The organism is Desulfuromonas sp. KJ2020 (assembly GCF_024197615.1).
In the GTDB taxonomy this organism is placed as follows: Bacteria; Desulfobacterota; Desulfuromonadia; order Desulfuromonadales; family SZUA-540; genus SZUA-540.
In genome coordinates, this window is record NZ_JAKUKE010000001.1 from 402,459 (window position 1) to 517,169 (window position 114,711).

Sequence of the window (114,711 nt, forward strand, 5' to 3'; positions counted from 1 at the left end):
GCACCAGGTCATTGGCGAACCCGTAGGTATGAACGGATCCCTTGATACGGTTTGCAACCAGGATGCGATTCTGTTCGAGAACCGGATGGACGATGCCGATAGCACGGCTGACCGAGTCGGACAGTTCGATAAGCTGGCGCGTCGTTCCTGACGTCAGCAAAGACCGCCAATCCTCGATGATGGTGGTCAGGTACTGGATGTTCTTGTTGGCCGCCCCCACCTGTTTTTTAACAAGGGTGTCATCGAGTTTGCCCAACTGGCTCTGCAACTCGATGTTCTGAATGGTCAGCGACAGGGCATTCAGCGGTTGACGCCACTGATGGCCGATATAGCTGAGCATTTCGCCCAGGGCACACTGTTTGGAGCGATGGGCCAGTTTTTTCCCCTGAGCGGAGATGATCTGGTCGTATTTTCTGAAGCCGAAATAGCTGATGAGAAATAGCACGAGGGCGGTGCAGGCAAAGAAGACAACCCAGAGATAAAAATAGCCCCACTGTCTGTTCCAGAAATCTGACATATCGTAGGCTACCAGCAATCTTCCCACCTCCAAGCCATCATGGCTGGACATCTTCTGATAGGTGCTGATTATATAATGGTTACCATCGACCTTGCGATGAATGACCTCCTGACCAAAATCAATATCCCCTATGATGGTTTGAAAAAAAGCCACATCCTGCTGACGCTTTTCATTATTGAACACCCGTTTAACCTTCTCGGGCACTGAAGTAAAGCGGCTGTCATCGTTCAGGACGCTATCACGGGTGACGATGGCGGTTTTGATTCCCTCCAGAAACCATCCAAGCTTGAAATGAAACCAAGCCGGGTTCAGACCAATTTCGACGGCGCCAACAATCTGCCCATCCGTTTCATTCACCACCGGGAGGGTGATGCCGTAATGGAGTGGAAAACCTCCAAACTCAAAACCTGAGGTTGGCCTTCCCTCTTCAAATGCCGCTTGCATCGAAGTCAATGAGTGATTCGGATAGGTTCCCCTCATGTGAGGATCCTGCTGACTGAAAAGCGGCCTAAAAGCTGAATCAATCACGGTCATGCTTATGACAGGCACAGCCCTGCTATGAAAATCCCGGTAAACAGGTTCGAAGGCCGCCCTTATTTTCTTTTCGTTACCCTCCACAATGTGCCGAGCTATGTCGCTCTCGGCCACGATCGCTTCAATGTAATTCGTGATGCGCAGATCAAGATAAGCCATTTCACTTTCATAAGTGTTATGGATGATGCCATTTATCTTTTTGGCGAAAAATTGATAATCCGACATTCGCTTCTGCAGATCCATTAGCGAAAAGAAAAAGAACATGAGAATGGTCAGGATAAAGGTGAGCCCCACGATTCGGTTTTTGTTTTTCGTGAAAAATCTAGTGCTTGGCGATGTCATATTTCGCCGGCCTCCTCACAACCGGGATTCTGCCTTGTTGGCTCTCATCCCCAAAATGGTTAAAATCTGCACAAATCCATTGGTAACAAAAAATAAACTGACGGTCAAACTATTTCTCTATATACCCTCACTAAAAGTAGCATGACTGCTGATGAATTCGTGCATCTCCCATCAGGAAAATCTCTTAGCTGTCCGCCAAGATACCTGTATTTAAAGCCAAAGATGAGGTGCGGCGGCAACGAGATTTAATTACCGCAGCACTTCCAAGTCGCAGAAAAAAATCTTCTCTCAGAAAATCAAGATCACCAAAAATGTAATTTTTCCATAAAAATTACATTTTTTCTTTTGACAGCCATTTATGGTTTTGTTAAATAAACCTCAGTTTAGGCATTGATGGACATTAAAAACTCAAACCCTTCGTCCTGGAGACGCGTGCCATGAAAAAGATCGCCCTTGCCGTCATGTTACTCGGCATCCTCGCAGCTGTCCTGACTGGAACCGCCTACGAGCCGGACAGCCGCCAAAAAGCCAACACATTTAAAGTCAGACACATTCCCCTCACGCAAGAGTTCATCCAGGAGGGCACTCCCATCATCGACATTCGCACCCCAAAGGAATGGAAAGAAACCGGGATTGTGCCAGACTCCTACCTGCTGACCTTTTTCAACGAAGACGGCAGCCACGACGAACAGGGATTCATAAACAGACTTCAGCAGATAACCGACCACGAAACCCCTCTTGCCATCCTCTGCCGCTCGGGCAACCGATCAGAAAAAGTCAGCCGTTTTCTGGCCAGCCAAGGCTTCCGTTCCGTCATCGACATTTACGAGGGGATAAAGGGCGGGATAGCCCGCGGAGTCGCCCTTGAACCCTACACAGACACCCTTAAACACAAGGAGGCAAAACCATGAACTCCTATTGCGCCTGGTGCGGAAAATCCCTCGACAAGCACCCCTTAATCAAACACTGGAAAACCTGGACAAAAAGGCTGACCGCCGCCTACTCGGTGCTCCTCACCGGAAAACTGCGCCCCGAACGGGACACCCACGGCATCTGCCTGACGTGCCTAAAAAAGCACGAACCAGAACTCTACAGCCAATACATCCAGACCCAGACCGTCAACGCCTAAACCAAAAGGAATCCAACCAACCTCTTAGACCTCAGAAAACCTGGCCACGCCGCATAAAGACAAAAAAAATAAACCTTGGTAAAATTTTTTATTGACACCGTTAAAAGGTTTGGTTAACTTAACCACAAACAAGTTAGTTTAGTTTTAAGCGAAGGCAGTAAAGAAAATCTACAACCCCCAATGAAGCCTTTCCCCATACCGTGAAAGGCAAAAGTCAACAGCCAAGTGTGTAACCACCACGAGAGGAGAAAATCATGAAACGCAAACTGTTCCAAACCCTGATCGCCGCCATCGCCCTGGTCGCCATCTTTGCCGGTTCCGGTTTCGCCTTCACCGAAGGCACCGACTACCTGGTCCTGGAAAAACCGATCCCCAACGCCCAGAATACTCTCATCAAGGTTTTCAGCTACGACTGTCCCTTCTGCTACAAGTATGACAAGGCCGTCACCCCCAAGGTGGTTCCCCAGCTGCCGGCCGATGTGACCTTCCGCCCCTTCCACCTGAAGACCAAAGGCAAATACGGCGAGATGGGAACGAAGCTTTTTGCCGTACTGCTGGCCAAGGATCAGGCCAACGGACTTTCGGACAAGGAACTCTATAGCGACAAGTCCCTGCTGAAGAAAGCCAAGATGGCTTACTACCAGGCCTATCATGACAAGAAAGAGCGCTGGGATGCCGGTGAAGAAGCCTATCTGCAAACCGGCCTGGATGCCGTTGGCATGAGCAAGGCCGAGTTTGAAGAAGGTCTGAAGGATCCCAAGGTACAGGCTCTGATCACCGAGTGGGACCAGTCCTACGACGTCGCCAAGATCCAGGGTATCCCCGGCTTCGTCGTCAACGGCAAATACCTGATCTACACCAAGAACATCAAATCCGTAGACGGCATGCTGCAACTGATTAACGAGCTTCTCAAGAAATAAGGAGGCCTGTCGTGAAACTCATTCAACAGTGGTGGCAAGACCTCCGCTCCGAACCAATCCCGACAATTGCCCGATGGCAGGACCGCCGCTTTCTGTGGCTGCTGATGGCCGGCATGAGTCTCTTCATGGTCATCCTGGCCCACTCGGTCTTTCAGATATGGCTGTACATGAAGCCCTGCGAGCAGTGCGTCTACATCCGCTTCGCCTTCTTCGCCATGGTGATCGGGGGCTTTGTGGCCGCCATCAACCCCAAAAACGCTGTCCTCAAAGTCATCGGCTACGTCTTCGCCATCTATGGCAGCATCAAGGGAGTGCTCTGGAGCCTGAAGCTGAACAAGATTCACCATGTGGCACACAGCGACGATCCTTTCGGCGTACAGGGCTGCTCCACCGACCCGAGCTTCCCCTTCGGGCTGCCCCTGGACAAATGGTCTCCCGAGTGGTTCAAGCCGACGGGTGACTGCGGTTTCGACAACCCCATCGTCCCCGACGGGGCGGTTTTGAGCAGCATGCAGCAGTGGCTGGTCGATTTCTACCGCGACGGTTGGTATCTGTGGCCCCCCTCGCACTTCATGAATATGGCCCAGTGCACCGTCATCACCTTCGGCGTCATCCTGCTCGTCCTGATAATCTGTGCCGCCGCCTGGATCATCCACAGCATTCGCAGCAAAAGCGCAAGCGTCTGAACCTGAGTAAAAAGAAATTGGATTGAACCAGTTAACCAACAACCATCACGCAACACCAACACAAGGAGAAAATCGATGAAAAAGATGGTTACGAACCTGGCCAAAACGGTCGTGTCATCCACCGCGCTGGCAGCCCTGCTGGTGGGGGGAATTTCGGCGACTTACGTCCCCGAATCCCAGGCGGCAGTCTTTGAGCGCAAGAAATCCACCCAGGGGGAACTGGGCAAGGTCATTGTCAACCCCTACAAGGTCGCTCCCCTGACCGCTGTTATTGAACGGGACGGCAAGGACCCCAAGAATATCAAGGTCACCGTTTTGGGCAAAGAGGGTGGGGGAATCGACATCTCCTATCCTGTCTCGGAAGGGGCCCTTCTAAACCATGACGGTATTCCGGTCTTCGGCCTGTATGATGACTACGTCAACACCGTCCGTGTTGAGTACACCCTGGATGGCCGTAAAGTCAGCACCGACTACAAGATACGCACCAACCCATTTACCGCACGTATTACTGAGGGGCGCCTGGAAACAAAGCCGACGCTCGAATCATCCAAAGTGGTTAAGGGCTTTGAAGGCCGCCTCTACATGCTGACCCTGATGGGGAATGCCGACAACAAAGAATGGGCCTGGGCGACCCCAGACCACAAGATTCACGGGGCCGGCGAGTGGCTGGAGCCTGCCGAGTTGTACATGGTCGACACCAAGGGGGAGATCCGCTGGTTCCTCGATACCGAACAGTTCTATGACAAGTACGGCCGCGACATCGATTCCCAGGGGCGTATCATGAGCATGCATCAGATGCCCAATGGCGACCTGCTCTTTGCCATGGCGCAGAAATACTTCCGCTACACCCTCATGGGTGAAAAGGCTTTTGAACGCAAACTGCCCCGTGGCTACATCGACCTGAGCCACGAAGCTATGCCCATGCCCAACGGCCACATGCTGCTGCGCGTTGCCAAGACCAACTACAACATTCCCGGCACCAAGGACGTACGCAATACAGTCCGTGATCACATCATTGAAGTCGATGAAGGCGGCCGCGTGGTGGAAGAGTGGGACATGGTTGAAATCATGGGCAAAAACCAGTACCGCAAGGATCTCATTGTCGGCCTGGATGCCAGGGCCGTCTGCCTGAACATCGACATGAACGCCGACAAAGTTGAAGTCAGCGAAGAGATCCCCTACGGCGACAACACCTCCACCGGAGCCGGCCGCAACTGGGCCCACATCAACAGCGTTGATTACGACCCGAACGACGACTCCATCATCCTTTCCTTCCGCCACCAGGGCGTGATCAAGGTCGGCCGCGACAAAGAGGTCAAATGGATCCTGGCTCCCAACGTGGGCTGGACCAAGGATATGGCCGCCAAGGTGCTGACCCCCGTGGACAGCAAAGGCAAAAAACTCGACTGCAATGGCGCCACCTGCAACAACACCGAGTTCGACTGGACCTTCACCCAGCACACCGCCTGGCTCAGCGAACGTGGCGAAAACAGCAAAAATGTCACGACTATCAGCGTCTTCGACAACGGTGATGGCCGTGGACATGAACAGCCGGCACTGTCAGAAGATAAATGGTCCCGTGCCGTCGAATACAAAATCGACGAGAAGAAGCTGACTGTCCAGCAGACCTGGCAGTTCGGAAAAGAGCGCGGTTGGGACTGGTACAGCGCCGTTACTTCCAACGTCAAGTATGACCCTGAAATGAAGACTTATTTCATGCTCAGCGGCAACGTTCACCTGCTGTCACCGAAGCGGACCAAAGGCATCATCAACGAAGTCGATCCCAAGACGGGTGAAGTCAAGGTGGAACTCGTGCTGTCCAACGACAAGAAGCCTGCGGTCTATTACCGTAGTCAGCTCATCAAGCCTGAAAAACTGTTCGCTTATTAAGGCCTGAAAGCTTCTCCCACCTGGGAGAACCACAAACAAAGCCGGAATCCCTTCACGGGGGTTCCGGCTTTTGCGTGGGGATGGCCCCTGCCTTGACAGAGAGAGCTCAACCATGTATCAAGGGGGCGGTGGCAGCTTAAGACTGTCCCGTTTTTCCGTTGGTCTCTTTCAGAAAGGATTTAGCGATGTTCAAAGCCGCCGCTGGCGATACGGTCAAGGTTCATTACACGGGCAAACTCACCGATGGCACCCTGTTCGACACCTCGATAGACAAGGAGCCCCTGCAGTTCATTATCGGCAAGCATGAAGTGATTGCCGGCTTTGAAGAAGCGGTGACCGGTATGGTCATGGGGGAAAAGAAGACGGTCGTCATTCCGCCGGAAAAGGCTTACGGCCAGCCGAAAGCAGAGGCGCTGGAGCAGGTGGAGCGCAAGGACCTGCCGGCCGATCTGGCCCTGAAAGTGGGCGGCCAGCTGGAAATCACCCGCCATGACAATACGGCCTTTTATGTCATGATCACCGAGCTCACCGACACCCACGTCACGCTGGATGCCAATCATCCCCTGGCGGGCAAGGATTTGGTGTTTGATATTGAGATGTTGGAGATTCAGCAGAAGAAGAAGTAGGTGTTTTTGTCGGGGGGGGTTTTGGGCAGCCCGGTTTTAAGACCGCCGGGACTCGCCCCGGCAGGCGACCTCCTTTTTGTTTGCCGACAAAAAGGAGGCAAAAAGCGGCTTTTTATTACTTTTGACGGGGTTTTTGCCCCTTTTGGGTCGCGCTGAAAATCAAGTACGGCATCCCTTCGACTCAAAGAGGGGCGAAAGGCCCCGGCTCACTGCGTTCACACGGGTTAAATTGGGCCGCCCCTGCACCAATTGCTCTGAGCGGCCAGACACAACCGGTTTTAAAAATCCTTATCACCGCAGTGTCCTTCCAATAATCAACCGCGCAACCAAGTTAACCCATTTGAGAAACGTGTTTCTCAATGGGGCCTTTCGCTTTCAGGTGCCACGGAGTACCCAACGTCTAAAAAGCGCTGCCGCCTCAACGCAGCGGCGCCACCAGGCAAAAGAAATAAAAGCGTTTCTTTTGGTTCCTTTTCTTTGCGCCCAAAGAAAAGGAACCCGGCTGTCGGGCCGGAACCCGACGGTTCAAGATTCAAAAGGTTTTCACCCCACCCACAAAACCAAAAAATAACCTCACCCCAACAACCCAGCCAAGCGCCGCTTGCTGTCCTCAATTATCATATAGAGACAAGGCACCAGCACCAGAACGACCGCCGTGGAAAAAAGAATCCCGAAACCGAGGGAGAGCGCCATGGGGATCATGAAGCGCGCCTGCCGGGAGGTCTCGAAGATCATGGGGGCCAGACCGCCGAAGGTCGTCAGCGTGGTCAGAATGATCGGTCGAAAGCGGCGCTTGCCGGCAGCGTGAATAGCCGTAATAGCGTCCTCTTCTTCCTGCAGGCGGCGGCGGTTGGCGTAGTCGATGAGCACCAGCGAGTCGTTGACCACCACCCCCGAGAGCGCGACGATCCCCATCATACTCATGAGACTGAGGTTGTAGCCCATGAACAGATGCCCCAGCACGGCGCCCACCATGCCGAAGGGGATGGCGACCATGACGATGAGGGGCTGGGTGTAGCTGCGAAAGGGGATGGCCAGCAAAAAATAGACGCAGAGCATAGCCATGACAAAACCCAGCACGAGGCTGCGCATGCTCTCCTTGAGGTCGGCCTGCCGCCCTTCGTAGCCAATGCTCAACCCGGGAAAATCCTGCTCCAGTTGCGGCAGTATCGTACTGTTGAGCGTAGCCATGACCTGGCCCGTTTCGCCGAGGGGTTCGACATTGGCGCTCACGGTCACGGTACGGCGGGCATCCCGCCGGGTGATGGTCGTATAGGCCCGGCCACGCTCGACTTCGGCGATATCCATCAGGGGCACGAAGGTTCCGGCCGGTGTGCGGATCATCAAATGCTCCACGTCGAAAATCCGCTGGCGCTGCTCTTCCGGCAGGCGAACGCGCACGGTCACCTCGTTGCGCCCCCGCTGCTGACGCAGGGCCTCGACCCCGGAGAACGCGTGCCGCACCTGGCGGGCCACCTCGCGAGAGGTGAGCCCCAGACTCATCCCTTCGGGCTTGATGCGGAAATCGAACTGCCGCTTGCCCGGCGTGAAACCGTCATCGACGTCCGTCACGTTGGAAAAATCCTCCAACCGCAGGGCCAGGGCCGCGCTGGCGTCCTCGAGTATGCCGATGTCCCGGTGCGACAGTTCGACGGTCAGGGCCGCCCCCGAACCGGGACCGCCGCGATCCGATTCAAACCGCAGGGATTCCAGACCGACCAGGGCTCCCACTTTCTCCCGCCACAGGCGCGTGACCTGTCCTGTGTTGATGGGCCTCACCCCGGGGTCGGTGAGGTAGGCCCGCACGACCACCTGGTTTTCGTCAATTTCAGCCAGAATCCCTTCAAGCAGACGCTCACCGCCGTTAACCGCTGCCACCTCTTCCATAGAATCGACCAGACGTCGCTGCACATCCTGCGCCCGCTCCACCGGGCTGCCAACAGGGAGCACCGCCGTGACCAGGGCCAGATCCGCTTCCACCCTTGGCATCAGAATCATGCCGATGCGGCCGCTCAACGCGTAACCGCCGATCAGGAGGAGGGTGGCCAGACCGATGGCCAGGGTCAACGAGCGCCAGCGCAGGCAGAAGTCGAGGGAGGGGCCGTAAACGCCGTCAATAAAGCGCACCACCAGACGGCTGAAGCCCTGCTGCCAGTCGTGCAGCCGGGCGGTCAGGCGGCTGGCGGGACGGCTGCCGGTATGGGCCAGGTGCGAAGGCAGGATAATCAAAGCCTCGACCAGAGAGACGAGAAAGACGGTGATAACCACCAGGGGGATGACCTTCCAGATCTTGCCCATAACCCCCGGCACGAAGTAGAGGGGCATGAAGGCCACCACGTTGGTGAGGATGGCGTAGGTGACAGGGACCGCCACATCCCGCGCCCCCTGGATAGCCGCCGTCACGAAATCCATCCCCTTCTGGCGGTATTCGTAGATGTTCTCCCCGGCGACGATGGCATCGTCGACGACAATTCCCAGGGCGATAATAAAGGCGAAGAGGGAGATCATGTTGATGGAGACCCCCAGCGCCGGCATGAACAGCAACCCCCCGAGAAAGGAGATGGGGATGCCCATGGTCACCCAGAAGGCCAGCTTGAATTCCAGAAAAAGTCCGAGGACGAACAGCACCAGGCTGAGGCCGATGAAAGCGTTTTTCAGCAGCAGTTCGAGGCGCTGGCGGTAGATGTCAGAGCGATCATTATTGATGATCCAGTCGATACCGTCGGGCAGATCGGCAGCAATCTCCACCATGGCGGCGCGCACTTCGTCCGAAACGCCGATAGGCGTCTGCCGGCCGACGCGGTAGACGTCCACCCCCATGCTCCGCTGGCCGTTGAAGAAAGCGCGGCGGTCGGTGTCTTCGAAGCCCTCTGTCACCGAAGCGATGTCGCCAAGAGTCAGCACCGCCCCTGCGGCGGTGGTAATCAGGGGGATGTCGCGAAACTGCCGGGCCCAGTCGCGGCGGTCTTTGACGCGCAACAGGATATCCCCACCGGAGGTCTCGACGGTTCCTCCCGGCAGCTCAATGGAGGCGGCGCTGATCCGTGCCGCCACATCGGCCAGCGTCAGCGCATAGGTACGCAGGTTCTCCCGGGGAACATGGACCAGAATCTCATAGTCCCGGGCGCCACTCAGATCGACCTGGGTGATACCCGGGCTCTGCAGCAGGCGGTCCCGCACCTGCTCCACGGTCTCGCGCAGGGCCACTTCGCTCACGTCGCCGTAAAACTGCATATTGACCACTTCCCGGCGGCGAACAACCAGCGAAACCTGCGGCTCCTCGGCATCCTCCGGAAAGGTGGTGATACGATCGACCTCCTGCTTGATGTCCTGATAGACCCGCTGCTGGTCCACATCTTCGAGGAGTTCAACCTGGACAGTCCCCGCCCCCTCGGCGGCAGTCGCCTGCAGCTCCTTGATGCCGTCGATGCCGCGGACCCCTTCCTCCACGGCCAGGATAATCCCCTGCTCTACCTCTTCGGGGCTGGCTCCCGGATAGGCGACGGTGATCGTCACCAGATCCAGATCAAACTCGGGGAAGACCTCCTGCTTGATGCGCGAGGTCATAAGGAAGCCTCCCAGCAGGAGGAAAATCATCAGCAGATTGGGCGTGACCCGGTTGTACACCATCCAGGCGATGGGCCCTCGCAGCTGGCGGTCGCGGCCCCGGCTCATGGCGTCGCCGCCTTGCCCGGGGAGGACGCGTCCTCCTGCAGGCGCAGACGCATGTCCTCTACCGCCGCCGACAGATCGGTAACCACCAGACGCTCGTCCTCCTGCAAACCTTGGGGAACAAGGACTTCATCACGGCCGCGGAAAAGAATCTCGATGGGGCGAATCTCCAGGCGGTCCTGTTCATTCATGATCCACACCGTATCGCCATCGCGAACCAGGCGGCGCGGAATCTTCGCCGCCGCTTCCACGGCGCTCCCGACGATTTCCACCCGCACGTAGGAGTCGATCAGCATTCTCGGGCGACCGGCATTAGCCTGCCGCCGCGCCAGTGGATCTTCGACCTCTACCAGGAGGCGGGCCATACGCCCCTCCGGTTCCACAGAGGCGGCCAGACGCAGGACATGTCCCTCGCGAAAGAGATCTTTACCCCAGGCGGCCTCATCATAAATGCGTACCCTGCTCCCCTTCCCGCCTGTCCGGTCGGGCAGCTTGATCCAGCGCAGCTGACTGACCGGCACGGAGAGCTCCACCCAGTAGGCGTCCGTTCCGGCCAACTCGACCAGGGCGGTCGCCGGGGTGACCCGGGTGCCCAGATTGACGTGGCGCGTCTGCACCACGGCGTTGAAAGGGGACGTCATGGTCGTCCGCTCCAGATCGAGGCGGGCCTGCTGCAGACGGGCAGCGGCCGCAGCCAGGGAAGCCTTCAAGGTATCAAGTTGCGGCTGTCGCAGCATCAGCGCCTTTTCTTCCTCGCTGACCTCTTCGCCCAACAGTTCGTATTCCCGGCGGGCCACCAGCTGGCGTCCCTGTTCGAGCTGAATCTCGGCCTCGACCCTGGCCACTTCACTCTCCAGCTGGGACACGGCAATGCGATAATCGGCGGGCTCAATCCGCAGGAACTCTTCCCCCTCGGCCAGCATCCCCCCCGGCATGAAATGGGGGTTGATGGCGATGACCTCGCCGCTGACCTGGGGCATGATCGTCACTTCGCGGGCCGGTTTGACGGTGCCCATGGCGTGAATGACCGTACGCTGAGGGCCAATGTGAACCGGCTGCACTTCCACCAGGATCGCCTGACGCTCCTTCGGTTTCGGCTTGGCCTTGGGACCGGTCTTCATCAGCCAGAAGACCATAGCCACCGCCCCAACCAGGATGAGCAACGGCAGAAGGTAGCGCAACAGCAGCGAGCCCCGCCGCCGGGGGTCTGGGGATGGGTTATGCCGGTCCCTATCGGATGTTGTCTCTTTTTCCATCATTTCAGCCTGTCCAAGTCTGAAAGCCCGGATGCCCGCAACGGCAGCCAGGCCAGGTTTTAGGAGTTATCGGATCAGCTCTCCTGCCGATGTGCGGGCATCTCCCATCCCGAGCCAAGAGCCCGGCAGAGATCGATGCGGTATTGTATGAGAAGGCGCCGGCCGGTCAGGGTGCTGCGCTGCAGCTGCTGGTAGGACAGCAGGGCGGAAAGAACCCGCTGATAATTCTCGGCCCCGTTGAGATAGCGATCGCGCACCCGGTCGATGGCCTGCCGCGCCAGTTCGAGCTGCTGCTGAAGGCTGTCCAGATATTCCCGCTGGCGCGCTTCGCTGCTCAGGGCGTCTTCGACTTCGCTCACCGCCTGCAGAACGGTCTGTCCATAGGTATGCAGGCGTTCGCGGGCCAAAGCCTGACTGCGCTCCACCTCGGCCCGCCGCTGACCGCCGTCGATGAGGGGCGCCACCAGGTTGGCGGCCAGAGAGGCCAGCCAGTTGTCGAACAATTTGTCGATATCGTCCGCCGAGGTGGAAGCCCCGGCGGTAAGGCTCAGGCGCGGGTAGCGTTCACTGACGGCGGCCGCCGTGCGCTCGTCAGCGGCCAGCACCTGGTACCAGGCCCGAAGCACATCGGGACGATGACGGACCAGTTCGGCGGGAACGCCGGTTTCCGGCAGAGCCGGCAGCGTGATGAGACCGGCGGGGGGCAGTGACAATGGGGCCGGGGCCAGACCGGCCAATAGATTGAGACGATTTTCAAGCAGGCGGATCTGGGCGGCGACCTGCGCCCGCTCTCCGCGATTGGCTTCAATCAGCTGGCGCTGCTGCAGCACATCGGCGATACCCGTCTGACCGGTACGGAACTGCAGGGTAACCAGCTCCAGCACCTGCTGGTTGGTCTCAATCTGGCGGTCGAGCAGGTCGAGCTGGCCGTATTTTTCCATCCGCTCATACCAGGCCGAGGCCACCTGGGCCGACAGGGTCAATGCCGCGGTCCGCAGGTCCTCATGGCTGGCCTGTGTATCGAACCGAGCCGCGTCACGGCCGGAGCGGATTCGCCCCCAGAGATCGATTTCGTAACTGGCCGAAAGTCCCAGGTTGAAGGTATTTTCCGAGCCGGAACCCCCGTTGTTTTCAAAACGCGATCGTGCGGCGCCGGCTTCGCCCTGCAGGGAGGGGATCAGCCCGGCTCCAGCCTTACGCTGCTGGGCTTCAGCCTGCCGCAGGCGCTCCCAGGTCGCCTGCAGGCTGAGATTGCCGTCCAGCGCCCGCGCCATAAACGCCTCCAGGGCCGGATCGTCGAACGAATGCCACCATTTGTCCGGCAGCACCGCTTCCCCGGTAACGCTGAAGGTCGGCGGCAGTTCTAGCTTACTCTGCCCGCCCCTGTCCACCGGCGCACAGCCGGCGGTCAACGTCATGGCCGCAAGCACGAATGCCGCCAGGGATGTCAGCCAGCGCCCCCCCAAAAGCAAAAAATCTCGTTCTGTCACGCCACTTTTCCTATCCATCCTGATCCTTTTAGGCTTACCTCATTGAAAGGGGATTATATCGGTAAATATTTTAAATGGGAAGCAGGGCCGCAAGACGGCTTCATAAAATTCCCCAATGCCACCGCTTTTGGTCCGGCGGTTGACAAGCCGGGCTCCAGTGCTAGACATGGAAACAGACCCCTGCATGAAGCCGGAAGGAGGCCCCCATGGCAACGGAGCAAAAATCCATCCGCTGGTTTGAAAATCTGAGCAACCGGGATGTTCCCCTCGTCGGAGGAAAGAACGCTTCGCTGGGGGAGATGATCGCCGCCCTCAAGCCGGAGGGGATCCGAGTCCCTGACGGCTTTGCCACCACCGCCGCCGCCTACCGAAAGTTTCTGACGACCAACGACCTGGAGGAAAAGATCCGGCAGCACCTGCAGGACTACCGCCAAGGCAAGCGCAGTCTGCACCAGGCTGGGGAAGCCATCCGCACCCTCATCCGCCGGGGCCGCTGGCCCAAGGAGATCGCCGATGCCATCCGGGACGCTTACGGAGAGCTGTGTCGCCGACTTGGAAAGGATGAGGTCGATGTGGCCGTTCGCAGCAGCGCCACCGCCGAAGATTTGCCCGACGCCAGCTTTGCCGGCCAACAAGAGACCTTTCTCAATATTACCGGCGCTGAGGAGCTCCTCGATGCCTGCCGTCGCTGCTATGCCTCCCTCTTTACGGATCGAGCCATCGTTTACCGGGAGACCAAGGGCTTCGACCACCTGCAGATCGCCCTGTCCGTTGGCGTGCAGAAGATGGTGCGCGCGGACCGTGCCAGCGCCGGCGTGATGTTTTCCATCGACACCGAGACCGGCTTTCCTGACGTCGTCGTCATCGACGCCGCCTGGGGTCTGGGCGAAAACGTCGTGCAGGGGGCGGTCACGCCAGACAACTACCTGGTCTTCAAGCCTCTGCTCGACCAGGAAGACCTGCGGCCCATCCTGCACAAGAAGCTGGGCTCCAAAGAAAAGAAGATGGTCTACGCCCGCAGCGCCGGGCACACAACCCGCAACACCGAGACCTCCGCGAAAGAACGTCATGCTTTCGTGCTGACCGACGCGGAGATCCTGCAGCTGGCCCGCTGGGCGGTCATCATCGAAAAACACTATCAACGTCCCATGGACATGGAATGGGCCAAGGATGGCGACAGCGGCGAGCTCTTCATCGTGCAGGCCCGGCCGGAGACCGTGCAATCGCGCCAGGCAGCTGGCGTGCTGCGCCGCTACACCTTGAAGGAGAAGGGAGAAGTGTTGCTCAGGGGGCTGGCTATCGGGGAGATGATCGCCACCGGCAAGGTGCAGGTCATCAAGAGTGCCAGCGACATCGAGAGCTTTGAGGAAGGGAACATCCTGGTGACGGGCATGACCGATCCGGACTGGGTGCCGGTAATGAAAAAGGCGGCCGGCATCATCACCGATCACGGCGGCCGCACCTCCCACGCCGCCATCGTCAGCCGCGAGCTGGGCATCGCCGCCGTCGTCGGCACCGGCACCGGTACCAGCGACCTGAAGGATGGCCAGGAGGTCACCCTCAGCTGCGCCGAAGGGGATGTGGGAAAAATCTACGAGGGCCGCCTCGACTTCGAGCAGACGGAACTCAACCTGGAGAACCTGCCGTCAACCCGCACCCGGCTCATGATGAACATCGCCAGTCCCGCCACCGCCTTCCGCTGGTGGCGCCTTCCCTGCCGGGGCATCGGCCTGGCCCGCATGGAGTTCATCATCAACGCCATCATCCAGGTACATCCCATGGCTCTGGTCGAATTCGACCAGCTGGAGGACAAAGCCGCCCAAAAGCAGATCCGCGAACTGACGCGGCATTATCCCGACAAGAGCGAGTACTTCGTCGACCAGCTCAGCCAGGGGATCGCCACCATCGCCGCCAGCCAGTATCCCGAACCGGTCATCGTGCGCCTCTCCGACTTCAAGACCAACGAATACGCCGAACTCATCGGGGGCCGGCAGTTCGAGTTCGCCGAAGAGAACCCCATGCTCGGCTTCCGCGGAGCCTCCCGCTACTACAGCGAGCGCTACCGGGCCGGCTTCGCTCTCGAATGCGCCGCCCTCAAACGGGTGCGCGAGAGCATCGGCCTCGACAACGTCATCGTCATGGTCCCCTTCTGCCGCACTCTCAATGAGGCTGACCGGGTGCTGGAAGAGATGGCGGCCAACGGCCTGGTGCAGGGGGAGAGAGGACTGGAGATCTACATGATGGTGGAAATTCCCGCCAACGTGGTGCTGGCGGAGAAGTTTGCCGAGCGCTTCGATGGCTTCTCCATCGGCAGCAACGACCTGACCCAGCTCGTACTCGGCGTCGACCGCGACTCGGCCATTCTGCGGGAAGTCTTTGACGAACGGGACGAAGCGGTCAAAACCATGGTCGCCCAGGCCATCCAGTCGGCGAAGAAAGCCAGCATCAAAATCGGCATCTGCGGCCAGGCCCCCAGCGACTATCCCGACTTCGCCGCCTTTCTGGTCGAAGAGGGGATCGACTCCATCTCTCTCAACCCCGACAGCGTTCTGGCCGTTTTGCAGAAGATCGCCGAGATGGAGGCCCGCCTCGGCATCTGCCCCCGCCGGCCGGCATAAGCCTGTTCAGGCGGCAAAAAAACACCAGCGACCTGAATTTTATCAGGCCGCTGGTGTCAGGCTGATTCCGCAATCAGTGCCCCAGTGCTAACCCATCTTTTCAGCCAGATAGCACTGAATACCCATTTGCTCGATCTGATCCTTCTGCTCTTCGAGCCAGTCGATGTGGCTTTCCTCGTCCTTCAGGATCGCTTCAAGCATGGTCTTGGTCCCGTTGTCGCCCACTTCGGCGGCAAGTCGAATGGTCTCGTTATACTTCTTGATCGCATCGTCCTCGGCAGCCCAATCCTTTTGATGCATCTCCTCGACTTTTTTACCGATGGAAATGGGGCCAAGTTTGGAGACAATGGGGCGGCCTTCCAGGAAAAGGATCCGTTCGATCAATTTTTCGGCATGCTTCATCTCCTGAATCGAACGCTGCTTGATGGCCTGATGCAGAGAGTCATAGCCCCAGTCTTCGCACATTTCTCCGTGAACAAAATACTGGTTAATGGCTCCAAGTTCCTCGGCAAGGCGTTCGTTGAGAGCATCAATTAATTTCGCATTTCCTTTCATGTGCACCTCCTGAAGCATAGATTGACCAACACGGCTCGACTTCAGTTGGAACCGTAACAGGGATTCAGGAGATTTCAAGGTAGGGCCACGTCATCTGCCACCCCAGATAGGATCCTCAGCGAACTGGGCTTCGATCCTGGCCTCGGGGTTCTGTTCGTAAAACTCCTGCCGCGTAAAGGAAAAGCGATACTCCCCGACATAGGCCATGAGCAGGCGATAGGCGGCGTTGACCTGCCGTATGGTCTCCGAATCTTCTGTGTTTCCCCTATCCGGGTGGTAGCGTTTCACCAGCTCTTTGTGGCGCGCCTTGATTTCGGCCAAAGAAGCCTTTTCTCTCAGGCCCATGATTTCACAGGCATCCTGCAGTTCCGCAAAGGTCATATCCCCCCCGTTTTCCAGTTCACAGCTTGGCCCCCACCAGAATGTAGAGGGCCGCCTGGCCAGGTTCGGTGCTGGGAAAAATTTCCTGCCCGTCGATGCCCAGAAATGATAGCGGATCCGCAGCCGACAGTGAGTACCTCTTCATCCGCACGAAGGTATCTCCGCAGATAACCGAGTTCGGCGGCAAAGACCTTTCGCCAGAAGGGGCTCTGGCAGGAGGCCAGATAAAGCGCAGACTCCCTGGAATGATTCACCGCCAGCTCCTTGACGGACCGTCGCGGTCAATCCGCAAAGCGACAGATCAATATGCTAATAGCACTTGGCAAGAGCAGGTGCAAGTGAAGTTTCACGGTAAAAAAATGGGTAAATTGTGTCCAGACACACCTGTAGATTCTTAATGAAAGATAAAACAGCTGACAGTGACAGCCATTCCAGGAAAACCGGGTGAGGGCTGTTATGCTATAGAAAAGCGGGGAGATCATCATGAAACTCAAAAACGATCTGGAAAAGGTCATAACACCAACTGACCTTAGCGAAAAACGGAATGGCAACGACCTCGCCGGGAAGATACAACAGCTTCTGCTGCCAAAGGCACCTCCAAACTGCAGCTGGTGTTGCATTGGCGTGAAAAACATTATGGCCGTGGGCGTCGGCGGCGATTTCTTTGAATTCGCCCCCACCCATGACGGCTGCCAGGTGGTGATGGTCGGTGACGTAACTGGCCATAATGTCGCTGCGGCGGTTGTGATGTCCCTTATTTACGGCTACATTCACCGCAGCATTGAGCAAAAATGTTCTCCCTTGGAGGTCGTCCAGCAGGTTAATCGCTTCCTCAACAAATTTGGCGCACGTTCGGAAAAATACGACCATCTTTTTTCTTCGACGCTGTTTTTTGGTGTCATCGTGCCGGAAACCCTGGAGATGCATTACGTCAACGCTGCCCATCCCTCCCCTCTGGTTCGGCGCGACAATAGGCTGTTCGAGCTTGAAGCCAGTGCGCCGCTACTTGGCTTTTTCCCGGTGGGGGACGATGCCGTGAGATCTTTTCACTTCGAAAAAAATGACCGCCTTTTTCTCTACACCGATGGTATCAGCGAAACCACCGACCTGCAGGGAGAGATGTATGGTTCCCAGCGTCTGAAAAACCAACTGCAATCCCATCAGGGCGACCAGGATGAGTTCCTAGACAACCTCTTTGTCGCCCTCAGTCAATTCAACGGCTCCGCCCCGGTCCGCGATGACTGCACTGCCGTCATCATAGATTTCAATCGACCTCAACCGACAGCCTGAGATCATGCGCACTTAGACCATGAAAGAGGTGGTTAATTCCGCCTGACCCAGCGACGTAGAGATGATCGATATCACTGGCAGCGCTCCCGAACTGGTGACCGGTGTCGAAGGGTTCGTTGCCGCTCTGGCCGGGGTCACACCGCCGCGCACTGTTATGCCTGTACTGTCGTCACAGGTTTTTCCTGAGGGGGAGAAATCGCGACCTCGTTAGCTCGCAGGGGCTTTTAATAAGAGGGGCAATTTCAGGAAAGGGTCCTCCATGAAAGGCAACGGCAAAAAAATCCTCATCGTCCTCACCATTGCCGTATTGGTCACGTTGTTCTTTGCTTTCGATCTGCAACGCTATCTGACCCTCGCTGAACTTAAAGCCCGGCAGGAAGCCTTCCTGCAATTTTACGCCGCCAATAAAACGCTGACCCTCGGATTGTATTTTGTTTTCTACGTCATCGTCATCGCCTTGTCTCTGCCTGGCGCGGCCGTCATGACGCTGGCTGGAGGCGCCCTGTTCAGCTTCCTCCCAGCAGTCATCGTGGTCTCTTTCGCCAGTACCATCGGCTCAACCCTGGCGTTTCTTGTCAGCCGTTTTTTGTTGCGCGACTGGGTCCAGGCCAGATTCCGTGAGCGCCTCAAAACCGTTAACGCCGGCATTGAGCGAGACGGGCATTTTTACCTCTTTACCCTGCGACTGGTGCCCATTTTTCCTTTGTTCATGATCAATCTGGTCATGGGCCTCACCCCCATGCGTACCCTGACCTTTTACTGGGTCAGCCAGCTCGGCATGTTGCCCGGCACCGCCGTCTACGTCAATGCCGGTGCCCAGCTCGGCCAGATAGAAAGTTTGGGCGGCATTCTGTCTCCTGAACTGATCTTTTCCTTTGCCCTGCTGGGGATCTTTCCCCTGTTGGCCCGTAAAGGCGTCGACATCATGCAAAAACGTCGAAGTCTCAAAGACTTCCCCAAACCTGAATCCTTTGATTACAACGTCGTCGTTCTTGGAGCCGGCTCCGCCGGGCTGGTCAGCGCCTATATCGCGGCGGCGGTCAAGGCCAAGGTGGTCCTGATCGAAAAAGACAAAATGGGCGGGGATTGCCTCAACACCGGCTGTGTTCCGAGCAAGGCGCTGATCCGTTCTGCAAAAATGCTTGCCTACGCTCGCCGCGCCAAAGAATTCGGTCTGCAGAAATCAATGGCTGACTTTGATTTCGCCGAGGTCATGGCCCGGGTGCACCGCGTGGTGAAAAAAGTCGAATCGCACGATTCGGTGGAACGCTACACCGCGCTTGGGGTGGAATGCATCAAGGGCGAGGCACGCATCACCTCACCCTACACCGTGCAGGTCGGCGAGCGTATCCTGACCACGCGCAACATCATTGTCGCTACCGGCGCCGAACCCTTCGTACCGCCCATTCCGGGCCTCGACCAGGTGGACTTTCTGACCTCGGATAACCTCTGGCAATTGCGCGAATTGCCTCGGCGGCTGGTGGTAATGGGTGGCGGGCCCATCGGTTGCGAAATGACCCAGGCTTTTGCGCGCTTCGGCGCCCAGGTGACCCAGGTAGAGATGGCGCCACAGCTCATGGGGCGAGAGGATCCTGAGGTCGCGGCCTTCGTGCGCGAGCGCTTCGAAGCCGAAGGGGTGCGGGTACTGACCGAACACGCCGCCAAGGAAGTTCAGGTCAAAGACCAGGAGAAGATCCTGGTGTGCGAGCATCAGGGGCAAAAAGTCGAGGTGCCTTTCGATGCTATCCTGGTTGCCGTGGGTCGGCGCGCTCGCACAACGGGATTCGGCCTGGAGGAACTGGGGGTGCGCCTCAGTCAGCGCGGCACCATCGAGGTCGATCCCTTCCTGCGCACCAACTTCTCCAACATCTTCTGCGCGGGCGATGTGGCCGGCCCCTACCAGTTTACCCACACCGCCGCCCATCAAGCCTGGTATGCGGCGGTCAACGCCCTGTTTGGCGACTTCAGGAAGTTCCGTGCCGATTACCGCGTCATCCCCTGGTGCACTTTTACCGACCCCGAAGTAGCGCGCGTCGGTCTCAACGAAGCTGAAGCCCGCGAGCAGAACATGGATCATGAGGTCACGCGATTTGAGCTGGCCGATCTGGATCGCGCCATCGCCGAGGGCGAAGAGCACGGTTGGATCAAAGTCATCACGCCGCCCGGCCAGGACAAGATACTCGGTGTGACTATCGTTGGCACCCATGCCGGTGATCTGCTCGCCGAATACATCCTGGCCATGAAGTACGGTCTCGGCCTCAACAAAATTCTCGGCACCATCCACCCCTATCCAACCCTGGCCGAAGCCAACAAGATGGCCGCTGGTGAGTGGAAAAAGGCCCATGTCCCTGAAAAACTGCTGGCCTGGGTTGAAAAATACCACGCCTGGCGGCGGGGCCAGAAAGGCTAACCATCATGGAAAACAGACAAGAAAGGCCCGCAGTACATGCTGCGGGCCTTTGCTTTGGCGTTTTTGCCGTTTGGGGAAAAGAACGTCAGGCGGTCGTTTTCTCCTCCTTTGGCTGTCGGTTACCGACCAGCAGATAGAGACAGGGTAGCACGAAGAGGGTCAGCAGGGTTGAGGTGAGGACACCACCAATGACCACGGTGGCCAAAGGGCGCTGCACTTCGGCGCCGACCCCAATGGAGAGGGCCATCGGGAGGAAACCGACAGCATCGGTAACGGCCGTAGCCAGCACCGGCACCAAGCGCTGCCTGGCCGCCCCGGTGACCGCTTCGAACAGCGGCAGACCGTCGGCCAGAAGGTTCCGGATGGCCGACACCAGCACCTGGCCGTTGAGCACGGCGATACCCGACAGGGCGATAAAGCCGATGGCGGCGCTGACACTGAAGGGGATGCCGCGCAAGTGGAGAGCGACGATGCCCCCTACCGCCGCCAACGGGATGCCGGTGTAGATGATGAGCACATCGCGCAGGCGCTTCAGGCTGAAATAGAGGAGCACGAAGATCAGCAGCAGGGTCAGGGGCACCACCAGCATCAGGCGTTTCTGGGAGCGCTCCAGGTTTTCGAACTGCCCCCCCCATTCGATCATGGTGCCTTCCGGCAGCAAAACGCCCTCGGCGATTTTGGCCTTGGCCTCATCGACAAAGGAAGCGATATCCCGGTCCCGCACATTGACCTGCACTTTGATCAGCCGGCGTCCCCACTCGCGGTTGATGGTCGAGGGCCGCTCGACCTCCCGCACTTCAGCCAGAGCGCCGAGGGGGAGGACCGCGCCGGTGCGGGTGGGGATCAGGGTATTCTCCAGCGCTTTCACATCATGGCGCTGCGCATCGGGCAAGCGCAGCACCAGCGGGAAGGAGCGCTCCCCTTCGAAAACTTCACCCACCCGGGGGGTGCCGACGGCGGCGATGATGTCGAGAACATCGCGGGCGGCCACCCCGTAACGGGACAAGGTCTCACGGTCGACGGCAATCTGCAGGGTCGGCTGGCCGGTGATCTGCTCCACGGCCACGTCGGCAGCGCCCTGGACATCAAGCAGCAGATGTTCGACCTGCTCGCCCAGGGATACCAGGGTGTCGAAATTTTCCCCGTAGATCTTGATCCCCACATCGCCGCGGATGCCCGAGAGCATCTCGTTGACCCGCAGTTCAATGGGCTGGGTCAGCACCGAGCGGATGCCAGGCAGACCGTGCAGGGCCTCTTCCACCCGGGCGGCCAGCTCAGCCTGGCTGTCGGCCCGAGTCCATTGCCGGCGCGGATGCAGCGTCATGAAAATGTCCGTGAGCTCCGTGCCCATGGGGTCCGTAGCGACCTCGGCGCTGCCCAGTCGGCTCCAGATGTGACGGATTTCATCGGGAAAAGTCTTGAGCAGCAGCTTCTCCATCTCCGTGTTGTAGGCAATGGATTCATCGACGGATACGCCCGCCAACCGCACCACGCTGACCACCAGCGAGCCTTCGGACAGGCGAGGCAGAAATTCGCCGCCCAGACGGGTGGCCAGCAGGATGGAGGCGACCAGCACCACCGCGACCGCGGCCAAAAAGGCCCGGCGCCAGCGCAACACCATCTCCAGTAAAGCGCCGTAGCGGCTTTTGAGCCAGCCATCAACTTTGCGCTCCTCAACCCGCAGCTGCTTGGGCATGAACTGGAAGGAGAGGACGGGCGAAAGGAAGATGGCTACCACCAGGGCGCCAAGCAGAGCGAAGATGAAGGTCCAGGCCATGGGCTTGAACATCTTCCCTTCGATCCCCTCCAGGGTCAGCACGGGCAGAAAAACAAGTACGATAATACCCAGGCCGAAGACGATGGGGCGCACGACTTCCTGGCTGGAAGCCAGGATGGCATCGAACCGCTCCGCCGGGGTGAGTTGCCGACCCAGCTGCATCTGGCGTTCAGTCAAGCGCCGCAGGTTGGCTTCGGTCATGACCACCGAGCCATCCACCAGAATGCCGAAATCGATGGCGCCCAGCGACAGCAGGCTGGCGGCGATCCCCATCTCCTGCATGCCGAAGGCGGCAAAGAGCATGGCCATGGGAATGGTAGCCGCCACCAGCAGCCCGGCCCGCAGGTTGCCGAGCAGCAGGAAGAGCACGGCGATGACCAGCAGGGCGCCGGCCGCCAGATTGTGTTTGACGGTGTCAATGACCTGGTCGACCAGCTCGGTGCGGTCGTAGACCGTTTCGAGGATGACGTCGTCGGGCAGGGCCTTCTTCACCCGTTCCAGGGCCAGCTTCAGGTCGCTGGTCACCTCGCGGCTGTTCTCGCCCATGAGCATGAAACCGAGGCCGAGGACCACCTCGCCCTTGCCCGCAGCCGAAACGGCACCACGGCGCAGTTCATGGCCGATGGCCACCTCGGCCACATCGCCGACCTTGACGGCGGCGCCCTGATAGGCGGTGATGACGATGCCGGCGATCTCGTCGACCGTGGCGACCCGGCCCAGGCCATGCACCAGCAGGGTCTGGCCGCCGGTGACCACCTGGCCGCCCCCCACGTTGGCGTTGTTATCGCGCAGGGCGGTGGCGACATCGCCGTAGGTCAGGTTGTATTTGATGAGGGCGTCGGGAGAAACGATGACGTGGTACTGCTTCTCCAGGCCGCCCCAGGAGTTGACTTCCGCCACCCCTGGCACCTTGCGCAGCTCCGGCTTGACGACCCAGTCGTGCAGGGTGCGCAGCTCGTCGAGGGTTCGCTCCGGATGGTCGGAGCGCAGGACATAGTGAAAGACCTCCCCCAACCCGGTGGAAATGGGCCCCAGCTCGGGACGTTCGATCCCTTCCGGTAGCGAGACGCTGGCCAGCCGTTCCATGATGAGCTGGCGGGAATCGAGAATCGGCATCTCGTCTTCAAAAATGGCCACGACCTGCGAGAGGCCGAATTTGGAAATGGATCGGACATGCACCAGCCCCGGCAGGCCGGAGACGGCCAGCTCCACGGGCTGGGAAATCTGCATTTCGATTTCTTCCGGCCCCAGGGCCGGGGCGGTGGTGTTGATCTGCACCTGCACCGGGGTGGTGTCGGGAAAAGCATCGACGGGCAGGCGCAGCAGAGACCAGAGGCCGGCGGCAAAGGCCAGCACAAAACAGAGGACGACGACCAGGCGATTGCGCAGGGCCGCCGCGATGAGTTTTTCCAGCATGGGAACCCCTTTCTAGTGATCGGCGCAGGACGCGCCTAGGCGCGCCTTGAGAACCTCGGATTTGAGGGCGAAACCCTGCCTCGACACCACCTGCTCATCCACCTGCAGACCGGCGGCGACCACGACCAGACCGCTTTGCTGCGCCCCCGTGGCAATGCGGCGCAGCTCGAACAGGTCGGCATCCTCCTGAATGAACACATAGGGGAAACCGTCGATGTGCTGCACAGCCTCGGCGGGAATGGTCAGATTCAGGCCTTCGGCCCCTTCGAGCAGGCGGACGTTGCCATACATACCGGCCTTGAGGCGATGGTCGGGATTGGGCACTTCGGCCAGAGCAGTCAGGGTGCGACTGCGCTCATCCACCTGGGCTCCCACCTGAAAGAGTCGACCGCTGAACACCACGCCGGGCAGACCGTCGAAACGAGCCTGCACGGCGGCACCGGGCTGGGCCTGGGCGATACGGGCCTCGGGAATGGCGAGTTCGATCCACAAAGTATCGAGGTCAGCCACCGTGAAGAGGGGGCTGCCGGCCTGGATGTTTTCCCCGGCCGCCGTGCGCACCTCGGTCACCACCCCGTTAAAGGGAGCCCGTAGGGCCAGAGTTGTGCTGGCCTCCGGCGACTGCATCAGGCGGTCGATGTCGCGGGTGGAAAGACCGAATTGCCGCAGCTGCTGACGATGCTGTTCACTGAGACTCTGCAGCACCCGGTACTCGGCTTCGGCCTGCTGAAATTCCTGGCGGGAGGTGATGCCGCGCTCCAGCAGATCCTTTTCCCGCAGATAGACGGCCTCGGCCTGGGCCAGCCGGGCCAGCGAGCCGGAAAGCTCGGCCTGCAGGCGGGCGACCTCCGCCATGGCGACCTCGGCCAAAACCTCCCCTTTGGCCACGGCGCTGCCCGGCTGCACGGGGACGCGCAGAACCACTCCCGTCGCCAACGGGGCAATGGTGGCCAGCTTCGTGCGATTGAAGACCGTCCGGCCGGGAACTTCTACCCCGGCCGCCAGGGAAATCTGCTGGGGGCTGATCAAGCGGATGCCGGCTTTGGCCGCCGCCTCCAGAGTCCCCAGACGAACCTTCATGCCCTCTCCCGGTTGCAGTTCAGCCAGATGGCTGCCCTGACAGAGGGCACATTCGGACTCGATCACCTGGTGTTCGGGGCAGAGTTCGTCGCCGGAACCATGATTGTGCCCGGCATGACTGTCCACCGGCTCACGGCCGTGGTTATGGCCGGCGTGGGGATCGACGGCTTTGGCCTGGCCATGGTCATGGCCGGCATGGTCATCCACAGCCTCCTTCACATGTTCGTCATGGTCGTCGTGTTCAGCGTGGTCGTCGTGTTCACCATGATTCTCATGGTCATCGCAAGCCTGGCCGGCATCGCTGATCAGGGGCATGGCCTCGAGCGCCGGTTGACCATGGGAGCCTTCTTCAGCATGGTCATGGTCGGCATGAGAGTTGGCGTGGTCTTCGGCGGCGATGGCGCTGGGCGGCAGCTCGCCCCCCTTGAACAGCAGCAGACCGCCAAGCAGGGCCAGGGGCAACAAGAAAATATAAGGACGTTTATTCATCACTGACCTCTCTGGTTTGATACGGAGGTTAAGGTTTGGTCTTCATTGGCGGACAAGGGTTGACCGAGCTGATTCTCCAGCTCAGCCCAGGCCTGATGATAGGTTTCCAGACTGTCGATATAACGGCTGCGGGTCTGAAAGAGACTCTGTTCGGCCTCCAGAACCTCGAGAAATCCAAATTTGCCGGCCTTGTAGCCATAGGTGATCGCCTCAAAGCTCCGCTGCACCGCCGGCAGCAGGGTCAGGCGCAGCATCTCGGCTTCGGCCTGCGCCGCCAGCAGCCGCTGGTGAAGCGCACCCAATCCGGTCCGCAGCGCCATGCGCACCTCACGAGCCTGGGCCGCAGCCTGGGCCTGACGGGAGCGCGCCGCGCCGACGGCCCCCTGTTGACGGTCAAAAAGGGGCAAACTGAAGGCGACACCAGCTACCAGCGCTTGGTCGCCGCTCTCCTCCATCTGCTTGGCGCCCAGGCTCAGGGTCAAGTCAGGAAGACGGCTGGCCATGGCCAGTTCCAGGTCGCGCCCGGCCCGCTGCCCGGCAAGACGTTGCCGCAGCACCGCCGGGCTCTGGTCTATTGCGGCCTCGATATCAGTCCAGTCGGGCAATGGCGGCATCTGCGCAAGGTCGACGTCAATGGCCACTTCCTCCACCACATAGGTGTCGTCGCCCCACAGAACCCGCAGCGCCATCCAGGCGGCCGCCTCTTCCTGCCGGGCCTGGACCTGGCGCAGCTGGGTTTCGGCAACCAGCGATTCCATCCGCACCCGCTCGATTGCAGCCGATTTACCGGCGGCGATGCGGTCGTCAACGGCCGCGAGCAGCTGAAGAGCGAGTCCATGCTGCTCAGCCGCCAGCGCCTGCCGCTGTTGGGCCGCGGCCACGGCGACAAAGCGCCGGGTCGCCTCCGCCACCACTTCGGCCCGGGCCGCGGCATAGTCGCCCTCGGCCAGGGCGACAGCCGTGTGCCCCAAGGCTTGGCGGCCCGCTCTTTTCCCGCCCAGTTCCACCTGTTGACTGAGCATGAGGGTCGTTTCGGCCCGCTGCGTACCGGAAAACTCGCCGCTGCCGGCGAAATCCTCCATCTCGATGGCGAGTTCCGGGTTGGCCCACAACCCCGCCTGTCGCAGCTCTTGCTGCCGGACCTGAATTTCTTCGGAAAAGATCGCCAGGCGGGGATGGCTTTGCAGGGCCTTGGCCACCGCCGTCGCCAGGGTCAGCGCTTCGGGGACATCGGATTCACGGCCGACGGTTTCCTGAATGGATAGTGGTGTCTGGCCGGAAGCCTGGACGGCGGCATCAGCCCCCCAGGCAATGGGGGCGATACCGATAAGGCCCAGCCCAAGCGCAGCACCGAAAGCAACCAGAGCCTTTTTGGGCATGGTTGAACCTCCGTATTTTATTGTTGTTCTCACGATTTAAAGAAGGACGGACGAATCCCACAGGTTTCCGGGGAAACCGGGGGCACCGAGACTGAGCGGAAGGGGTGGTTTAATTCAGGAGGACAACGGTACGATGGATGAGGATGGTCTGACTGAGGCGTGGTGGTGGATGAGCCAACAGATCGTTGGTGAGTATCTGGATAAAAACAGGAGCGGCAGCGCGTGCCGCCGGGACAGGCAACCCGGTCAGGGCAAGATCATCCGGCTGCTGCTGACGGGAGGAGGTCGCTTCAAGCGTGGCGGGAATGTCCAGGCAGGGGCCACAATGGCTGTCCGAATCAAAATGGTTGGCCTCGTCTTCGCGATGCTCGGCATGATGATCAGGGCCAGTCTGTAGCTGACGCTTTTCCGTACCGCAGGCACTGGTGCCGGCATATTCCAAAGCGGCACGGCCATCCTTGCTCAGGCACCAGACATAACCCTGCACACTGGTTTGCCCCGTCAGCAACAAGACCAGCAGGCAGACCAGGGTCAGCAGATATCGGGAAGGAGACGTTTTCATTAAATCGGATGATAACCGATGACCAGATTAAAATGCAACCACCCACCAAAGGATTTTGATCATCCCCTGCTTTTTTGCGCTAAACTTGCAGAGCTGGCCACCATTACCGCATCAGGAGGATTTGTCATGAGCGATCTGATTTTTGAAGAGAGCCGCTGCAAAGAACACCTTGAACACCCCGGCGCCGCTATCCGTCTGCTGCTGGAGCCCAAAGACAAGGACCTTGGCGGTTTCACGGTCCGCCGCCTGCTGCCGACCGCCGATCTGCGCTCCGTCGGCCCTTTTATCTTTTTCGACCATCTCGGCCCGGCGGTTTTTGCACCCGGCCAGGGTCTCGACGTGCGCCCCCACCCTCATATCGGCCTGGCCACCATCACCACTGTCTTTGAGGGCGAGATCCTGCACCGCGACAGCCTGGGCCACGTCCAGCCTATCCGTCCCCATCAGATCAACTGGATGACCGCCGGCAAGGGCATCGCCCATTCGGAGCGAACCCCGCCAGAGCTGCGCCGGCATGGGCACACCCTGCATCTTCTGCAGCTGTGGATTGCTCTGCCCGAAGCCGACGAAGAGACGGAACCTTTTTTCACCCATTATGGCGAAGAGGCCCTGCCGGTGCTCGAAGACGGTCGAAAGTCGGTACGGATACTGATCGGCGAAGCCTTCGGCGCCCGCTCGGCGGTCAAGACCCATTCACCGACCCTCTACCTGGACGTGAAGCTGTCCAAAGGAGAGCGGTTCACCCTTCCCGACGGAGTCGATGAACGGGCGGCCTACCTGATTGAGGGGGAGATTGCTGTGGCCGGCTGCACCGTCCCCCGCCACCATCTGGCCGTGTTTGACCGCACGGCCGGTATCGAGGTAACCGCCCACCAGGACAGTCATTTCGTGATCGTCGGCGGCACCCCCCTGGGACGACGGACCATGTGGTGGAATCTCGTCGCCAGCCGCAAGGAGCTCATTGAAAAGACCAAGCAGGCCTGGCGGGATGGTACCTTTCCCCAGGTGCCGGGCGAGACGGAGTTCATCCCGCTGCCCGAGTGAGCAGAGCCTTTTTACGAATCATCCCTCCATCAGCAGGATGGCCTCGGCGACCTCCTTGAGGCTCTTGCGCTTATCCATGGCGATCTTCTGCAGCTTGCGGTAGGCCTCGGCCTCGTTCATCCCCTTGGCCATGAGTACGCCTTTGGCCTTGTCCACCTGTTTGCGCGTCTCCAGGGTCTCCTTGAGCTTATGCACCTCGTCCTTCAGGGTGGACACTTCCACAAAATGGTGAATGGCCAGATCGACGGCGGCATAGACCTGTTCGGCCCGCAGGGGTTTGAGAACATAATTCATCACCCCGGCCCGGCGGGCGCGCTCGATCGTCGCGACATCGGCGGTGGCCGTCAGCAGCACCACGGGGATCGACCGAATCTTGCCTATTCTTTCGGCAGCCGTGATGCCATCCATAACGGGCATGGACACGTCCATCACGATGAGGAGGGGATTTTTTACCCGGGCCAGGTCGAGGGCCTGACTGCCGTTTTCCGCCTCGACAATCTCATCAAAGCCGTAGTCGGCCAGGATTTCCGCCACCTGGCGACGCAGCATCGGTTCGTCATCAACGACCAGAGCACATTTCATAAGCGTGGCACCTCCTTGGGAATTGCTTTTCCGTTAATCTTTCAAATGCATTAACAATGCCTAAGTCTACCCCAGACTCCCCAGACTGGCCAGAGACACAAGGTGGCGGCCTAATTCAGCGGGGCATTCTCCCTTGACCATAAGGGCCGTTGACCCGCAAGGACGAAAACCGGCCCGGCTGAGCAGCGGCGACAGGCCACTTTCGGCCAGAAGATCGGTAAAGAGCGGGGCAGCGCCTTGGACCGCGTCCAGAGCCAGCCGCAGGAGCCGGCCGTTTTCCTCCAGGCGACGGCTGGCCGAATACCAGGGCCCCAGAATCTGCATATCCTCACCCTCCTGCACATGGAGACAGGAGAGGCCGGCAACAAAAGTCTGGCCCCGCGCCGACAGGAAGGACAGCAGAGGACTTCGGGCTTCCTCCCAGGCCAGGGCGTCTAGCTGGTACAGCGCCTCGCGACCATCGTGGTCAAAGGGCGGAAGGCCATTCCGCCTGGGCTCCGGGTCGTGCCGCCAGCGCTCGATGGTGCCGATGGCGCGGAATCCGCGCTTCTCATAGAGGGGCCGGCCCAGCGCAGAGGCGGTCAGGATAATAGACGCTGAACCGCTCTGCTCCAGGTGTCCAACGGCAAAGTCGAACAGCCTGCCCCCGGTGCCCTTGCCTCTTTCTTCCGGGGCCAGAATGAGGTTCCCTATCCAGCCGCTGCGAGGATGAGCGGCCGTGGTGACGAAGCCTCGGCAGACGCCACCCTCGAGCAGGGCGAAGGCGCCGCCGCGCAGGGGACCGGCAAACAGGTCGATTTCGAGGCGGGGGACCTGCCAGCCTTCCTCCTTGGCCAGGGTCAGAAAAACCGGCCAATCGGTGGTGGTGGCGGAGCGGATCTCCATTTCAGGCCACGGCCTGGCACGAGGGCCAGAGAGAAAGCAGCTCATGGTCGCTCAAGGGACGTTTGCGCTGCTGACTCAGTTGACGAACACTGGGCAGCAGACTGTCCGCCTGCTGTCGCGTGGCACGGATGCCCAGCTCCTGCAGGCGGTGAACGAGCCCCTGACTCCCCGAATGCTTGCCGAGGACCAGGTAGCGTGACAGTCCCACCTCAGCCGGATCGAAGCCTTCATAGTTGCAGGGATTTTTAATGACGCCGTCGGCGTGGAGCCCTGATTCATGGGAGAAGACCCGCTCACCGACCACGGCCTTCCATTCCGGTACGGGCCGATGGCTGGCCTGCCCGACAAACCGACTGATCTCCACAAAACGGCGGGTGTCCATGTGCAGATCGATGCCGTTGGCGTGCTTAAGAGCCATGACCACCTCTTCCAGAGCGGCATTGCCGGCGCGTTCGCCAAGCCCATTCACCGTGGTGTTGACGAAGCGGGCGCCGGCCCTGATCCCGGCCAGAGCGTTGGCGGTGGCCATGCCGAGATCGTTATGGGTATGGATCTCGAGATCAAGGTCGACCCGTTCCCGCAGGAACCGGATCTTCTCGTAGGTGGAGAACGGGTCGAGAAGACCCAACGTATCGCAGAAGCGGAAGCGGTCCGCCCCCATGGCGCGTCCGATCTCCATCAGTTCGACCACAAAGTCAAGGTCGGCCCGGCTGGCATCTTCGCCGCCGATGGACACATACAGGCCATGCGCCTTGGCGAAGCCGAGGGCCGTCTTCAGCTGTTCTTTCACCCAGTCCCGACTTTTAGCCAGCTTGTGCCGTATGTGGATATCGGATACGGACAGGGACAGATCAACGGCCTGCACCCCGGTGGCCAATGAGGCCTCGATGTCGCTGATCAGGGCACGGTTCCAGGTGATCAGGCGGGCGCCAAGACCAAGCTCGACCAGGGCTCTCACGTCGGCCTGCTCTTCTTTCCCCATGGCGGGAATGCCGCACTCCAGTTCTCCCACGCCGATTTCATCCAGCATGCGGGCGATGCGAATTTTCTCCTGCCGCGAGAAAACCACCCCGGCGGTCTGTTCCCCGTCGCGCAGCGTGGTGTCGTCGATGATGACCTCTCTGTGCTGGATATCCGTTTCAACCGTCATGGCCGGCTCCTTCCACAAAAAAAGCCCCGGGAAGCCTGTGGCCGTCCCGGGGCGTCGTTGCCCGTTTCCAGCGTCCTCGCCGGAGGGTGAGTTCACCATAGTTTTAAGCACAGGCTGTGCCATAAACAAATACGAGCCTAAAACGCCTTGAGCCGGCCAGCACGGGGAAAACGGTTCCTGATGACAGGTCATCTCCCGGCCTCAAATGATCAAAAAAGAGGCATCCGAAACGCCCAGTGCCCTTGAATCAAGCGGGTCGACCTTAAGAATGGGGGTCATTGCAGGCCGTAGGGGGCCCTTCCGGGCTGGCCGAAGTCTTGCAGAGGTTTTTCAGCATAGCGCTGTCAAGCGCCTTGCCCGCCAAGGCTGACGGGGCAGAAAAGTTCCATCTCAACGAGGCGACGGGACTGATTTTAATCTGAACTCGCTGTTTCAGAAAGGATCAGACTGTGGCCACCAAACCGAAGATCAAAGAGCTGCTCGAAGAGAGCGCCTGTTCCCACCACAAAACCAAAAAGACCTCCTGCAATGCCCCCACCCCCGGGGCAACCACGGGTGGCTGTGCTTTCGAAGGGGCCCAGATTTCCCTCTTCCCCTATGCCGATGCCGCCCATCTGGTGCATGGGCCGATCACCTGCCTGGCGGCATCCTGGGAAACCCGCGCCACTAAAACCAGCCATACCGGGCGGGATTTCACCCAAATGGGCTTCACCACTGACATCGCCAACACGGACGTCGTCTTCGGCGGCGAGCAGAAGCTGCTCAACGCCATCGATTACATCCTGCAACACTACTCCCCCGAAGCGATTTTCGTGTACGCCACCTGCGTCACAGCCCTCATCGGCGACGATATCGACGCGGTGTGCCGGCAGGCGGCGGAGAAATATGGTCTTCCGGTGGTGCCCGTGCACGCTCCTGGTTTCGTGGGGAGCAAGAACCTTGGCAGCCGTCTGGGGGGAGAAGCGGCGCTGATGCACCTGATCGGCACCCTGGAGCCGGAGTTCACCACCCCCTTCGACATCAACCTGATCGGCGAGTACAACGTCACCGGCGACATGTGGCAGTACTCGCACCTGCTCGACGAGCTGGGCATCCGCATCCTCTCTACCCTGAGTGGCGACGGGCGGGTCCGCGCCATCCGCAGCGCCCATCGGGCCAGGCTCAACGTGATCGTCTGCGCCAAGTCCCTGATCTCTTTGACCCGCAAGATGGAAGAGAAGTACGGTATCCCCCATATTTCCCTCTCTTTCTATGGCAAGCGTGACACCAGCGCGGGACTGCTGGCCATCGCCGAGGCTCTCGGCGACGCCGACCTGATTGAACGAACCAAACGACTTATTGTCCGCGAAGAGGCCGCCCTCGAAGAAAAACTCGCTCCCTACCGCGCGTTGTTTCGCGGTAAGAAAGCGGTGCTCAACACCGGAGGAAACAAAACCTGGTCCATTGCTGCGGCCCTGCAGGATCTGGGCATCGAGGTGGTGGCCACCGCAGTGAAGAAGGCGACCGAGGCGGACCGGGAGAAGGCGCGCGAGGTCCTCGGCGAAAAGGGGGTGCTGATGATGAATCCGGGCGCGGAGCAGGCCAGGATCATTGAGGAGCGGGGAGCACACCTGCTGCTGGCCGGAGGCCGCAGTCTTTACACCGCCATCAAGAAAGGGATCGCCTTCGCCGACGTCAACCAGGAGAAGAAAAAGAGCTATGGCGGCTACAACGGTCTGCTCAATCTGGCCGAAGATCTGAAGAACGCGCTGGAAAATCCCGTCTTTAAAAACGTTGCCAAGAGGGCCCCATGGGAGAAATAAGTCATCGAAACACCAAACCGCTGCAGGTCAATCCCTTCAAGCTGTCGCAGCCGATGGGGGCGACCCTCGCTTTTCTGGGAGTGGACAGGTGCATGCCCCTGATGCACGGCGCCATGGGCTGCACCTCCTTCACCAAGGTCTACACCACCCGCCATTTCTGCGAGCCCATCGCCATCCAGACGACAGCCGTCACCGACATTACCGCGATTCTCGACGGCGGCGACACCAGCATCGTCGAATCGGTCAAGAATATCACCGCCAAGGTCAGCCCCAGCCTCATCGGCCTGCACAGCACCGGTCTCACCGAAACCAAGGGGGACGATCTGCGCGCCGTCGCCGCCCAGGTTGACTTTCCCCTGGTTTACGTCAACACCCCCGACTACGAAGGCGGGCTGGAGAGCGGTTGGGCCCTGGCCACCCGGGCGCTGATCGAACAGCTGGTCGAGCCGACCGAAGCCATCGACGACGACAAGGTGGTGCTGCTCCCCCACGTCAGCCTGACCCCCATCGAGGTGGAAAAGATCAAGGAATTCATCGCCGCTTTCGGCTACGACGTCCTGGCGCTACCTGACCTGTCGACCTCCCTTGACGGCCATCTGGGAGAAAAGCAGGCAGCTCTCTCAAGCGGCGGCATCGGAGTTGAGCAGATTCGTACCCTGGGAGACGCCGGGCTCGTCGTGAGTGTCGGCGACTCCATGCGGGCCTGCGCGGAGGCGTTGCAAAAGAAAAACCCCTTCATGCGTCATCGACACTTCTCCCATCTCAGTGGACTGGAGGGAACTGATGCCCTGGCGGCCTGGCTGCTCGCCGAGACAGGCCGGGAGTGTCCGCCCGAAGCTATCGTCCGCTGGCGCCGACGCCTGCAGGACGCTATGCTCGATGGCCATTTCTCCCTCGGTCAGACCCGCGTGCTGGCTCTCGGCGAACCGGATCACCTGACCGGTCTCTGTCACTCGCTGCTTGAAGCAGGAGCAAAAGTCACCGTCGCCATCAGTACGGTGGCTTCGCCCCAGTTGGAGAGAATCCAGGGGCGGCGGGTGCTGGTCGGTGACCTGGAGGATGCCGAGAACCTGTGTGACGAATACGACCTCATCGTCGGCAACGGCCACTGCGAGGCGCTGGCGCACCGACTGCACAAAGCCCTGGTGCTGCGAGGATTTCCCAATTGGGAAGAGGTAGGCAATCCGCTAAAACAGGATGTGCTGTATGAAGGCGGCGCCTACTTTCTGTGCGAGTGCGCCAACACCGCGGAGAAACTGCGGGGGCATGGTTAAGCGGGAAAAGCGGAACACACCAATACTGTTTGGTGGCAGTCTGCCGTCAATAAAGCGGCCGAAAGGCCGACGCCTTCACAATCGCATAAATTTCCGATCCCTCCTTGATTTCCAGTTCCCTGACCGCCTCGCGCACCAGTTGCGAAACGAGGGGGCGACCGCCGCAATCCAGTTCGACACCGATACGGTTGCCGCTCTCGAAAATCCGCCCAACTCGGCACGGCAGCAGATTACGAGCGCTGCTCGCCTCGGGCCGGCCTTTGAAAAGAGTGACATCCTTGGAGGATAACTGGAAGAGGGCCGATTCCCGGGAGGCACGCTCGGTGAGAATCAGCCGTTGTCCGCCCCAGTCGTAAGCCCAGAGATCATCCACCGGCCGGGGACGTTCCAGGGTCAGCAGGTTGATGTAGCCTGCCTGCCGGCTCCCCATCAGGCTTCGAGCCAACTCCTCCGCTGAAGACTGGGAGAGCAGCCGTCCACCGTCGAAGAGCAGGACGTCATCGGTCATCAGGCGCATTTCGTTGAGGGAATGGCTGATAAAGATCAGGGGGATGCCGAATTCATCGAAAACCGCCTTGAGATAAGGAATGATCTGGTACTTGCTGCCGGCATCAAGTCCGGTCAGGGGCTCGTCCATGAGAATCAGGCGCGGGCAGGAGAGTACCGCCCGCCCCAGCGCGACCCGCCGCCGTTCCCCACCGGAGAGGGTGGTGACGTCGCGCTCCAGCAGGGGGCCGAGGCCCAGCACCTCGCCAAGGGCTTCGGGTGAGATACGGCGGTCACGGCGGGGAATGCGTTTATAGCCATAGAGAAGATTGCGGCGCACGTTCAAGTGCGGAAAGAGATGAGCGTGCTGGAATACCACAGCGAGGCGCCGCCGCTCCGGCGGGACCATCAGCTTGCGCCCCCCGTCATAGAGGGTTTCCCCGTCGAGGCGGATCAGGCCGGCGTCGGGGCGAATCAAACCGGCCAGCATTCCCATCAGGGTCGATTTACCACTCCCCGACTTGCCATAGACGCCGAGGCGCTGACCTTCCACGGCAAAGCCGGCCGAAAAGCGAAAATCCCCCAGACGTTTTTCCAGCGCGACTTCCAGTTTCATGAGGACTTCTCCTTCCCGGCGCGCCGCCGGCCGACCAGGCGTTCGTTCCCTAGCAGCACGACCAGGGAAAGGGCAATGGCAACCAGACAGAGGGTCAAGGCCTGAGCATCCCCACCGGGAACGGCGGTGTAGTCGTAGATGGCCAGTGGGATGGTCCGGGTCGAGCCGGCGATGTTGCCGGCGATCATGATGGTAGCGCCAAATTCGCCAAGCCCGCGTGCGAACATCAGCGTCGCGCCGGCCAGCATCGAGCGCCAGGAGAGGGGCAGAATCATGGTGAAAAGCAGATCGTGCCAGGGGGCGCCGAGGGTCCGTGCTGCCGCGAGCAGGTCCTTGTCGATGTTCTCCATGCCGATGCGCAGCGACCGCACCAGCAGGGGGAAGCCGACCACCAGGGCCGCCAGCACCGCCGCTTTCCAGGTGAAGATAACCCGGATGCCGAGAGTATTGAGCAGCCCGCCAAGCCAACTGTCCTGCCCCAGCAACAACAGTAGCAGATAACCGACGACTACCGGCGGCAGCACCAGCGGCAGATTGACCAGCCCCTCCAGCAGCGCCTTGCCCGGCAGGCGGGTGAAGACCAGCACGGCGGCCACGGCAAAGCCCGCCGGCAGGGCCAGCAGGGTCGCCAAGGTCGCCACCTGGGCCGAAAGCCAGATGGCCTGATAATCGTTGCCGGTCAATTCAAACATCGGACCCTCTCCGGTCAGTGGCCTTTCGCTGTCACCAGGAAGCCATGCCGCGCCAGGATTTGTCGGGCTGTTTCTCCCTGGAGAAAATTGAAGAAGGCCCCGGCCGCCGCACTTTCCCGTCCGCTCAGGGTCAGTGCCATGGGATAGTTCACCGGAGTATGCAAATCCCCGGGGATTTCATAGAGAATCTGCGTCTTTTGAGCGAGACGGGCGTCGGTGCGATAGACCAGGGCCGCGTCGACTTCGCCGCGCTCGGCGAGGACCACTGCCTGACCGACATCCTTAACCGGCACCAGGTGCTTTCGCAGGGCCTCATAGAGACCAGCGGTCGTGAGGGCCTGCTCGGCATACTCGCCGGCCGGGCCACTTTTCGGGTTGACCAGGGCGATGCGCTCCAGCTTCAAAAGATCGTCCAGTCCGGTCAGGGCGGCCGGAGCGCGGCCGATGACCACCAGCTGATTACCGGCCAGAACAGCGGCAGCCTGGTCGAGCAGCCCCTTTTCCCCCAGATAGTCGAGCCATTTTCCATTAGCCGAAACGAAGAGATCAACGGGGGCTCCCTGCTCGATCTGTCGGGCCAGGGTACCGGAAGCGCCAAAATTGCTCGCAAAGCGGACCGCGTCAGCTTCCAATGCGTACTCTTCGGTCAATGCCCCCATGACCTCGCGCAGGCTCGCGGCCACCGACAGCCGCACCTCGGCGGCCATGGCGGTGGAGCCAAGCAGGAGCCATCCCAGCAACCAGACCAGCATGAGAGTTCTCATCATCACCTCCTTCAAACAACTTGGGCGTGCAGGGCTTCCAGATTGATGTCCCGTCCTACCACCCCGGCGGCATCGGCGCGGCACTGCTTGCAGTGGCGGGCCTGGGAGAGGATCAGCTCGGCCTGGTTGCGGACCATCTCCATAACCGCTTCCGAAGGGGGCTCGATTTCCCGGAAGAGCCCGATGGGAATCACGGGAAGAATGTTCATCATGCTTGCCCCAAGCTCCCTCACCTTGACGGCCAGCTCCAGGGTTTCGTGGTCATTGACGCCCGGGATGTACACGTGGTTGATCTTGACCATCAGCCCGGCCCTGGCCGCCATCTCCACCCCCTTGAACTGCTGCTTGAGGAGGATTTTCGCGGCCTCTTCGCCGCTGAGGCGCTGACCGTCGATCCGGATCCATTCATACACCTTGGCGCCGGTTTCAGGGGTCAGGGCATTGATGGTGACGGTTAGACTGTGGATGTCGACCTCAAGGAGCTTATCCAGCATCTCGGGCAGGCGCAGACCGTTGGTTGACAGGCACAGGGTCATCTCGGGGAAGGCTTCCCGTACCAGTGTGAACGTTTCAAAGGTCTTGGGATTGGCCAGCGGATCGCCAGGGCCGGCAATGCCGACTACCTTGAGCTGAGCCCCTCCGGCTTTCTCCATATGGGCCTTGACCAGGCGTACCCTCTCAACGCCCTGCGCCGGGGTGAGCACCCTGCTGGTGACACCGGGGCGGCTTTCATTGGCACAGTCGAACTTGCGCTCGCAGAATCCACACTTGATATTGCAGCCGGGAGCGACGGGGAGGTGAATCCGGCCGGCCTTGCTGTGGTCACCGCCGAAGCAGGGGTGGTCGGACTGGACTTTGGCTTTCATCATCGGGCATTGCTTGGCCATAACGGGTCTCCTTGGCTGGGGACGCAAAAAGAGCGCTCCCTGTTGTTGGTAAGCGCCCTTGCTGATTCCACAGCATAAAAAAGCCCCGAGGTTGATACCCCGAGGCTTCATTGCCGAGAGAGAAAATCCGGTACGTCCTTGTACCTGTAAATTGATTTCATCCATAGAGTTGCGAATTGCATGCCAAGCTGTGGGGTGCCTAAAGCAGGGGGTAGGGAGTCTCAGCTCGGTTCTTCCTGCCCATACCAGAGGCAATAATGACAAAAAGCGATCGCTTTTTGTGCAGCAGCAAGGGTTATTCCTTTTAAGCTCAGCTGGAACACCCGGATGAACGACAATGACAATGATTGTCGGCATGCAACGCCGAGCAGATGGCCTCCTCGATCGGTCCGGAGGCGCTGAGGTGGCGGATTCCAGCCTTTTCCAGTTCCTGACGGGGATAATCGCCGATCTGTGCCGTTACCATCAGGGCGCAGCCATCCAGCGCGGCCAGGATGCCTGCCATGCGGCTGTGACTGAAGACATGATCAGGGTCCGCGGAGCAGAACTTGACCACCGGCACCTCGGAGATCTTGGTTGGTGAAGCACAGGATTCCCCGATTTCATAAATGTGAAATTTTTCCGCGTGACCGAAGTGTTGGTCGACTTCGGTTCCGCTTTTGGATGCTACCGCAATACGCATTTCAACCTCCTGAGTTCTACCGGAGTGAGGTCTTCCGGCACCTTGTCCGGAAGACCCGGGAAAACCCCTGTACAGTGATTCCTAAACGTCCATGGTCGTAAAAGTGAAACACTTTTTGGGACAGGTGACGCCGCAACCGGCACAGCCGATACAATTGTCGGAATTGACGATGGTCATGACCATACGGGTAGAGTCCGTCTCTTCGTCCACAAAGTCCTCAGGACCCAGCACCTTGCGGGAGCAGGCCTTGAAGCAACGGCCGCAGCCGATGCATTTTTCGGGGTCGATCGTTTCGGCGAAGGTTGGCGTCCAGTCCTTGCCCCCCCGGGTTTTACCGGTCAGCAATGCCATGGTGAATCTCCTTTATTGGGGAATGGTGTTTTCCTGAATGGATCCGGTCTCAAGCCAGCCCGGGACGCTCGCCCTTGAGCATAGCCTTCTGGAGCCAGGGTGGCGGGCTGCCACGCAGAACCTCCTGCAGTTTTTCCACGACCGCGGTGATGGCCTCCTGGTCTTTGCTTTTGATCGGATGAATTTTTTTGGCAACGAGCCGGGCCGCAGCGGGCCCGCCGATCTCCGCCACATAGACCAACGCGCAGTCTGAAAGCCCTGAACAGCGCGCTTCGATGCGGTCGGCTTCATCAGCGCCTTCGGTCTTGACCTTCACCACCCCACTGAACTCAGCCGCATCAGGACCGACTTCCCAGATGGTGAACTGCTCGGCGCGACCAAAGTGTTCATTTACGTAAACCTTGTCGGTACTGGCGAATGCTACTTTCATAGTCAATCCTTCCCGGCCCGGTCGACCGACGATGACAAATCTGCTGGTGCGAATCATAGGGATTCTCCCGTAGGGGCGTAATCCATCATGCCCTGGGCGCCACGAATTGCGCCCTTACTATTTTGGCTACCGCATCATCTCGAACCACTGGTCCTCGCAGGTCTCGTCTTTGATTTCAAGGAATTTATTGGCGATCATCGTCAGCATGCAGATCGCGCCATTGTAGCCGATCACCGGGGTGCGGTGCAGGTTGACGCGGTCGATGATGGGGAAGCCGATACGGAAGAGGGGAATCCCGGCGTCACGTGCCGCCCACTTGGCGTGGGTGTCGCCGATGATGCCGTCGACCGGATCGGTGACCAGCAGGGAACGCATGTGCCAGAGATCCTTGTTGATGTAGCAGGTGCAGCCTTCGCCGAACGGTGACGAGGCGAGCAGCGCGTCCATCTCCTTCTGGAACTTTTTGGTAGCCCGTGAGCAGAGCACGTGCCAGGGGCGGGCGCCCATCTCGAGCAGGAAGCTGACGATGCCGATCAGATAGTCGGGATCACCAGCCACGGCGAACTTTCGGCCATGCAGGTACTGGTGGGCGTCAGTCATGGCATCGACCGCCAGGGCGCGCTCCTTTTTGAGCACCTCCGGAATTGGCTTGTCAAACAGGGCGCTCAGCTTGAGCAACAGCTCGTCGGTCTTTTTGATGCCGAAGGGCATCGGCAGCACGGCTTTCTCGCCAGTGTACTCGGATTCGATCCATTTCATGGTGTTGACCGTTGCGTACTTCTGGAAGGAAATGGTCGCCTTGCCGTTGATCGACTCGGCGGCATCTTCAAGCTTGGTGCCGCCAGGGTAGAGCTTGTACTCGCCGTCGCAGCCCGAATCGAAGACATCGGAGACATCGGCGAGCATGGTGTAAGGGATCCCCATCAGCTCGCAGATCCGCTTATACTCACGCAGGTTGCCGACGTTGCCGTCGAAACCGGGGATGATGTTGAGTTTGCCGGTACACTTGCCCTCGACGCTCTTCCCCTCGGTGAGGGTCTGCAGAATACTCAGCAGCATCGCGTCGTAACCGTGGATGTGGGTGCCGTTGAAGCTCGGGGTGTTAGCGTAGGGGGTCGGCACCTCTTCCGGCAGGTGCCCCTGCAGCTTGGCGTTCTTGATAAAGGCAGTCAGGTCGTCGCCGATGACCTCTGGCATGCAGGTGGTATAGATGGGGATCATCTTCGGCTTGTAAAGGGCGTAGGCGTTCGCCAGGCCCTCAAACAGGTTGTTCTGGCCGCCAAACACGGCGCCGTCCTCGGTCATGGCGTCACAGGTCGCCGCCGCCGGTTCGCGGTAGTGGCGGGAAAAAGTGCTGCGGAAGTAGGAAGCACAGCCCTGGGAGCCGTGCACGAACGGCAGGGCGCCCTCGAAGCCGGTCGCCACCATCTGGGCGCCGAGTGGCTGGCAGGCATGGGCCGGATTGACTACCAGGGCGGTGCGGGCAAAGTTCTTCTCTTTATACTCTTCCGAATTGATCCATTCCTTGACCCGGTCGATCTCTGACTCTGGGGTCTCGGTCACAAACTTTATGGCAGTTTCTGCGCTCATGGCATAAATCTCCTGTATAACGGGGTGACTGTAGGGGCGCAATTCATTGCGCCCTTTGTGTTTTCGAAACCGGGCGTGATAAATCACGCCCCTACATCGCGTCACGGTTTAAAACGGGCTTTTGACCAGGCCCCAGGTCGGGCTGTTGATCGCCATGTCGATATCGCGGGCGAAGATCTTGAACCCTTCGTAGCCGTGATACGGGCCGGAGTAGTCCCAGCTGTGCATCTGCCGAAAGGGGATGCCCGCTTTCTGGAACACGTACTTCTCCTTGATGCCGCTGCCGACCAGGTCGGGCTTGAACTCTTCGACGAACTTCTCCAACTCGAACTCGGAGACGTCGTCGTAGATCAGAGTTCCCTTGGCCATCTCCGGAGCGGTGCGATCGTAGTCGTCCTGGTGGGCGAACTCGTATCCCGCGCCGGTGATCTGGATGCCGAGGTCCTCGTAAGCGCCGATGGTGTGTCGCGGGCGCAGGCCGCCGACAAACAGCATGGCGGTCTTGCCGTCAAGGCGTGGCTTGTACTCGGCGATCACCTCGTCCATCTCCTTGCGGTACTTTTTAATCACTTTTTCGACATTCTTCTTGATCTTGTCGTCGAAACGCTCGGCGATGGCACGCAGGCTCTCCTCGATCTTGGTGGGGCCGAAGAAGTTGTACTCGAGCCAGGGGATACCCCACTTCTCTTCCATGACCTTGCACATATAGTTCATGGAGCGGTAGCAGTGGATCAGGTTGAGCTTCACCGCGTGGGTGGCGCCGATCTTCTCGACCTCGCCATCTCCGGTCCAGACCGACTTGACGTTGAGACCGATCTCCTCAAGGATGGGCTTGGCCGCCCAGACGTCGCCGCCGATGTTGTAGTCGCCGATCAGGGCCACGTCGTAGGGTCCGGGCTCCTCCCGGTACTGGTACTTGCCGATGATGTGGTCACGGATCGAGTCGTTGGAGATGTGGTGTCCCAGCGACTGGGAAACGCCGCGAAAACCCTCGCAGTTGCAGGGGACCACCAGCTTGTCGAGTTCGATTTCCATTTTTTTGGCGACGGCGTTGATGTCGTCACCGATCAGGCCGACCGGGCACTCGGAGAGGATCGACATCCCCTTGTTGAGCGGAAAGAGTTCATCGGCCTCGCGCAGCAGGGTTTCGAGTTTCTTGTCGCCACCATAGACGATGTCACGCTCCTGGAAGTCGGAGGTAAAGTCCATCGGGAAGGAGGTGACGCCCGGGATGCCCTGCATCAGGTTGCGCCGGGTTCCCCAGCTGTAGACGCCGCAGCCGATTGGGCCATGGGAAACGTGGACCATGTCACGGATCGGTCCCCAGACCACGCCCTTGGCACCGGCGTAGGCGCAGCCGCGCTGGCTCATAACGCCCGGAACGACCTTCTTGTTCGACTTGACCGCGCAGGGGGAGGCACTTGGCTCATTGGCGCCGAGGTGCGGCGCTCGCTTCTTGGCGGCCTTGGCGGGCATTTTGGCCAGAGTCTCCGCGATCAGTTTTTCGGTTTTTTCCTTTGTCACGCCCTTGATGGGCTTTCTCTCAGCCATAGGGTGTCTCCTTATTTACTTCAACGAAATATTCTTCTAACTCTTCGCCTCTAGCGGCGGGCAAGTTGCCCTCAGATCAAGGCGCCGAGTTGGACGGCGGGGGAGGCGTAGCAACGCTACGTCGAGCGTGCTGGCCAGGGCGGCAACGCCGAGCTGGGGGCAAATCGGCCGCTGCCGATCAGGCGTTTTCCGCCTTGCCAACCACCGACTCATCCTCCGCCTCCATGATGCCAAACTCCAGCAGCAGGTCTTCGAGCTCCTCCATCTCCAGAGGGGTCGGCACGACGAACATCTCGTTATCGACGATCTTCTGGGCCAGAGTGCGATACTCCTGGGCCTGTTTGTGCTCCGGCGAGTACTCGATGACGGTCATGCGGCGCAGTTCAGCGCGCTGGACCTGATTGTCGCGCGGCACGAAATGGATCATCTGGGTGCCGAGACGTGCGGCCAGGGCTTCGATCAGGTCGGCCTCGCGGTCGGTGTTGCGGCTGTTGCAGATCAGGCCTGCCAGGCGGACACTGCCGGAGGAGGCGTACTTGACGATTCCCTTGCAGATGTTGTTGGCGGCATACATGGCCATCATTTCGCCGGAGACGACGATGTAGATTTCCTGGGCCTTGTTCTCACGGATCGGCATGGCGAAGCCGCCGCAGACCACGTCACCGAGGACGTCGTAGAAGACGTAGTCGAGATCGGGGGTGTAGGCACCCTCTTCTTCGAGGAAGTTGATGGCGGTGATGACGCCGCGGCCTGCACAGCCGACACCCGGCTCGGGGCCGCCCGACTCAACGCACATGACGTCGCCGTAGCCGCGCTTACAAACATCTTCCAGTTCCAGATCCTCCACGGTGCCGAGTTCGCGGACCTTGTCCATAACGGTGTCCTGAGCCTTGGCATGCAGAATCAGGCGGGTCGAGTCGGCTTTAGGGTCGCAGCCGATGATCAGGACCTTTTTGCCAAGGGAGGCGAGTCCGGCCACGGTATTCTGAGTCGTGGTGGATTTGCCGATGCCGCCTTTGCCATAGATTGCGATCTGACGTAGCTTTTTTTCTGCCATGATGATGTCCTCTCTTTTCCGTTATTGTTTGTGCGGTCTGCCAGCGACAGATCCAGGGCGGCATCCCCGTTGATGTGTCCAAATCTGCCTTGCGGCAGGCTGCTAAAATGACAACGCCCCATCTGGAAAGTCCGGATGGGGCGCCGTTGCCCGGCGGCTCCGTCATGGGACCGCCAACCAGTTCTTGCATCAAAAATAAAACGCCCTGAGGGGATATCCCGCCGGGCGCCGTTGCCTGCTTTACCTGAGTCACTGCTTTGTGTCTCGGAAAAAATTTTTGGTTTTGTCTTCCTGTTTGCAGAAGCCATGCCAGTTGTGCATCGGTGTCCCTCACTTCGGGTGGCTGATCCCTTCTGAACCGCTTCGTTGCGAGCCATAGTCCAACTTTCACCACCCTCCCGCGACCGCCAATTGTCCTGCGCGACGGCCCTCGTCGCAGGGGCTACGTGCTTAAAAAACAAGCTATCCTGCCCAAAAAAACACCCCCGGCCCCGCTGCCTTCCCCTATAAGTCCCCGTTTTTACGTCAATGCCCGGCGGCATGAAGCTTGAAATAGGGGAATCGTCCGGAATCAATGGCGCTCCGGCCCCTAAAACAAGGAGGTTTTAAGATGGACATGGCGGTCGAATCCCTGGTTCATAGCGGGGACGTACTCTTTCTCATGCTCGGGGCGGTCATGGTCTTTGCCATGCACGCCGGATTTGCTTTTCTCGAAGTCGGCACCGTCCGGCGGAAAAGCCAGGTCAATGCCTTCGTCAAGATTCTTACCGACTGGTCAGTATCAACGGTAGTCTATTTTGCCGTCGGCTTTCCCATCGCCTATGGCATTCATTTCTTCCACCCGGCCGCGGATTTGCTCGCCGCGGATCAGGGCTATCAACTGGTACGATTCTTTTTTCTCCTCTGCTTCGCCGCCTGCATACCCGCTATCATTTCCGGCGGCATTGCCGAGCGGGCCAAGTTCTGGCCGCAGGTAGCGGCCGGAGCCGTTTTTGCCGCGGTGATCTATCCCCTGTTCGAGTCGCTGATCTGGGGGCAGAACAGCTCTGGTCTTCGGGCTTTTTTCGAGCAGAATCTGGGCGCCCCTTTTCATGATTTTGCCGGCAGCGTGGTGGTTCATTCCATGGGAGGGTGGCTGGCCCTGCCCGCTATCATCATCCTTGGCGCCCGCAAGGGACGCTTTGTCAAAGGACAGAGCCGGGCCATTCCGATCAGCAACATTCCCTTTCTCGCGCTGGGCAGCTGGATTTTGGCTGTCGGCTGGTTCGGCTTCAACGTCATGAGCGCCCAATCCCTGACCGGCATATCGGGGCTGGTCGCCCTGAACTCGCTGATGGCCATGGTTGGCGGCGTCCTCTTCGCCCTGGTCGCCGGTCGCAATGACCCCGGCTTCGCCCACAATGGCGCGCTGGCCGGCCTGATTGCCATCTGTGCCGGATCGGACATTCTTCATCCGATCGCCGCCTTCGTGGTCGGCGGCATCGGCGCCCTGATTTTTGTTTACGGGTTCCAGTGGGAACAGGAAAAACTGAAGATCGACGACGTGCTCGGAGTCTGGCCGCTGCACGGCATCATCGGCACCTGGGGAGGCATTGCCGCCGGCATTTTCGGCTACCCCCTGCTGGGCGGCCTGGGAGGCGTCAGCTTCCTGTCCCAGGTGGCGGGCAGTGTACTGGCCATTTTCTGGGCGGTCGCCATGGGTACCTTGGTCTACGGGGCCCTCAAGAAAATTTTCGGCATCCGCCTCAAGGAAGAGGAGGAGTTCCGTGGCGCTGACCTCTCCATTCACCGCATTGACGCCTATCCGGAAGAGCACGTCAAGTAGCGATTTTGGGGGCAGGGAGGCTCGTCAGCTCTTCTCTCTGGAAATGGAATCCACCTTTAGAGCAAAGGTCAGATCGAGACCGGCCAGAGGGTGGTTGCCATCCAGAGTGATGCAGCCTTCCTGCACCCGTATCACACGCATGGGCAGCAGGTCCCCGTTTTTCAGGGTGAGTTCCACCTGCTGCCCAGGCTTGGGCTGAGACCCGACGGGGAGCTGATTCTCGCTTAAGGTCAGCAGATTCTCCTTGCGATGGGGCCCGTAGGCCTTCTCGGCGGGGATAAGCAGATTCTTCACCTCGCCGGCGGCCATTCCTACCACCGCCTCTTCCAGAGCGGCAAAGACCTCGCCGGCGCCCAGAACGAAGGACAGGGGTTCACGGTCAGTGGTGCTGTCGAAAATGCGGCCGTTATCGAGGGTGCCGATGTAGTGAATGGCCACCCGGTCGCCGCTGCGGGCTCTTTTCATCATGTCTCCTTTCGGCTGATGATCCAGAAACGATCATCGAAATAACGTGCGAGGAGGGGTCTGACCTCCTTCCACGACAATCCGCCACCTCCACAACCAGGCCGCGGCACGATGATACGCGGCCACCCCCGGCCATCGGCCAAGTCCCTGAGCTGCTGGCAGGAACACTCAATGATCCGGAGGTCGGGAACCTCGTAAGGGCTGTTCTCCACCGGAAAGCTTACCAATCCCCCCGTCAGCGCGAAAACCCGGTTTCCGTTGTGGCCAATAAGACACCCCAGCGTTGCCGCCAGACCCGGGAAGCGATCCCGGGCTTCACGGGCGCAGCCCCTCGGCATGGCGCACTCCCCTTTGGGGGTAACGAGCCCGCCGGTGGTGATGGCGATCACGCCGTGGCCGAAATAATCCCAGAGCTCCCCTTCGATCTCCTGCATGCCGCTTACCCCCTGAGAATGTGACGCATGGTTTCGTAGAGGGCATCGTAGACCTCCTCGCGAGTGGAGATAAAAGCGGGGATGTCGTTGTTGAGAATATCCTCAAGATGCTCGAGCACCAGCCCGTCATCCGACTGCAGGGCATCCATCACCGCCGTGAACATGGGGAGTACTTCGTACAGATCATAGCGGTCAAAGGGCCGAGGATCTGGTTTGCCGGAGAACTTGGGTTGCTCCCGGGTTGCCTTTTTACGGGGATAGCGATACTTCAGGTCCGAGGGTTTGATCATAACGCCCATGGGAGGTCCTCCTTGTGGTCAGGATCCGCAACCGGAGCAACCGGATTTCTTGCAATGCGGGACAATTTTTGGGGTGAGCCGGTCAGGGTCACCAAGGCAGGCAGCGATGCTTTCGCGCGTCACCTGCCAGACGCCGTCGATTTCCTGCCCGGAAAGCAGGTTCTGCTTGAGCATCATCAGGATACGCACCGGGGTGGTGTTCAGTTCCCGGGCGGCTTGAGCTACAGTCAGCCGGGAAGACGGACAGGATGTTTCGGTCATGGGTTATCTCCTTGTCAGGTGCTAAAAAAAAAGCCTGCACGAAACCACAAAGGTCTCTGCAGGCGCCATTGCCTGTATCTCCATTGGCCTTGACCGGACGATTTTTCGAGGGAACCAGGGGTACGAACTAAAATCCCTGCTGCGCCAGAGGGGAGAGCAGCGTGAGTTTTTTGGCCTTCTCTTCCACCTCCATACGGGTGGTACGATCGAGCTGTTTAAGCCACCTGGCGGGAATCGAGGCGGGCCCGTAAAAGGCGCCGGCGATCATACCCGCGATTGCTCCCGTGGTGTCGGCATCCCCTCCCTGGTTGACCACGCCGATCAGGCAGTCCTCAAAGGTGGCGGTGGTGAAGAGATAGTGGAACACCGTCTGCATCGTCTCCACCACATAGCCGCTGGCGCGCCCTCGGTAGGTGCTGAAACGGAAGGTGGGGAACTCGCTGCAGAGCTGCTGGGTTTCTCCGTGCAGCTCAAAACGGTCGGCCCCGAGCAAGGCCTTCTGTACCATCTGTCCGGCAGTCAGACAGGCCGCGTCAGACAGCGGGTGGTGGTGCGTCAGATGGGCCTGCTCCAGGGTGCAGCGCCTAAACAGGTCCTCGTCACCCAGGGTGTAGAGCGCGACCGGAGCCATTCTCATCACCGCCCCGTTACCCGCATCCCAATCATTCTGCGGTCGCTGAATGGTGCCGTTGAGCATATAGTCCCGGATCCCCTTGCGCACCGTGGCGCCGATGTCCACCGGCTTGCCGCGCATCCAGGCGACGAATTGGTCGGCAATTCCCGTCAGGTCCCAGGTCCCTGCTTCTTCGATGGCCCGGGCGATGCGCAGGGACATCTCCGTATCGTCCGTCACCTGCCCCGCCTTGAGGCCGAGCCAGCCACCGCCAATAATCTTACGGTGCACCCCGTATCGGTGGGCGATCTCCGCCGGTGTCATGAACTCGGTGGTGGCGCCCAGGGCGTCACCAATGGCCACCCCCAGAAAAGCCCCTCTGGCCCTCTCCAGGATCACCTCCCTGGCACGGCTGCTCTGTTCGGTCATGCGCTCCCCTGTTCAGCCGCCGGTAAGAATCTTGATCTCAAAGTCCCCGCCGATGACCAGCACTTCTTCTTCGCCCTTAAGCAGTGCCCTCGGAAGCAGATCACACCGAAAAAAGATTTTGGGCGTCGGCACCTCGACCTGCATGACCCGTGTACCGAACTCCCAGGCCCGCTCAAAATCGGTAGTGAAAGAGGTCAGGTTGTTCAACCGGATCAAATGCCGGTTCTTGCCCAGGGGTTTGAGAATGCGCTGCTCCGAAAAATCCTGCACGCCGCGAAAGAGGGTGCAGTGCCCCAGCCCGCCTTTTTCTCTCTCCAGTTCATATTGGCCGAACTCATAGAGCAGGTCGAGCTGCAGCAACAGAGCGCTGGTGCGCGCCGACCCCTTCATGCGTTCGGTCAGGTAGCGGAAATAGGCCTCGCCATGGATATCCTCGATCGGCCCCTTGTGATACGTGGGAGGCAGACCGATGCGACTCTCCACCCAGCCTTTGAGAACGGCGCCCTCGATGGAGTTGGCGTCGAACATCCATCCCCGCAAAAAACGTAGGTAGCTGTTTTTCAGGCTCTTACGGCCTCTTTCCGTCGCCTGCTGCTCCCATTGATGCAGCTGAAAGCTGACATCCATGTAGTCATGAAACTGCAGGCCGCGCTTTTCACGGGTTTCCAGACAAGCCAACTGGTCAAAGAGCAGTCGGTGCGCCGCTCGCACTCCCTGAATCTCCAGCCGCTGCGGATGGCTATTGAAGGCCGGGGAGGCGATCACCCAGGGAGGCAAATTGCACCGATTGATGGCGGCGGACGAAAAAGGCACAGAACGCTCCCATGCGATAAAAAAACAGCCAGCAGGTGCTGATCCTTTAATCACTGTGGTGTCAGAAGAGCTGTTGATAACCCGCTATAGGCCTTTTTTGACACCGTCTGCCTGTAACCTTTCAAAAGACGTGCCTTTTGCATGATGACAACGCTTTTTTAGATAGCGAACCTTGGGAGTATCATAAAACCACTTGACCTTATCCGCATAGGCGGATACATTCTCCCCATGAAACAGACAGCGAAACGATTCAAAGCCCTTTCCGACGAAACCCGCCTGCGCATTCTTGCCCTGCTGGCGACAGGCGAACTGTGCGTCTGCGACCTGATGGCCGTCCTCGAACTGCCCCAGTCGACGGTCTCCCGCCATCTGGCCACCTTGCGCAATGCGGCCCTGGTGGATGACCGTCGTCAGGGGGTGTGGATGGTTTACCGGTTGACGGTCTCGGACCGGTTTCTGCTGGAGCAACTGGAAAAGCTTGCCCTCACCTCGCAAGGACAAGAGGATCAGGTCGCCCTACAGGACTTTCTGGCGAAGAAAAATACAGGATGCGCCTGATTTTTTTGGCACCAAATATCCGCTCATGCGGATTTACGGCATGAGCGGACCGTTTATTTTACGAAAGGGAAATCCCCGTGAAAAAAAAAGTGCTCTTTCTCTGCACCCACAATTCCTGTCGTTCGCAGATGGCCGAAGGGCTGGTCAATCACGATCTTGGTGACCGCATTGAGGCTTTTTCCGCCGGCACCGAAGCGACCCGGGTCAATCCGCTGGCCGCCAAGGTCATGACGGAGATCGGCATCGACCTCTCCAGCCACTCTTCCAAGACGCTGGATCAATTCGCCGCGGAATCTTTCGACTACGTCATCACCCTGTGCGGCGATGCCAACGAGAAGTGCCCCCTCTTTTTCGGCGGCGTTGAGCGGCTGCACATAGGCTTCGAAGATCCTTCCCGTCTCCCCGGCAGCGAAGAGGACGTTCTCCCCGAGTATCGCCGGGTCCGGGATGAGATCCGCCAGGCCATGCAGAAATTTTTCGCCAGGGAATTGCCGTAGGGGCGTGATTTATCACGCCCGCTTGTTGCGCCCCCTACGCATCGTCATCATCAGTCGGCACAGGGCGCAATAAAAAACCAGGGCGCCATGAATGGCGCCCCTACAGGGATTTATTTTATGTCTGCAACTCTCTCGAAACGACTCTCTTTTCTTGATCGTTACCTCACCCTGTGGATTTTCGTGGCCATGGCGGTGGGGGTTGGCGCCGGCTGGCTGATCCCCGGCGTCAAGGATTTCGTCAATATCTTCACCGTCGGCACCACCAATATCCCCATTGCCGCCGGCCTGATTCTGATGATGTACCCGCCCTTTGCCAAGGTGCGCTACGAAGAGATGCCTGATGTCTTCCGCAACAAGAAGATTCTCGGGCTTTCCCTTATCCAGAACTGGGTGATCGGCCCCATTCTCATGTTCATCCTCGCCATCGTCTTTTTGCAGGGCTACCCCGAATATATGGTCGGCCTTATCCTCATCGGGCTGGCCCGCTGCATTGCCATGGTTATCGTCTGGAACGAACTGGCCGACGGCAACAGTGAGTACGCCGCCGGGCTGGTCGCCTTCAACAGCGTTTTTCAGGTCCTCTTCTTCAGCGTCTACGCCTGGTTCTTCATCACCGTCCTGCCACCCTTCTTTGGGCTCGAAGGGGCAGCCATCGACATCACCATCGGGGAAATCGCCGAAAGCGTTTTTATCTACCTCGGCATCCCTTTCCTGGCCGGGGCTCTGACCCGCCTGATCGGGGTCAAAATCATGGGTCGCGAGCGCTATCATGCCGAGGTGGTGCCGCGCATCAGCCCCATCACCCTGATCGCCCTGCTGTTTACCATTGTGGTGATGTTCAGCCTGAAGGGGGATCTCATCGTGCAGATTCCGCTCGACGTAGTGCGTATCGCCATTCCCTTGCTCATCTATTTCGTGCTCATGTTTCTGGTCTCCTTCTTGATGGGCAAAAAGGTGGGAGCCGACTACAGCCGCACGACGACTCTGGCCTTTACCGCCGCCAGCAACAACTTTGAGCTCGCCATCGCCGTAGCCATCGCCGTCTTTGGTCTCAATTCCGGGGCCGCCTTTGCCGCCGTCATTGGGCCCCTGGTGGAGGTACCGGTGATGATTGGCCTGGTTCATGTCGCGTTCTGGTTCCAACGTCGGTACTTCGCTGGCAATGTCACGTTTTGATTTTCCGGCCGGCAGTTTTCGGCCGCACAACTACCTTCCCTTGCGAGATGCCTCATGAACTGGAAACAGGAATGGAAGCCCCTGGCCGCCATCGTCGCGGTCTTTGCCGCCTGCTACTGGCTGCCGGTGGACTGGCTGCAGGCCAGTCGCCGGGTTGAGAACGCCCTGTGGGAATCGTTGCATCTGGTTAAATGGTATGCCCAGGAACACGTTCTTCTCTGCCTGGTCCCGGCCTTTTTCATTGCCGGTGCCGTTGGCGTCTTCGTCAGCCAGGCGGCGGTGATGAAATATCTCGGTCCCAAAGCCAACAAACCCCTGGCCTACGGCGTCGCCTCCGTTTCTGGCACCATCCTGGCGGTCTGTTCCTGCACCATCTTGCCTCTCTTCGCCGGCATCTACCGCATGGGGGCGGGACTCGGTCCGGCCAGCGCCTTTCTCTATTCCGGCCCGGCCATCAATATCCTGGCCATTGTGCTGACCGGGGCTGTGCTCGGCCCTGAAATGGGCCTGGCCCGTGCCGTGGGCGCCGTGACCTTCGCCATTGTCATCGGCCTTCTCATGCACCTCATTTTCCGCAAGGAAGAGCTGGCCAAAATTGACGCGGCCGCCGCCATGCCCGAGCCCGAAGTGGCGCGCCCCCTCTGGCAGAACGGCCTCTACTTCGCCAGCATGGTCGGCATTCTCGTCTTCGCCAACTGGGGGAAGCCCGCCGACCCCGTCGGCCTGTGGCAGGCCCTTTATGAAGGCAAATGGATCATCACCTCCTTGTTCAGCCTAGCCCTTGCAGCTATTTTGGTAGCTTGGTTTCATGTGAGCCCGGTGCGGATGCTTATGGCCGCCTTGCCCGTCGTTGTCCTGGCCCTTGCCTTTCCAGAGCAGCCGATCCTCGCTTTTGTCGCCGGTTTCCTCGGCCTCTCCGTCCTCACCGCTAACGGCAAGGATGAAGAGGGCGAACTCCAGGAGTGGTTCTCTACCAGTTGGGATTTTGCCAAGAAGATTTTACCTCTGCTTTTCTGGGGCGTGCTGGTGGCCGGCGCCCTGCTCGGTCGCCCTGACCATGAGGGCCTTATTCCTTCTGGCTGGATTGCCAGTCTGGTGGGGGGCAACTCGCTCTGGGCAAACCTCTTTGCCTCTGTGGTCGGCGCCTTCATGTATTTCGCCACCCTGACGGAAGTCCCCATTCTGCAGGGTTTGATCGGCGCCGGCATGGGCAAAGGGCCGGCTCTCGCCCTGCTGCTGGCCGGCCCGGCGCTCTCGCTGCCGAACATGCTCGTCATTCGCAGCGTCATGGGTACGAAAAAAACCGTGGTTTTCGTTAGTCTGGTCATCACCATGGCCACCATTTCTGGCCTGCTTTACGGCGCCATCTTTTAGTTCCACAGGCACCACGCGATCTGCCCCTATCAAAAAGGAGACAAACAATGAAAAAAATCCAGATTCTCGGCACCGGCTGTGCCAAATGCAACGAATTGGCCGCCAACGCCAAAGAAGCCGCGCAGACTCTGGGCGAAGAAGTCGAGTTTGAAAAGGTCACGACCATCAACGAGATCATGACCTTCGGCTGCATGACCACGCCAGGTCTCGCCATCGACGGCAAAGTCGTTTCTCAGGGCAAGGTACTCAAGCCCGAGCAGATCATGAAACTCCTGCAAGCCTGATATCTTCGCACCATCAACCTGCCGGGAGGTTTACCGATGTCCATCCGCACCCTTTTTGTCGCGGCTTTCACAGTCTTTTTTGTCCTGAGCCTAACCGCTTGCAACAAGGCTGATTCCGCCGGATCCCGACCGGATACAGCCCCTGCCCCCGGGGTGGCGACCGGTGTGCCGCGCCTCGTTGATCTGGGCGCCGACAAATGCATTCCCTGCAAAATGATGGCGCCGATTCTGGATGAGCTGGAAAAGGAGTATGCCGGTCGGATGGACGTGGTGTTCATCGACGTCTGGAAGAACCGGGAGGAGGCCACCCGCTACGGGGTTCAGCTCATCCCCACGCAGATTTTTTACGGTCCCGACGGCAAGGAACTTCACCGGCATCAGGGCTTTATCGGCAAGGAAGACATCCTCGCTACCTGGAAACAACTCGGCTACAATTTCTAAAATCGTTCCCGTGGTCGATCCTGAGGCTTCATTTCCAGGCAAAGGACTTTAGCGATGGAATCCCTCTTTGTCGCCCTTAATCAAGCGGTCACCGGCTCGCCGCTGCTCGCCCTTGCGGCCGCGCTGGTCTGGGGCGTTCTCAGTGTCGTTCTTTCCCCCTGCCATCTGGCCAGCATTCCCCTGATTGTCGGCTTTATCGACGGCCAGGGAAGGATGACCACGAAGAGGGCTTTTCTCATCTCCACCCTGTTCGCTTTCGGCATCCTGCTCACCATCGCCTTGATCGGAGTCATCACCGCCTCCGCTGGACGCATGATGGGCGATCTTGGACCCTGGGCCAACTGGTTCGTCGCCGGCATCTTTATCCTGGTCGGACTGCACCTGCTCGACTTTATCCCCATGCCCTGGTCGGGACCCGGCCAGGTCGGGATGGCGCGCAAAGGGATGCTGGCGGCGTTCCTGCTCGGTCTCATTTTCGGTATCGCCCTCGGACCCTGCACCTTTGCCTACATGGCCCCGATGCTCGGCGTCGCCTTCGGCCTGGCCGCCGACAACATGCTATACGGAACATCGCTCCTGCTCGCCTACGGCATCGGTCACTGTGCCGTGATCGTGCTGGCGGGCACCTTCACCGAAATTATCCAGCGTTACCTGGACTGGAACGAAAAATCCAAAGGGGCGGTCATCCTTAAAAAGATTTGCGGTATTCTCGTGATAGCGGGCGGCCTGTGGCTCATCTACAGCGCCCCCTTTTAACTGGAGGGAGAAACATGAAAACCTGGACAAGGTACACCCTGATGCTCCTCGGTGCGACTCTTCTATTCACCACCACAACGCTGGCGGCCGAGACCATCTCGCTTGAGGATTATCTTCTTAACTACACCTATGAATCCCGCAAGGACATGAAGGCAACCAGCAGGCAGGTGATCGACTGGGTCGAGGATGGCAAGGCCGTACTGGTCGATATCCGCTTCAAGGAAGAACAGCAGACCTGGGGTGTCAACTTCGGTTTGAAGATTCCCCTGAGCGAATTGCCAAAACGGTTGGCCGAACTGCCCAAAGACAAGATTATTGTCGCCGCCTGCCCCCATAAGGACCGGGCCATCATCGCCATGGTCTACCTGCGCACCCAGGGCTATAAGGCCCGCTACCTCACCGACGGTCTGATCGGACTGATGGAAAACCTGCGCGGAGAAGACGCGCTTTATTTTCAAGAACTACTGAAAACGCCATAGCCGTGAAGTCATTCCGAAGTTCTGCTTGCACCAAAACAACAAGGGCCTACAGCCTTTGACAGCTATTCTATGGGCAATCGCCCCCTCAGAGGGGGCGATTGCCTGCCCTTCTCGCCATACCTCTTCGTCGCCACCATATAGGCCAAAGACTATGTTTTGTATCTATAGCCCTTAGCCTATTTTCCCCCGATATTGGCTATTGACTATATTTCAATTTTATAGCTAAATACCTATGGGATACGACAGGAGGACAATATGGACCAAAGAATCATTTCAACACAACACTTGGGAGAGGCGCTTCGGGCTGCCAGGAAGAAGATGGGGATAACCCAACAGCAGGCCGCCAAGTCGGTGGGTCTGGATCAACCTTCGATGTCGAAGATCGAGCGGGGGGAATCGAAGGCGCGCATCGACACGCTCTTCCGGCTGTTGGCGGCCCTGGATCTTGAGCTGATCCTTCAGCCACGGCAAAAATCGCTGGACGAGAACGAAGGAGACCGCTGGTAATGGGGCGCAAACGGATCGCCGCAGAGATGTTCATCTTCATGAACGGCCAGAAGGTGGGCAGACTGCTCCAGAATGCGGCCGGCAAACTGGAAATGACCTATGCCGAGGAATGGCTGGGCGCCGAAGCCCGCCGCCCACTTTCCCTCTCCTTGCCGTTGAGCAGCCAGAAGCACTCGGGTTTGGTGGTCGAGAACTTCTTCGACAACCTGCTACCGGACAGCCAGCCGATCCGGAACCGCATCCAGGCACGGTTCGGCGCGAGAACGAACAGGAGCTTCGATCTGTTATGGCACATCGGCCGGGAGTGCGTTGGCGCCCTACAGCTCTTTCCAGAGGATGCCGCCATGGATGTCCGCAGAGTTGACGGGGAGCCGCTCACGGAGGCGCGGATCGCAGAGACGTTGCGCAACTACAGGACCATGCCTCTGGGCATGGGCACGGACACCGAGTTTCGCATCTCGATGGCGGGGGCACAGGAGAAGACGGCCCTGCTTCACCTGGACGGCGGGTGGCATCGGCCACAGGGGGCCACCCCAACCACTCACATCTTCAAGCTACCGATCGGCCGTATCGAACACAGCAACATGGATCTGAGCGACAGCGTCGAAAACGAGTGGCTCTGCCATCTGATCCTGAAGGCCTACGGAATTCCGGTCGCGGGCGCCGAGATGGCAACTTTCGACGGCGTAAAGGCATTAGTAGTCGAAAGATTCGACCGTCGCTGGGCAGAGGACCGCTCCTGGATTATCCGCCTGCCGCAGGAGGACATGTGCCAGGCCCTGGGCGTACCTCCTGCATTGAAATACGAAAGCGATGGCGGGCCCGGCATCGGGAGAATCATGGAACTCCTCTTCGGGTCCAGTGAGGGACTTGCCGACAGACGCACATTCATGACTTTGCAAGTCATATTCTGGTTGCTCGGCGCCATTGACGGCCACGCGAAGAACTTCAGCATTTTCCTGCTTCCCGGAGGAGCTTTCCGGCTCACTCCCGCCTACGACATCCTATCTGCCTACCCCCTCGTCGCCAAACGGCAACTGGAACAGCCCAATCTGAGGATGGCCATGGCCGTGAATGGAAGGAACCGGCACTATGCCTGGGCAAGAATCCTGCATCGCCACTGGCTGGGAACGGCTCAAGCCTGCCGACTCCCCGCAGAAGAGATGGAGACCATTGTCGGCGACCTCCTGGACAGGATGGACGAGGTGATCCAGACTGTTACGGAACAGCTACCCCCTTCTTTTCCTGCCGATACCGCAGGCCCAATCCTGGATGGGATGAGGGAAGCGCGCGACCGCCTCATCCGCTCCCAACCGCAAAAGGATTAAAAAAGACCCCGGGACCCCCGACATCGTCGATGGGGCGGTGCTCGAAGTATGTCAGCACATCGATTCGCGTCCGCTGCACCGCCACCACGCTCTCAAGCTGCCGCGCACGGCACTGGCGCCGCGTTCCGGGTCTGAAGGTGGATCACTGCTGGAGAGAAACTCTTCAGAATGATTTTCTTGGTACTTTTTGCTCACATAAAAAAGGGCCTGCGAGTGATCCTCGCAGGCCCTTGATTTTTTGGCTCCCCGGGCCGGACTCGAACCAGCGACAGGGTGGTTAACAGCCACCTGCTCTACCGACTGAGCTACCGGGGAATGTGTGACAGGCTGGGAATATACTGGATTGCCCTGGGGCTGTCAAGTTTTTTGTGCCCTCTTTTTTCCTCGTTTTTGGAGCACGGTAAGCCCTAGCGGCCCCCTTTTTTGAGATCTACGAGAATCAGTTTAGCCACCGCCTTGAGCGTCTCGAAAACTCCTTCACCAGTGGTGGCGCAGGCCTCAAAGTCGGGCACATTGGTCGGGTTGAGCAGGCTTCGCAGCTCTTCCAGAGACGAAACGTTGGGAAGATCCCGCTTATTGTATTGGATGACGAAAGGCAGGTTTTCAAGCTGATACCCTTGTTCTTCCAGGTTGACCTTGAGGTTCTCGAGGCTCTCGATGTTGGCATCGAGGCGTTCTTCCTGGGAATCCGCTACGAAGACGACGCCGTCAACCCCTTTGAGGATGAGCTTACGGGAGGCATCGTAGAAGACCTGACCCGGTACGGTATACAGATGAAAACGGGTCTTGAAGCCACGAATTTCTCCCAGGGCCAGCGGCAGAAAGTCGAAGAACAGGGTCCGTTCTGTCTCCGTTGCCAGAGAAATCATCTTTCCTTTGGACTCAGGTGCCGTCTTCTGGTAGACGAACTGGAGATTGGTCGTCTTGCCGCAAAGGCCCGGCCCATAATAGACGATTTTGCAGTTTATTTCGCGTGAAGCATAATTGATAAAAGACATGCTGGCTTACCTCTCAGCTGAAGAGGTTATCAATGTCATCGTCGGTGATTTCGGCAAAAGGACTCTGGAAATCGCCACCGGATTCCATCTCTTCTGCCTTCTTTTCCAGATCCTGAAAAATATCACCCAACTCATCGCTGGCCTTTTTGACGCGAAGACGGACCAGTCCAAGCGAACTGCGCTGGTCGAAAATCACCACCAGAATCACCCTGCCGGCGACAATGGAGATATGCAGGTTGTCTTTTTCCCCTTCGTGAAAAAGGATGGAAAATTCCTTCTCGCCGATGAGTTTGGCCAATCCGCCCGTCGCCGCGATATTTCCTGCCGTCAAGGAGGCCAGGCTGGTCGTATCCAGATGTTCCGTCTCGCCGACGGCGGTGATCAACTGGCCATTTTTATCGACCAGAAAAATAACCTTGGCGTTGGCTTCCCGCAGCAGTTTCTCAATGGTCGCGTTTATTCTTTTCAATTCCTCGTCATACATGACGAGCGATGATTGTGGGCCAAACATGCCAATGCTCCTTGATAGGGTTTGCGCACCAGCGGATTTTATAGCATCTATCCCCTTAACTATCAAGGTCTTTTAATGACTTAGGATCTGCAAGAAGGAAGGGCCTGTCCTCAAATTATTCCAAAAAAAACTCCCGGCAGTTTCCTGCCGGGAGTTTGAATCACCGAGTTGTCACTCAGTCTTTCTTGCCACAATCGACCTGCATATCGGCCAGCTTTTTGTAGAGATCGTAGCGGGCGGCCGTTTCGGCATTGGCCTGCTTCATCAGACGGCCAGCCACTTCGGGATCGGCTTTCTGCAGCACTTTCCAGCGATTTTCCCCGGTGGCAAACTCCTCGAAGGAAATGCTGGGTTCCTTGCTGTCGAGCTGCAGGGGATTCTTGCCCTGGTCGGCTAGCCGGGGATCATAGCGGAATAGAGGCCAGTGACCGCAGGCTACCGCCTTTTTACACTCATCCACGGCGGTGGTCATGTTAATGCCGTGAGCGATGCAGTGGCTGTAGGCAATGATGAGTGAGGGTCCGTCATAGGCGTCTGCTTCCAGCATGGCTTTGACAACCTGGGCTGGGTTGGCCAGAGAAACTTTGGCGACATAGATGTTGCCGTAGGTCATGGCGATCATGCCGAGATCCTTTTTCGGCATGCGCTTGCCGCCGGCGGCAAACTGAGCCACCGCGCCCAGAGGCGTCGATTTGGAGGCCTGACCACCGGTGTTTGAGTAAACTTCGGTGTCGAGGACCAGTACGTTGACGTTCTCCCCGGAAGCAAGGACGTGATCGAGGCCACCGTAGCCGATATCGTAAGCCCAGCCATCGCCGCCGTGGATCCAGACCGACTTCTTGACCAGGTAATCGGCCACGGACAGCAGGTTCTTGCTGTCGGCATCAGGACACTTCTCCAGGGATTTTTTCAGTTTGGCGACCCGGGCGCGCTGCGCCTCGATCTCTTCCTGGTTGGTCTGCGGCGCCTCTTTGATCTCCTTCATCAGGGGCAGGCTTTCCTTGCACCCTTTGCAGTCACAAGAAGACAGCTTGTCGAGAAGCTCAAGCGCATACTGGTTGAATTTGTCGATGGTCAGGCGGAAGCCAAAACCGAACTCGGCGTTGTCCTCAAACAGGGAGTTGCTCCAGGCCGGACCCAGACCGTCTTTGCGCTTGCTCCACGGGGTGGTGGGCAGATTGCCGCCGTAGATAGAGGAGCAGCCGGTGGCGTTGGCGACGACCATGCGGTCACCGAAGAGCTGGGAGCAAAGCTTGACGAAAGGCGTCTCTCCGCAGCCGGCACAGGCGCCGGAGAACTCGAACATCGGCGGCAGCAGCTGGCTGCCCTTCACCGTAGCCCGGTTAAACAGCGTCGGATCGGTGTCCGGAAGGCCCAGGAAGAATTCGAAGTTTTCGCGCTCTGTTTCGCGCAGAGCCACCTGCTCCGCCATATTGATGGCTTTGTGGCCTTCTTGAGTCTTGCTCTTGGCCGGGCAGTTGTAGACGCAGGCACCGCAACCGGTACAATCTTCGACCGCTACCTGCAGAGTGAATTTTTTCCCTTCTACGTCCTTGCCCTTGGCACCGCACGACTTGAAGGTCTTGGGAGCACCCTTGAGATCAGCCTCGTCATAGATCTTCATACGGATGGAGGCATGCGGGCAGACAAAAGAACAGATGCCGCACTGGATGCACAGCTCTTCATCCCAGGTCGGTACAGAGACAGCGATGTTGCGCTTCTCGTACATGGCCGTCGCCGTGGGGAAAGTGCCGTCGGTAGGCATGGCTGAAATGGGCAGTTTGTCGCCCAGGCCGTCGATGATGGGACCGAGGGTTTTCTGCACCGTCTCCGGCGTGCCGGCCCACTTGCCGATCTGCATCTCGATGGTGCTGTCGGCCTTGGCCGGAACCTTGACTTCCTCGACATGCTGCGCACCGGCGTCGGCCGCCTCATAGTTCATCTTGACGACCTTCTCACCCGCCTTGCCGTAAGACTTGTCAATGGCATCCTTGATTTCCTTGAGGGCCAGATCGAAGTCGATGATGCCGGAGATCTTGAAGAACGCCGACTGCATGATGACGTTGATGCGGGGACCGAGGCCAATCTTGTTGCCCAGGTGGACGCCGTCAATGACGTAAAACTTAAGTTTCTTGTCGATGATCTGCTGCTGCACCTGCTTGGGCAGATGGGCCCAGACCTCGTCCTTGTTGTAAGGGCTGTTGAGAAGGAAGGTCGCTCCATTCTTGGCGCGGCCAAGCATGTCGTACTTCTCGAGGAATGAGAAGTTATGGCAGGCGACGAAATCGGCGCTGTCGATCAGGTAGGTGCTGCGAATGACCTCTTTGCCGAACCGCAGGTGGCTGGTGGTCATGCTGCCGGCCTTCTTGGAGTCATAGACAAAGTAGGCCTGCGCATTGTTGTCCGTGTTTTCGCCGATGATCTTGATGGAGTTCTTGTTGGCGCCAACGGTACCGTCGGAACCGAGACCGTAGAACATGGCAGCATAGACGTTCTGGGGCACCTTGTAGTTCGGATCGAAATCGAGGCTTTTGCCGGTGACATCGTCTTTGATACCGACGACGAAGTGGTTCATCGGCTTATCGGCTTTAAGATTGTCGTAAACGGCCTTGGCCATGGCCGGGGAGAACTCGTAGGAGCCGAGGCCGTAGCGGCCGCCGACGATTGTCGGATAACCCTCGAAGGAGAAGGTTCCCTCGGACATGGCCTCACCGATGGCGGTCCGCACATTGTGGTACAGAGGCTCGCCCATGGAGCCGGGCTCCTTGGTGCGGTCGAGTACAGCGATTTTTTTGACCGTCTTGGGCAGAGTCTTGACGAAGGCCTCGGTCAGATAAGGGAGGAAGAGGCGTACTTTGAGCAGGCCGACCTTCTCGCCCTGGGCATTGAGATGCTCAACCAGCTCATGGATGGTCTCGCAGGACGAGCCCATGGCCACGATGACCCGCTCGGCATCCGGGGCGCCGACATAATCGAACAGATTATACTGGCGACCGGTCAGCTTGGCGAACTTGTCCATCTGGGCCTGAACGATGCCGGGCACCTTGTCATAGTAGGCATTGACCGTCTCACGCCCCTGGAAATACACGTCGGGGTTCTGGGCGGTGCCGCGCAGAACCGGATGATCGGGCGAAAGACCGCGGGCACGATGCGCGCGCACCTGCTCGTCGTCGATCATCGCCCTCATGTCGTCCATGGACAGGGCTTCCACCTTCTGGATTTCGTGCGAGGTGCGGAAGCCGTCGAAAAAGTGGAGGAAGGGGATGCGCGACTCGAGAGTGGCGGCCTGGGCAATCAGGGCAAAGTCCATGACTTCCTGAGGATTGTTCGAGCACAGGAAGGCCCAGCCGGTAGAACGGCAGGTCATGACGTCGGAGTGATCGCCGAAAATGGACAGGGCCTGGGCGGCAATGGCGCGAGCCGACACATGGAAGACCGTCGGCGTCAATTCACCGGCAATCTTGAACATGTTGGGGATCATCAGAAGCAGCCCCTGCGAGGCGGTAAAAGTGGTGGTCAGGGCACCGGCCTGCAGAGCGCCGTGAACCGCACCGGCCGCGCCACCTTCGGACTGCATTTCGACGACCTTGGGAATCGTGCCCCAGATGTTTTTTTCACCCACCGCACTCTTTGCGTCGGAGATCTCACCCATAACCGATGACGGCGTGATGGGATAGATGGCGATAACCTCGTTGGTAGCATGGGCTACATGCGCCGCCGCAGTATTGCCGTCAATGTTTACCATAGTGCGCGACATGAACTCCTCCTTTTGCGTGTTAATGAATCTGTACCCGATATTCCGGATGGGCTCGCCAGGAAAAATCTGGCCAGCGGTGGAATAGTCGGCTTTTCACAAATTTTCACCCAATGGCTGCAAAACGCCAGGCGCAATGCAAAACCGTAACAGTATAGCAAAAGTTCCGACAAATTCAGGAGGCTAAAGGTCGCGACGGCCTTCAACGGCCCGGTTCACTGTCGCCTCATCGATATATTCAAGGTCGCTCCCCATGGGGATGCCGTGAGCCAACCGGGTCACCCTGATGCCCAGAGGAGAAATCTGTCGGGCCAGAAAGAGCGCGGTCGTTTCGCCTTCTACCGAAAAATTGGTGGCGAGCAAAACCTCCTTCACCCCCCCTTCCTTCAGGCGGGCCAGGAGGGCTTCAACTTTCAGATCTTCCGGCCCAACCCCGTCAAGGGGCGAGAGCGCCCCATGCAGAACATGATAACGCCCCCGAAAGGATCGGCTGCGTTCGATCGCCAACAGATCCTGGGGCTGCTCAACCACACAGAGCAGGGAGTCATCACGCCCGTCGTCAGTGCAGACGGGGCAAGGGTCCTGCTCGGTCACGCCAAAACAGCGGGAGCAGAAACGGATGTTCTGTTTCAGTTCCCGAATGGCGTCCGCGAGAGCCTCGGACTCAGGGCCGGACTGGCGTAGAATATGAAAAGCCAGGCGGATAGCGGTTTTCTGACCGATCCCTGGCAATTTGGCCAATTCAGCGACTAGCCGGGTGAAAGACGGGGTGGAGTTTAGCATGGGACTCCGCAAAAATCCAACAAATTAAAATGGTGTTTTATTTTTTTAACAAAACAAAAAATTCGTTTACCGCGAGTTAAAGCTGGTATCTTTCTCAGAACAGGCCGGGAATATTCATCCCGCCGGTAATCTTGGACATTTCCTGCTGCATCATGTCCTGACTCTTCTTGATCGCCTCATTGACGGCGGCGACCACAAGATCCTGAAGCATCTCGACGTCCTCGGGATCAACCACGCCCTGATCAATTTTAAGGGTGATCAGCTGCTGCTTGCCATTGACCACGGCAGTGACCATACCGCCGCCGGCCGACGCCTCGACCTCGCACTGTGCCAACTCCTCCTGCATGCGCGCCATCTTCTGCTGCATCAGTTGAGCCTGCTTCATGATATTTCCAAGACCTTTTGACATGCTGAATATCCTCCTTGTGATAAATCGCGGGTGTGAACAAGATAACAATCAGGTATCCATCCAGGCGCCTTGGCCGCCTAGACAAAGCCCTTGTCGATGGGTTTGACTTCACTGACTTTGCCTTCGAATATTTCAACAGCCGCCTTGACCATGGGGTGCGCTAAGGCGTCATTGCGCAGACGGTTTTTCCGGTCGGATTCCTGGGCCTGACGTTCCTGGACCAAAGAGGGCGGCACCGCTTTCTCGCCAGGAACGGGGGATAGTTTTATGGTGACAGGCTGGCCAAAATATTCACTGGCAAGAGTTGTGATCACTTCGAGTGTTTCCGGGTCACGAACCTGCTCAAACATAAAAGAAGCGGCCACATAGCCGATCTCCAGAACGGGAAGTTCCAGGCGCAGCAGGCTGCCGTTTTCAAGCAGGGTCGCGATCAGGGGACGACGTGCACGCACATGCTCGACCAGCCCCTGCCACCCCCCCGCCGCTGGTGCCTGGGGAGCCGGGGCTTCAGGCTTTTTTGGCGAATCCTCCGAAACCGGAGCGGGAGGTTCGGGCCTCACAGGCGCGGGTCGGGACGGAGGTTCCGACCGTCCGGAGGCAAGCAGGCGCTCCAGGTCTTCGATTTTGCGCACCAAGACGGCCACACTCTTGATTTGGGGCATATGCGCAAGACGGACCAGGGCCATCTCGAGAATCAGCTTGGGATAAGCCGCCGTAGCCAGCTCCGCTTCGGTGCGAATAAGGATCGACAGAATGCGCTGCAACTCTTCCAGGTCGCAATCGTCAGCCAGACCCCGAAGTTCCTGTAATTCGCTGGAAGACACCTGCAATAGTTCACCAGGTTCCTCCACTACCTTGATAAGCACCAGAGACCGGAGGATCTCCACCAGTTCCTGACAGAATTGGCGAAAAGAATGTCCCAGATTATCGACCTGCCGGACCACTTCGAGAACCCGGCGGCCATCACGGCCCAGCACACCCGACACCGTATCCATGAGAAGACGGCGATCGACCATGCCGAGGATACCGAGAGCATCCTGGTCTGACACCTCCATCCCGCAAAAGGCGACAATCTGATCAAGGGCCGACAGCGAATCGCGCATACTGCCTTCACCCTGACGCGCCACCAGCCCGAGGGCCTTGTCGGAAATCTGGATACCCTCGGCATCGACAATCTCGCGCAAGCGCTCTGTCACTTTCGGCTGAGAGATTTTACGGAAATCAAAGCGCTGGCACCGGGAGAGGATGGTAATCGGTATTTTATGGGGTTCGGTCGTAGCAAAGATAAACTTGGCATGCTCGGGCGGTTCTTCAAGGGTCTTCAACAGGGCGTTGAAGGCATTGATGGAGAGCATGTGGACTTCATCGATGATGAAAATCTTGTAGCGGGAGCGAGAAGGCAGGTAGCGGATATTTTCGCGCAGGGTACGAATGTCGTCGACCCCCGTATTGGAGGCGCCGTCGATCTCCAGCACATCGACACCCTGCCCGCCGGTGATCTCGAGGCAGGAAGGGCATTGGTTACAGGGGGTTTCGGTCGGCCCTTCGGCGCAATTCAGGGATTTGGCCAGAATGCGGGCCGCCGATGTTTTACCTACCCCGCGAGCGCCCGTGAAAAGAAAGGCGTGATGAACGCGGCCGGATTGTATGGCGTTGGCCAGGGTGCGACTGACATGCTCCTGCCCAACCAGGTCGGAAAAGCTCTGGGGTCGCCATTTGCGAGCCAGTACCAGGTAAGACATGGGGTGTCGGATCTCCGGTAAGAGGGGAGAAAGGAGAGAGCAGGGACGCCGGTGGGATTTGCCGGCACAAGTGACAGCCAGGCACCCCCGCGGCACACGGCTGAGGTCGTTGCCGCTGCTCCCTTCCGGGCCTGACGGGGTTGGCGACCGTCCGTTGCGCGGGACCCGGCTGTCACTTCTAACGGCAATTGGGAAAGAGAGGAATCCCTCAGGAAATTGCTTGATTTATAAAACTGGCGGAGAGGGAGGGATTCACCCACTCTGTCGCCGCCGTCACGGCAGCTCCGGCGTCGGCTCCCCTGCGCTCGCTGACGCGGACATCCTGTCCGCTTTTCTGCCACTGGCAGCGCTCGCTTCGCTTCGAATCCCGGGGAGTTATCCATTTAAAACTGGCGGAGAGGGAGGGATTCGAACCCTCGGTACCTTGCGGTACACACGATTTCCAGTCGTGCACCTTCGGCCTCTCGGTCACCTCTCCGCGGAAAAGGAAGATTACACAAATGGCCCGGCCCTGTAAAGTATTTTTTCCCGGCCGAAAGGACAAAAAAACGCCAAAAGCTTATGATCCGGTTGCATTCGCTGTCGGCGATGCTACTGTCAAAGGGCAAAGACTTTTTCAGGAGTGTCTTTTATGATGATTCGCGTCATCTACCAGGATGGTCGACAGGATGTCGTCAACAGCCGAGAACTGGACGACCTGATCGCCAGCGGAAAAATCCGTCAATTTCTGCGTCAATCCGGCTGGGTGATGCCCGGCTTCGACCCCATCCGTCGCATCACCCAGACCGCCCACCGCGAGGAAGCTCGGCGCTCACCCTGAAAGGGGCACTGCCACCCGGCTTTACTCCGCCAAATACAAAACATCCCGCCAGGCGCCGACCGGACGGGATGTTTTGTGATGGATGAAAATAGAAAAATAGAGACGGTCAGTCTTCCTTCTTGTCGTCGGATATTTTTTTCTTCTCTTCTTCCTGCTCCCCATTCCCCTCTTTGATCCCCTGCTTGAAATTGCGCAGGCCTTTTCCCAAAGCACCGCCGACCTGCGGCAGCTTGCCGGCACCAAAAATAATGAGCACCAACACAAGAATGATGAGCAGTTCCTGGGTTCCAAGACCGAACATGGCTTATGAATTCTCCTCTATGGCGTGGTTTCGAAAATCATACACCCCTTGCAGCCAAAGCTCAACAGCCATTTATCGCGCCATCCGCCAAGAAAAAGGGCCGGCATCGCTGCCGGCCCTTCGAGGTGGTGCCTGCAAGTTCGTATTAGAACTTGACGGTCAGAGAGGCATAGCCGTCCCAGGCCTTGTCCACAACGGGAAGCATGGAGAAAGCCGTGCCGTCGAGGACGCTGTCGACCTTCTGGGGAGCGCCGACGGGAGAGCCGCTGCCAGTGTACTCGTAGTCATAGTAGATACCGCCAACCTTGATGAACATGTTGGGGTTGATATCGAAGATGTAGTAAGCCTCACCGGCATGGCCGCGAGTGGCGAGCTTGCTGCCGGCGACGTCATCCTGGGCCTGAGTGAAGGGGGTCCAGTATTTGGAACCGAAGTTGTACTCCAAGCCGAACTTGCCAAGGGGAGCAGGAACCTGCACGCCGGCATAGACACCGTAGCCGTCTTTGGCATCCGTATTGGTCACACCGACAATTTCCCCAGTCGTAGCACTAAATACAGCGTCGGAGGCCATACCACCGAACATTCCAGCCTTGCCATTGGGATCCAGACGAGTCCAACCCAAAGAGGCGAAGTACTTGACGTCATTCATTTCTTCGCGGGCATAGCCCAGACCGCCAAGGAACATGTCACCCACTACGGTGGTAGGCTGATAACGCACGACAAAGTTCATATTAGGGAACATGGCGGTGTCAGCAGCGATATTTGTAGTGAAAAGATCGACAAATTGAGAAGGGAAAGCGAATGTCCCTTTGAAACCATCCACGACATCAAGCGCGGCAAAAGCGGTCAACTGCAGGAAGTTAGTGCCGTCGTTCAGAATATCGAAATTGATACCACCCAGGTGGGTATCTTCGGTATTGAAATCATTGCGGGTGAAAAGCTCGCCATTACCATACTGGGACTCAAAACCCTGACCATAACAGAAACGGATGGTCTGGCCTTCGATGCCGGTCAGCTCGCTCAGGTTATAACCGATGGTGACGCCATCAAAGTTAAAGTTCACCAGGTGCCCGGAAGGGGTACCGCCACGCAACTCGTTTTCACGATACTGGGTGGGAGGACCATAAGTCGAAGGACGACGACCGATGGAGAGGTAGAAGTTCGAACCACCGATGTGGCTCCAGTCGAAATAGGCGCGCTCAACAAACAGGCTGTCACTAGTGGTATTGCCACTATGTGTGCCATCCATAGTGAAAGAATCCCAGGAGTCAAACACCTTGACGCCCGTGGAATCGCCCCAGTTCTTATACATGCTAAGACGGCCGGAGAAATTAACATTATCATACACCTTGGCCTTCATATTGAGGCGCAGCCGGGTAGTGTAGAGGATGTCGTTATCGAGATCCCCTTTTTCCGGCGCTACAGCCGGCATCATACCTGGGATAACAGGGTTACCGGTGAGCATAGATACAGGGACTACCACCGGCGGCATGCCAGGAACTCCGGTCATATCGACCATCATACCAGGGCTCCAGGCCACATCGCTGTAATGCAGGGTGTCAGCCTTGGCACGCAGGTCGCCGGAAAACTCGATGCGGTCAAGAGCGGTGTGCTTCTCGGTCTTGTCGACGCGGCCGGAGAGGTAGTCGACTTCGTCGGTCAGTTCTTCGATCTTCTTCTGCAGTTCCTCGATGCTGGTAGCTGCCAGAGCGGTGGCAGGCGCTACGAGCAGGGCGGCCAGCAGAATGGCCATCAGTTTACGCATTTTGTGCCTCCTTGGTTGATAGAATCAACGTGGTTTGTGGTACCGGGCAAAAACAATCCCTGCCCGCATAAACGGGCAGGGATATCTTAATTAACCGCAGGTCTGGGGCTGGGGGCCGTCAGCAGCGTGGTCATAGAGGAACTGCTGGATGTCGAGCAGATCCTTTTCGCTGATGCCCTCGAATGCTTCGGGCTTGGCAGCATGCTTGTCACGCTCGAAGAAACGGTCCCACTGGGCCATGGTCTTGCTCAGAGGGGTCAGGTTGCCGCCCTCAGCGCCTTCAGTATGGCAGGATTTGCAGTTTTTCTTGTACAGATACTTGCCTTTTTTGGGATTGCCGCCGGTTACCGCAAAGGCCGAGGTAGCCATGAAGCCGACCAGAGCCAAAGCAGCCGCTGCTTTCATCACCTTTTTCATACCTAATCTTCCTCCCATTGCTTCTTGTTGTGACGCCCGCGCACCATACACAGCCGCCAATTGTCAAAACGGGTTCTTGTTATCACCGGGCCGGTAAAGAATCAAGCAAAAATTCCCTACATATAGATACCGGAATATAACAATCAAATAAAATCTATATATAAATGACCCAAGATATGCGAACCGATATATGGCGAATACACGCTTCATGCCAACCAGAATGACAACGTCTGGAGTTGTGTATTTTCAAGAACTAGCCTTTCCTTTAATCTTTTGGCGTCATGGGCTCTTTACGCGATATGGCAAATCTGGCCGCGAAAACACCGGCCATAACACGGCATACCTCCCCGCGCCCTGAGCACCCTTGAGGCACCACCAAAAATGCCCCTTTTTCCCGCCAGTTGCCTTTTTCTTCGGCCGGCTTTCGCCTTGACATCAACCGGCAGTGTTGCTAACGTACGCTTTTGTTTGGCTGGTTTCCTCTGTAGCCTTAGGCATTTTTCCGAATATTCAGGTTCTGGCCTATGAAAGTGCTTGTTTCCGACAATTTCTCCCCTGCCGGCCTGGAGGTCTTTAAACAAGCCGAAGGCATTGAACTCTGCTACCATCCCGGACTCTCCCCCGAAGATCTTCTTAAAGAAGTGGCCGACGCTGACGCTCTGGTCGTGCGCGGCGGCACCCAGGTAACCGAAGAGGTGCTGCGGGCCGCCACCCGCCTCAAAGTGGTTGGCCGGGCTGGCATCGGCATTGAAAATATGGATCTGGCCGCCGCCAATCGCAAGGGCGTAGTGGTTATGAACACCCCCTTTGGCAGTACGACCACAACGGCGGAACACACCATTGCCATGCTGATGGCCCTCGCCCGGCAGATTCCCTTGGCGAGCCAGTCGACCAAATCCGGTCACTGGGAGAAGGATCGTTTCACGGGCGTGGAGATCGCCGGCAAGACGCTGGGCGTCATTGGTGGGGGCAAGATTGGTCGACTGGTCATCGAGACCGCCCTTTGTCTCAAGATGCGCGTGCTGCTTTACGACCCCTACCTGTCCGGCGAAATGGCGCGTCAACTGATGGCTGAGCAGGTGGACCTCGATGATCTGCTGCAGCGCTCGGACTTCATCACGCTCCACGTTCCGTTAAATAGCGAGACTGTCAATATCCTCGATGAGGAGTCCTTACAAAGAGTCAAGCCCGGCTGCCGCATCATCAACTGTGCCATCGGCGGCCTCATTGATGAGGACGCCTTAGCTAGAGGCATAACGAGCGGCCGTATCGCCGGCGCTGCTCTCGATGTTTTCAGCAAGGAGCCTCCCCATAAAGACAATCCCCTGCTCTCTCTTCCCCAGGTTATCTGCACACCACATCTGCGGGCGGCGACAACGGATGCGCAGATCAATGTCACAGTTCAGGTAGCGCGACAGATCGTCGATTTCCTCCTGCGGGGCAACATCGTCAATGCTATTAATGTGCCGTCCATCAGCGCCGAACTGCTGGCGGTCATGAAGCCCTATATCGACCTGGCCGGGCGGCTCGGCTCCTTTCAGGCGCAACTTTGCGCCCGCGGCCTGGAGAAGCTCACCATCGAATATGCCGGCAGCGTCACTGACTTTCCCACGGAGCCTCTGACTCTCTCCCTGCTCAAGGGCCTGCTGACCCCCATGATCGGCTCCATGGTCAACTATGTGAACGCTCCGCACCTGGCTGAAGAACGGGGAATCAAAGTGTTGGAGACTCGCAGCAAAGCCTCTGAGGGGTTCGCCAACATGATCCGCCTGACGGTACATTGCGCTGACGGGGTACGTTCCGTCTGCGGTGCCCTTTTCGGCGAGGAGGATTACCGCATTGTCCGAGTGGACGACTACCCGGTAGAAGCCGTCCCCGACGGGCACCTCCTCGTCCTGCACAACGATGATCGTCCTGGCGTGATTGGCTTTATTGGCTACACCCTGGCCGAAGCCGGCATCAACGTGGCCATGATGAACCTTTCCCGTCGCAAGATCAAAGGAAGGGCCATTTCGCTGATCAATGTCGACAGCGAAATACCGGAAGCGGTGCTGACCAACATGCGCAACAACGCCCATATCCTTTCGGCGGTGCAGGTCAGGCTCTGACCAGGCGCCGCCGAAGGAGACCGACCGCCCAGACGGTCGATACGAACACAAGACTTTGCAACGGATATCAACCATGCCTATTCCCGATAACGCCATCGAGGCCATGCTCCCCAAAGGAGTGAAGGATTTCCTCCCGGTCAAGGCGGCCAAGATTGACTTTCTTCGCAGCAGCCTGCTCAGCGTTTTCAGCTTGTGGGGCTTTCGTCCCGTCATCCCGCCGTCCCTCGAATTTCTCCATGACCTGGAGCGGGGCCTAGGGGCCGGACTGCGGGAGAAGACCTTCCGTTTCGACGACCGTCAGAGCGGCAAACTGGTGGCCTTTCCCCCCGACATCACTCCCCAGGTCGCCCGCATTGTCGCCACGCGCATGCGCGAGATGCCGCTGCCGCTGCGTCTGTGCTATTCGGGCCGGGTTCTGCGCCACACCGAGATACAGGCCGGCAAGGACCGTGAGATCTTTCAGGCGGGAGTCGAGCTGATTGGCTTGGAAAGTCCGGAGGCCGATGCCGAAATGATCGCCATGGCCGTGGAGTGTCTTAAAAATTTGGGGGCGGGTGAATTCACCATCGATATCGGTCAGGTCGAGTTCTTTCGAGGCGTCATGGAAAACCTGCCCGTCTCCGGCGACCGGGCCCGGCTGATTCAGGCCGCCATCGCCCGTAAAGACAATTCCGGCCTCAAAGAGCTTTTGGCCGATCTGCCCCTGACCGAGCAGGCCCGAGCCGAAGTAATGGCGCTCCCCCGCCTCTTCGGCGGCCGGGAGGTTCTGCAAAAGGCCGAAAACGTGGTGAGCAACGACCGTTCGCGCAAAGCGCTGTCCGACCTCAAAAAAGTTTTGGATATCCTTGAGGTCTATGGGGTTGAGGACCATGTCACCTTTGACCTTGGCGAACTGCGCGGACTCGACTACCATACGGGTGTAACCTTCCAGGGGTTCCTCACCGGCTTCGGCCGTGCCGTCTGCTTCGGCGGCCGCTACGACAACCTGACCGCTGCCTACGGCTATCCGGCCCCGGCCACGGGCTTCGCCTTCAATCTGCTCAACCTGCTCTTTGCCCTGGACAAACGACTGGATGAACTGGCCGTCTGCCAGACCGACGTGCTCATTTTTCAGTCCGCCCCGGACAAGGAACTGGCCCAGCGCCTGGCCCAGACTCTGCGGAAAAAAGGCATCTCCGCCGCTCGCGATATCATTCCCCGCGATCTGGAAGGCTCCCTGGCCTATGCTCGCAAAATGAACTTCCGTTATGTCATGATTCTGTCGCCGGCGCAGGATATCCGCCTCATCAACCTCACGGACGGTTCCGAAAAATCGGTGTCCTATCCATCGATCCAGGACGAAAGTTTCGTTCTTTAAGTCTCACCAGGAGAAAATCAATATGGCTAATGTAATTATCGTAGGCGCCCAATGGGGCGATGAAGGCAAGGGCAAGGTCGTTGATATCTACACCGAGTATGCCAACGATGTCGTCCGCTACCAGGGCGGCAACAACGCCGGGCACACCCTGGTCGTCGGTGACGAGAAAACCGTCCTCCACCTGATCCCCTCCGGCATCCTGCACGAAGGCAAGCGCTGCATCATCGGCAATGGCGTGGTCCTTGACCCCGAAGTTTTCATCCGCGAAATTACCAACCTGAAGAAAAAAGGGTACCTCAAAGACGACAGCCAACTGGTCATCGACGGCAACGTGCATGTCATCATGCCCTACCACCGGGAGATCGACAAAGCCCGCGAAGCCCGTTCCGGCGCTCGCAAGATCGGCACCACCGGACGGGGTATCGGCCCGACCTACGAAGACAAGATCGGCCGCCGCGGCATTCGTCTCAACGATCTGGTGAAGCCGCAGGTCTTCGCTCGTAAGCTCAAGGAAATTCTGCCCGAGAAGAACTTTTACCTTGAGAAGTTTCTGGGACAGAATCCTCTGTCCGAAGAAGCCATCCTCGAGGAGTACAGCGGCTACGCCCAGGTACTGGAGAAATACCTGGGTCGCGCCTCCCTCATCCTCAACGAGAGCATCGAGGCCGGGCACAACATCCTTTTCGAGGGCGCTCAGGGAAGTCTGCTTGACATCGACCACGGGACTTACCCCTACGTCACCTCGTCCTCAACCATCGCCGGCGGCGCCTGCACCGGTGCAGGTGTCGGGCCCCGGTTCATCGACGAAGTCATCGGCATCTCCAAAGCCTATGTCACCCGCGTCGGCGAAGGCCCCTTCCCCACCGAACTCAATGACGAGATGGGCGAAAAGCTGCGCCAGATCGGCCAGGAGTTTGGCGCTACAACGGGCCGCCCCCGGCGGACGGGTTGGTTTGACGCCGTGGCCCTGCGTGAGGCCGTGCGCACCAACGGCCTGACCGGGCTGGCCATCACCAAGCTCGACGTTCTCAACGAACTCGACACCATCAAGATCTGTACGGCCTATTCCTACCATGGCGACATGGTGGAGACATTCCCGCAGGATCCCGACATTTTGGCCGAATGCAAACCGGTATATGAAGAAATGGAAGGGTGGAATTCCGACCTGTCGGGCGTACGCTCTTACGATGAGCTGCCGGAGAAAGCCCGCCTTTACCTTAAGAAGCTCGAAGAGGTGACTGGCTGCCCCATCGCCCTCGTTTCCGTGGGTCCCCGACGTGACCAGACCATGCAGGTAAAGAATCCTTTCGGCTCCAATTAAGACACAGAGCTGAAGATTTTTTTTGAAAAAGGGGTTGACTTCCCCAAAGGGTTCCAGTATAAAGTCATTCCTGTTGCACGAGCCGCTAGCTCAGATGGTAGAGCATCTGACTTTTAATCAGATGGTCGTTGGTTCGATCCCAACGCGGCTCACCAAGTCAAACCGTACACAGCGGGGTCATTTCCCGCGGGGTACTTGAAAGTTCAAGTCCCTATCGTCTAGCCTGGCCCAGGACACCGCCCTTTCACGGCGGCGACGGGGGTTCGAATCCCCCTGGGGACGCCAAAAAGAAAACGCCCCTTCCGATGCAGAGTCGGAAGGGGCGTTTTTCTTTTTTGTGGTGCTTATTTCACACAAAGCCGACCGGTATCATTCCACCTGCACACCCTTGCCCCCAGGTGTTGGTGGCAACCCGCAGTAGACCGTGGCAGGGGTGCGGCATTCGCTCTTGAATTCGAGTTCTGTGCATACACAGGCATCATAAGCGACTCCCGCGCCAAGGGTCAGTCTCCCGTCCACCCATTCCTCACACTCGTGGGAGACGGAAATGTGCTGCCTGCTGCGCTCGCAGGCGGTCTCGTTGTTGTAGCCTTTGCCAAAACCGGTCACCCTCTTAGTGTACTGATACGGCCCGTCATAGGTGGTAGGCTGGCAGTGAGGCGAATTGTCGCAGGAGCTGTCGATGCGCTTCTGTAGCCCAGGCGACCCAGCTTTTTCGGGGGCAGGATTCAGTCTGTCGGCGGAAACTGAAACAGGCGGGAGTTGCCGCTGTTGAGCAAGTTGGTACTGGTTCGAAGCCTCTTTCAGCAGGGCCACTCCGGAGGCTGCCCAGCTGTTGGAGTCATCTACGACCTCCTGCGCCTGCTGACGGGCGCTCTGGGCCAACCGGGCCTTCTTCTCTTCGGCCTCCGCAGCTCTGTGCGTCGCAAGGTGCTGGTTGCGGCGCTCAAGCTCAGCCTTGAAGTTTCTAATCTGCCGTTCGTTCATCTTCTGGAGCGCAATGTACTCCTCGATGACGAAGTTGGCCATCTGCGGCTTCCCCTGTTCTTCGGCGTAACTGGGAAGGGTGTAAAGCCCATCCATGTCGAAGGGGTCGGCCCCAGACTTTAGAAGCAGCGACAAAATCTCCTGATCCGTCTCGTCGCCGTCGCGACCCTTCAAAACGGCATACTCCAAGGGGGAGTACGCCACCGGCATGGGACCCAACTTGGCCAGGTAGAAAGGATTCGATCCGGGCGGGTCCTCGCAGCGCTTGGAACGCAGGGTCGCGCCGTTTTTCAGCAGGACTTCCACCGACTTCGGGAAATGTCGTCGGATAGCCGTATTGAGCGGGGGGCCAGGGCTGTTGCGACTGCACAGATTCGGATTGGCGTCATATTCGAGGAGAAGGGCCAGTGATGCGGCCGCCTCCTCGTCCGACTTGGCCCGGATCACCACATTCTGGATGAGGTAGTTGGTTTTGTCGGCCGAATCCCCAACTCCGATCATCGGCTTCAGATCCGGCAGCGCTCCCCGCTCCAACAGGTAGCGGGCCACCTCCATGTCTTTGGTGTAGAAGGCGCAGTCCAGAGGGGAGTAGCAGGGCAGGACCTTGCCGTAAGGATGGTTCATCTCCCACTGGAAGTCATCTTCATCGTAGGTCGCGATCGCCTGATCGAGAAGTTCGATCTTCTTGCTGCTCGGCTGCTGCCGTTCGAAGTAGACGATACTTGTCAGGTTGGGACCGCAGGCGGTTAAAAGCGGGATACACATTGCCAGAAAAAAGAGAAATTTCATGCTACAGCCTCCCAAGAAATTTAGGGCAGAGCATAACATACATCAATGGCGCCATGCGCCATCAAATACCCCACCTGCAGCCCGCCACTTATTTCTATCCTTTCCCGGGTCGTGCTAAAAAAGGAAGTCCTTAAAAATATTGGGGTAGTAAACAGAATTGAAGTGCGTAATAATGTTTTCCTTTTGAGGAATCCCATGACAGCATCCAAGAAAACTGTTGAGATCTTCAGCGACGGGGCCTGTTCCGGCAACCCCGGTCCCGGAGGTTGGGGCACCCTTCTGCGCTATGCCGGGCAGGAGAAGGAGCTGTCCGGCTTCGACCCGCAGACGACCAACAACCGCATGGAGATGATGGCCGCTATCGCCGGTCTTGAAGCGCTCAAACGCCCCTGCCAGGTTCACCTGACCACCGACTCCCAATACCTTTACAAAGGCATGACCGAGTGGATTCAGGGCTGGATTCGCAAAGGCTGGAAAAACTCCAAGAAAGAAGAGGTGCTTAACCGCGACCTCTGGGAGCGTCTGCTGGCTGCCGTGAACGGGCATCAGGTCACCTGGGCCTGGGTGCGCGGACACGCCGGTCACCCCGAAAATGAACGCTGCGACGAACTGGCCCGCACCGCCATTGTTGAAGGTCTTGCCCGCCGGGGTTAATATCCCCCATTAGACAATTTCCTACTTTGTGTTATTGTTCCAAGTGGCTGTCTATTCGGTTGCTTACAGCCGCATCAGCACCGATCCTGATAGCCGTTTCACTGGGCAACCTTCGGCTTCCCGTACCTTAAGAACTCGACCAAGCGGATCCTATCATGCCCTCACCTTCCGCCCATACCCCTGCCTTGCCGGCGGGTGGAGAACTCGCGCCTTCTTTCGAGGCCCTGCTGTCGCTGGGGCTGTATGCCGCCATCGCTCTTTTTCTCGTTGGCATCCTGCTCCTGCTGGCCTGGACCCTGGGCCATAAAACCCGCCACCCCATCAAGCAGGAATCCTACGAATCGGGCATCGCCCCGACCGGCAGTGCCCGTCTGGGCGAACCCGTGCCCTTTTATCTCGTCGCTATCTTCTTCATCGTTTTTGATGTGGAGATCATCTTCGTCGTCTCCTGGGCGGTGGCCTACGACCTGCTGGGGTGGGCCGGATTCTTCCAGATCACCTTTTTTATTGCCATGCTCTTTGTCGGCCTGCTGTACCTATGGAAAGCCGGCGGGCTCGAATGGGGCCCCAGCGCCATGCGTCGCCAAGGGGGGGAACCGTGAAAGAGAATATCCCGCCGAATATCGTCCTCACCACCCTCGATGACGCCATCAACTGGGGGCGCAAAAACAGCCTCTGGCCCATGTTTTTCGGCCTGTCCTGCTGCTTCGTCGAAATGATGACCAGCATGACCCCGCGTTTCGACCTGGCCCGCTTCGGTGCCGAAGTCCTGCGTGGCAGTCCCCGAGAAGCCGACCTCATGGTGATTGCCGGCACCCCCTTTAAAAAGATGGGGGCGTCTATCCTCCGTCTTTACGAGCAGATGGCCAACCCCAAGTGGGTCATCGCCATGGGCAGCTGCGCCAACTCGGGTGGCATGTACGACACCTACAGCGTCATTCAGGGCGTGAACCAGATCATCCCCGTCGACGTCTATGTCCCCGGCTGCCCGCCCCGCCCCGAGGCCTTCATGCACGGACTCATGCTGCTGCAGGACAAAATCGCCCGCGAAGAACGTCCGGCACGCCCCGTGCTCGGCCTTCCCGGCGGCAACGAGGGCACCACCGTGCCTGTTCTCGTGGACGGAGTCAGCAAAAGCCGCGACACTCGCGGACCCGGCTACGGCTTCAGCCCCATCCGCGGCACCTCCCAGCAGCCCCCCGATTTCCGGCAAAGCCGTGCAGACATTATCTGGCGGCCCCGGCAACCGCAGGTGGAATTTCCCGGCACCGACGACCTGCTGCGGGCCGTGCAGGAGCGTTTCTCCGAAGCGGTGAAACGCGATTCGTTGGGGGCCGACATGCCGACCCTGATCACTGCACCGGAAAAGGCGTTGGAAGTTCTCCGTTTTCTCAAAGAGGAGGCACCGCAGAAATATCGTCGTCTGGAGGACATCACCGCCATCGACGAATCGGCGCGACGGGCCCGCCCCGCTCATGACACCACCCTGGTCTATCACCTGCTCTCTTTCGAAGCGCAGAGCTACCTCCGCCTCAAGGTCCCTTTGCCGGGAGAGCATCCCCAGGCGGCCAGCGTTACCGACATCTGGCCGGCGGCCAACTGGTATGAACGGGAAGCCTATGACATGTTCGGGATTTCTTTTGCGGGACACCCCGATCTACGGCGCATTCTGATGCCGGAAAGCTGGCAGGGGCACCCGTTACGCAAATCCCACCCTTTCCGGGCCACGGAGATGCCCCCCTATACGGCGGCCACCGCCGCCACCATGTTGCCCCGGGACGGCGGTGATTTTTTCAAGAGCCGCGCCGTTGGCGAAGATGACGAGACGATGGTTCTCAACGTCGGTCCCCACCACCCCGGCACCCACGGCGTGCTGCGTCTCATTCTGAAACTGCGGGGCGAAGAAATCGACGATATCGACGCGGACATCGGCTACCACCACCGGGCGGCCGAAAAGACCGGCGAGCGCCAGCACTGGAACCAGTTCATCCCCTACACCGACCGCATCGACTACCTGTCAGGTGTCATGAACAACCTGGCCTACCTCTATCCCCTGGAGACTCTGCTCGGGGTGGAGGTGCCGGCGCGCGCCCAGACGGTACGCATCATGTTATGCGAACTCTTTCGCATCGCCAGCCATCTGGTCTGGCTCGGCACCTTCGGCAACGACGTCGGCGCCATGACCCCCGTTTTTTACACCTTTGAGTCACGGGAGAAGATTTTCGATATCGTCGAGATGATCACGGGGGGCCGCATGCATCCGGCCTGGTTCCGTGTCGGCGGTCTGCCCGACGACCTTCCGGACGGCTGGAAGACCGTGGTTGACACTTTCACCCAAGACTTTGCCGCGCGCCTGGACGAGCTGGAAAAAATGTTCAGCAACGGCCCCATCTTCCGGGCCCGCACCGAAGGGGTCGGCGTGCTCACCACCGACGAGGCCCTCGACTGGGGCGTAAGCGGTCCGAACCTGCGGGCCACGGGCCTCGCCTGGGACCTGCGCCGCACCATGCCCTACGGCGGCTATGACAGGTTCGACTTTGAGGTCGCTACCGCTCAGGGTGGGGACTGTTACGCCCGCTATCTGGTACGGCTGCAGGAGATGCGGCAGAGCCTGAACATCGTCAAACAATGTGCTGAAAAGATGCCGGGGGGGCGCTGGGTTACCGACGACTACCGCTACGTCTATCCCAAAAAGGCTGACGGGCTGCGCGATATCGAGAGCCTCATTCACCATTTCGTCAACCTTTCCCGTGGCCTGACACCACCGGCGGGGGAATGCTACCGGGCCATCGAATCGAGCAAGGGGGAGTGCGGCTACTACCTGGTCAGTGACGGCGGCAACGTCCCTTACCGTCTGCGCATCCGCACGCCGTCCTTCGCCCACATGCAGACCTTGCCGCTACTGAGCCGGGGCTGGATGGTCGCCGATCTCTTCACCATCCTGGCCTCCATCGATTTCGTCCTGGCCGATCTGGATCGCTGATATGGCACCTGAACTGCTGAGTCCACAAAAACTGGAAGAGTTTCAAAAGCGCCTCAATCGCTCAGAGCACCCCCGCGAGCTGGTCATCGACCTTTTGCGTGCCATTCAGGAGAAATACGGCTGGGTTCCGGACGAAGGCGTGGTGTTGACGGCTTCCCTGTTGGGGCTGTCACCTTTGCAGGTGGAAGAAATCGCCACCTTCTACGACAAGATATTCCGCCAGCCGGTGGGACGGCGGGTTATTCACGTGTGCGACTCCATCTGCTGCTGGAGCCGGGGGAGTGAAGGGATCGTACGTCATCTGCAGGACAGGCTCGGCATCGCCCTGGGCGAGACCACCGCTGACGGGTCCTTCACCCTGCTGCCGACCTGCTGCCTGGGGGCCTGCGGCCAGGCCCCGGCCATGATGATCGGTTTTACCCTCTATGGACACCTGGACGCGCAGAAGATCGACGCCATTCTGGCGGCCGAACGAACCGGGGGCACACCATGAAAAAACACACCCTGCTCCTGTTCAAAAATCGGCGGCCCGGCGAATGCGTCTTTTTGGAGGAATACCGCCGACAGGGAGGCTACACGGCGCTGGTCAAGGCCCTGAAACAGATGGACCCGGCCGCCGTGCGCGACGTCGTCAAGGCCTCCGGCTTGCGGGGCCGCGGCGGCGCCGGCTTTCCCACCGGGGTCAAATGGTCCTTTTTCCCCTCGGAGCAGCCGGGGCAGAAGTACCTGGTGTGCAATGGCGACGAGATGGAGCCGGGGACCTACAAGGATCGCCAGTTGCTGGAAGCCGACCCGCACCAGCTGGTGGAAGGGATGATCCTCGCCGCCTACGCCATGCAGATCCCCACGGGCTTTATTTTTATCCGCTACGCCTACCGCCAGGCCATGCACAACCTGGAGAGGGCCATCGCCGAAGCCTCCCAGGCCGGCCTGCTAGGCCAGAACATCCTCGGCTCCGGCTTTTCCTTCGACCTTCACGTACACGGCAGCGCCGGGCGCTATATCCTCGGCGAGGAAACGGCCCTGCTCAACGGTCTGGAAGGCAAGCGCGCCAACCCCCGCTCCAAGCCGCCCTTTCCGGCCGTGCGCGGCCTCTTCGGCAAGCCAACCACGGTGAACAACGTGGAGACGCTGGCCAACATCCCCCATATCATCCTTGGCGGGGCCGACTGGTTTGCCAGTCTCGCCTATACGGAAAAGGGGGCCGGCACCAAGCTCTACGGCCTCTCGGGACACCTGGAGCGCACCGAATGTCACGAGCTGCCCATCGGCATCACCCTGGGCGATCTCATCACCGAATACGGCGGCGGCGTCTGGAAAGGCCGCACCTTCAAGGCCTGCCTGCCCGGCGGGGCCTCCACCCCCTTTCTGACCGCCGAACATCTGGCCGTGCCGCTGGACTACGAAGCCTTGGAGCAGGTCGGCAGCCGCCTGGGGACGGGCGGGGTCACCGTCTTCGATGACCACACCTGCATGGTCGCGGCGACCCTCAACCTCAACCGTTTCTTTGCCCGGGAAAGCTGCGGCTGGTGCACGCCCTGCCGTGACGGGTTGCCCATGGTCTCCTGGCTGCTGGAAAAAATCGAGCAGGGGCAGGGAACCCTGGACGATCTCGACATGCTGCGCGGGCAGGTGCGCAACATCAACGGCCGCTCCTTCTGCGCCCTGGCCATGGGGGCGATGGGGCCGGTCGAGAGCCTGCTACGACTCTTTGAGGAAGAACTCGTTGACCATATTCGCCGGGGTCGCTGCCCCCTTGCTAACTGACGATGTGAACTGCCATGCCGACACTGACCATCGACAATCTGACCATCACCGTCCCTGAAGGCACCAACGTGCTACAGGCGGCCGAGCAGCTGGGCATCGTCATCCCGCACTTCTGCTACCACGCCGCTCTCGGCGCGGTGGGCGCTTGCCGTCTCTGTGCCATGACCTTCGTGGACGGCCCGGTCAAGGGCGTACAGATGAGCTGCATGGTCGAGGCCAAAGACGGCATGGTCGTCTCGACCTCGGAGGCCCAGGCACAGGAACAGCGGGCTCACGTCATCGAATGGCTGATGATGAATCATCCCCACGACTGCCCGGTGTGCGACGAAGGCGGCCAGTGCCAGCTGCAGGACATGACGATCGCCGGCGGCCACGGCCTGCGCCGCTATGGCGGCAAAAAAAGAACCTTCCGCAACCAGGATCTCGGACCTTTCGTCATCCAGGAGATGAATCGCTGCATCCAGTGCTACCGCTGCGTGCGGACCTATCAGGACTATTGCGGCGGCACCGATTTCGGCGTGATGGGCAGTCGACAGCGTCTCTTCTTCGGCCGCTTCCAGGACGGCTGTCTGGAGAGCCCCTTCTCCGGCAATCTGGTGGACGTCTGCCCCACCGGCACCTTCACGGATAAAACCTTCCGCTACCGTTCCCGGGTCTGGGATCTGGAAGAGGCCCCCTCCATCTGCCCCCACTGTTCCCTGGGCTGCGCCACCATCCCCGGCGCCCGCTACGGTGAACTGCAGCGTGTGCGAGCCGGCGTCAATCCCCACACCAACGGCTTCTTCCTCTGTGATCGGGGGCGCTTCGGCTACGGCCATGCCAATCATCCCCAGCGCCGCCGTCGCCCCCGCCTTGACGGCGGCGAGGTCAGCTGGAAAAAGGCTCTCGCCGCTCTGGAGGACCGCCTCGCCGCCATTCGCCGCATTCACGGGCCCGACAGCATCCTCTACGTGGGCTCGGCGCGCGCCAGCCTGGAGGCCAACACCCTGTTCGGCCAATGGGCCGGCAGACAGGGCGGACGGCGCCTTGTCTACGAGGTTCACCCCCAGCGCGACCGGGCTGCCCGTCATACCGCCGCTCTGCTGGGCGATCACGCCCGCAGTCTGGCGGATATCCGTCAGGCCGATTTCATCCTGACGCTGGGCTGCGACCCGCTCGGGGAAGGTCCCCTCCTTGCCCTGGCCATCCGCCAGGCGGTGCGGGCGGGTGGACTGGCCGCCAGCATCGACCCCCGTCCCGTCGACCTCTGCTGTCCGTCCGCTCACCTGCCCATGCCACCTCAGCGCCTGCCCGAGGTGCTGACGGCGCTGCGCACCAAAGATTTTTCCGTCTTTTCCCGTCAGGAAGCCAGCTGCCTCGAAGGGATTGCCAGCCGCCTCGACCGGGCGCAGCGTCCCGTCATCGCCGCCGGTGCTGATCTGCTTGGCGGTGACGGCGTCCATGAGCTTTTCCGCACCCTGGCAGCCTTCTCGCCGGCCGCTCGTCCCTGCGGTGCCTTTGTGCTGCTGGGCGGACCCAACAGCTACGGGGGCGCCTTGCTCTCGCCGGGGGAAGACACTTTCGACCACCACCTGAATGCCATGCTGAACGGCAGCGTTCGGGCCATGGTGTGCCTGGAAACAGATCCTTTCAGCGATTATCCCGATCCGGCCCGGGCGGGGGCGGCCCTCTCGCGCCTGGAGTATCTCGCCGTTTTCGACTCGCTCCCCACTATGGCTTCCCGCCATGCCGACCTGCTGCTGCCCACCAGGGTAACGGCTGAAGGAGAAGGGATCTTCGTTAACAATGAGGGGCGGCCTCAAGCCTTTGAGCCGGTGTTCTCGGCCAGCCTTCCCCTGCGGGAGACGGGTCAGGGCCAGCACCCGCCGCGAGAATTCACCGAGCCCGGTCCTGATGAGCAGCCCCGGCAGGCCTGGGCCATCCTGGCCGATCTTCTGGGACTGAAGGACTCGCTGACGGCCCTGCGCCCGCAACTTGCCGCCCAGAATCCGCTGTTCGCTGCCCTAGGCGAACGTCCAGGGGAACGCCTGTCTGCACCTGCGGGCGCTGAGGCCGAAAACACCGCCCAGCCGCTGGAGTGTGTGCCGGAAAACGCCCTGACCCTGCTCCCCGTCGAGTCCCTTTTCGGTTCCGAGCTGCTGGCCAGCCTGTCGCCACCCTTGCAGCTTAGAGACACCGACCCCTATGTGCTGCTCCATTCCGAGGATGCCAAGGAGCGCGGCCTGCGGGAAGGCGAGCGGGTTCGCCTGTCCTCCTCCCTCGGTCAATTCAGTCTGACTCTGCGCCTCTCTGCACGCATGGCCCGAGGCATAGCCATCGTGCCGCGACAGCGCGGCAGCGGCATCGAGCTGTTGGTACCCGGGGGCCCGCGGCAATACGGCTGGCTCGAAACGGAACAGGGAGGTCAGCCATGATGGATATGCTGCTGACCCTCACCTTGATTCTGGTCAAGCTTCTCCTCATCTTTGGCGTCGTTCTGACCCTGGCCGCCTATCTGGTGCTGGCCGAGCGCAAGATCCTCGGACGCCTGCAATTGCGTCACGGCCCCAATCGCGTCGGCCCTTTCGGCCTGTTGCAGCCGCTGGCCGACGTCATCAAGCTGCTCACGAAGGAGGACACCATACCGGCCGGCGCCGACCGCCCTATCTTTCTGCTGGCGCCTGGACTCACCGCCATCACGGCCCTGCTCGCCTTTGCTGTGGTCCCTTTTTCGCCCCCCATCACTCTTTTCGGCCGCACCATCCCCCTGGTCGTGTGCGACCTGAACATCGGGGTTCTCTACTTTCTCGGGCTGTCGTCCCTGGCGGTCTACGGTGTGGCCCTGGGGGGCTGGGCTTCCAATTCCAAGTATGCCCTGCTCGGCTCCATCCGCGGCCTGGCCCAGCTTATTTCCTACGAACTGTCCATGGGACTGGCCATCGTGCCGGTGGTGCTGGCCGCGCGTTCCTTCTCCCTCACCGATATCGTCATGGCCCAGGCGAAGCTCCCCTTCGCCGTCCTGCATCCGCTGGCCTTTCTGATATTCTTTATCAGCACGCTGGCGGAATCGAAGCGGGTTCCCTTCGACCTGCCCGAAGCGGAAGCCGAGCTGGTGGCCGGATTTCACACGGAATATTCCGGCATGCGTTTCGGCCTGTTTTTCGTCGGCGAATACATCAACATGATCATTCTCAGTGCCATGGTCACCGTGCTCTTTCTGGGCGGTTGGCATGGTCCCCTGCTGCCGCCGCTGGTTTGGTTCGTCGGCAAGGTTCTGTTCGTCTGCTTCCTCTTTATCTGGACCAGGGGCTCGCTGCCACGACTGCGCTACGACCAGCTGATGCACTTCGGCTGGAAGGTGCTGGTCCCCCTGGCTCTGCTGAACGTCCTCGTTACCGGAGCGGTGCTGCTCTGGCTGGGAGTCTGATATGTCCCTCTGGCGCGATATTCAGGGTACGCTGCAGCCCTTCTGGGTCACCCTGCGCAACCTGATGCGCAAACCGGTGACTCGGCAGTACCCGGAAGAAAAAACGGTGCCGTCTTTCCGCTACCGGGGCCGCCTCGTATTGACGCGCGATCCCCAGGGGGAGGAGCGCTGCGTCGCCTGCCATATGTGCAGCGCCGCCTGTCCCGTCGACTGCATTTCGATGCAGGCGGCCGAAGCTGTGGACGGCCGCCGCTACGCCGCCTGGTTCCGCATCAACTTCGCCCGCTGCATCTACTGCGGCCTGTGCACCGAGGCTTGTCCAACCCTGGCCATCCAGATGACGACAGATTACGAGTTCGGCAAGAGAGATCCGCTGCACTTCGTTTATGAGAAAGAAGATCTGCTCATCGACGACGGCGGCAAGGATCTTCACTACGATTTTTATCGCCATGCCGGCATCGGCGTGGCCAACCCCAGGGGAAAAAACGAGGACGAATATGGTCCCGTCGAACCCCGCAGCCTGCTTCCCTGAGGTAATTGGATCATGGCGACCGCCCTGTTCTACATTCTAGCCACCACCGCCCTGGCCGCCACGGGCATGTGCATAACCCGGCGCCATCCCGTGCATGCCGTCCTCTACCTGGTCAACGCCTTTTTCGCCCTGGCCCTGCTCTTTTACCTGCTCGGCGCCCCCCTGGTGGCCGCCTGGGAAGTCATCATCTACACCGGGGCGATCATGGTTCTCTTTCTTTTCATCATCATGATGCTCGAACTGGCTCCGGATCAACCCGTGCCGGGCTGGCGTCGCTGGGGACCGGTGGTGCTATTGTCCGTCGTACTGCTGAGTTGCACCCTGCTCCTGCTCGGCCTCGACGCTGGCGGTGCCGACGGTGTTCCCCGCTTCTACGCTTCGCCACGCACCTTCGGCTACGCCCTGTTCAAGGAATACGCCCTGGCCGTGGAAATCGTCTCTTTCCAGCTGCTGTTCGCGGCGGTGGGCGCCTACTACGTGGGACGGGTCGATCGCCGAAAACAGGACCCTGAACCAGAAAGGGAGGATACATGATCGTGCCCCTTTCTCATGTGCTCGGCTTTGCCGCCGCCCTCTTTCTCATGGGGCTTGCCTGCACCCTGGCGCGGCGCAACCTGATCATGATCCTCATCGGCATTGAAATCATGCTCAACGCCGCCGGTCTGGCTTTTATCGGCGCCGCCGCTTTCTGGCAGCAGGTCGACGGCCAGATCTTCGTGATTTTTCTGATGGCCATGACTTCGGCCGAAGTTGCCATTTCCCTGGCTATGGTCGTCTACCTGCGTCGCCAGAAGGCCAGCCTCGACGCCGACGCTTATGACGGGATGAAGGGATGACCCACTCCACACTGCTGCTCATACCCCTGGCGCCGCTTATGGGGGGAATCCTCAATGTGCTTTTCGGCAGGCTCCTACCGCGCCGTCTGAGCGAATTTCTGGCCGTGGCCGGGGTAGCCGCAAGCGCTCTGCTGACCCTGGCCGCCTGGCCCCTGGCCAGCGAGGGCACCCGGGTCACTCTCTTCACCTGGCTGCAGAGCGGTCCCCTGCAGGTCCCTTTCGAGCTCCTTTTCGATCCTCTCTCTGCCCCCATGGCGCTCATGGTGACCGCTGTTTCTACCCTGATCCACCTCTATGCTATCGGCTATATGCAGGGCGAGGAGGGCTATGCCCGCTTTTTCGCCCTCCTCAACCTGTTCGTCTTCGCCATGCTGCTCATTGTTCTGGCCGACAACCTGCTGGTCCTCTTCCTCGGCTGGGAGGGGGTGGGATTCTGTTCCTACGCCCTCATCGGCTTCTGGTATCGGCAGGAGAAGAACGCCAATGCCGGACGCAAGGCTTTCCTCGTCACCCGCGTCGGCGATGTCTTTCTCGGCATCGCCATCCTCTGGCTGTTTCACCTTTTTGGCACGCTCTCCATCAGCGCCATTAACAGCCAGGCCACCGGACTCGCCGCCGGACTCGCCACGCCCCTGGTCGTTCTGCTTCTATTGGGCGCCTGCGGCAAGTCGGCCCAGCTTCCTCTCATGACCTGGCTCCCCGACGCCATGGCCGGCCCCACTCCGGTCTCGGCCCTCATTCATGCCGCCACCATGGTCACCGCCGGCGTCTACCTGCTTTGCCGCTTCTTTCCCCTCGTCAGCCTGTCAGCCACCGGCATGGCCCTGATCAGCGCCGTCGGCGCTCTGACCGCCTTTTATGCCGCCACCTGCGCCCTGGCCCAGCGGGAGATCAAAAAGGTGCTGGCCTACTCCACCATGAGTCAGGTCGGCTACATGTTCCTCGGGGTCGGCTCAGGGGCGGTCGCCGGCGCCATGTTTCATCTCTTCACCCACGCCTTTTTCAAAGCCCTGCTGTTTATGGCGGCGGGCTGTGTGATTCACCTGTGCGCTCATGAAAACGACATCTTCCGTATGGGGGGCCTGGCCAGAAAAAGCCCGCTGGTCTTCCTTCTTTTTCTGGCCGGGGCCCTGAGCCTGGCTGGCGCGCCGTTAAGCAGCGGCTTTTTCTCCAAGGACAGCCTGCTTGCCGCCGACTATGCGCGGCACACCCCCTTTTATGAAGCACTGTTTGTCCTGGCGGTGTTGACCGCCCTGCTGACCGCTTTTTACACCTTCCGACTGGTCTATCTCGTCTTTGCCGGGCCGGCGCGTTTTTCCCATGAACCGCATCCCCTGCCTCGCCTGATGACCTGGCCCCTGATTCCTCTCGCGCTGGTGGCCATCGGCGGCGGCCTGATCAACCTGCCGGAATTCTACGGGGGCCATGCCTGGCTTGCTCATTTTCTCGGCTCTCTGGCCGGCACCCCTGTTCATATCAGTCACCGGGAGGAAGGATTCATCGCCGCACTGGCCATTATCCTCTTCGCCCTTGCCTGGCTGCTGACCCGCCATCGCTATCAGGAGAATCTCCCCGCCGAGACGGGCCCGGTCTGGCGTTTTTTAGCGGCCGGTTGGCAAGCCGATGCTCTCATCCGCAAAGTCGTGCTGACGCCTTTTGCCTCTCTGGCGCGCTTTTTCTGGCAGGGGACGGATGCCGCTCTCATCGATGGCATCCTCCACAGTCTGGCCCGGGGCTGCCAGTTTAGCGGAGATCGACTCAGAGCCCTGACCAGTGGGCGGCTTTCCCATTATCTCGCCGCGGTGGCCTGGGGACTGTTGCTGATCATGCTCTTTTTTCTGCTGCAGCTGGCTCAGGGCTAGCCTAATGTTTTAAGCCTTAGCCTGACGGTTTGCTATGGAGACCTCGTTGCCTTTACTTTCTCTGCTTGTGTGGCTGCCCCTGCTGGGGGCTCTGGCCTGCCTGCTGCTGCGCCCTTACGCCGGCGCCGGTCGCTGGGCCGCTCTGGCCGTGACCACCGCCGTTTTCACCCTGAACCTCTGGGCCTTTTTGGCAAGCCGCGGCCTCGACGGTTGGCTCTGGCAGGAAGATCATGCTTGGATTCCCCGCTACGGCATCCGTTACACCCTCGGCATGGACGGTCTTTCCCTGACCCTGACCCTGCTGACCGCCTTTTTGCTCATTATCGCCGTCCTGATTTCCTGGCGGCTCGACGTCCATGCGCACTTCTTCTTCTCGCTGCTGCTCTTGATCGAATGCGGCATCATGGGAGTTTTTCTTGCCCTCGATCTGGTCCTCTTCTATCTCTTCTGGGAGGTCATGCTCATCCCCATGTTCTTTCTCATCGGCGTCTGGGGGCATGAGCGCCGCCTCTATGCCGCCGTCAAATTCTTTCTCTTTACCCTGGCCGGCAGTCTGCTCATGCTGCTGGCCATGATCACCCTCTACCTCGTCCATGGCGACCAGACCGGTCATTACACCTTTGCATTGGCGGCCCTCGTGGGCACTGAACTGCCGCCGGGACTTTCCTGGTGGCTCTTTGGGGCCTTTTTCGCCGCTTTTGCCGTTAAGGTGCCCCTTTTTCCCCTGCACACCTGGCTGCCGGACGCCCACACCGAAGCCCCGACGGCCGGCTCCATTATCCTGGCCGGGGTGCTGCTCAAAACAGGGGTTTACGGTCTGCTCCGCTTCGGTTTTCCTCTCTTTCCCGAACCGGCCCATACCTGTCTGCCCATGTTGGGCGCCCTGGGCCTGATCGGCATTTTCTACGCCGCCTGGATCGCCTACGCCCAGAACGACGCCAAACGGCTGATCGCCTATTCCTCCGTTGCGCACATGGGGTTCGTGATTCTCGGCATAGCGGCCTGGCGCACCACGGCTATGGAGGGAAGTCTGCTGCAGATGGTCAACCACGGCATCACCACCGGCGCGCTCTTTGCACTTATCGGCATGATCGACACCCGCGCTCACACCCGCGAAATCTCTAAGCTGGGAGGGCTCTGGGCAAAGACTCCAGTTCTCAGTGCCTTTTTTCTCTTTTTTGCCCTGGCCTCCCTCGGCTTGCCCGGTCTGAACAACTTTGCCGGTGAAATTCTGATCCTGATCGGTACCTTTACCGCCCATCCTGCCTGGGCCATCCTGGGACTGGTTGGCGTGCTCTTTGCCGCCATCTACATGCTCAGGCTCGTTCAGGGCGTCCTCTGGGGGCAACCACCCAGCTCTCAGGACTGGGCGGATATTTCCTGGCGGGAGACGATCATCCTGGTGCCACTGGCCCTGCTCGTGCTCTGGCTCGGCCTCTACCCGCACCCCTTTCTTGAGGCCCTGCGAGACCCCGTCCAACGTCTGTTGCTGGGTTCCACACTGGCTGGATTGGGAGGAATGCCATGACCCTGACGGAACTGCACGCCCTGGTTCCGGTCCTGCTGCTGGCGGCCGGGGCCGTGGCCCTGCTACTGGCCGGAGCCTGGAAGGCGTCCTATGTCACCGCCATGACGTACGGCGTCCTCATCGCGCTGGGCGGGGGCGTCATCGCCCTATTTTATGACCCTGGCGCTGGTTTGGTGGGGTTTGGCCTTTTCACCTTCGACCGCTACAGCCGCTTTTTCGCGATTCTCTGGTCGGCCGCCGCGGCTTTGACCTTGCTCATGTCCTTCCGTTACGGGAAATATCGCTCCTTTATGGGAGGAGAATATGCCGCTCTGATTCTTTTTGCCGCAGCCGGCATGATCCTGCTGTCCAGCGCTTCCTCCTTCGTGGGTCTGTTTCTTGGCCTGGAAACTTTCACTCTTGTCTTTTACATCCTCATCGCCTTCCACAAAGGCTCGTCCCTGGGGGCAGAGGCCGGCCTTAAATACCTGATCATGGGGGGAGTGGCCACCGGGCTGCTGGCCATGGGGATCGCCCTCATCTATGCCGCCACCGGCACCTTCCATTTCGATCAGGCTGCCTTCATACCGAGCGGCGACCAGGCCCTGCGTCCCCTGCTCCTCGCCGGCTGGGCTCTGCTGCTGGGTGGCCTTGGATTCAAAACGTCCCTGGTTCCTTTTCACCTCTGGACCCCCGACGTCTACGAGGGGGCGCCCCCGCCGGTAGCCGCCCTGCTGGCTACCGGTTCCAAAGGGGCCGTCTTCGCCGCGCTGGTCCTGCTCTTCACCGGCAGCGATTTGACCGGCTCGCCCTTAAGCAGCCTCTTGTGGATGCTGTCTGCCCTCTCCATGGGAGCCGGTACCCTCTGCGCCCTGCGGCAGGACAGCCTCAAGCGCATGCTCGCTTACTCGTCGATCGTTCATATGGGCTACCTGCTGCTGGCCCTCCTTGCGGCCGGGAGCACCGGCTCGGGAGCCATCCTTTTCTATCTGGTCGCCTACAGCGGCGCCACCCTCGGCGCCTTCGCCGTGCTGACGGCGTTATCCCCGGCTACCGCCGAGGCGGGCTCCTACGACCATTTCCGCGGCGCCGGCTATCGGCAGCCACTGGCGGCCCTGGTCCTGCTGACCTGCATGCTCTCCCTGGCCGGCATCCCCCCGACGGCCGGCTTCATGGGCAAGTTTTCCATTTTTTACGCCGCCATCGAAGGAGGGTATACAGGTCTCGCCCTCATTGGTATACTCAGCTCCCTGATCTCCCTGGCTTACTATCTGCGCCCGGTCATGGTCATGTACATGACTGGCCCAGAAGGTGGCCCGACCCCGACGAAAACGCCGTGCTCGGCCGCTGAAAAATCGGTGCTGATCATCTGCCTACTGGCCACTCTGCTGCTGGGGGTCTATCCGGGCCCGCTTTTCGATACGATCGCCCTCGTGCTGCCGTGAACCCTGAAACTGGAGACTTTCCATGGATAAACGCATCGTCCAATTCCTCAAGGCTGACACGTTCGCCGTCGCCGGCGCTTCCACCAATCGGGACAAATATGGCAACAAGGTGCTGCGCTGCTACCTGCAGAACGGTCGGAAGGCCATCCCCATCAATCCCAGGGCCACGGAAATCGAAGGAGTACCCTGCGTGTCCTCGGTGGCCAATCTTCCCGCCGAGGTAAAAAGCCTCTCCATCATCACTCCACCGAAAATCACCGAACAAGTGGTCTCTGCCGCCATCGCTCACGGCATCGAAAACATCTGGATGCAGCCAGGGGCCCAGAGTCCCGCCGCCATTGCCCAGTGCGAGGAAAACGGCATCAATGTCATTGCCGATGGCAGCTGCCTCCTCGTTGTCCTCGGTTTTCGCGATGTCTGAACAATGGATGCGCTGACCCTTTACCGCCGATAGCATCGCCATGAAAAGATCCGTACTATCCGTTCTGGCCGGCCTGGTGATTCTGGCCGGGCTGGCCGTTCTGATCCTGCGTTATTCCGATCCATCGCCTGCGGTGCGGCAATTTTCCGGGCTGACCATGGGGACCACGTTTACGGTCACTCTGGCCGGAGACATCCAAGCCCCCACCCTCGAGGCCGTCAAGCAGGAATCCTTTGCCATCCTTGAAGACATCAATCAGCAGATGTCTACCTATTTGCCCACCTCCGAGGTGAGCCGTTTCAACGAGGCCCAGACGACGGAATGGATGCCCGTTTCGGCCGCGACGGCTGAAGTAGTCGATCTGGCACTGCGCATTGGCGCCGAGACCGCCGGTGCTTTTGATATTACCATCGGTCCCCTCGTCGATCTGTGGGGATTCGGCCCCGCTCCCCGTCCCGTCCTGGTCCCCTCAGCCACCGCCATCACCCATCTGCTGTCGACCATCGGTTATCAAAAGATCGAATGTCGCCTGATGCCGCCCAGCCTCCGCAAGATTGATCCACGACTGCGCATCGACCTCTCTGCCATTGCCAAAGGTTACGCCGCCGACCGTGTCGCCGCCCATCTCCTCTCTCGTGGCCTGCACGATTTTATTGTCGAAGTCGGCGGGGAAGTCGTGGTTAGAGGAGTCAAGGGGCCGCAAATGCCCTGGCGCCTCGGTATCGAATCGCCCTTGACAGACCGCCGGCAGGTAGGTGAAGTGCTTTATCTGCGGGATATGGCCATGGCCACCTCTGGGGATTATCGCAACTACTATGAAATTGAGGGACGTCGCTATTCGCACACCATCGATCCGCGCACAGGATACCCCATAGACCACACCCTGGCCTCTGTCACCATTCTCGAGCCTTCCTGCGCCCGTGCCGATGCCCTGGCAACTGCTTTGATGGTGCTTGGACCCAAGGAGGCCCAGGACTTCGCCGAGCGGGCCGACATTGCGGCCCTGCTGATTGTGAAAACACCGCAAGGCTTTGTTGAAAAAGCCTCCAAAGCCTTCCTGGCGGTATCCCCGTAATCATTTCACGACTCAATAAGGTGATAACGGATTCCAGCCGCTCCTTCCTTCCGGCTGTTCACCACAAAAAAAGCCCCGGACCGCTGAGCGTCCGGGGCTTTTTTGTGTTTTGACCGATGAGAATCAGGCTTTTCGAATCTCGACCTTGGTCAGATTCTGCCCCTGGGGCATGACCTGCTGGATATTCAGATCAGCAAAATGATAGGTGGCAAAGAGCAGGTTTTCGGGTACCTGGCTGGTCAGGTGAACCTGGCCCGTGGCCGCACCCGCCGTCGAAACAACCTGAACCTTCTCCCCGTCATTCACCTGCAGGGCCGCTGCCGTAGCCGGGTTCATCTCGACCCGGCCTTCGGGGGCGATTTCAAGATTGGCCGGGCTATGGGTGGTCAACAGGTCAAAGTGGAAGAGATTCTTGCCAACGAGGAGCTGCAGCCCCTCTCCAACTTCAGCCTGGGAGGCCGCGACGAATTGCAGGCTCTTCTCTTCGGGTGCGAAGGGCAGCTTCCGGCAGGGCTGGCACAACCCCTCACCGGCAAAGCAGAGATCGCCGTAGAGACTGGTGAGCTCCTTGGCCTCCCGCAGCAGCGCCTCCGTATTAATCTGGTCTGTGCGCCGGCCGACGCGGTTGTACAGCTCGGCCAGGATGCTCCAATCCTCACGGGCTTCGCCGACAGGGTCAATAGCCTGCCCCAGGCAGCTGATGCGCCCATCCAGCGCGGTGACGCTCCCGGTCTTTTCGGCGAAGGAAGTACCGGGCAGCACCACATGGGCCAGCTTGGTGAGTTCGCTCTCAAAAATGTCCTGAACAACCAGGAGATCGAGTTTTTTCAGCGCCTTGCGCCAGCGGGCACTTTCGGGATAGGAGACCAGCGGGTTGGTCGCGGCCAGATAGAGTGCGCGGATGTTGCCCTTTTCGATCTGTTCCAGCATCTGCAGGGCATTAAAGCCTTCCTGCGGCAGCGCCGTACGCCAGGCGACATCGAACTTGCCGCGGGCCGCACTGTAATCCTGGAAACCGGGCAGAAACTCAGGGCAGACGCCCATATCGAGAAGCCCCTGCATATTCCCTTCCTCGCACACCGGAAAGAGGCCACCAAGGTCGCCATGCAGCGCGCCACAGACCAGGGCCAGCGAAACAATCGCCCGGGTCTTGTCGCCAGAGTTGGCCGAGGTGAGAACATCCCGTCCAAAGATGACGGAGACACTTTTTGCTTTGCCGAGGTGCTCGGCCGCCTCCTCCAGAAGCTGCCGGGAGACCCCCGTCACGTGAACCGCTTTCTCGAGGTCAACCGCAGCCAGCGTCTGCTTCAGGTCATCAAGATTGCTGACAAAGCGGTTAAGGTAGTCTTCGTCCGCCAGGCCCTTATCCAGAATCAGGCGGGCCAGGGCATAGGCCAGCGTCACTTCACTGCCAGGCGTGTAGCCCAGAAAGGTGTTGGAATGACGACGCAGTTTGACGGAACGCATATTGGCCACCACCAGAGGCGCGTCATTCTTGCGGCAGGCTTTTTCGATCTGCCAATCAACGGCGGGAGCCTCGGCCGTCACATCGGCGCCGAAAACCAATACCGCCTTAGAGCCCCCAATTTTACCAAGGGCATTGCTGCTGCCCGCATAACCGAGCATCTCCCGCAGGGCCTTGTAGGCCTCCAGGACGCCAAAGCGGGAAGCCGAGTCGATATTGTTGGACCCGATGGCGACGCGGAAGAATTTCTGGAACAGGTAATTCTCTTCGTTGGTCAGGCGGCCGGAGGCCAGGCCGGCAATGGCGGCAGGACCCGACTCCTGGCAAATCTGGTGAATTTTATCGGCGACCGCACCAAGAGCCTTGTCCCAGGGGACGTGCACGCCGTAATCCGTATCCTTCAAGGTAGGGCGCTGCAACCGCTGGGGCGCATGAATGAAAGCATGGCCGAAGAAGCCGCCGGCACACAGATTGCCATTGTTGACGGTTCCTTCGTCTGCGGAAGTCAGCCTGTAGACCTGGCCGTTTTTAACATTGATGTCCACCTGGCAGTGACTGCCGCAGGTTGTGCAGACGCTGGCCTTTCTGGTCATTTCCCAGGGACGGGATTTAAACTTGAAGGGCTTGGAGATCATGGTGCCGGTGGGACACACGGCGACACAGTTGCCGCAGAACTCGCAGAGATCCAGGTCCTTGTCGATAAAGGTCTTGTCACCCTTGTCATTGACGAAAAGGGCTGCGGAACCGATGGTCTCGTGGCAGACCTTGACACATTTTTCGCAGAGCACGCAGCGGTTAGGCACCTGTTGAATCAGAGGCCAGCCGTTAATAGCCTCATGATTGACGTCCTCGGCGGCAAACGGCTGGGTCGTTACATCGAGATCGAAACAGATGTTCTGCAGGTCGCACTCACCGGCGGCATCGCAGACCGGGCAATCCAGCGGATGGTTGACCAGCAGCAGCTGCACGATTTCCTGGCGGATTTTCCGAAGACGATCGGACTGGGTGGTAACATCCATCCCCTCGACGACCCGGGTGTTGCAGGCCGTCATCAGCTTGTCTACACCCTTGATCTCGACCACACAGACCCGACAGGCACCCGTGGGAGACACTTTTTTCAGAAAACAGAGGGTTGGAATCTTGATGCCGACTTTTTCGGCGGCCGCCAGAATGGTGGCCCCTTTTGCTACCTGGACATCTTTTCCGTCGATCTTGAGATTGACCATGGACTCATCACCTTTGGTTTATCTGGGCAGCCCCTTCACCGAACCCTGACAGCGCGTAAACCCAGGGCACGTTCTTGAGGGCCATGACTAGTTGACCGCAACCATCCCGACACGATAGCAGCGCAGACAGCGTTCCGCCTCGGCAACCGCCTGGCTCTCGGGCATGGCCAATTCGATTTCTTCGTAGTTTGTGGCCCGCTCCGCGCCGTTCACCTTAGGCTGATGCTCACGATGAAGGCCACCGAGAATACCCACGTTCTCCTTGTCGTTGAAGACACCGAACTGGTTGACCAGATCTTCCATGGCATCTTCATCGTCAAGATAGGCGTTTCCTTCGGTAAGATAACGATGCATGGCCCGCGCCGCTCGGCGGCCATGGCCAACCGCAACGACCACGGTCATGGCGCCGTATTCGCAGTCCCCGCCGGCAAACACCCCTTCGCAGTCGGTCATCATGGTGCCGCCTTTGGTGACAATGCTCTTCCAGCGGGTCTGCTTTATGCCGAAGTCATCTTCCCCGAGATAGTCCAGATCGGGATCCTGACCGATGGCGGGGATGACCAGTTCACAGGGGATGACATACTCGCTGCCGGGAACCGGCTGCGGACTGCGGCGGCCCGATTCGTCCGGCTCGCCCAGTTCCATCTTGATGACTTCGACCCCGACCACCCGATTGTTCTCGGTGACCAGGCGGGTCGGATTGCGCAGAAACTCGAACTTGACGTTTTCTTCCTCGGCGTCATCGACCTCATAGGGCTCGGCCGGCATTTCCTTGCGGGTACGCCGGTAAACCAGGATGGACTCTTCGGCCCCTTCGCGCAGCGCCACGCGGACACAGTCGATGGCCGTGTTGCCGCCGCCGACAACGACAACGCGCTTGGGCGTTTCAATGGGCTGACCGAGAGCGACGGCCCGCAGATAGTGAATGCCGCCGGGAGAAAATCCATCGTAGCCTTGGTCTTCCCCTTCAACCCCCATGGGTTTTGACTTGAAAGCGCCGGTACCGAGGAAAACGGCGTCATATTGCTCTTTGAGTTCCCGCAACGACACGTCACGCCCCAGTTTGACGCCGTATTCGATCTCGACGCCCAGCGAAGCCACGATATCCGCCTCGCGCTGCAGGAGATGGCGGGGCATGCGGTAATCGGGGATGCCGACGGCTACGGTGCCGCCCGGCTCGGACAACATGTCGATGATCTTGACCTGGTGCCCTTCCAGGGCCAGATAGTAGGCGCAGGTCAGACCGGCGGGGCCGGCACCAACCACCATGATCTTCTTGCCTGTGGACGGCTTGGGAACCAGGGGGGGCGTATGATGATGCATCCACTCGTGATCGGAAGCCACGCGCTTGAGAACCATGATGCTCACCGGCTCATCGACCAGCGCCCGGCGGCAGGCTTTCTCACAGGGATGGGGACAGACCCTTCCGCATACGGCCGCAATCGGCATGTTGCGCCGAATGGTGGAAAGAGCATCCGTGTAGCGCAGCTCTTTGATCTCTTCAATGTAAGCGGGAATATCGATATGGGCCGGACACTTATCCATACAGGGCGCCGTCAGCTTGTCCCGGTAGGACTTGGCCGGGCTGGGCGTCCTTTGGCCGTTGATATAGGCCAGATAATCATCCCGAAAATACTGCAGGGTATGAAAGACGGGAACGGCCGATGTCATGCACAGGGTGCATTTACACTGCTCCAGCAGCGAGGTCAGCTCCTCCATAATCTGGAGATCCTCTTCCTTGCCCTGACCGGCGACGATGCGTGCCAACGAATCCTGCAGCACCTTGGTCGCCCGCTTTCCGGGGGTACATTTGCCGCAGCAATGCTTTTCCTGGACGCGTTTCATATATTCGGCGGCCATGGCTACGACATCGGTATCCTTCTCCATGACAACAACGCCGTCCCAGCCCATGAATGCACCGACCTTACCTTCGCTCAGGTAGGTTTCGGGCAGCTTGAGCTTCAGGGAGACGCCTTCCGCAGCCTCGCCGCTGCGATTGTCTACAATTTTTCCTTCCCAGCTGGAAAATACAACCTGAGCCAAATCGACCTCCTGTTAGACCCCTCTTAGCAACAGCCAAAGGGGGACGTAAAGCCCCAAACAAAAGGGGAAAACCCCTCATCCGTCGGCGCCATCCCCCTTCTATTTTGTATACAGTATGCAGGTAAATACCATAAGCGCGTCAACCAAATCAAGGGAAATTTTACCCGGAATTACCGGGGTTCGCGCAATAACAGCTTGGAATGACGATTTTTTCTGAATGTCCGCCGATCGTGAAAATAACCTTCGCCAAAGCGTTCTACTTAAGGGAAGGGAGGAAAGGGAGAATCAATGAACCAGGATTCTGCCACATTCGGCTTGAGCCCCGCATAGGCCCAGTCAAGCTTGAGCGCAAAGGTCTTGACGGACACGGACGGCAGCAGAAAATACTCCAGCGTCATGCGGGTGGTGGCCCGCTGTCCGCTTTCATCCAGATCGATCGTCTCGACCCGCACATCCGTTATCTGCAGATCCTCCATCTCAGCAAACTGATCGACAAAGGCATGTTTCTTGGCGGCTTCATCGAAATAGCGGGCGGCCCCGTTAAAATCTTTCCAGCGAAGACGCTGGGCGAAGTCAAAAGCGGCGGGGGTCAGGTCATCGGACACTCTCGGGACAGCGGCACAGGAGGACAGCACAGCCACCAGAGAACACAGGAACACCACCTTCATCCATCCTGTCATCTTTGCACTTCCCTTTCCTCGACACCTTGCATCCGGACAAAGCTCGGGTAGAGTTGATCATTGAGGATTAAAAACACCATTGATCCTGGAGTACCCCATGAAAAAAGTGGAAATCTACACGAAAAATTACTGCCCTTACTGTCACCGGGCCAAAGAACTGCTGCGCATCAAAGGGATTCCCTTTATCGAATACGACGTGACCGCTGACGTGGAAAAAGAGCGCGAAATGCAGCAACGCTCCGGAGCCCGCACCGTTCCCCAGATTTTTGTTGCGGGAACCGGCCTGGGAGGGTGCAGCGAACTCTTCGAGCTGGATGAAAAGGGGGAATTGGACCAGCTCCTTGGCCTTAAACCGCCCCGGAACGGATCTTCCTGAGCAGCTCCACGGCCAACTCGACCCGACCAAAGGGCGGCATGAGATAATAGCCGCCCACTTTTCCGCCACCCCAGGCGATCAGCTCCCCGGCAATTTCCATCCCCTCCTGAATACCCGCCTCTCCCGTCTTGCCCCGCATCCGCTCGCGTACGGAATCAGGCAGAACAATGCCCGGAACTTCATTGTGGAGGAACTCGGCGTTCCGCTCACTGACCAGGGGCAGAATGCCGACCAGGACCGGGATACCATAAGGAGCCGTGCGCTCGACGAGACGCGCCAGGATATCGACAGAATACACCGGCTGCGTCTGCACGAAACGGGCTCCGGCCTCGATCTTCTTTTCCAGCTTTCTCAACTGCCCATCCAGACTGGCCGGGTTGGGATTGAAGGCGGCGCCGACCAGGAAGTCCGTGCGGCCGCCCAAATCGGCCCCCAACAGGTTCCGTCCGGCATTCAAGGCGCCGAGCAGCTGGAGAAGGCCGATGGAATTGAGATCAAAGACGCTGGTGGCGCCGGATTCGTTGCCGACGGAGACCGGATCGCCGGTCACGGCCAGGACGTTGCGGATACCGAGATGATGGGCCCCCATCAGTTCGGAATGCAGCCCGATGAGGTTACGGTCGCGCCCGGTCACGTGGACGATCGCCTCGACACCGGTCTCCTCCTGAATGAGGCGCGCGAGGGCAATATTGCTCATGCGGATGCGGGCCAGCGGGTTTTCCGCCAGACTGATGGCGTCGACGCCCGCCTGGGCCAGCACCCGGGCACCGGCGAGGATTTTGTCGGTCTGCAGGCCTTTGGGCGGGTCCAGCTCGACCGTGACGACCGGACGGTGCCCCCAGGGCGCGAGAAAGGTCGTTCGCCCCGGTGCCGACGGGGATGCTGCCGGGGGCGATGGCGCGGCCGCTTCAACGGACACCGGCTCGCGCGCCACCGGCTGAAGACCGGCCACGGCCCCGGCCAGGGCCCGGATATGATCCGGCGTGGTGCCGCAGCAGCCACCGAGCAAAGAAGCCCCCACGGACACCATGTCCCGCCCCATGGCGGCGAAATATTCGGGGGTCGCCAGATAGATATAACGGCCGTCGACATACTGGGGGAAGCCGGAATTGGCAAAGGCCGACAGGGGCAGGTTCGACACCCGGCCCATACGCTCGAGCACCCGCAGGATTTCACGGGGCCCGGAGCCGCAATTGGCCCCGATGACGTCGGCGCCGGCCGCGGTCAGGCGGCGGGCCACCTCCTCGGCAGAACCGCCTTCCCGCGTGCGCCCCTCTTCGACAAAGGCCATCTGGGCCACCACCGGCAACCCCAGGGAGCGGCCAACCCCGACCGCCAGCTCCAGATCATCGAGGGACGAAAAGGTCTCGAGCAGAAAGAGGTCGACCCCACCGTCGGCCAGGGCTTCCATCTGCTGCCGAAAAATTTCAGTCTTTTCGACCGCCCCTAATTCACTCTGTTCCCCCTTGGGGCGAATGAGCGGGCCGACGGAACCGGCCACGAAACGCGCCTCGCCGGCAGCGCTCCGCGCCAGCCGCGCGGCCGCCTCGTTGATGGCCCCTACCTTCTTCTCCAGTCCGACCGTCCCCAGCCGTAGAGCGTTGGCGCCAAAGGTGTTGGTTTCCAGCAGCATGGCGCCGGCGGCGGCATAGTCCCGGTGGACCTGCTCGATCAGGGCCGGACTGATCAGATTGAGGTATTCGAAATTGGCATCCAGCGGCACCCCGCGGGCGTACAGCAGGGTGCCCATGGCGCCATCACCGACGATGATTTCGCTGGCAAGACGCTCGAGAAACAACTGGCTGCGTTGGGACAAATAACTCATAGACGTGCTTCCGATTAAATATCCGTCGGTTCTTTGAATTTAGGGCGCGATCAGGTTCGCTCCCTGACGATGGCCGTGTAGAACAGGTGGCCTTCCGATTCGGCGACCGAGAGGGAGACCTCCAGATAGAACAGGCCGCCGTCCCTCTTGCGACCCGGCACCTGATGCAGGCTGCGCACCAGCGCTCCTGCCTCCTCCTTGAGATAGGCGGCGATACCGACCCCTTGCAGGGACGTACACTCCTCGTGGATGAGCTTTTCTACGCTGACGCCGATAATCTCGCGCTTGCTGTAGCCGAACATCTTTTCCGCCCGGCGGTTGAACAGAATGATCTGGCCGTTGCTCAAAAACGAGACGATGCCGTCACGGGCAGTCTCCGTCAGTACCCTGAAGCGCTTTTCCGACTCTTCCAGGTGCTCGGTCTTCTCCCGCAGATGGTCGTTGAGCTCGTTGAAGCTGTCGACCAGCAAGCCGATCTCGTCCAGCCCTCTTCTCGATATCTTCTGGTCGAAACGTCCCGTGCGGATAATTTCCCGGATCACCTCGCCCAGCCGTGCCAGGGGCCGTGTTACCGCAATGCGAATCAGGGCGCCGAGGAATATGAGCAGAGCCAGGAAAATGCCGCCGGAATAGAGGACGTCGGTCCCCATATTGGCGTAAATCTGCCGATAGAGACGATCAAGGGGGATGCTGACGGAGGCGGCGCCGATCACGTCGCCCAGTTCATAGTGGTAGGCCTTGTCCGTGTCGGCAGGGAACATCTCCCGGATGAAATCGGGAGCCTGGGCAGGATCGCCGTGGCACTCCAGACAGCTGGTATCAGCCTTGAAGGAATGCAGGTAGCGAAAGACCTTTTTACCGCCCATATCGACGATATCATAATGCTCCTGCAGGTTCTGCCGCTGGCGGAAGAGTTCGAGGACCCGAACTTCGAAGTCGTCAGGGGCGTTATTGGCATTGCGATAGCGATCGGACACCTGGCGGATGGTGTAGCCGAGGTCGCGGCTCACCAGCTCCCCCACCCGGGTCGAGGCCACCACGGGGACCAGACCATAGCGCTGCCGGGACAGCTCGACCCCACCCTCCAGCAGCTGGCTGGAGAGGTACTCGCGGGTCCGGATCGCCTCGAAAGCCACGATCCGGGCTTTTTCCACCGCTTCGCCCATAATGAAGGCCCGCTGCTGGCGGAAGTTCAAAAAGGTGAACAGGCTGAAGAAACCAAGCAGGATCAGCAGGATGATGATGCTGATCTTGGTGAACAGACCCAGATTTTTGAACTGAAGCATGGCGAAATCCCCCGGAATTGAATTTCATTTCATTCTAGCGGCTTGGCCAGCCCTTGCAAGGCGCCCGCTCGGAGACTAGACAACCACCGACTGGGCGTTCTCCTTGAGCAGAGCGATGGTGGCACCGTAATCGGCCGTGCCGAACACGGCGCTGCCGGCCACGAAGACATCGGCGCCGGCCGCGGCGACCTGACGGATGTTGTCCGCCTTGACCCCGCCATCAACCTCCAGCTCGACGGCCAGGCCGCGTCGATCGATGAGCTGACGCAGCGCCTCGATTTTGGTCAGGGCAGAGGGAATGAAGCTCTGGCCACCAAACCCCGGATTGACGCTCATGACCAGAATAAGATCGACCTCTTCCAGGATCACCTCCAGGGTCGAGACGGGCGTCGCCGGATTGATGGACACTCCCGCCTTTTTCCCCAGGCTGCGAATCAGCTGCACGGTACGGTGCAGATGGGGAACCGCCTCCTGGTGCACCGTCAGGATATCGGCGCCGGCTTCGGCGAACTGGGGAATATAGCGGTCGGGGTTCTCGATCATCAGATGCACGTCGAGGGGGAGCGCAGTGGAGCGGCGAGCCGCCTCCACCACCAGGGGGCCGATGGTGAGATTGGGAACGAAATGGCCGTCCATCACATCCACGTGCACATAATCGGCACCGCCGTGTTCGATGGCGGCAATTTCCTCTCCCAGTCGGGAGAAATCGGCAGACAGAATCGAAGGAGCAATCTTAACCATGGCAAATCTCCGCGTTCGGGGTACTAGAATAAATCAGGGTAGCGCTTGACGTACAAATCGGGCCGCGAAAAAGGCATCCATGCCCCCGCCGCGGGCCGGGGTGGTGCGCAAGGCGCCCCGCTCGTCAAAGAGGGGCGCCCAGGCGGGCGGGGTCTCCTGGCGCAGGTCTTCAAGGACGTACTCGGGATGGTCGGCCAGAAAGCGGTCGACAACGCCCCAGGTTTCCCGGGCCGTCAGGGTACAGAGGGAATAGAGCAGCCGACCGCCGGGGCGCACCAGCATCGCGGCATTGCTCAGAATGCTCTTTTGCAGATCCGCCAGGGCCTGGATATCCGGCGGCGTACGCCGCCAGCGGATTTCCGGGTTGCGCCGCAAAACGCCGAGACCACTGCAGGGGGCATCGACCAGCACACGGTCGAAACTGCCCTTCTCCAGAAAGTCCGGAAAAAGGGACATATCCCAGGCTTTTGCCTCAATGCCCTCGCACCCAAGCCTCTGCGCCCCTTCGGTGATGAGCCGGACGCGCTGGGGGTGAAGATCCAGGGCCAGCAGGCGGACATCGTTTTTCGCCAGGGCCGCCAGGTGGGTCGTTTTGCCGCCGGGGGCGGCACAGGTGTCAAGCAGGCGCTGACCCGGGCGGACGTCGAGCAGATGAGAGACCAGCATGCTGGCCTCGTCCTGCACCTGGAACCACCCTTCCTCCTGGCCGGCCAGGGGAGCGGAGCCGCGGCGGGTTACGACAACCCCCTCGGGGGCGTACGGACAGGGACGCACCTCATGGCCGGCGGCGCGCATCTTTTCCAGAAACGAATCCCGGTCCACCCGCAGCGTATTGACCCGCAGCGTGAAGGGGGGCTGCTCCAGCATGCTCTCGGCCAGGACCATCGCCTCGGCGGCTCCCCAGTCTTTTATCCACAGTTCCGCCAGCCAGCGGGGCACGGAGAGTACGTGCTCCAGGTAGGCCCTTTCCTTTTGGGTGCGGTCGGGCCATTGAATGTTCTCGCGCTGGCGCGCCAGGTTGCGCAGAATGCCGTTGATGAATCCCGTGGCTCTCTCCAGCTTTTCGCCGCGGGCCAGCTCGACGGCCTGGTTGACGGCAGCCGAGGCCGGAATGCGGTCGAGCTCCAGAATCTGGTAGGCCCCCAGCCGCAGCAGCCAGAGCACCTTGTTTTCGATCTTCTTGAGTGGCGTTTTACAGAGTTGGGACAGGGCAAAATCGAGACGCCCGCGCTGGCGGAGGGTGCCATAGACCAGTTCGGTGGCCAGTCCCCGGTCGCGAGGATCGAGCCGGGGATTTTTCTCCAAAACGGCATCCAGGGTCAGATCGGCATAGGCGCCGTCTTCGACGCGCAGCAGGATATCGAGCGCTATTTTGCGGGGATCGGATGAGGGCACGTATTTTTCCAAAAACTGGTCAGAGAGCGAAACGGAGGGACGGGAGCGGCCCAGGAAGAAAGGCCGCCGAGCCTCGTTCGGGGGCCACTATAGTGAGGCGGGCCCGAAAAATCAAGGCGCGCCGGCGATGACATGCTCGTCCAGTGCCTTTTCCACCTCGTCCAGCCAGATGCGCGTATTGAAACAGGGTCCCTCGGGCCGGTGGTTGAGGATGCCGATGACCGGCAGGGGGTAGGCGTCGCGGATACCGGAGGTCAGGTCCCGTTCGCAGGCGACGGCCAGGATGAAGCGGGGCCGCTTCTCGACGATGAGCTTGCGCGCCAGTGTACCGCCGGTGGCGACGGCGATGTCGATTCCCCGCTGCTGCGCCAGCGCGGCCAGCCCGCTGATGTCGCAGCGCCCGCAGCGCACGCATTTGTTGACATCCCCGGTGATCTTTATGGCACAGTCGAAGAGCTGAATGCAGTGGGGCAGCAGAATGAGCGCCTTCTCGGGGGGCACCCGCAGCTTCTTGGAACGCACCAGCTGATTGTTGAGGGCGATAAAGGACTGTTGCAGGGAGTCGCGATCGATTCCCACCAGGCGCCCCACGGCGATGATGGCCGGGAAGAGATATTTGATGACGATCCCCCGCAGCCGCTGGGAGAAGAAGAGATCCCGGCCGCTCAGCAGGGTGAGGACCAGCAGCAGCAGACCGCCGACGATGAGGAGGCAGAGCAGGCTCAGCACCACGCCGAGGGCGACGGGCAGCAGCGGATGGAGGGTGCGCAGACCGACGCTGGGAACCCACCACAGCAAAAAGGCAGCCACCAGAACCAGGCCGCTGACCCCGGCCAATAGGCCGATAAAGAGGCGCTTGCCGGGGGCGAAACCTTTGCCCTGGCCACAGGCATCACGCACGTTACAGCTCCAGTCGGACACCGGGTTCAAGGGGCCGGCCGCGCAGAAACTCCGCGGCGGACAACCATTTTTTCCCCGGCAGCTGCAGGGAGCGGATAAAGAGAGACCGCTGCCCACAGGATACGAGAATGCCGCGTTCAGTCGCCGAGACGATGGTGCCCGGCAGTCCCTCCACCTCCTCGTGGGGGAGGGTATCGGCGATCTTCAGCATCTCTCCGCCCAGAAAGGTGTAGGCCCCCGGCCAGGGATGCAGTCCCCGCACGAGGTCGTGAATGGTCTCGGCGTTCTGCGCCCAGTCAATGCGGCCATCGCTTTTGGTCATCATGGAGGCGTAACAGGTCTGGCTGTCATCCTGGGGTTCGGGCTTGAGCTCGCCGGCGCAGAGCTGGCGCAGGGTCTCTTCCATGGCCTCGCGGCCGAGGACGGCCAGGCGGTCATGGAGCTGTCCGGCGGTCTCCAGCGGGCCGATAGCAGTCGCGCGCTTGACGAGCATATCGCCGGTATCGAGACCGACATCCATCAGCATGGTGGTGACGCCCGTCTCCTTCTCGCCATTGATGATGGCCATATTGATAGGCGCGGCGCCGCGATAGCGGGGCAAAAGGGAGGCATGCACGTTGATGCAGCCGTATTTGGGAATATCGAGGACGCTTTTGGGCAGAATCTGGCCATAGGCCACCACGACGATGAGGTCGGGGGCCAACTCCTGCAGGACAGCCACGGAGTCGGGGCTGCGGAGTTTCTCCGGCTGATAGACGGGGATCTGGTGCTGTATGGCCAGTTCTTTCACAGGCGGTGCCGCCAGCTTGCGGCCACGGCCCTTGGCCCGGTCAGGCTGGGTGAAGACGGCGCACAGGTTTACCCCCGCCTCGATGAGGCCCTGCAGCGTGGGCAGGGCGAAATCAGGGGTTCCCATGAAAACGGTGCGGATTTCCCGGGGTTCTATCACAGTTGCTCCTTCATCTGTTCCAGTATTTTCTGGTACTTCTTGCGGAAAAAACCCTTTTTGAGGGGAGAGAGATGGTCCACGAAGAGGACGCCGTCCAGGTGATCGATTTCGTGCTGAAAGGCGATGGCCAACAGGCCAGCGGCCGTCATCTCCACCGAACGCCCCTCCATGTCCTGGAAGCGCACCGTCACCTGGGCCCGGCGATGAATGGCCGAGTAATAGCCGGGCACCGACAGGCAGCCTTCCTCTTCGTAGGACTCGCCTTCGCTGGCGACGATCTGGGGATTGAAGGCGGTGATGAGCTGAGGAGGTTCGCCGCTGCCGGCACAGTCCAGCACGATCAGCCGCTTGGAAACACCGACCTGCGGAGCGGCCAGCCCGACGCCGGGCGCAGCGTACATCGTTTCCGCCATATCGCGGGCCAGGGTACGCAGCTCCTCGGTGACCGTCTCCACCGGCAGGGCCTTTTGCTTCAGCACGGGGTCGGGATAATGTCGTATGGGAAGTAAGGCCATGATAGAGGTCCTTTTAATCGCTGACGCCCGTCCTTGGGGGCGCCTTTTCCGAAAGAAAAATCATAAGGGCAGAAGACCGTTAAAGTCAACTTTTACTCCGTTAGCACGGGCAAACCTGCTGAAAAAAGGGACCGGCTTGTGGCCGGTCCCTGCTTTTCCTACTTCTTTTTGGCTCCCATGGCGGCGGCCATCGCCTCCCCCATGCGGGTCGGGCTCTCCGCCACCACGACGCCGACCTCCTTGAGGGCGGCAATCTTGTCCTTGGCCTTGCCCTTGCCGCCGGTGATGATAGCGCCGGCGTGGCCCATGCGTTTGCCGGGGGGCGCCGTGACGCCGGCGATAAAAGCCGCCACCGGCTTTTTCATGTGCTCGCTTATCCATGCGGCCGCGTCCTCTTCGGCGCCGCCGCCGATCTCCCCGATCATGAATACCCCTTCCGTATCCGGGTCGTCATTGAAGCGTTTGAGCACATCGATGAACTTCATGCCGATGATGGGATCGCCACCGATGCCGACGCAGGTCGACTGCCCCAGGCCGGCGTCGGTCAGCTGCTTGACCGCCTCGTAGGTCAGGGTGCCGCTGCGGGAAACGACACCGATCTTGCCCGGCTTGTGAATATAGCCCGGCATGATGCCGACCTTGCATTCGCCGGGGGTGATCACCCCCGGGCAGTTGGGCCCGACCAGCAGGGTGCGGCTGTCGTCCACGACACGCTTAGCCGTGACCATATCCTTGATGGGCACACCCTCGGTGATACAGATGGCCAGCTCGACATTGCTGGCACAGGCTTCCAGGATGGCATCGGCCGCTCCCGGCGGCGGCACGAAAATCAGGGAGACGTTGGCGCGGGTGACGCGAACCGCTTCCTCCATGGTATCGAATACGGGAATCCCTTCGACGTGGATGCCACCCTTCCCCGGCGTGACGCCGGCTACGATCTGGGTGCCGTATTCCCGGCATTGCTTGGTATGAAAGAGGCCGGCTTTGCCGGTGATCCCCTGCACGACGATTTTTGAATCCTTATTGACCAGAATGGACATGATGCACTCTCCGGATAGGGTAAGGGGTTATCCTGCGGACAGTCCGCCTGCCGTCAAAATAGCGGCTCAGGCGTTTTCCGGCCGGGCTTCCGCCAGCATCTGCACGATGGCGGCGGCGCCGTCTCCCAGAAAATCGACGCACTGGACATTCAACCCCGATTCAACCAGCAGCTTCTTGCCCTCCTCCACCTGGGAGCCGTCCATGCGCACCACGATGGGCAGGGTGCAGTGTACCTCCGAGGCGGCTTCGATGATGCCCTGGGCGATGACGTCGCAGCGCATGATGCCGCCAAAGATGTTGACGAACACCGCCTGCACATCCCGGTCCTGCAGGATGATCTTGAAGGCCTCGGCCACCTTTTCGCGGGTGGCGCCGCCGCCCACATCGAGAAAATTGGCGGGCTCGCCGCCGTTCTCCTTGAGCACGTCGAGGGTCGCCATGGCCAGGCCGGCCCCGTTGACCATGCAGCCGATATTGCCGGTGAGCTTGATGTAGGCGAGGTCGAACTTGCCGGCGCTGATTTCCAGAGGGTCAAGCTGGGAGTAATCCATGAGGTCGTGGTATTCCCAGTGGCGGAAGATGGCATTGTCGTCAAAATTGATCTTGGCGTCCATGGCCAGCAGCCAGCCCGCCCGCGTCACCACCAGGGGGTTGATCTCCACCAGGGAGCAGTCCTTCTCCAGCACGCAGCGATAGAGATTGAGGATCAGATTAACGCAGTCCTCGCTCAGGCTCCCCGTCAGGCCCAGCGCCAGGGCGATCTTGCGCGCCTGGTAGGGGCGCAGGCCGGTGTAGGGGTCGATGGTCAGCTTGAAGATCTTATCGGGAGCCTTGGCCGCCGTCTCCTCGATATCGACGCCCCCCTCGGCCGAAGCGATGAGACAGTAGCGGGAGGTACTGCGATCGAGGGTGATGGAGAGATAGAATTCCCGGGCGATACCCACGGCCTCTTCCACGAGGATGCGTCGCACCTTGAGTCCCTCGGGACCGGTCTGCGGCGTCACCAGCCGCTTGCCGAACAGCTCCTTGGCGATCTCGTGGGCCTGCTCCGGATGGTGCACCAGCTGCACCCCCCCGGCCTTGCCGCGCCCGCCCGCATAGATCTGGGCCTTGACCACGCAGGTTCCACCCATCATCTTGGCAGCCCGTTCCACCTGATCTGCCGTCAGGGCCACGCGCCCCCGGGGCACGGGAATGTCGAAACTGCCGAGAATTTCCTTGGCCTGGTACTCGTGAATGTTCATACAATCCTCTCAGCGCTGAAAAAGCCTTCGAAAACAGCCGCCAGGCCCACCCTCCCGCCGGTTTTCAACGGGAAGCGGACTGACAGCAGCGATAATTCAGGGGACAGCCGCGGCGTCGGCCTTCCCTGCCAGGGTTTCCTTAACCAGGGGCCGCACCTCGACCACCTTGTCCATGGCGATCTGGTGAAAGGTCAGGCGTCCACGCAGAAAGAGCAGCTCCTCGCCCGCCTCCCAGAGTACACCCCGATAGGTCAGCTCGGAGGTTCTGACTTCGACCTCTTTGCCCAGCAGCGTATCCAACCGGGTTCGCATGACTTTAATCCTTGAAAAAAAGAAGCCCGCCTATCCCGGAACATTCTACCAGAGATCGGCGGGCAGGCCATCCATGAGGAAAAATCACCGGATTATTTCTGCATTTTCTGCCAGTCCGCCAAAAACTTTTCGATGCCGACATCGGTGAGCGGGTGCTTGACGAGCTGCCGGATGACGGCAAAGGGGATGGTGCAGATATCGGCGCCGATCAGGGCGGCATTGAGCACATGCAGCGGGCTGCGCACCGAAGCGACGATGATCTCGGTATCAAAGCCGTAATTGTCGTAGATGGTCTTGATCTGGTCGACCCCTTCCATGCCGTCGTGACCGACGTCGTCGAGCCGGCCGACAAAGGGGGAGACGAAGGTGGCGCCCGCCTTGGCGGCCAGCAGGGCCTGCAGGGGGGAGAAAGCGAGGGTGACGTTGGTCTTGATTCCTTCCGCCGTAAAAATCCGCGTGGCCTTGAGCCCCTCTTCCGTCAGGGGGACCTTGATGACAATGTTGGGATGAATTTTGGCCAGCTCGCGCCCTTCGCGGAGCATGCCGTCGGCGTCAAGAGCGATGACCTCGGCCGAGATGGGGCCATCGACGATGGAGACGATCTCGGTGATGACCTCCCGGAAGTCGCGGCCGCTCTTGGCAATGAGAGACGGGTTGGTGGTGACGCCGTCCACCAGACCCAGATCATGGGCCTGGCGAATCTCTTCCACGTCAGCGGTGTCGATGAAAAACTTCATGGGTTCGGTGCTCCTTTGCTTCGCACGGGGTTGTGGGGTTGTCTATGTCGTCAGTTCGGATCGAGCAAACGGATGGTCGGCTTTGCCGGGGGCAGCAGCGCCTGGGCCGCGGCCAGGTTATGATAGGCCACCGCTTCGACTTTGGCCAGTTTTTTCAGGAGTTCCGCCTCACCGGCCGCCGCCTCGCGGCGGACCTGCAGGGTCGCCAGCAAAGCCTCCAGCCCCTGCCGGGCGCGCTGATATTTCTGCTCGTCAAAGGGGAGGGAGAGATCCATCCCCTCCACATTCCAGGCCTCGGGAAAGACCACGAAGGGGGCAAAATCTTCTACCCGACGCCCTTCGCGCACCTTGATGTCGCCGTATTTCAGGTTCTCGAAACGCAGGCCCTTCTCATCGGCGACGATCTGGTAGCTGCCGGTGAAGGGTTCACTGACGTTGCGGCTGTCGCCGTAGCGGAAGGTGGAAAAAGCCCGCTGGGCGTGGCTGGCGTGGCACCCTTCGCAGTCACGCCCATAGCCGAGAGCGTGGCTGATCTTGTCCATCTGAATCCACAGAATGGTCTTGCCGTCCCCCGGCAGCTCGCCGCGGGTTCCCGTAATGATGAAGGCATCGTTGGTCTCGGTAGCCGTTCGCGCCACCGTGAATCCTTCCACCTCGCCGATGGCGGGCTGGGCCTCGATCTGGCGGGAGGGGATGGCGCGGAAGACGACGCCGGTGGGCTCCAGGCCGTGCTTCTGGTTGAGCACCGCCATGGGATAGGGCTTGTAGGGGAGCCAGCGCCCTTCGGGGTTGCGGATGAGAGTGGGCCAGTCGCGGATGCCGAAATAGCCGGCGTGCTTGGCGTAGGGAGTCTCCACGCCGGCCCAGGCCCCCGGCCCCCAGAAGGTGAACTGGTAGCCGCCGACCTCGTCGATGTGGCAGGAGGCACAATCGACCTGGGCGTGCTCCGAGCTTTCCACGGCGGCGACGATATCGGCGTGGCAAAGGCGGCAGGAAGCCCGCGCCTGGGGGCTGGCGGTGCTGCCGGGGTCATGACGGCGCAGGGAATGGCAGTCGAGACAATTGAGGCCCGCTTCCCGGTGGGCACCGGCATAGAGGCTGCCGGGGTAGGCATAGTCTTCGCGCATGAAACCGGCCCCGCGCCGTCTCTCCATGGGACCGGCGTGGCAGATTACCCCGCGCTGGCCGCCGTAGCACGACAGGGGCTCGGGCTGGCCGAACAGGTGGCGCCCCTCCCCCTTGTAGGGCTTGAAATGGCAGTCGTTGCAACCCGGATGACACTGGTTGCAGTTGCGATCCGCCGCGGCGGCCTGAGCGGCCGAAAAAGGCACCGCGGTTTCGGCGGCCAGCCGCTCGAAGTTGTCACCGAACCAGGCGCCGCAGTTATGGGGACCGGGCAGCGGTTCGGCGAAGCTGCGGTTGGCGCGCTGGAAATGCAGCCGCCCCATGCCGGAGGCGTTGAACTCCTCGGTGGATTTGCGATGACACTGGCCGCAGGTGGCCATGGCGAGATCCGGTCGATAGGAAAAGCGCGCGGGATCCCGGTCGTGCCAGTGGAGGCCATTGATTTTATCCACCCCCGCCAGCTCGGCCATAGAAGAATCCGGCTTGGGCACCAGGGCCGAGGGCCCCTCTTCCCCGGGGAGCAGGGGCGAGAGACCCAGCCGCGGCCTCTCCATGGCCTCCCCGGCCAGATCCTGGCCGCTGACCATGAGCAAGGGACGCAGCATCCCCTGATGGGCCGCGGCCGCCTCCCGGGCCGTCGCGTCGCCCAGGTGGCAGTCCACGCAGGTGGGTTCCCCCTTCATGTTGACTTCGCGGTCGACCTGGGCCGGATCGAGATAGAGGGCTTCGGCGCCCAGGGCGCGCATCTTCTGGGCATCACCGTGGCACTGCACGCAGCCGGAGGCCGGGTCGTAGGCCTGGGCGGCCAGGGGAAAAAGCAGCAGAGCGATCAGCAAGAAGGGTTTCACGGGCGGCTCCTTTCGGCAAAAGCACGGGGGAACGGCCAGGACATACCAGGAAAACGCCGCACCAACATCCCTTTATAGATAGCAGAGATGAGCCGCTGTGCAAATGCAGGCCGGGCGACCCGTCAGGATTCGTCGCCGCGATAAGCGTCGCGGCAGGCCGTGGAGCAGAAATAGTGGGTCTTGCCCTTGATGACCTTGGTGACGGCGTCGCCGCGGGGCACGTAGGTGCCGCACTGGGGATCCTTGACCATGGTGTCGCCCTGCGCCGTCTTCTCGGGCGGGGGCGAGGCCGGTCTGTTGCCGGTCAGGGTACGCAGCAGGGCACTCACGAGGGTGTAGCCCAGAAAGAGCAGGATAAACAGCAGAATCAGACGGACCATGACATCACCATGTGCGGGCGAGCAGGGCTTCGCCCCCCTCGTCGGGAAGAGATTGGAGAAGCTCCGACACCGTGCGGTTTTTTTGGGGATGCACGAGCAGCGGAGCCAGATCGGCCAGAGGCAGCAGCACAAAACGGCGCTGGTGCAGGCGCGGATGGGGGATTTCCAGACCGGGAGCGCGGCAGAGCTGGGTCCCGTAAAACAGCAAATCGATATCGAGGGTGCGCGCCCCCCAGCGTTCCTGGCGCACGCGCCCCCCGGCCGTTTCGATCTGCTGGGTCAGCCGCAGCAGCTCGGCGGGCGACAGGCGGGTGTCGATCTCCAGCACCGCATTGAGATAAGGAGGCTGGCCGCCAGGCCCGCCAACGGGTCGGGTTTCGTACAGACCGGAAGAAGCGAGCAGGCGGATCCCGTCCGCCTCGGCCAGACGCTGCCGAGCCTCGTGCAACGTCGCCAGACGGTCACCGAGGTTGGAACCGAGGGCCAGATATGCTTTAATCATAAAGGAACACCTTCTGGATAACGCACCGATTAAATCACAGACCTTCCACCGCCGTCAACGAACGGTTCCGCGCCGTCTGCGGCCTTGTCGGCAGCGCCCGTGAAAGGATAGGAAGCCATGGCTCACTCCTTCAATCTCAGCCTCGCCGTCCAGGATCTCGACAACGCAGAGACGTTCTACGGGCAGATACTGGGTCTACCGGTGGAGCGCTTCGTGCCCGGCGAGGGCACCGCGCCGGTGCTGCTGTTGCCCCAGGGGGACACCTGCCTCCTCATCCGGGAAATCGCCGCCGCCGAAGCCATGCATCCCGGCCTGTTGCAGAACCTGCACCGCCACCCCCTCGGCGTGGGGGTGAGCCTCGAATTCACCGTCGATTCGCTGGTGCCCATCCGCCGCCAGCTGGAGCGCACCAACTGGCCCATCCTCTACGAGCTGGAGGACCGCCAGTTCGAGCGGGAAGAGCTCTGGGTGCACGACCCCGACGGCTACCTGATCGTCCTGCATCGGGAGCCGGCAGACGTCAAGGAAGCGAGCGAGCGCAAGCGGCCGGTCTGAACCTGTTATACTTGGGCGAGGCCCCGTACGGTCCCATCAACCCCATCAGCAGACTGGATATAACCATGTCCCTGACCCGTCATGCGGAAATCACCCGCATTATCGACACCCTCTCCGGTCACTACCTGCAGGGGAAGATCCGGGCCATCAAGCTGGCCATGATCACCCTGCTCTCCGGCGGCCACCTGCTGCTGGAGGACATCCCCGGCCTCGGCAAAACGACGCTGGCCCTGGCCCTGGCCAAAGCCCTGGGGCTCTCCTTCGGGCGCGTGCAGTGCACCAGCGACCTGATGCCTTCGGACATCACCGGGCTGTCGATCTACGACCGCAGCAGCGGGACCTTTAAGTTCGTGCCGGGGCCCGTCTTCAACAATGTGGTGCTGGTGGACGAGATCAACCGCAGCATGCCCAAGACCCAGAGCGCCCTGCTCGAAGCCATGGAAGAGCGCCGGGTCACCGTCGAAGGGGTGACCCACGGCCTGCCCGACCCCTTTCTGGTCATCGCCACCCAGAACCCGCTGGAGCAAGTCGGCACCTATCCTTTGCCCGAGTCCCAACTTGACCGCTTCATGGTCACCACCGGCGTCGGCTATCCGCCCGCCGAGGTGGAAAAGGCCATTATCAAAGGCGGCAGCCTGCGTGACGAGATCCGCCACATTGAACCGCTCATCACCCTCGAAGATATCCGCCTGGCCCGGCAGGCCGTCAAGAACGACATCCTGCTCTCCGATAAAATCGTCGACTACATCTTCGCCATCATGGCCGCCACCCGCAATCACCCCCTCATCCTGTCGGGCATCTCCAGCCGTGGCGGCATCAGCCTGGCCGAAGCGGCTAAAGCCGCTGCTTTTCTGGAGAACCGCCACTACGTCATCCCCGAGGATGTCAAGCTGGTGGCCGGGGCCGTGGGCGCCCATCGCCTCATCCTGTGCCCCGAAAACGAGACCCTGAACAAGGAGGAGGTACTGCAATCGGTGCTCAAAAGTCTGCCGGTTCCCCTGGTCTGAAGCTGACCCGGGCGGGAGCCCTCTACATCGTCATGACCCTGCTGCTGGGCTTCGGCGCCGTCAACACCGGCAACAACCTCATCTACCTGCTGGTCTCCGCCTTGCTCGGCTTCATGGTCATCTCCGGCCTTCTCGGCAAGCGCAACCTCGACGGGCTGCAGGTACGCCTGCGCTTTGCCGACGAGATCTACGATGGCCACCCGACGCTGGTCGGGGTCGAACTGACCAACGGGCGCCGCTTGCTGCCGGCGCAGCTCATCGATGTGCAGCTCGCCGCCGAGCCCGGTTCGGTGCTCTTTCCGCTGGTGCCGGCCGGCGAGCAGGAAGCCGGTCGCCTGCTGCTCACCCTGACCGGCCGCGGGCCGCACTCTTTTTCGGCCATCCAGCTCAACTCCCGCTACCCCATCAACTTTTTCGTGCGCTCCCGACACATCCCCATCGCGGAACGCTGTGTCGTCTTTCCCGCCCCCCAGCCCTGCCCGCTGCCTGCCGCCTCGTCCGGCCGCCAGCTCGCCGGTGAACGGACTGCCTCCCAGCGCGGCCACGAAGGGGATATCGAACGCATTCATGAATACCAGCCCGGCGACCCCCTGCGGCGGATTCACTGGCGGCTGTCAGCCCGACACGATCAGCTCAAGGTCAAGGATCTCGCCACCGCCGCCAGCGAACCCCTGTGGGTCGATCCCCGCGAGTGCCCGGGAGCCAGCCTCGAAGAAAAGCTGCGCTGCGCGGTCTACCTCATCAACCAGGGGGGCCGAGCGGAGCGGCCCGTGGGCCTGCGCCTGCCCGGACAGCGCCTGGCGCCGGCGACGGGACGGCCGCACCGTCTGAAACTCCTTCATCATCTGGCCGGTTATGGTAAAAATTAAACGCCTGCTCGATTACTTCACCTACGCCATCGTCCTGCTGGGGACGCTGCCCCTCTACCCGCACCTCGACCTGCCGGTGCGGCTGCTGCTGCCCGCCGCGCTGGTCGCTGGCGTGATCGCGGACCAGCGGGAGCGCACCCTGCTGAAAACGCCGGCGGCGACCCTGCTCACCCTGGCCTTTTTCGCCTATTACGGTCTCACCCTGTCGTTGGCCAACTTCATTCTGCCGCTGGTCAACGTCCTCGCCCTTTTGCTGGCCGTGCGCCTGGTCACCCCCAGAACCGGCCGCAACACCCTGCAGGCCTTCGTGCTCTCCCTCTTCGCTCTGGCCAGCTCGACACTCATCGTCCTGAGCCCCTACTTTCTGCTCTTCATGGTGCTGCAGGTGCTGCTCATCACCGTCGGGCTGGTGCTGCTGGCCTTTTTCGTGGCCGATCCGCACCTGAGCCTGTCCCGCGGCCAGCTCCGGCGCCTGCTCTCTTTTGCTCTCATCCTGCCGGTGACTTCCCTGCTGCTGATGGCGCTCATCTTCCCCATCCTCCCGCGCACCCAGCGCCCCGTCTGGGGCTTTCTCAACCCCGCCATCGCCGCCACCGCCGGCTTCAGCGAGCAGGTGCAGCCCGGCTCCGTCGCCCAGCTCAACGCCACCAAACAGGTGGTCTTTCGGGCCGAAAGCGAGCGCCTGCCCCAGGCCGAACTCTACTGGCGCGGCATCGTGCTCGACACCCTGCGGGGCAACACCTGGCTGCGCGGCGACGAGTCAGGCGGCCGTTCCAGCCGCCTCGAGGGCGGCCAGCCGATACGCCAGACCATTTCCCTCGAACCCCAGTCGGGCGGCTACCTCTTCGCCCTCGACCGGCCCGAATCCCTGCAGGGCATCCGCCACCGCAGTTCGCCCGACCTGGTTCATCATGCCTCCCAGGCCGAGCGGCAGCGGGTCCGCTACGACGCGGCCTCGCGCCTGGGGGGGACCCTACGGGAAAACGGCATCCCTCAACACACGCTGCTGACGGTGCCGGCGGCGCTGCCGGCCCGGGTTCAGGCCGTGGGGGAACGGATTCGCCAGCAGGGCCGCACCGTCGAGGAAAAAATCGCTCTGACGGAAGAGTTCTTCCGGCAGCAGCAGCTCTCCTACGCCACCAGCGACCTCCCCGATCCGCAGAACCCCATCGAAGACTTCCTCTTCGGCAAGCGGCGGGGGTACTGTGAATTTTTCGCCTCCTCCTTCGCCGTCATCCTGCGACAGGCCGAGGTGCCCACCCGCCTGGTCGGCGGCTACCTGGGGGGCGACTACAACGCCCTCGGCGGCTACTACCTCGTCACCGAAGACATGGCCCACGTCTGGGTCGAAGCCCGCCTCGAAGACGGCCGCTGGCTGCGCCTCGACCCCAGCCGCCTCGCCATCAACGCCGCCACCGCCGTGCGCGGCAGCAATCCCGCCCACCTCGGCCTGCTGCGCCAGCTCGCCGATTCAGCCAGCCATTTTTGGGCCCACAGCATCCTCAACTATGACCTGCTGCGCCAGATCGAGATTCTGCGCAGCACCGGCGAGCGCCTGCAAAAACCGACCTGGCGCCCGCAAAAAATTCCCAGCGGCCTGCTCCCCCTTGCCCTCGCAGTCGCCGCCACCATCCTGGGCCTCACGGTCTGGCACCGACGCAAAAGCCGGGAGCAACGGCTGGTGGCCCGCTTTCAGCGCCTGGCCGCCAAACAGCTCGGCCTGGGGTCCATTCCCCCGCACATCGGCCTCCACGAACTCGCCCGCCGTCTGAAAGATCCTCTCGCCCACGAATTCGCCGAGCGCTACGGCCAGGCCATCTACCAGGACCGGCAACTCAGCCGGGCGGAGATTCAGGAATTGAACGATTTGTTGAGGCGGATGCGGAGGCAACAGGGGTGATTGGGAAAATTGGGGGAGGGACCCTCAGGAAATTCCTGATTTCGGATTGATTTTATTTGGGGTAGGATGGTTGACCAATTTAGGCATGGCTTCAAAAGGGGGCAGTTATGGAGCGTAACGAATCAATGATGAAACGCTTGAGAGGGTTAGACAAAACAGCCTCGGAGCAGCCGAAAAGATCGCTGGAGGAAGCCTTAGCGCAATACGACAGGCAGAACTCGCACCCTCAAGTCGCAAATGTAGAGCAAGGATTAGTAGAGTCAGGCAATGTAGAACAAATAGACCGCACTGGATCATGCACTTAAACCGTGCAAGCCAGGGCGAGGGGAAGGGAATCAGGTTATGCGCCCCCGGAGTTGGAGGAAAACTGGGGAGTGTTTGAATGCATAAGTAACGCAAGTGGAAGCCTCCAGGTGGCGGACAGTTCATAATAATGAACGTGCAGGGTCGAATAAATCGCCCCGAGTCAGACCCAAAAGGAGGCTTCCATGAAAAGTATTTACTACATTGGTCTGGACGTCCACAAAAAAACCATTGCCTATTGCATCAAAACCATCAGCGGTAAAACGGTTGATCAAGGGGTCGTGCGGGCCGAGCGCAAGGCACTCCTTGAATGGCTTGCGGGATTGCCAGGCCCTTGGATGGGTGCAATGGAAGCGACGCTCTTTACCGGCTGGATTTACGATTTCCTCAAGTCACATGCTGTTGAGCTGAAAGTTGCGCACCCGGAAATGCTCAAGGCGATCACAGCGGCAAAGAAGAAAAATGACCGGGCCGATGCAGAAAAGTTGGTGGACCTTCTGCGAGTCAACCTCTTACCGGAATGCACAATGATGTCC

Annotated in this window: 107 protein-coding genes, 4 tRNA genes and 1 other RNA gene (2 of these 112 running past the window's edge); 52 read left to right on the forward strand and 60 right to left on the reverse strand. The window is 59.9% G+C overall.

The features are described 5' to 3' along the window. Positions 1–997 carry the 5' portion of a sensor histidine kinase gene (locus MJO47_RS01820; RefSeq protein ID WP_371926612.1) on the reverse strand. Its footprint begins 362 nt before the window's first position, so 997 of the gene's 1,359 nt are visible here — the first part of the coding sequence; its start codon is at positions 995–997; the stop codon falls past the left edge of the window. Positions 998–1,830: 833 nt separating this feature from the next. Between MJO47_RS01820 and MJO47_RS01825 the strand changes: the two genes are divergently transcribed. The 7 genes from MJO47_RS01825 (at position 1,831) to MJO47_RS01855 (ending at position 7,215) form a co-directional block, all read left to right on the forward strand. Continuing rightward, entirely contained in the window at positions 1,831–2,304 is a 474-nt protein-coding gene (locus MJO47_RS01825) for a rhodanese-like domain-containing protein (protein ID WP_253959412.1), read from the forward strand. Then, positions 2,301–2,522, forward strand: a complete 222-nt coding sequence (locus MJO47_RS01830; protein ID WP_253959413.1) for a hypothetical protein — start codon at positions 2,301–2,303, stop codon at positions 2,520–2,522. The genes MJO47_RS01825 and MJO47_RS01830 overlap by 4 nt, the downstream gene beginning before the upstream one ends. Positions 2,523–2,776: 254 nt before the next feature. Further along, entirely contained in the window at positions 2,777–3,442 is a 666-nt protein-coding gene (locus MJO47_RS01835) for a thiol:disulfide interchange protein DsbA/DsbL (protein WP_253959414.1), read from the forward strand. 11 nt (positions 3,443–3,453) lie between these two features. Further along, positions 3,454–4,128, forward strand: coding sequence for a protein-disulfide oxidoreductase DsbI (gene dsbI / locus MJO47_RS01840; RefSeq protein WP_253959415.1), 675 nt, complete (start codon positions 3,454–3,456; stop codon positions 4,126–4,128). A 75-nt stretch (positions 4,129–4,203) separates the two neighbouring features. After that, a complete protein-coding gene (locus MJO47_RS01845; RefSeq protein ID WP_253959416.1) occupies positions 4,204–6,018 on the forward strand; it encodes an aryl-sulfate sulfotransferase in 1,815 nt (604 codons plus the stop codon). 185 nt (positions 6,019–6,203) lie between these two features. After that, entirely contained in the window at positions 6,204–6,644 is a 441-nt protein-coding gene (locus MJO47_RS01850; RefSeq protein ID WP_253959417.1) for a peptidylprolyl isomerase, read from the forward strand. Between the two features lie 76 nt (positions 6,645–6,720). After that, positions 6,721–7,215, forward strand: a complete 495-nt coding sequence (locus tag MJO47_RS01855) for a hypothetical protein (protein ID WP_253959418.1) — start codon at positions 6,721–6,723, stop codon at positions 7,213–7,215. Between the two features lie 2 nt (positions 7,216–7,217). Here the strand turns inward: MJO47_RS01855 and MJO47_RS01860 are convergent, their stop codons facing one another. From MJO47_RS01860 to MJO47_RS01870, 3 genes are all read right to left on the reverse strand, one after another. Next, positions 7,218–10,319 carry an efflux RND transporter permease subunit gene (locus MJO47_RS01860; RefSeq protein ID WP_253959419.1) on the reverse strand — a complete coding sequence of 1,034 codons (3,102 nt, stop codon included), beginning with the start codon at positions 10,317–10,319 and terminating at the stop codon, positions 7,218–7,220. Further along, entirely contained in the window at positions 10,316–11,575 is a 1,260-nt protein-coding gene (locus tag MJO47_RS01865; RefSeq protein ID WP_253959420.1) for an efflux RND transporter periplasmic adaptor subunit, read from the reverse strand. Before MJO47_RS01865 ends, MJO47_RS01860 begins: the two co-directional genes overlap by 4 nt. Positions 11,576–11,646: 71 nt before the next feature. Further along, complete coding sequence (locus MJO47_RS01870; protein WP_253959421.1) at positions 11,647–13,062, reverse strand: efflux transporter outer membrane subunit; 1,416 nt, start codon at positions 13,060–13,062, stop codon at positions 11,647–11,649. A gap of 206 nt (positions 13,063–13,268) precedes the next feature. Here MJO47_RS01870 and ppsA point away from each other — a divergent pair, with 206 nt between their 5' ends. After that, the gene (gene ppsA / locus MJO47_RS01875; RefSeq protein ID WP_253959422.1) at positions 13,269–15,680 is read left to right on the forward strand and encodes a phosphoenolpyruvate synthase; all 2,412 of its coding nucleotides are present in this window, start codon (positions 13,269–13,271) and stop codon (positions 15,678–15,680) included. A gap of 87 nt (positions 15,681–15,767) precedes the next feature. Here ppsA and bfr read toward each other — a convergent pair whose 3' ends face one another. From bfr to MJO47_RS15450, 3 genes are all read right to left on the reverse strand, one after another. Then, positions 15,768–16,235, reverse strand: coding sequence for a bacterioferritin (bfr, locus tag MJO47_RS01880; RefSeq protein ID WP_253959423.1), 468 nt, complete (start codon positions 16,233–16,235; stop codon positions 15,768–15,770). Positions 16,236–16,325: 90 nt separating this feature from the next. After that, on the reverse strand, positions 16,326–16,616 hold the full coding sequence (locus MJO47_RS01885) for a J domain-containing protein (protein ID WP_253959424.1): 291 nt from the start codon (positions 16,614–16,616) through the stop codon (positions 16,326–16,328). Between the two features lie 19 nt (positions 16,617–16,635). Further along, positions 16,636–16,761: a hypothetical protein gene (locus MJO47_RS15450; RefSeq protein ID WP_256502100.1), complete on the reverse strand. Its 126-nt coding sequence runs from the start codon at positions 16,759–16,761 to the stop codon at positions 16,636–16,638. A gap of 338 nt (positions 16,762–17,099) precedes the next feature. On the opposite strand from MJO47_RS15450, the gene MJO47_RS01890 reads away from it, so the two are divergent. The 3 genes from MJO47_RS01890 to lpdA all read left to right on the forward strand — a co-directional run bounded on the left by MJO47_RS01890 (position 17,100) and on the right by lpdA (position 20,316). After that, entirely contained in the window at positions 17,100–17,906 is an 807-nt protein-coding gene (locus MJO47_RS01890) for a PP2C family protein-serine/threonine phosphatase (protein ID WP_253959425.1), read from the forward strand. Between the two features lie 61 nt (positions 17,907–17,967). Continuing rightward, positions 17,968–18,117 (forward strand): hypothetical protein, encoded by a 150-nt coding sequence (locus MJO47_RS01895; RefSeq protein ID WP_253959426.1) that lies wholly within the window; start codon positions 17,968–17,970, stop codon positions 18,115–18,117. Between the two features lie 48 nt (positions 18,118–18,165). Next, positions 18,166–20,316, forward strand: coding sequence for a dihydrolipoyl dehydrogenase (lpdA, locus tag MJO47_RS01900; protein ID WP_253959427.1), 2,151 nt, complete (start codon positions 18,166–18,168; stop codon positions 20,314–20,316). Positions 20,317–20,401: 85 nt separating this feature from the next. On the opposite strand, the gene MJO47_RS01905 is transcribed toward lpdA, so the two are convergent. From MJO47_RS01905 to MJO47_RS01920, 4 genes are all read right to left on the reverse strand, one after another. Next, positions 20,402–23,509 carry an efflux RND transporter permease subunit gene (locus tag MJO47_RS01905; RefSeq protein WP_253959428.1) on the reverse strand — a complete coding sequence of 1,036 codons (3,108 nt, stop codon included), beginning with the start codon at positions 23,507–23,509 and terminating at the stop codon, positions 20,402–20,404. A 12-nt stretch (positions 23,510–23,521) separates the two neighbouring features. Beyond that, positions 23,522–25,078 (reverse strand): efflux RND transporter periplasmic adaptor subunit, encoded by a 1,557-nt coding sequence (locus MJO47_RS01910; RefSeq protein WP_253959429.1) that lies wholly within the window; start codon positions 25,076–25,078, stop codon positions 23,522–23,524. After that, positions 25,078–26,457, reverse strand: coding sequence for a TolC family protein (locus MJO47_RS01915; RefSeq protein WP_253959430.1), 1,380 nt, complete (start codon positions 26,455–26,457; stop codon positions 25,078–25,080). The genes MJO47_RS01910 and MJO47_RS01915 overlap by 1 nt, the downstream gene beginning before the upstream one ends. A 109-nt stretch (positions 26,458–26,566) precedes the next feature. Continuing rightward, complete coding sequence (locus MJO47_RS01920) at positions 26,567–27,019, reverse strand: hypothetical protein (protein WP_253959431.1); 453 nt, start codon at positions 27,017–27,019, stop codon at positions 26,567–26,569. Between the two features lie 126 nt (positions 27,020–27,145). Between MJO47_RS01920 and MJO47_RS01925 the strand changes: the two genes are divergently transcribed. Beyond that, positions 27,146–28,063: a pirin family protein gene (locus tag MJO47_RS01925; protein WP_253959432.1), complete on the forward strand. Its 918-nt coding sequence runs from the start codon at positions 27,146–27,148 to the stop codon at positions 28,061–28,063. 18 nt (positions 28,064–28,081) lie between these two features. Here MJO47_RS01925 and MJO47_RS01930 read toward each other — a convergent pair whose 3' ends face one another. The 3 genes from MJO47_RS01930 to nifV form a co-directional block, all read right to left on the reverse strand. Next, the gene (locus MJO47_RS01930) at positions 28,082–28,645 is read right to left on the reverse strand and encodes an ANTAR domain-containing response regulator (protein WP_155877249.1); all 564 of its coding nucleotides are present in this window, start codon (positions 28,643–28,645) and stop codon (positions 28,082–28,084) included. A gap of 66 nt (positions 28,646–28,711) precedes the next feature. Then, positions 28,712–29,530, reverse strand: coding sequence for a GNAT family N-acetyltransferase (locus MJO47_RS01935; RefSeq protein WP_253959433.1), 819 nt, complete (start codon positions 29,528–29,530; stop codon positions 28,712–28,714). A gap of 1 nt (position 29,531) precedes the next feature. Further along, on the reverse strand, positions 29,532–30,680 hold the full coding sequence (gene nifV, locus MJO47_RS01940) for a homocitrate synthase (protein ID WP_253959434.1): 1,149 nt from the start codon (positions 30,678–30,680) through the stop codon (positions 29,532–29,534). Positions 30,681–31,129: 449 nt separating this feature from the next. Here nifV and nifE point away from each other — a divergent pair, with 449 nt between their 5' ends. Together nifE and nifN are read left to right on the forward strand one after the other, a co-directional pair. After that, positions 31,130–32,482, forward strand: a complete 1,353-nt coding sequence (gene nifE, locus MJO47_RS01945) for a nitrogenase iron-molybdenum cofactor biosynthesis protein NifE (RefSeq protein ID WP_253959435.1) — start codon at positions 31,130–31,132, stop codon at positions 32,480–32,482. After that, positions 32,470–33,756 carry a nitrogenase iron-molybdenum cofactor biosynthesis protein NifN gene (nifN, locus tag MJO47_RS01950; protein WP_253959436.1) on the forward strand — a complete coding sequence of 429 codons (1,287 nt, stop codon included), beginning with the start codon at positions 32,470–32,472 and terminating at the stop codon, positions 33,754–33,756. Before nifE ends, nifN begins: the two co-directional genes overlap by 13 nt. Positions 33,757–33,802: 46 nt before the next feature. Here the strand turns inward: nifN and modC are convergent, their stop codons facing one another. The 10 genes from modC to nifH all read right to left on the reverse strand — a co-directional run bounded on the left by modC (position 33,803) and on the right by nifH (position 42,862). Then, a complete protein-coding gene (gene modC / locus MJO47_RS01955; protein WP_253959437.1) occupies positions 33,803–34,858 on the reverse strand; it encodes a molybdenum ABC transporter ATP-binding protein in 1,056 nt (351 codons plus the stop codon). After that, the gene (modB, locus tag MJO47_RS01960; protein WP_253959438.1) at positions 34,855–35,550 is read right to left on the reverse strand and encodes a molybdate ABC transporter permease subunit; all 696 of its coding nucleotides are present in this window, start codon (positions 35,548–35,550) and stop codon (positions 34,855–34,857) included. The genes modC and modB overlap by 4 nt, the downstream gene beginning before the upstream one ends. 14 nt (positions 35,551–35,564) lie before the next feature. After that, on the reverse strand, positions 35,565–36,317 hold the full coding sequence (gene modA / locus MJO47_RS01965) for a molybdate ABC transporter substrate-binding protein (RefSeq protein ID WP_253959439.1): 753 nt from the start codon (positions 36,315–36,317) through the stop codon (positions 35,565–35,567). 8 nt (positions 36,318–36,325) lie between these two features. Beyond that, positions 36,326–37,201: a radical SAM protein gene (locus MJO47_RS01970; protein ID WP_253959440.1), complete on the reverse strand. Its 876-nt coding sequence runs from the start codon at positions 37,199–37,201 to the stop codon at positions 36,326–36,328. A 310-nt stretch (positions 37,202–37,511) separates the two neighbouring features. Continuing rightward, positions 37,512–37,883, reverse strand: coding sequence for a NifB/NifX family molybdenum-iron cluster-binding protein (locus MJO47_RS01975; RefSeq protein WP_253959441.1), 372 nt, complete (start codon positions 37,881–37,883; stop codon positions 37,512–37,514). A gap of 81 nt (positions 37,884–37,964) precedes the next feature. After that, complete coding sequence (fdxB, locus tag MJO47_RS01980) at positions 37,965–38,234, reverse strand: ferredoxin III, nif-specific (RefSeq protein ID WP_253959442.1); 270 nt, start codon at positions 38,232–38,234, stop codon at positions 37,965–37,967. A 49-nt stretch (positions 38,235–38,283) separates the two neighbouring features. Further along, complete coding sequence (nifX, locus tag MJO47_RS01985; RefSeq protein ID WP_305882385.1) at positions 38,284–38,721, reverse strand: nitrogen fixation protein NifX; 438 nt, start codon at positions 38,719–38,721, stop codon at positions 38,284–38,286. Positions 38,722–38,790: 69 nt separating this feature from the next. Then, a complete protein-coding gene (gene nifK / locus MJO47_RS01990; protein WP_253959443.1) occupies positions 38,791–40,254 on the reverse strand; it encodes a nitrogenase molybdenum-iron protein subunit beta in 1,464 nt (487 codons plus the stop codon). A 108-nt stretch (positions 40,255–40,362) separates the two neighbouring features. After that, the gene (gene nifD, locus MJO47_RS01995; RefSeq protein WP_253959444.1) at positions 40,363–41,805 is read right to left on the reverse strand and encodes a nitrogenase molybdenum-iron protein alpha chain; all 1,443 of its coding nucleotides are present in this window, start codon (positions 41,803–41,805) and stop codon (positions 40,363–40,365) included. A 178-nt stretch (positions 41,806–41,983) separates the two neighbouring features. Next, positions 41,984–42,862: a nitrogenase iron protein gene (gene nifH / locus MJO47_RS02000; RefSeq protein ID WP_253959445.1), complete on the reverse strand. Its 879-nt coding sequence runs from the start codon at positions 42,860–42,862 to the stop codon at positions 41,984–41,986. Positions 42,863–43,472: 610 nt separating this feature from the next. Between nifH and MJO47_RS02005 the strand changes: the two genes are divergently transcribed. Further along, a complete protein-coding gene (locus tag MJO47_RS02005; RefSeq protein WP_253959446.1) occupies positions 43,473–44,687 on the forward strand; it encodes an ammonium transporter in 1,215 nt (404 codons plus the stop codon). Positions 44,688–44,711: 24 nt separating this feature from the next. Here the strand turns inward: MJO47_RS02005 and MJO47_RS02010 are convergent, their stop codons facing one another. From MJO47_RS02010 to MJO47_RS02035, 6 genes are all read right to left on the reverse strand, one after another. Beyond that, a complete protein-coding gene (locus MJO47_RS02010) occupies positions 44,712–45,152 on the reverse strand; it encodes a peptidylprolyl isomerase (RefSeq protein ID WP_253959447.1) in 441 nt (146 codons plus the stop codon). Continuing rightward, positions 45,152–45,586, reverse strand: a complete 435-nt coding sequence (locus tag MJO47_RS02015; protein ID WP_253959448.1) for an ADP-ribose-binding protein — start codon at positions 45,584–45,586, stop codon at positions 45,152–45,154. Before MJO47_RS02015 ends, MJO47_RS02010 begins: the two co-directional genes overlap by 1 nt. A 5-nt stretch (positions 45,587–45,591) precedes the next feature. Further along, positions 45,592–45,885 (reverse strand): hypothetical protein, encoded by a 294-nt coding sequence (locus MJO47_RS02020; RefSeq protein ID WP_253959449.1) that lies wholly within the window; start codon positions 45,883–45,885, stop codon positions 45,592–45,594. A gap of 18 nt (positions 45,886–45,903) precedes the next feature. Beyond that, positions 45,904–46,146, reverse strand: a complete 243-nt coding sequence (locus MJO47_RS02025) for a hypothetical protein (protein ID WP_253959450.1) — start codon at positions 46,144–46,146, stop codon at positions 45,904–45,906. A 127-nt stretch (positions 46,147–46,273) separates the two neighbouring features. Beyond that, positions 46,274–47,188 (reverse strand): ADP-ribosyl-[dinitrogen reductase] hydrolase, encoded by a 915-nt coding sequence (gene draG / locus MJO47_RS02030; protein WP_253959451.1) that lies wholly within the window; start codon positions 47,186–47,188, stop codon positions 46,274–46,276. A gap of 12 nt (positions 47,189–47,200) precedes the next feature. Next, on the reverse strand, positions 47,201–48,001 hold the full coding sequence (locus tag MJO47_RS02035; RefSeq protein ID WP_253959452.1) for an NAD(+)--dinitrogen-reductase ADP-D-ribosyltransferase: 801 nt from the start codon (positions 47,999–48,001) through the stop codon (positions 47,201–47,203). Between the two features lie 228 nt (positions 48,002–48,229). Here MJO47_RS02035 and MJO47_RS02040 point away from each other — a divergent pair, with 228 nt between their 5' ends. From MJO47_RS02040 to MJO47_RS02085, 10 genes are all read left to right on the forward strand, one after another. Beyond that, the gene (locus tag MJO47_RS02040; protein WP_253959453.1) at positions 48,230–48,559 is read left to right on the forward strand and encodes a metalloregulator ArsR/SmtB family transcription factor; all 330 of its coding nucleotides are present in this window, start codon (positions 48,230–48,232) and stop codon (positions 48,557–48,559) included. Positions 48,560–48,636: 77 nt separating this feature from the next. Then, positions 48,637–49,056 (forward strand): arsenate reductase ArsC, encoded by a 420-nt coding sequence (locus MJO47_RS02045; RefSeq protein WP_253959454.1) that lies wholly within the window; start codon positions 48,637–48,639, stop codon positions 49,054–49,056. Between the two features lie 117 nt (positions 49,057–49,173). Beyond that, positions 49,174–50,232 carry an ACR3 family arsenite efflux transporter gene (gene arsB, locus MJO47_RS02050; protein ID WP_253959455.1) on the forward strand — a complete coding sequence of 353 codons (1,059 nt, stop codon included), beginning with the start codon at positions 49,174–49,176 and terminating at the stop codon, positions 50,230–50,232. Between the two features lie 54 nt (positions 50,233–50,286). After that, positions 50,287–51,606: a permease gene (locus tag MJO47_RS02055; protein ID WP_253959456.1), complete on the forward strand. Its 1,320-nt coding sequence runs from the start codon at positions 50,287–50,289 to the stop codon at positions 51,604–51,606. Positions 51,607–51,653: 47 nt separating this feature from the next. Beyond that, positions 51,654–51,890 (forward strand): thioredoxin family protein, encoded by a 237-nt coding sequence (locus tag MJO47_RS02060; RefSeq protein ID WP_253959457.1) that lies wholly within the window; start codon positions 51,654–51,656, stop codon positions 51,888–51,890. 36 nt (positions 51,891–51,926) lie between these two features. Continuing rightward, entirely contained in the window at positions 51,927–52,331 is a 405-nt protein-coding gene (locus MJO47_RS02065; RefSeq protein WP_253959458.1) for a co-chaperone YbbN, read from the forward strand. Positions 52,332–52,385: 54 nt separating this feature from the next. After that, a complete protein-coding gene (locus tag MJO47_RS02070) occupies positions 52,386–53,087 on the forward strand; it encodes a cytochrome c biogenesis CcdA family protein (protein ID WP_253959459.1) in 702 nt (233 codons plus the stop codon). Positions 53,088–53,101: 14 nt separating this feature from the next. Next, positions 53,102–53,566, forward strand: coding sequence for a rhodanese-like domain-containing protein (locus MJO47_RS02075; RefSeq protein ID WP_253959460.1), 465 nt, complete (start codon positions 53,102–53,104; stop codon positions 53,564–53,566). A 255-nt stretch (positions 53,567–53,821) separates the two neighbouring features. Then, positions 53,822–54,073: a helix-turn-helix domain-containing protein gene (locus tag MJO47_RS02080; protein WP_253959461.1), complete on the forward strand. Its 252-nt coding sequence runs from the start codon at positions 53,822–53,824 to the stop codon at positions 54,071–54,073. After that, positions 54,073–55,401, forward strand: coding sequence for a type II toxin-antitoxin system HipA family toxin (locus tag MJO47_RS02085; RefSeq protein ID WP_253959462.1), 1,329 nt, complete (start codon positions 54,073–54,075; stop codon positions 55,399–55,401). The genes MJO47_RS02080 and MJO47_RS02085 overlap by 1 nt, the downstream gene beginning before the upstream one ends. Before the next feature lie 239 nt (positions 55,402–55,640). Here the strand turns inward: MJO47_RS02085 and MJO47_RS02090 are convergent. From MJO47_RS02090 to MJO47_RS02130, 9 genes are all read right to left on the reverse strand, one after another. After that, a tRNA-Asn gene (locus tag MJO47_RS02090) sits at positions 55,641–55,716 on the reverse strand. Between the two features lie 92 nt (positions 55,717–55,808). After that, complete coding sequence (locus tag MJO47_RS02095; RefSeq protein WP_253959463.1) at positions 55,809–56,399, reverse strand: ATP/GTP-binding protein; 591 nt, start codon at positions 56,397–56,399, stop codon at positions 55,809–55,811. A 13-nt stretch (positions 56,400–56,412) separates the two neighbouring features. Next, positions 56,413–56,910, reverse strand: coding sequence for a roadblock/LC7 domain-containing protein (locus tag MJO47_RS02100; protein ID WP_253959464.1), 498 nt, complete (start codon positions 56,908–56,910; stop codon positions 56,413–56,415). Positions 56,911–57,085: 175 nt separating this feature from the next. Then, positions 57,086–60,667 carry a pyruvate:ferredoxin (flavodoxin) oxidoreductase gene (gene nifJ, locus MJO47_RS02105; RefSeq protein WP_253959465.1) on the reverse strand — a complete coding sequence of 1,194 codons (3,582 nt, stop codon included), beginning with the start codon at positions 60,665–60,667 and terminating at the stop codon, positions 57,086–57,088. 180 nt (positions 60,668–60,847) lie between these two features. Next, positions 60,848–61,447, reverse strand: coding sequence for a recombination mediator RecR (gene recR / locus MJO47_RS02110; RefSeq protein ID WP_253959466.1), 600 nt, complete (start codon positions 61,445–61,447; stop codon positions 60,848–60,850). A 94-nt stretch (positions 61,448–61,541) separates the two neighbouring features. Then, the gene (locus tag MJO47_RS02115; protein ID WP_253959467.1) at positions 61,542–61,856 is read right to left on the reverse strand and encodes a YbaB/EbfC family nucleoid-associated protein; all 315 of its coding nucleotides are present in this window, start codon (positions 61,854–61,856) and stop codon (positions 61,542–61,544) included. 77 nt (positions 61,857–61,933) lie between these two features. Next, positions 61,934–63,598, reverse strand: coding sequence for a DNA polymerase III subunit gamma/tau (dnaX, locus tag MJO47_RS02120; RefSeq protein WP_253959468.1), 1,665 nt, complete (start codon positions 63,596–63,598; stop codon positions 61,934–61,936). A 72-nt stretch (positions 63,599–63,670) separates the two neighbouring features. Next, positions 63,671–63,769, reverse strand: an RNA gene (gene ffs / locus MJO47_RS02125) — signal recognition particle sRNA small type. 219 nt (positions 63,770–63,988) lie between these two features. Beyond that, positions 63,989–64,076: transfer RNA gene (locus MJO47_RS02130), tRNA-Ser, on the reverse strand. A 153-nt stretch (positions 64,077–64,229) separates the two neighbouring features. Between MJO47_RS02130 and MJO47_RS02135 the strand changes: the two genes are divergently transcribed. After that, entirely contained in the window at positions 64,230–64,418 is a 189-nt protein-coding gene (locus MJO47_RS02135) for a GSU3473 family protein (protein WP_253959469.1), read from the forward strand. 106 nt (positions 64,419–64,524) lie between these two features. Here MJO47_RS02135 and tatA read toward each other — a convergent pair whose 3' ends face one another. The 3 genes from tatA to MJO47_RS02150 form a co-directional block, all read right to left on the reverse strand. Continuing rightward, positions 64,525–64,719 carry a twin-arginine translocase TatA/TatE family subunit gene (gene tatA, locus MJO47_RS02140; RefSeq protein WP_253959470.1) on the reverse strand — a complete coding sequence of 65 codons (195 nt, stop codon included), beginning with the start codon at positions 64,717–64,719 and terminating at the stop codon, positions 64,525–64,527. Between the two features lie 145 nt (positions 64,720–64,864). Then, positions 64,865–66,484 carry a DUF3373 domain-containing protein gene (locus tag MJO47_RS02145; RefSeq protein ID WP_253959471.1) on the reverse strand — a complete coding sequence of 540 codons (1,620 nt, stop codon included), beginning with the start codon at positions 66,482–66,484 and terminating at the stop codon, positions 64,865–64,867. 90 nt (positions 66,485–66,574) lie between these two features. Continuing rightward, the gene (locus tag MJO47_RS02150; protein WP_253959472.1) at positions 66,575–66,901 is read right to left on the reverse strand and encodes a cytochrome c; all 327 of its coding nucleotides are present in this window, start codon (positions 66,899–66,901) and stop codon (positions 66,575–66,577) included. Positions 66,902–67,425: 524 nt separating this feature from the next. Between MJO47_RS02150 and serA the strand changes: the two genes are divergently transcribed. From serA to MJO47_RS02175, 5 genes are all read left to right on the forward strand, one after another. Then, positions 67,426–69,009, forward strand: a complete 1,584-nt coding sequence (serA, locus tag MJO47_RS02155; protein WP_253959473.1) for a phosphoglycerate dehydrogenase — start codon at positions 67,426–67,428, stop codon at positions 69,007–69,009. Between the two features lie 73 nt (positions 69,010–69,082). Further along, positions 69,083–70,366, forward strand: a complete 1,284-nt coding sequence (locus tag MJO47_RS02160) for an ATP phosphoribosyltransferase regulatory subunit (protein ID WP_253959474.1) — start codon at positions 69,083–69,085, stop codon at positions 70,364–70,366. Between the two features lie 22 nt (positions 70,367–70,388). Beyond that, on the forward strand, positions 70,389–71,687 hold the full coding sequence (locus MJO47_RS02165) for an adenylosuccinate synthase (protein ID WP_253959475.1): 1,299 nt from the start codon (positions 70,389–70,391) through the stop codon (positions 71,685–71,687). Between the two features lie 79 nt (positions 71,688–71,766). Then, positions 71,767–71,842: transfer RNA gene (locus MJO47_RS02170), tRNA-Lys, on the forward strand. A gap of 52 nt (positions 71,843–71,894) precedes the next feature. After that, positions 71,895–71,972 (forward strand) — tRNA-Glu (locus MJO47_RS02175). A gap of 84 nt (positions 71,973–72,056) precedes the next feature. Here the strand turns inward: MJO47_RS02175 and MJO47_RS02180 are convergent. Then, positions 72,057–73,463, reverse strand: a complete 1,407-nt coding sequence (locus MJO47_RS02180; protein ID WP_253959476.1) for a hypothetical protein — start codon at positions 73,461–73,463, stop codon at positions 72,057–72,059. Positions 73,464–73,658: 195 nt separating this feature from the next. Between MJO47_RS02180 and rnhA the strand changes: the two genes are divergently transcribed. The 15 genes from rnhA to MJO47_RS02255 all read left to right on the forward strand — a co-directional run bounded on the left by rnhA (position 73,659) and on the right by MJO47_RS02255 (position 89,951). Continuing rightward, positions 73,659–74,117 (forward strand): ribonuclease HI, encoded by a 459-nt coding sequence (gene rnhA, locus MJO47_RS02185; protein WP_253959477.1) that lies wholly within the window; start codon positions 73,659–73,661, stop codon positions 74,115–74,117. Between the two features lie 155 nt (positions 74,118–74,272). Beyond that, a complete protein-coding gene (locus MJO47_RS02190) occupies positions 74,273–74,719 on the forward strand; it encodes an NADH-quinone oxidoreductase subunit A (protein ID WP_256502131.1) in 447 nt (148 codons plus the stop codon). Further along, positions 74,677–77,100 (forward strand): NADH-quinone oxidoreductase subunit B/C/D, encoded by a 2,424-nt coding sequence (locus MJO47_RS02195; protein ID WP_253959478.1) that lies wholly within the window; start codon positions 74,677–74,679, stop codon positions 77,098–77,100. Before MJO47_RS02190 ends, MJO47_RS02195 begins: the two co-directional genes overlap by 43 nt. Position 77,101: 1 nt before the next feature. Beyond that, positions 77,102–77,593 (forward strand): NADH-quinone oxidoreductase subunit NuoE, encoded by a 492-nt coding sequence (gene nuoE / locus MJO47_RS02200; protein ID WP_253959479.1) that lies wholly within the window; start codon positions 77,102–77,104, stop codon positions 77,591–77,593. Beyond that, positions 77,590–78,867 (forward strand): NADH-quinone oxidoreductase subunit NuoF, encoded by a 1,278-nt coding sequence (gene nuoF, locus MJO47_RS02205; RefSeq protein ID WP_253959480.1) that lies wholly within the window; start codon positions 77,590–77,592, stop codon positions 78,865–78,867. Before nuoE ends, nuoF begins: the two co-directional genes overlap by 4 nt. A 14-nt stretch (positions 78,868–78,881) precedes the next feature. Then, the gene (nuoG, locus tag MJO47_RS02210) at positions 78,882–81,281 is read left to right on the forward strand and encodes an NADH-quinone oxidoreductase subunit NuoG (protein WP_253959481.1); all 2,400 of its coding nucleotides are present in this window, start codon (positions 78,882–78,884) and stop codon (positions 81,279–81,281) included. After that, positions 81,278–82,273 (forward strand): NADH-quinone oxidoreductase subunit NuoH, encoded by a 996-nt coding sequence (gene nuoH, locus MJO47_RS02215; RefSeq protein ID WP_253959482.1) that lies wholly within the window; start codon positions 81,278–81,280, stop codon positions 82,271–82,273. The genes nuoG and nuoH overlap by 4 nt, the downstream gene beginning before the upstream one ends. A 1-nt stretch (position 82,274) precedes the next feature. Further along, the gene (gene nuoI, locus MJO47_RS02220; RefSeq protein ID WP_253959483.1) at positions 82,275–82,805 is read left to right on the forward strand and encodes an NADH-quinone oxidoreductase subunit NuoI; all 531 of its coding nucleotides are present in this window, start codon (positions 82,275–82,277) and stop codon (positions 82,803–82,805) included. A gap of 12 nt (positions 82,806–82,817) precedes the next feature. After that, positions 82,818–83,339 (forward strand): NADH-quinone oxidoreductase subunit J, encoded by a 522-nt coding sequence (locus tag MJO47_RS02225; RefSeq protein WP_253959484.1) that lies wholly within the window; start codon positions 82,818–82,820, stop codon positions 83,337–83,339. Further along, positions 83,336–83,641 carry an NADH-quinone oxidoreductase subunit NuoK gene (nuoK, locus tag MJO47_RS02230; protein ID WP_253959485.1) on the forward strand — a complete coding sequence of 102 codons (306 nt, stop codon included), beginning with the start codon at positions 83,336–83,338 and terminating at the stop codon, positions 83,639–83,641. The genes MJO47_RS02225 and nuoK overlap by 4 nt, the downstream gene beginning before the upstream one ends. Continuing rightward, positions 83,638–85,503 (forward strand): NADH-quinone oxidoreductase subunit L, encoded by a 1,866-nt coding sequence (gene nuoL, locus MJO47_RS02235; RefSeq protein WP_253959486.1) that lies wholly within the window; start codon positions 83,638–83,640, stop codon positions 85,501–85,503. Before nuoK ends, nuoL begins: the two co-directional genes overlap by 4 nt. A 46-nt stretch (positions 85,504–85,549) precedes the next feature. Continuing rightward, positions 85,550–87,031: a NuoM family protein gene (locus tag MJO47_RS02240; RefSeq protein WP_305882386.1), complete on the forward strand. Its 1,482-nt coding sequence runs from the start codon at positions 85,550–85,552 to the stop codon at positions 87,029–87,031. Continuing rightward, complete coding sequence (locus tag MJO47_RS02245) at positions 87,028–88,455, forward strand: NADH-quinone oxidoreductase subunit N (protein WP_253959488.1); 1,428 nt, start codon at positions 87,028–87,030, stop codon at positions 88,453–88,455. The genes MJO47_RS02240 and MJO47_RS02245 overlap by 4 nt, the downstream gene beginning before the upstream one ends. A gap of 22 nt (positions 88,456–88,477) precedes the next feature. Further along, positions 88,478–88,876: a CoA-binding protein gene (locus MJO47_RS02250; protein ID WP_253959489.1), complete on the forward strand. Its 399-nt coding sequence runs from the start codon at positions 88,478–88,480 to the stop codon at positions 88,874–88,876. Between the two features lie 40 nt (positions 88,877–88,916). Then, positions 88,917–89,951: an FAD:protein FMN transferase gene (locus tag MJO47_RS02255; RefSeq protein ID WP_253959490.1), complete on the forward strand. Its 1,035-nt coding sequence runs from the start codon at positions 88,917–88,919 to the stop codon at positions 89,949–89,951. Positions 89,952–90,074: 123 nt separating this feature from the next. On the opposite strand, the gene MJO47_RS02260 is transcribed toward MJO47_RS02255, so the two are convergent. The 3 genes from MJO47_RS02260 to MJO47_RS02270 form a co-directional block, all read right to left on the reverse strand. After that, on the reverse strand, positions 90,075–92,642 hold the full coding sequence (locus tag MJO47_RS02260) for a molybdopterin-dependent oxidoreductase (protein WP_253959491.1): 2,568 nt from the start codon (positions 92,640–92,642) through the stop codon (positions 90,075–90,077). Between the two features lie 87 nt (positions 92,643–92,729). Further along, a complete protein-coding gene (locus tag MJO47_RS02265) occupies positions 92,730–94,685 on the reverse strand; it encodes an FAD-dependent oxidoreductase (protein WP_253959492.1) in 1,956 nt (651 codons plus the stop codon). A gap of 260 nt (positions 94,686–94,945) precedes the next feature. After that, positions 94,946–95,365 (reverse strand): hypothetical protein, encoded by a 420-nt coding sequence (locus MJO47_RS02270; protein ID WP_253959493.1) that lies wholly within the window; start codon positions 95,363–95,365, stop codon positions 94,946–94,948. Positions 95,366–95,462: 97 nt separating this feature from the next. On the opposite strand from MJO47_RS02270, the gene grxC reads away from it, so the two are divergent. Beyond that, positions 95,463–95,741, forward strand: a complete 279-nt coding sequence (gene grxC / locus MJO47_RS02275) for a glutaredoxin 3 (RefSeq protein WP_253959494.1) — start codon at positions 95,463–95,465, stop codon at positions 95,739–95,741. On the opposite strand, the gene MJO47_RS02280 is transcribed toward grxC, so the two are convergent. From MJO47_RS02280 to folK, 14 genes are all read right to left on the reverse strand, one after another. Beyond that, positions 95,713–97,566 (reverse strand): bifunctional homocysteine S-methyltransferase/methylenetetrahydrofolate reductase, encoded by a 1,854-nt coding sequence (locus MJO47_RS02280; protein ID WP_253959495.1) that lies wholly within the window; start codon positions 97,564–97,566, stop codon positions 95,713–95,715. The two genes, grxC and MJO47_RS02280, sit on opposite strands and share 29 nt — an antisense overlap. 50 nt (positions 97,567–97,616) lie before the next feature. Further along, positions 97,617–98,852: a DUF3365 domain-containing protein gene (locus tag MJO47_RS02285; RefSeq protein ID WP_253959496.1), complete on the reverse strand. Its 1,236-nt coding sequence runs from the start codon at positions 98,850–98,852 to the stop codon at positions 97,617–97,619. A gap of 75 nt (positions 98,853–98,927) precedes the next feature. Next, the gene (gene rpe, locus MJO47_RS02290; protein ID WP_253959497.1) at positions 98,928–99,593 is read right to left on the reverse strand and encodes a ribulose-phosphate 3-epimerase; all 666 of its coding nucleotides are present in this window, start codon (positions 99,591–99,593) and stop codon (positions 98,928–98,930) included. A gap of 33 nt (positions 99,594–99,626) precedes the next feature. Next, positions 99,627–100,988, reverse strand: coding sequence for a 16S rRNA (cytosine(967)-C(5))-methyltransferase RsmB (gene rsmB, locus MJO47_RS02295; protein WP_253959498.1), 1,362 nt, complete (start codon positions 100,986–100,988; stop codon positions 99,627–99,629). A 111-nt stretch (positions 100,989–101,099) separates the two neighbouring features. Then, the gene (locus MJO47_RS02300; protein ID WP_253959499.1) at positions 101,100–101,888 is read right to left on the reverse strand and encodes a DUF116 domain-containing protein; all 789 of its coding nucleotides are present in this window, start codon (positions 101,886–101,888) and stop codon (positions 101,100–101,102) included. 1 nt (position 101,889) lies between these two features. Then, positions 101,890–102,804 carry a methionyl-tRNA formyltransferase gene (fmt, locus tag MJO47_RS02305; RefSeq protein WP_253960534.1) on the reverse strand — a complete coding sequence of 305 codons (915 nt, stop codon included), beginning with the start codon at positions 102,802–102,804 and terminating at the stop codon, positions 101,890–101,892. 29 nt (positions 102,805–102,833) lie between these two features. Beyond that, positions 102,834–103,352 (reverse strand): peptide deformylase, encoded by a 519-nt coding sequence (gene def, locus MJO47_RS02310; protein ID WP_253959500.1) that lies wholly within the window; start codon positions 103,350–103,352, stop codon positions 102,834–102,836. 158 nt (positions 103,353–103,510) lie between these two features. After that, complete coding sequence (gene sucD / locus MJO47_RS02315) at positions 103,511–104,392, reverse strand: succinate--CoA ligase subunit alpha (protein WP_253959501.1); 882 nt, start codon at positions 104,390–104,392, stop codon at positions 103,511–103,513. Between the two features lie 66 nt (positions 104,393–104,458). Continuing rightward, positions 104,459–105,637: an ADP-forming succinate--CoA ligase subunit beta gene (gene sucC / locus MJO47_RS02320; RefSeq protein WP_253959502.1), complete on the reverse strand. Its 1,179-nt coding sequence runs from the start codon at positions 105,635–105,637 to the stop codon at positions 104,459–104,461. A 96-nt stretch (positions 105,638–105,733) separates the two neighbouring features. Beyond that, positions 105,734–105,949 carry a hypothetical protein gene (locus MJO47_RS02325; RefSeq protein ID WP_253959503.1) on the reverse strand — a complete coding sequence of 72 codons (216 nt, stop codon included), beginning with the start codon at positions 105,947–105,949 and terminating at the stop codon, positions 105,734–105,736. 92 nt (positions 105,950–106,041) lie between these two features. After that, positions 106,042–106,686, reverse strand: a complete 645-nt coding sequence (gene fsa / locus MJO47_RS02330) for a fructose-6-phosphate aldolase (protein WP_253959504.1) — start codon at positions 106,684–106,686, stop codon at positions 106,042–106,044. Between the two features lie 50 nt (positions 106,687–106,736). Continuing rightward, positions 106,737–108,659 (reverse strand): cytochrome c3 family protein, encoded by a 1,923-nt coding sequence (locus tag MJO47_RS02335; protein WP_253959505.1) that lies wholly within the window; start codon positions 108,657–108,659, stop codon positions 106,737–106,739. Positions 108,660–108,781: 122 nt separating this feature from the next. Then, positions 108,782–109,039: a PP0621 family protein gene (locus MJO47_RS02340; protein WP_253959506.1), complete on the reverse strand. Its 258-nt coding sequence runs from the start codon at positions 109,037–109,039 to the stop codon at positions 108,782–108,784. A 4-nt stretch (positions 109,040–109,043) separates the two neighbouring features. Beyond that, positions 109,044–109,541 (reverse strand): 2-amino-4-hydroxy-6-hydroxymethyldihydropteridine diphosphokinase, encoded by a 498-nt coding sequence (folK, locus tag MJO47_RS02345; protein WP_253959507.1) that lies wholly within the window; start codon positions 109,539–109,541, stop codon positions 109,044–109,046. Between the two features lie 117 nt (positions 109,542–109,658). On the opposite strand from folK, the gene MJO47_RS02350 reads away from it, so the two are divergent. From MJO47_RS02350 to MJO47_RS02370, 5 genes are all read left to right on the forward strand, one after another. Next, positions 109,659–110,096, forward strand: a complete 438-nt coding sequence (locus MJO47_RS02350) for a VOC family protein (RefSeq protein WP_253959508.1) — start codon at positions 109,659–109,661, stop codon at positions 110,094–110,096. A 65-nt stretch (positions 110,097–110,161) separates the two neighbouring features. Continuing rightward, a complete protein-coding gene (locus MJO47_RS02355; RefSeq protein WP_253959509.1) occupies positions 110,162–111,103 on the forward strand; it encodes a MoxR family ATPase in 942 nt (313 codons plus the stop codon). Between the two features lie 32 nt (positions 111,104–111,135). Beyond that, positions 111,136–111,972, forward strand: a complete 837-nt coding sequence (locus MJO47_RS02360) for a DUF58 domain-containing protein (RefSeq protein WP_253959510.1) — start codon at positions 111,136–111,138, stop codon at positions 111,970–111,972. Further along, a complete protein-coding gene (locus MJO47_RS02365) occupies positions 111,959–113,872 on the forward strand; it encodes a transglutaminaseTgpA domain-containing protein (RefSeq protein WP_253959511.1) in 1,914 nt (637 codons plus the stop codon). The genes MJO47_RS02360 and MJO47_RS02365 overlap by 14 nt, the downstream gene beginning before the upstream one ends. A 488-nt stretch (positions 113,873–114,360) precedes the next feature. Further along, positions 114,361–114,711 carry the start of an IS110 family transposase gene (locus MJO47_RS02370; RefSeq protein ID WP_253959512.1) on the forward strand. It continues 678 nt past the right edge of the window, so only the first 351 of its 1,029 coding nucleotides appear in the window; its start codon is at positions 114,361–114,363; its stop codon lies off the right edge, out of view.

Bases quoted from the DNA above. Each gene is read 5' to 3' on its own strand.
- MJO47_RS02160 (WP_253959474.1), top strand. From the start codon at position 69,083: ATGCCTATTCCCGATAACGCCATCGAGGCCATGCTCCCCAAAGGAGTG.
- MJO47_RS01915 (WP_253959430.1), bottom strand. From the start codon at position 26,457: ATGCCCAAAAAGGCTCTGGTTGCTTTCGGTGCTGCGCTTGGGCTGGGC.
- MJO47_RS02095 (WP_253959463.1), bottom strand. From the start codon at position 56,399: ATGTCTTTTATCAATTATGCTTCACGCGAAATAAACTGCAAAATCGTC.
- MJO47_RS02150 (WP_253959472.1), bottom strand. From the start codon at position 66,901: ATGAAAAAGGTGATGAAAGCAGCGGCTGCTTTGGCTCTGGTCGGCTTC.
- MJO47_RS02225 (WP_253959484.1), top strand. From the start codon at position 82,818: ATGGCGACCGCCCTGTTCTACATTCTAGCCACCACCGCCCTGGCCGCC.
- modA (WP_253959439.1), bottom strand. From the start codon at position 36,317: ATGATGAGAACTCTCATGCTGGTCTGGTTGCTGGGATGGCTCCTGCTT.
- nifH (WP_253959445.1), bottom strand. From the start codon at position 42,862: ATGGCAGAAAAAAAGCTACGTCAGATCGCAATCTATGGCAAAGGCGGC.
- MJO47_RS02340 (WP_253959506.1), bottom strand. From the start codon at position 109,039: ATGGTCCGTCTGATTCTGCTGTTTATCCTGCTCTTTCTGGGCTACACC.
- nifK (WP_253959443.1), bottom strand. From the start codon at position 40,254: ATGAGCGCAGAAACTGCCATAAAGTTTGTGACCGAGACCCCAGAGTCA.
- MJO47_RS02285 (WP_253959496.1), bottom strand. From the start codon at position 98,852: ATGCTTCAGTTCAAAAATCTGGGTCTGTTCACCAAGATCAGCATCATC.
- MJO47_RS02010 (WP_253959447.1), bottom strand. From the start codon at position 45,152: ATGAAAAGAGCCCGCAGCGGCGACCGGGTGGCCATTCACTACATCGGC.
- MJO47_RS02360 (WP_253959510.1), top strand. From the start codon at position 111,136: ATGACCCTGCTGCTGGGCTTCGGCGCCGTCAACACCGGCAACAACCTC.
- MJO47_RS01970 (WP_253959440.1), bottom strand. From the start codon at position 37,201: ATGGCCAAGCAATGCCCGATGATGAAAGCCAAAGTCCAGTCCGACCAC.
- modB (WP_253959438.1), bottom strand. From the start codon at position 35,550: ATGTTTGAATTGACCGGCAACGATTATCAGGCCATCTGGCTTTCGGCC.
- MJO47_RS02245 (WP_253959488.1), top strand. From the start codon at position 87,028: ATGACCCTGACGGAACTGCACGCCCTGGTTCCGGTCCTGCTGCTGGCG.
- MJO47_RS01860 (WP_253959419.1), bottom strand. From the start codon at position 10,319: ATGAGCCGGGGCCGCGACCGCCAGCTGCGAGGGCCCATCGCCTGGATG.
- MJO47_RS01905 (WP_253959428.1), bottom strand. From the start codon at position 23,509: ATGCTGGAAAAACTCATCGCGGCGGCCCTGCGCAATCGCCTGGTCGTC.
- MJO47_RS02190 (WP_256502131.1), top strand. From the start codon at position 74,273: ATGCCCTCACCTTCCGCCCATACCCCTGCCTTGCCGGCGGGTGGAGAA.
- nifJ (WP_253959465.1), bottom strand. From the start codon at position 60,667: ATGTCGCGCACTATGGTAAACATTGACGGCAATACTGCGGCGGCGCAT.
- MJO47_RS01835 (WP_253959414.1), top strand. From the start codon at position 2,777: ATGAAACGCAAACTGTTCCAAACCCTGATCGCCGCCATCGCCCTGGTC.
- MJO47_RS01925 (WP_253959432.1), top strand. From the start codon at position 27,146: ATGAGCGATCTGATTTTTGAAGAGAGCCGCTGCAAAGAACACCTTGAA.
- MJO47_RS02055 (WP_253959456.1), top strand. From the start codon at position 50,287: ATGAACTGGAAACAGGAATGGAAGCCCCTGGCCGCCATCGTCGCGGTC.
- nuoH (WP_253959482.1), top strand. From the start codon at position 81,278: ATGATGGATATGCTGCTGACCCTCACCTTGATTCTGGTCAAGCTTCTC.
- MJO47_RS02025 (WP_253959450.1), bottom strand. From the start codon at position 46,146: ATGACCGAAACATCCTGTCCGTCTTCCCGGCTGACTGTAGCTCAAGCC.
- MJO47_RS01885 (WP_253959424.1), bottom strand. From the start codon at position 16,616: ATGACCTTTGCGGAACTGCAGGATGCCTGTGAAATCATGGGCCTGAGA.
- rpe (WP_253959497.1), bottom strand. From the start codon at position 99,593: ATGGTTAAGATTGCTCCTTCGATTCTGTCTGCCGATTTCTCCCGACTG.
- MJO47_RS02350 (WP_253959508.1), top strand. From the start codon at position 109,659: ATGGCTCACTCCTTCAATCTCAGCCTCGCCGTCCAGGATCTCGACAAC.
- MJO47_RS15450 (WP_256502100.1), bottom strand. From the start codon at position 16,761: ATGAAGAGGTACTCACTGTCGGCTGCGGATCCGCTATCATTTCTGGGC.
- MJO47_RS02145 (WP_253959471.1), bottom strand. From the start codon at position 66,484: ATGCGTAAACTGATGGCCATTCTGCTGGCCGCCCTGCTCGTAGCGCCT.
- MJO47_RS01865 (WP_253959420.1), bottom strand. From the start codon at position 11,575: ATGATGGAAAAAGAGACAACATCCGATAGGGACCGGCATAACCCATCC.
- MJO47_RS02180 (WP_253959476.1), bottom strand. From the start codon at position 73,463: ATGAAATTTCTCTTTTTTCTGGCAATGTGTATCCCGCTTTTAACCGCC.
- nuoI (WP_253959483.1), top strand. From the start codon at position 82,275: ATGTCCCTCTGGCGCGATATTCAGGGTACGCTGCAGCCCTTCTGGGTC.
- MJO47_RS02085 (WP_253959462.1), top strand. From the start codon at position 54,073: ATGGGGCGCAAACGGATCGCCGCAGAGATGTTCATCTTCATGAACGGC.
- MJO47_RS02100 (WP_253959464.1), bottom strand. From the start codon at position 56,910: ATGTTTGGCCCACAATCATCGCTCGTCATGTATGACGAGGAATTGAAA.
- MJO47_RS02355 (WP_253959509.1), top strand. From the start codon at position 110,162: ATGTCCCTGACCCGTCATGCGGAAATCACCCGCATTATCGACACCCTC.
- nuoF (WP_253959480.1), top strand. From the start codon at position 77,590: ATGAAAAAACACACCCTGCTCCTGTTCAAAAATCGGCGGCCCGGCGAA.
- MJO47_RS01975 (WP_253959441.1), bottom strand. From the start codon at position 37,883: ATGCGTATTGCGGTAGCATCCAAAAGCGGAACCGAAGTCGACCAACAC.
- nuoE (WP_253959479.1), top strand. From the start codon at position 77,102: ATGGCACCTGAACTGCTGAGTCCACAAAAACTGGAAGAGTTTCAAAAG.
- MJO47_RS02065 (WP_253959458.1), top strand. From the start codon at position 51,927: ATGTCCATCCGCACCCTTTTTGTCGCGGCTTTCACAGTCTTTTTTGTC.
- MJO47_RS02080 (WP_253959461.1), top strand. From the start codon at position 53,822: ATGGACCAAAGAATCATTTCAACACAACACTTGGGAGAGGCGCTTCGG.
- MJO47_RS01845 (WP_253959416.1), top strand. From the start codon at position 4,204: ATGAAAAAGATGGTTACGAACCTGGCCAAAACGGTCGTGTCATCCACC.
- serA (WP_253959473.1), top strand. From the start codon at position 67,426: ATGAAAGTGCTTGTTTCCGACAATTTCTCCCCTGCCGGCCTGGAGGTC.
- MJO47_RS02325 (WP_253959503.1), bottom strand. From the start codon at position 105,949: ATGCGAACCCGGTTGGATACGCTGCTGGGCAAAGAGGTCGAAGTCAGA.
- fdxB (WP_253959442.1), bottom strand. From the start codon at position 38,234: ATGGCATTGCTGACCGGTAAAACCCGGGGGGGCAAGGACTGGACGCCA.
- MJO47_RS02135 (WP_253959469.1), top strand. From the start codon at position 64,230: ATGATGATTCGCGTCATCTACCAGGATGGTCGACAGGATGTCGTCAAC.
- MJO47_RS02040 (WP_253959453.1), top strand. From the start codon at position 48,230: ATGAAACAGACAGCGAAACGATTCAAAGCCCTTTCCGACGAAACCCGC.
- MJO47_RS01930 (WP_155877249.1), bottom strand. From the start codon at position 28,645: ATGAAATGTGCTCTGGTCGTTGATGACGAACCGATGCTGCGTCGCCAG.
- recR (WP_253959466.1), bottom strand. From the start codon at position 61,447: ATGCTAAACTCCACCCCGTCTTTCACCCGGCTAGTCGCTGAATTGGCC.
- rnhA (WP_253959477.1), top strand. From the start codon at position 73,659: ATGACAGCATCCAAGAAAACTGTTGAGATCTTCAGCGACGGGGCCTGT.
- def (WP_253959500.1), bottom strand. From the start codon at position 103,352: ATGGCCTTACTTCCCATACGACATTATCCCGACCCCGTGCTGAAGCAA.
- MJO47_RS01850 (WP_253959417.1), top strand. From the start codon at position 6,204: ATGTTCAAAGCCGCCGCTGGCGATACGGTCAAGGTTCATTACACGGGC.
- MJO47_RS02070 (WP_253959459.1), top strand. From the start codon at position 52,386: ATGGAATCCCTCTTTGTCGCCCTTAATCAAGCGGTCACCGGCTCGCCG.
- MJO47_RS01910 (WP_253959429.1), bottom strand. From the start codon at position 25,078: ATGAATAAACGTCCTTATATTTTCTTGTTGCCCCTGGCCCTGCTTGGC.
- MJO47_RS02020 (WP_253959449.1), bottom strand. From the start codon at position 45,885: ATGGGCGTTATGATCAAACCCTCGGACCTGAAGTATCGCTATCCCCGT.
- sucD (WP_253959501.1), bottom strand. From the start codon at position 104,392: ATGTCCATTCTGGTCAATAAGGATTCAAAAATCGTCGTGCAGGGGATC.
- folK (WP_253959507.1), bottom strand. From the start codon at position 109,541: ATGATTAAAGCATATCTGGCCCTCGGTTCCAACCTCGGTGACCGTCTG.
- bfr (WP_253959423.1), bottom strand. From the start codon at position 16,235: ATGAAAGGAAATGCGAAATTAATTGATGCTCTCAACGAACGCCTTGCC.
- nifN (WP_253959436.1), top strand. From the start codon at position 32,470: ATGGGAGAAATAAGTCATCGAAACACCAAACCGCTGCAGGTCAATCCC.
- nuoG (WP_253959481.1), top strand. From the start codon at position 78,882: ATGCCGACACTGACCATCGACAATCTGACCATCACCGTCCCTGAAGGC.
- nuoL (WP_253959486.1), top strand. From the start codon at position 83,638: ATGACCCACTCCACACTGCTGCTCATACCCCTGGCGCCGCTTATGGGG.
- fsa (WP_253959504.1), bottom strand. From the start codon at position 106,686: ATGAAGTTTTTCATCGACACCGCTGACGTGGAAGAGATTCGCCAGGCC.
- modC (WP_253959437.1), bottom strand. From the start codon at position 34,858: ATGAAACTGGAAGTCGCGCTGGAAAAACGTCTGGGGGATTTTCGCTTT.
- MJO47_RS02005 (WP_253959446.1), top strand. From the start codon at position 43,473: ATGGACATGGCGGTCGAATCCCTGGTTCATAGCGGGGACGTACTCTTT.
- MJO47_RS02365 (WP_253959511.1), top strand. From the start codon at position 111,959: ATGGTAAAAATTAAACGCCTGCTCGATTACTTCACCTACGCCATCGTC.
- lpdA (WP_253959427.1), top strand. From the start codon at position 18,166: ATGAAAGGCAACGGCAAAAAAATCCTCATCGTCCTCACCATTGCCGTA.
- MJO47_RS01935 (WP_253959433.1), bottom strand. From the start codon at position 29,530: ATGGAGATCCGCTCCGCCACCACCACCGATTGGCCGGTTTTTCTGACC.
- MJO47_RS01890 (WP_253959425.1), top strand. From the start codon at position 17,100: ATGAAACTCAAAAACGATCTGGAAAAGGTCATAACACCAACTGACCTT.
- MJO47_RS02115 (WP_253959467.1), bottom strand. From the start codon at position 61,856: ATGTCAAAAGGTCTTGGAAATATCATGAAGCAGGCTCAACTGATGCAG.
- sucC (WP_253959502.1), bottom strand. From the start codon at position 105,637: ATGAACATTCACGAGTACCAGGCCAAGGAAATTCTCGGCAGTTTCGAC.
- MJO47_RS02260 (WP_253959491.1), bottom strand. From the start codon at position 92,642: ATGGTCAATCTCAAGATCGACGGAAAAGATGTCCAGGTAGCAAAAGGG.
- nuoK (WP_253959485.1), top strand. From the start codon at position 83,336: ATGATCGTGCCCCTTTCTCATGTGCTCGGCTTTGCCGCCGCCCTCTTT.
- dnaX (WP_253959468.1), bottom strand. From the start codon at position 63,598: ATGTCTTACCTGGTACTGGCTCGCAAATGGCGACCCCAGAGCTTTTCC.
- nifV (WP_253959434.1), bottom strand. From the start codon at position 30,680: ATGACGGTTGAAACGGATATCCAGCACAGAGAGGTCATCATCGACGAC.
- ppsA (WP_253959422.1), top strand. From the start codon at position 13,269: ATGGCAACGGAGCAAAAATCCATCCGCTGGTTTGAAAATCTGAGCAAC.
- MJO47_RS01825 (WP_253959412.1), top strand. From the start codon at position 1,831: ATGAAAAAGATCGCCCTTGCCGTCATGTTACTCGGCATCCTCGCAGCT.
- MJO47_RS01895 (WP_253959426.1), top strand. From the start codon at position 17,968: ATGATCGATATCACTGGCAGCGCTCCCGAACTGGTGACCGGTGTCGAA.
- draG (WP_253959451.1), bottom strand. From the start codon at position 47,188: ATGACCGAACAGAGCAGCCGTGCCAGGGAGGTGATCCTGGAGAGGGCC.
- grxC (WP_253959494.1), top strand. From the start codon at position 95,463: ATGAAAAAAGTGGAAATCTACACGAAAAATTACTGCCCTTACTGTCAC.
- nifD (WP_253959444.1), bottom strand. From the start codon at position 41,805: ATGGCTGAGAGAAAGCCCATCAAGGGCGTGACAAAGGAAAAAACCGAA.
- MJO47_RS02280 (WP_253959495.1), bottom strand. From the start codon at position 97,566: ATGAGTTATTTGTCCCAACGCAGCCAGTTGTTTCTCGAGCGTCTTGCC.
- MJO47_RS02075 (WP_253959460.1), top strand. From the start codon at position 53,102: ATGAAAACCTGGACAAGGTACACCCTGATGCTCCTCGGTGCGACTCTT.
- MJO47_RS02250 (WP_253959489.1), top strand. From the start codon at position 88,478: ATGGATAAACGCATCGTCCAATTCCTCAAGGCTGACACGTTCGCCGTC.
- MJO47_RS01830 (WP_253959413.1), top strand. From the start codon at position 2,301: ATGAACTCCTATTGCGCCTGGTGCGGAAAATCCCTCGACAAGCACCCC.
- MJO47_RS02165 (WP_253959475.1), top strand. From the start codon at position 70,389: ATGGCTAATGTAATTATCGTAGGCGCCCAATGGGGCGATGAAGGCAAG.
- MJO47_RS02270 (WP_253959493.1), bottom strand. From the start codon at position 95,365: ATGACAGGATGGATGAAGGTGGTGTTCCTGTGTTCTCTGGTGGCTGTG.
- MJO47_RS02015 (WP_253959448.1), bottom strand. From the start codon at position 45,586: ATGCAGGAGATCGAAGGGGAGCTCTGGGATTATTTCGGCCACGGCGTG.
- MJO47_RS02195 (WP_253959478.1), top strand. From the start codon at position 74,677: ATGGGGCCCCAGCGCCATGCGTCGCCAAGGGGGGGAACCGTGAAAGAG.
- MJO47_RS02255 (WP_253959490.1), top strand. From the start codon at position 88,917: ATGAAAAGATCCGTACTATCCGTTCTGGCCGGCCTGGTGATTCTGGCC.
- arsB (WP_253959455.1), top strand. From the start codon at position 49,174: ATGTCTGCAACTCTCTCGAAACGACTCTCTTTTCTTGATCGTTACCTC.
- MJO47_RS02060 (WP_253959457.1), top strand. From the start codon at position 51,654: ATGAAAAAAATCCAGATTCTCGGCACCGGCTGTGCCAAATGCAACGAA.
- MJO47_RS01920 (WP_253959431.1), bottom strand. From the start codon at position 27,019: ATGAAAACGTCTCCTTCCCGATATCTGCTGACCCTGGTCTGCCTGCTG.
- nifX (WP_305882385.1), bottom strand. From the start codon at position 38,721: ATGATTCGCACCAGCAGATTTGTCATCGTCGGTCGACCGGGCCGGGAA.
- tatA (WP_253959470.1), bottom strand. From the start codon at position 64,719: ATGTTCGGTCTTGGAACCCAGGAACTGCTCATCATTCTTGTGTTGGTG.
- fmt (WP_253960534.1), bottom strand. From the start codon at position 102,804: ATGGGAACCCCTGATTTCGCCCTGCCCACGCTGCAGGGCCTCATCGAG.